The 111,569-nt window shown below is 61.5% G+C and carries 104 protein-coding genes, 7 tRNA genes and 1 riboswitch (2 of these 112 cut by a window edge); of the genes, 49 read left to right on the plus strand and 62 right to left on the minus strand.

Annotated features, from left to right (window positions below; genetic code table 11):
• Together ABIE32_RS05815 and ABIE32_RS05820 are read right to left on the minus strand one after the other, a co-directional pair.
• Nucleotides 1-1,292 carry the 5' portion of a cobyrinate a,c-diamide synthase gene (locus tag ABIE32_RS05815; protein ID WP_429014683.1) on the minus strand. 163 nt of this gene lie to the left of the window's left edge, so only the first 1,292 of its 1,455 coding nucleotides appear in the window; its start codon is at nucleotides 1,290-1,292; its stop codon lies beyond the left edge, outside the window.
• Nucleotides 1,293-1,340: 48 nt separating this feature from the next.
• Complete coding sequence (locus ABIE32_RS05820; protein WP_429014875.1) at nucleotides 1,341-3,134, minus strand: TonB-dependent receptor domain-containing protein; 1,794 nt, start codon at nucleotides 3,132-3,134, stop codon at nucleotides 1,341-1,343.
• A 189-nt stretch (nucleotides 3,135-3,323) separates the two neighbouring features.
• Nucleotides 3,324-3,570, minus strand: a riboswitch (cobalamin riboswitch).
• Between the two features lie 37 nt (nucleotides 3,571-3,607).
• On the opposite strand from ABIE32_RS05820, the gene ABIE32_RS05825 reads away from it, so the two are divergent.
• From ABIE32_RS05825 to ABIE32_RS05835, 3 genes are all read left to right on the plus strand, one after another.
• Nucleotides 3,608-3,826 (plus strand): PspA/IM30 family protein, encoded by a 219-nt coding sequence (locus tag ABIE32_RS05825; RefSeq protein WP_224149904.1) that lies wholly within the window; start codon nucleotides 3,608-3,610, stop codon nucleotides 3,824-3,826.
• The gene (locus tag ABIE32_RS05830) at nucleotides 3,823-4,212 is read left to right on the plus strand and encodes a cell division protein ZapA (protein WP_429014685.1); all 390 of its coding nucleotides are present in this window, start codon (nucleotides 3,823-3,825) and stop codon (nucleotides 4,210-4,212) included. The genes ABIE32_RS05825 and ABIE32_RS05830 overlap by 4 nt, the downstream gene beginning before the upstream one ends.
• Before the next feature lie 510 nt (nucleotides 4,213-4,722).
• Complete coding sequence (locus ABIE32_RS05835) at nucleotides 4,723-5,538, plus strand: sulfite exporter TauE/SafE family protein (protein ID WP_224149906.1); 816 nt, start codon at nucleotides 4,723-4,725, stop codon at nucleotides 5,536-5,538.
• Between the two features lie 23 nt (nucleotides 5,539-5,561).
• Here ABIE32_RS05835 and hemN read toward each other — a convergent pair whose 3' ends face one another.
• A complete protein-coding gene (gene hemN / locus ABIE32_RS05840; protein ID WP_429014687.1) occupies nucleotides 5,562-6,944 on the minus strand; it encodes an oxygen-independent coproporphyrinogen III oxidase in 1,383 nt (460 codons plus the stop codon).
• Nucleotides 6,945-7,097: 153 nt separating this feature from the next.
• Here hemN and fnr point away from each other — a divergent pair, with 153 nt between their 5' ends.
• The gene (gene fnr / locus ABIE32_RS05845; RefSeq protein WP_224149908.1) at nucleotides 7,098-7,820 is read left to right on the plus strand and encodes a fumarate/nitrate reduction transcriptional regulator Fnr; all 723 of its coding nucleotides are present in this window, start codon (nucleotides 7,098-7,100) and stop codon (nucleotides 7,818-7,820) included.
• A 133-nt stretch (nucleotides 7,821-7,953) separates the two neighbouring features.
• Nucleotides 7,954-8,397, plus strand: coding sequence for a universal stress protein (locus ABIE32_RS05850; protein ID WP_429014690.1), 444 nt, complete (start codon nucleotides 7,954-7,956; stop codon nucleotides 8,395-8,397).
• Between the two features lie 184 nt (nucleotides 8,398-8,581).
• On the opposite strand, the gene ABIE32_RS05855 is transcribed toward ABIE32_RS05850, so the two are convergent.
• The 3 genes from ABIE32_RS05855 to ABIE32_RS05865 form a co-directional block, all read right to left on the minus strand.
• Nucleotides 8,582-10,138 carry a malonate--CoA ligase gene (locus tag ABIE32_RS05855; protein ID WP_224149910.1) on the minus strand — a complete coding sequence of 519 codons (1,557 nt, stop codon included), beginning with the start codon at nucleotides 10,136-10,138 and terminating at the stop codon, nucleotides 8,582-8,584.
• Nucleotides 10,139-10,183: 45 nt separating this feature from the next.
• Nucleotides 10,184-10,975 carry an enoyl-CoA hydratase/isomerase family protein gene (locus ABIE32_RS05860; protein WP_429014692.1) on the minus strand — a complete coding sequence of 264 codons (792 nt, stop codon included), beginning with the start codon at nucleotides 10,973-10,975 and terminating at the stop codon, nucleotides 10,184-10,186.
• A gap of 127 nt (nucleotides 10,976-11,102) precedes the next feature.
• Nucleotides 11,103-12,125: a Bug family tripartite tricarboxylate transporter substrate binding protein gene (locus ABIE32_RS05865; protein ID WP_429014693.1), complete on the minus strand. Its 1,023-nt coding sequence runs from the start codon at nucleotides 12,123-12,125 to the stop codon at nucleotides 11,103-11,105.
• Here ABIE32_RS05865 and ABIE32_RS05870 point away from each other — a divergent pair.
• A complete protein-coding gene (locus tag ABIE32_RS05870) occupies nucleotides 12,124-12,294 on the plus strand; it encodes a hypothetical protein (protein WP_429014695.1) in 171 nt (56 codons plus the stop codon). The genes ABIE32_RS05865 and ABIE32_RS05870 overlap by 2 nt on opposite strands.
• 96 nt (nucleotides 12,295-12,390) lie before the next feature.
• Here ABIE32_RS05870 and ABIE32_RS05875 read toward each other — a convergent pair whose 3' ends face one another.
• From ABIE32_RS05875 to lgt, 4 genes are all read right to left on the minus strand, one after another.
• Complete coding sequence (locus ABIE32_RS05875) at nucleotides 12,391-13,821, minus strand: malonyl-CoA decarboxylase (protein WP_429014877.1); 1,431 nt, start codon at nucleotides 13,819-13,821, stop codon at nucleotides 12,391-12,393.
• A 56-nt stretch (nucleotides 13,822-13,877) separates the two neighbouring features.
• Nucleotides 13,878-14,546, minus strand: coding sequence for a GntR family transcriptional regulator (locus tag ABIE32_RS05880; RefSeq protein WP_224149913.1), 669 nt, complete (start codon nucleotides 14,544-14,546; stop codon nucleotides 13,878-13,880).
• Nucleotides 14,547-14,822: 276 nt separating this feature from the next.
• Nucleotides 14,823-15,602 (minus strand): transporter substrate-binding domain-containing protein, encoded by a 780-nt coding sequence (locus ABIE32_RS05885; protein WP_224149914.1) that lies wholly within the window; start codon nucleotides 15,600-15,602, stop codon nucleotides 14,823-14,825.
• A 129-nt stretch (nucleotides 15,603-15,731) separates the two neighbouring features.
• On the minus strand, nucleotides 15,732-16,562 hold the full coding sequence (lgt, locus tag ABIE32_RS05890) for a prolipoprotein diacylglyceryl transferase (RefSeq protein WP_429014697.1): 831 nt from the start codon (nucleotides 16,560-16,562) through the stop codon (nucleotides 15,732-15,734).
• A gap of 349 nt (nucleotides 16,563-16,911) precedes the next feature.
• On the opposite strand from lgt, the gene dapA reads away from it, so the two are divergent.
• Together dapA and bamC are read left to right on the plus strand one after the other, a co-directional pair.
• Nucleotides 16,912-17,808: a 4-hydroxy-tetrahydrodipicolinate synthase gene (dapA, locus tag ABIE32_RS05895; RefSeq protein ID WP_224149916.1), complete on the plus strand. Its 897-nt coding sequence runs from the start codon at nucleotides 16,912-16,914 to the stop codon at nucleotides 17,806-17,808.
• 39 nt (nucleotides 17,809-17,847) lie between these two features.
• Nucleotides 17,848-18,954 (plus strand): outer membrane protein assembly factor BamC, encoded by a 1,107-nt coding sequence (gene bamC / locus ABIE32_RS05900; protein ID WP_224149917.1) that lies wholly within the window; start codon nucleotides 17,848-17,850, stop codon nucleotides 18,952-18,954.
• Between the two features lie 384 nt (nucleotides 18,955-19,338).
• On the opposite strand, the gene ABIE32_RS05905 is transcribed toward bamC, so the two are convergent.
• The 3 genes from ABIE32_RS05905 to ABIE32_RS05915 form a co-directional block, all read right to left on the minus strand.
• A complete protein-coding gene (locus tag ABIE32_RS05905) occupies nucleotides 19,339-19,749 on the minus strand; it encodes a hypothetical protein (RefSeq protein ID WP_377779331.1) in 411 nt (136 codons plus the stop codon).
• A gap of 203 nt (nucleotides 19,750-19,952) precedes the next feature.
• Nucleotides 19,953-20,510, minus strand: a complete 558-nt coding sequence (locus ABIE32_RS05910) for a hypothetical protein (protein ID WP_429014698.1) — start codon at nucleotides 20,508-20,510, stop codon at nucleotides 19,953-19,955.
• Between the two features lie 10 nt (nucleotides 20,511-20,520).
• Nucleotides 20,521-21,675 (minus strand): JmjC domain-containing protein, encoded by a 1,155-nt coding sequence (locus ABIE32_RS05915; protein ID WP_429014700.1) that lies wholly within the window; start codon nucleotides 21,673-21,675, stop codon nucleotides 20,521-20,523.
• Between the two features lie 53 nt (nucleotides 21,676-21,728).
• Between ABIE32_RS05915 and ABIE32_RS05920 the strand changes: the two genes are divergently transcribed.
• Nucleotides 21,729-22,253 (plus strand): FKBP-type peptidyl-prolyl cis-trans isomerase, encoded by a 525-nt coding sequence (locus tag ABIE32_RS05920; protein ID WP_377779330.1) that lies wholly within the window; start codon nucleotides 21,729-21,731, stop codon nucleotides 22,251-22,253.
• Nucleotides 22,254-22,476: 223 nt separating this feature from the next.
• Here ABIE32_RS05920 and ABIE32_RS05925 read toward each other — a convergent pair whose 3' ends face one another.
• On the minus strand, nucleotides 22,477-24,249 hold the full coding sequence (locus ABIE32_RS05925; RefSeq protein WP_429014702.1) for a C13 family peptidase: 1,773 nt from the start codon (nucleotides 24,247-24,249) through the stop codon (nucleotides 22,477-22,479).
• A gap of 262 nt (nucleotides 24,250-24,511) precedes the next feature.
• Here ABIE32_RS05925 and ABIE32_RS05930 point away from each other — a divergent pair, with 262 nt between their 5' ends.
• From ABIE32_RS05930 to hpaH, 12 genes are all read left to right on the plus strand, one after another.
• Nucleotides 24,512-25,078 carry a GbsR/MarR family transcriptional regulator gene (locus ABIE32_RS05930; protein ID WP_224149922.1) on the plus strand — a complete coding sequence of 189 codons (567 nt, stop codon included), beginning with the start codon at nucleotides 24,512-24,514 and terminating at the stop codon, nucleotides 25,076-25,078.
• A gap of 80 nt (nucleotides 25,079-25,158) precedes the next feature.
• Nucleotides 25,159-25,635, plus strand: coding sequence for a thiol-disulfide oxidoreductase DCC family protein (locus ABIE32_RS05935; protein ID WP_429014704.1), 477 nt, complete (start codon nucleotides 25,159-25,161; stop codon nucleotides 25,633-25,635).
• An 18-nt stretch (nucleotides 25,636-25,653) separates the two neighbouring features.
• Entirely contained in the window at nucleotides 25,654-26,574 is a 921-nt protein-coding gene (locus tag ABIE32_RS05940) for an NAD-dependent epimerase/dehydratase family protein (RefSeq protein ID WP_429014705.1), read from the plus strand.
• A gap of 173 nt (nucleotides 26,575-26,747) precedes the next feature.
• Complete coding sequence (hpaR, locus tag ABIE32_RS05945) at nucleotides 26,748-27,179, plus strand: homoprotocatechuate degradation operon regulator HpaR (protein ID WP_224149925.1); 432 nt, start codon at nucleotides 26,748-26,750, stop codon at nucleotides 27,177-27,179.
• The gene (locus tag ABIE32_RS05950; RefSeq protein WP_429014707.1) at nucleotides 27,176-27,835 is read left to right on the plus strand and encodes a fumarylacetoacetate hydrolase family protein; all 660 of its coding nucleotides are present in this window, start codon (nucleotides 27,176-27,178) and stop codon (nucleotides 27,833-27,835) included. The genes hpaR and ABIE32_RS05950 overlap by 4 nt, the downstream gene beginning before the upstream one ends.
• Nucleotides 27,832-28,596 (plus strand): fumarylacetoacetate hydrolase family protein, encoded by a 765-nt coding sequence (locus ABIE32_RS05955; RefSeq protein ID WP_429014709.1) that lies wholly within the window; start codon nucleotides 27,832-27,834, stop codon nucleotides 28,594-28,596. Before ABIE32_RS05950 ends, ABIE32_RS05955 begins: the two co-directional genes overlap by 4 nt.
• 42 nt (nucleotides 28,597-28,638) lie before the next feature.
• Complete coding sequence (hpaE, locus tag ABIE32_RS05960) at nucleotides 28,639-30,096, plus strand: 5-carboxymethyl-2-hydroxymuconate semialdehyde dehydrogenase (protein WP_429014711.1); 1,458 nt, start codon at nucleotides 28,639-28,641, stop codon at nucleotides 30,094-30,096.
• Between the two features lie 73 nt (nucleotides 30,097-30,169).
• Nucleotides 30,170-31,141, plus strand: coding sequence for a tripartite tricarboxylate transporter substrate binding protein (locus ABIE32_RS05965; protein WP_429014712.1), 972 nt, complete (start codon nucleotides 30,170-30,172; stop codon nucleotides 31,139-31,141).
• An 8-nt stretch (nucleotides 31,142-31,149) separates the two neighbouring features.
• The gene (locus ABIE32_RS05970; RefSeq protein ID WP_224149930.1) at nucleotides 31,150-31,476 is read left to right on the plus strand and encodes an aromatic ring-opening dioxygenase subunit LigA; all 327 of its coding nucleotides are present in this window, start codon (nucleotides 31,150-31,152) and stop codon (nucleotides 31,474-31,476) included.
• A gap of 1 nt (nucleotide 31,477) precedes the next feature.
• Nucleotides 31,478-32,296, plus strand: a complete 819-nt coding sequence (locus ABIE32_RS05975) for an extradiol ring-cleavage dioxygenase (protein ID WP_429014714.1) — start codon at nucleotides 31,478-31,480, stop codon at nucleotides 32,294-32,296.
• Entirely contained in the window at nucleotides 32,296-32,724 is a 429-nt protein-coding gene (locus tag ABIE32_RS05980) for a 5-carboxymethyl-2-hydroxymuconate isomerase (protein ID WP_429014716.1), read from the plus strand. Before ABIE32_RS05975 ends, ABIE32_RS05980 begins: the two co-directional genes overlap by 1 nt.
• Nucleotides 32,725-32,780: 56 nt before the next feature.
• Nucleotides 32,781-33,614 carry a 2-oxo-hept-4-ene-1,7-dioate hydratase gene (gene hpaH / locus ABIE32_RS05985; protein WP_429014717.1) on the plus strand — a complete coding sequence of 278 codons (834 nt, stop codon included), beginning with the start codon at nucleotides 32,781-32,783 and terminating at the stop codon, nucleotides 33,612-33,614.
• 112 nt (nucleotides 33,615-33,726) lie between these two features.
• Here the strand turns inward: hpaH and ABIE32_RS05990 are convergent, their stop codons facing one another.
• The 14 genes from ABIE32_RS05990 to ABIE32_RS06055 all read right to left on the minus strand — a co-directional run bounded on the left by ABIE32_RS05990 (nucleotide 33,727) and on the right by ABIE32_RS06055 (nucleotide 48,449).
• On the minus strand, nucleotides 33,727-34,476 hold the full coding sequence (locus ABIE32_RS05990) for an ABC transporter ATP-binding protein (protein WP_429014719.1): 750 nt from the start codon (nucleotides 34,474-34,476) through the stop codon (nucleotides 33,727-33,729).
• Nucleotides 34,473-36,365, minus strand: a complete 1,893-nt coding sequence (locus ABIE32_RS05995; protein WP_429014720.1) for an ABC transporter permease subunit — start codon at nucleotides 36,363-36,365, stop codon at nucleotides 34,473-34,475. Before ABIE32_RS05995 ends, ABIE32_RS05990 begins: the two co-directional genes overlap by 4 nt.
• Nucleotides 36,362-37,390 (minus strand): branched-chain amino acid ABC transporter permease, encoded by a 1,029-nt coding sequence (locus ABIE32_RS06000; protein WP_429014722.1) that lies wholly within the window; start codon nucleotides 37,388-37,390, stop codon nucleotides 36,362-36,364. Before ABIE32_RS06000 ends, ABIE32_RS05995 begins: the two co-directional genes overlap by 4 nt.
• A 149-nt stretch (nucleotides 37,391-37,539) precedes the next feature.
• Complete coding sequence (locus ABIE32_RS06005) at nucleotides 37,540-38,688, minus strand: ABC transporter substrate-binding protein (RefSeq protein WP_224149936.1); 1,149 nt, start codon at nucleotides 38,686-38,688, stop codon at nucleotides 37,540-37,542.
• Between the two features lie 148 nt (nucleotides 38,689-38,836).
• On the minus strand, nucleotides 38,837-39,445 hold the full coding sequence (locus tag ABIE32_RS06010; RefSeq protein ID WP_224152737.1) for a TetR/AcrR family transcriptional regulator: 609 nt from the start codon (nucleotides 39,443-39,445) through the stop codon (nucleotides 38,837-38,839).
• Between the two features lie 64 nt (nucleotides 39,446-39,509).
• Nucleotides 39,510-40,595: a 1,2-phenylacetyl-CoA epoxidase subunit PaaE gene (gene paaE / locus ABIE32_RS06015; protein WP_429014724.1), complete on the minus strand. Its 1,086-nt coding sequence runs from the start codon at nucleotides 40,593-40,595 to the stop codon at nucleotides 39,510-39,512.
• Nucleotides 40,596-40,610: 15 nt separating this feature from the next.
• Nucleotides 40,611-41,138, minus strand: coding sequence for a 1,2-phenylacetyl-CoA epoxidase subunit PaaD (gene paaD, locus ABIE32_RS06020; protein ID WP_429014725.1), 528 nt, complete (start codon nucleotides 41,136-41,138; stop codon nucleotides 40,611-40,613).
• The gene (gene paaC, locus ABIE32_RS06025; RefSeq protein WP_429014727.1) at nucleotides 41,138-41,917 is read right to left on the minus strand and encodes a 1,2-phenylacetyl-CoA epoxidase subunit PaaC; all 780 of its coding nucleotides are present in this window, start codon (nucleotides 41,915-41,917) and stop codon (nucleotides 41,138-41,140) included. The genes paaD and paaC overlap by 1 nt, the downstream gene beginning before the upstream one ends.
• 14 nt (nucleotides 41,918-41,931) lie before the next feature.
• Nucleotides 41,932-42,228: a 1,2-phenylacetyl-CoA epoxidase subunit PaaB gene (paaB, locus tag ABIE32_RS06030; RefSeq protein WP_224149940.1), complete on the minus strand. Its 297-nt coding sequence runs from the start codon at nucleotides 42,226-42,228 to the stop codon at nucleotides 41,932-41,934.
• Complete coding sequence (gene paaA, locus ABIE32_RS06035; protein WP_429014729.1) at nucleotides 42,225-43,241, minus strand: 1,2-phenylacetyl-CoA epoxidase subunit PaaA; 1,017 nt, start codon at nucleotides 43,239-43,241, stop codon at nucleotides 42,225-42,227. The genes paaB and paaA overlap by 4 nt, the downstream gene beginning before the upstream one ends.
• Nucleotides 43,242-43,280: 39 nt before the next feature.
• Nucleotides 43,281-45,737, minus strand: a complete 2,457-nt coding sequence (locus tag ABIE32_RS06040) for a penicillin acylase family protein (protein WP_429014731.1) — start codon at nucleotides 45,735-45,737, stop codon at nucleotides 43,281-43,283.
• 50 nt (nucleotides 45,738-45,787) lie between these two features.
• A complete protein-coding gene (gene paaK, locus ABIE32_RS06045) occupies nucleotides 45,788-47,104 on the minus strand; it encodes a phenylacetate--CoA ligase PaaK (RefSeq protein ID WP_429014732.1) in 1,317 nt (438 codons plus the stop codon).
• Nucleotides 47,105-47,131: 27 nt separating this feature from the next.
• Nucleotides 47,132-47,590, minus strand: a complete 459-nt coding sequence (gene paaI / locus ABIE32_RS06050; protein WP_429014733.1) for a hydroxyphenylacetyl-CoA thioesterase PaaI — start codon at nucleotides 47,588-47,590, stop codon at nucleotides 47,132-47,134.
• Between the two features lie 28 nt (nucleotides 47,591-47,618).
• Nucleotides 47,619-48,449, minus strand: coding sequence for an enoyl-CoA hydratase-related protein (locus ABIE32_RS06055; protein ID WP_429014734.1), 831 nt, complete (start codon nucleotides 48,447-48,449; stop codon nucleotides 47,619-47,621).
• 240 nt (nucleotides 48,450-48,689) lie between these two features.
• On the opposite strand from ABIE32_RS06055, the gene paaN reads away from it, so the two are divergent.
• Nucleotides 48,690-50,345, plus strand: coding sequence for a phenylacetic acid degradation protein PaaN (gene paaN, locus ABIE32_RS06060; RefSeq protein ID WP_429014736.1), 1,656 nt, complete (start codon nucleotides 48,690-48,692; stop codon nucleotides 50,343-50,345).
• Between the two features lie 113 nt (nucleotides 50,346-50,458).
• Here paaN and ABIE32_RS06065 read toward each other — a convergent pair whose 3' ends face one another.
• Nucleotides 50,459-51,376: a Dyp-type peroxidase gene (locus ABIE32_RS06065; protein WP_429014738.1), complete on the minus strand. Its 918-nt coding sequence runs from the start codon at nucleotides 51,374-51,376 to the stop codon at nucleotides 50,459-50,461.
• 139 nt (nucleotides 51,377-51,515) lie between these two features.
• Nucleotides 51,516-52,205, minus strand: a complete 690-nt coding sequence (locus ABIE32_RS06070) for a YceH family protein (RefSeq protein WP_429014739.1) — start codon at nucleotides 52,203-52,205, stop codon at nucleotides 51,516-51,518.
• A 245-nt stretch (nucleotides 52,206-52,450) separates the two neighbouring features.
• On the opposite strand from ABIE32_RS06070, the gene ABIE32_RS06075 reads away from it, so the two are divergent.
• Together ABIE32_RS06075 and ABIE32_RS06080 are read left to right on the plus strand one after the other, a co-directional pair.
• Entirely contained in the window at nucleotides 52,451-53,494 is a 1,044-nt protein-coding gene (locus ABIE32_RS06075) for a GlxA family transcriptional regulator (RefSeq protein ID WP_429014740.1), read from the plus strand.
• 94 nt (nucleotides 53,495-53,588) lie between these two features.
• Nucleotides 53,589-54,779 (plus strand): MFS transporter, encoded by a 1,191-nt coding sequence (locus ABIE32_RS06080; RefSeq protein WP_429014742.1) that lies wholly within the window; start codon nucleotides 53,589-53,591, stop codon nucleotides 54,777-54,779.
• An 18-nt stretch (nucleotides 54,780-54,797) separates the two neighbouring features.
• On the opposite strand, the gene ABIE32_RS06085 is transcribed toward ABIE32_RS06080, so the two are convergent.
• Entirely contained in the window at nucleotides 54,798-55,568 is a 771-nt protein-coding gene (locus ABIE32_RS06085; RefSeq protein WP_429014743.1) for a dienelactone hydrolase family protein, read from the minus strand.
• Between the two features lie 416 nt (nucleotides 55,569-55,984).
• On the opposite strand from ABIE32_RS06085, the gene ABIE32_RS06090 reads away from it, so the two are divergent.
• Entirely contained in the window at nucleotides 55,985-56,884 is a 900-nt protein-coding gene (locus ABIE32_RS06090) for an alpha/beta hydrolase (protein ID WP_429014745.1), read from the plus strand.
• Nucleotides 56,885-56,978: 94 nt separating this feature from the next.
• On the opposite strand, the gene fumC is transcribed toward ABIE32_RS06090, so the two are convergent.
• Together fumC and ABIE32_RS06100 are read right to left on the minus strand one after the other, a co-directional pair.
• On the minus strand, nucleotides 56,979-58,370 hold the full coding sequence (gene fumC, locus ABIE32_RS06095) for a class II fumarate hydratase (RefSeq protein WP_224149953.1): 1,392 nt from the start codon (nucleotides 58,368-58,370) through the stop codon (nucleotides 56,979-56,981).
• Between the two features lie 42 nt (nucleotides 58,371-58,412).
• Nucleotides 58,413-58,655, minus strand: coding sequence for a DUF6582 domain-containing protein (locus ABIE32_RS06100; protein ID WP_429014746.1), 243 nt, complete (start codon nucleotides 58,653-58,655; stop codon nucleotides 58,413-58,415).
• A 263-nt stretch (nucleotides 58,656-58,918) separates the two neighbouring features.
• Between ABIE32_RS06100 and ABIE32_RS06105 the strand changes: the two genes are divergently transcribed.
• The 5 genes from ABIE32_RS06105 (at nucleotide 58,919) to ABIE32_RS06125 (ending at nucleotide 63,855) form a co-directional block, all read left to right on the plus strand.
• On the plus strand, nucleotides 58,919-59,461 hold the full coding sequence (locus ABIE32_RS06105; RefSeq protein WP_429014748.1) for a DUF3617 domain-containing protein: 543 nt from the start codon (nucleotides 58,919-58,921) through the stop codon (nucleotides 59,459-59,461).
• Nucleotides 59,462-59,688: 227 nt separating this feature from the next.
• A complete protein-coding gene (locus tag ABIE32_RS06110; RefSeq protein ID WP_184708317.1) occupies nucleotides 59,689-61,242 on the plus strand; it encodes a fumarate hydratase in 1,554 nt (517 codons plus the stop codon).
• A gap of 201 nt (nucleotides 61,243-61,443) precedes the next feature.
• The gene (locus ABIE32_RS06115) at nucleotides 61,444-62,502 is read left to right on the plus strand and encodes a YcjF family protein (RefSeq protein WP_429014750.1); all 1,059 of its coding nucleotides are present in this window, start codon (nucleotides 61,444-61,446) and stop codon (nucleotides 62,500-62,502) included.
• 67 nt (nucleotides 62,503-62,569) lie between these two features.
• Complete coding sequence (locus ABIE32_RS06120; RefSeq protein WP_429014751.1) at nucleotides 62,570-63,181, plus strand: DUF938 domain-containing protein; 612 nt, start codon at nucleotides 62,570-62,572, stop codon at nucleotides 63,179-63,181.
• Nucleotides 63,182-63,186: 5 nt separating this feature from the next.
• Entirely contained in the window at nucleotides 63,187-63,855 is a 669-nt protein-coding gene (locus tag ABIE32_RS06125; protein ID WP_429014753.1) for an HD domain-containing protein, read from the plus strand.
• A gap of 92 nt (nucleotides 63,856-63,947) precedes the next feature.
• Here the strand turns inward: ABIE32_RS06125 and ABIE32_RS06130 are convergent, their stop codons facing one another.
• Both ABIE32_RS06130 and ABIE32_RS06135 read right to left on the minus strand, forming a co-directional pair.
• Complete coding sequence (locus ABIE32_RS06130) at nucleotides 63,948-64,226, minus strand: PsiF family protein (RefSeq protein WP_224149958.1); 279 nt, start codon at nucleotides 64,224-64,226, stop codon at nucleotides 63,948-63,950.
• Between the two features lie 184 nt (nucleotides 64,227-64,410).
• Complete coding sequence (locus ABIE32_RS06135) at nucleotides 64,411-65,115, minus strand: YebC/PmpR family DNA-binding transcriptional regulator (protein WP_224149959.1); 705 nt, start codon at nucleotides 65,113-65,115, stop codon at nucleotides 64,411-64,413.
• A gap of 271 nt (nucleotides 65,116-65,386) precedes the next feature.
• On the opposite strand from ABIE32_RS06135, the gene ABIE32_RS06140 reads away from it, so the two are divergent.
• A complete protein-coding gene (locus ABIE32_RS06140; RefSeq protein WP_429014756.1) occupies nucleotides 65,387-65,761 on the plus strand; it encodes a hypothetical protein in 375 nt (124 codons plus the stop codon).
• Nucleotides 65,762-65,817: 56 nt separating this feature from the next.
• A complete protein-coding gene (murI, locus tag ABIE32_RS06145; protein WP_429014757.1) occupies nucleotides 65,818-66,678 on the plus strand; it encodes a glutamate racemase in 861 nt (286 codons plus the stop codon).
• On the opposite strand, the gene ABIE32_RS06150 is transcribed toward murI, so the two are convergent.
• From ABIE32_RS06150 to ABIE32_RS06225, 16 genes are all read right to left on the minus strand, one after another.
• The gene (locus ABIE32_RS06150; RefSeq protein ID WP_429014758.1) at nucleotides 66,661-67,215 is read right to left on the minus strand and encodes a YgjP-like metallopeptidase domain-containing protein; all 555 of its coding nucleotides are present in this window, start codon (nucleotides 67,213-67,215) and stop codon (nucleotides 66,661-66,663) included. The genes murI and ABIE32_RS06150 overlap by 18 nt on opposite strands.
• A 103-nt stretch (nucleotides 67,216-67,318) precedes the next feature.
• On the minus strand, nucleotides 67,319-67,942 hold the full coding sequence (locus ABIE32_RS06155; protein ID WP_184707490.1) for a DUF6806 family protein: 624 nt from the start codon (nucleotides 67,940-67,942) through the stop codon (nucleotides 67,319-67,321).
• A gap of 194 nt (nucleotides 67,943-68,136) precedes the next feature.
• Nucleotides 68,137-68,225 (minus strand) — tRNA-Leu (locus ABIE32_RS06160).
• 95 nt (nucleotides 68,226-68,320) lie between these two features.
• Nucleotides 68,321-68,396 (minus strand) — tRNA-Gly (locus ABIE32_RS06165).
• 38 nt (nucleotides 68,397-68,434) lie between these two features.
• A tRNA-Gly gene (locus ABIE32_RS06170) sits at nucleotides 68,435-68,510 on the minus strand.
• Between the two features lie 37 nt (nucleotides 68,511-68,547).
• A tRNA-Gly gene (locus ABIE32_RS06175) sits at nucleotides 68,548-68,623 on the minus strand.
• A 49-nt stretch (nucleotides 68,624-68,672) separates the two neighbouring features.
• Nucleotides 68,673-68,746 (minus strand) — tRNA-Cys (locus ABIE32_RS06180).
• A gap of 40 nt (nucleotides 68,747-68,786) precedes the next feature.
• Nucleotides 68,787-68,862 (minus strand) — tRNA-Gly (locus ABIE32_RS06185).
• Between the two features lie 129 nt (nucleotides 68,863-68,991).
• Nucleotides 68,992-71,442: an endopeptidase La gene (gene lon, locus ABIE32_RS06190; protein WP_429014761.1), complete on the minus strand. Its 2,451-nt coding sequence runs from the start codon at nucleotides 71,440-71,442 to the stop codon at nucleotides 68,992-68,994.
• 194 nt (nucleotides 71,443-71,636) lie between these two features.
• Nucleotides 71,637-72,908: an ATP-dependent Clp protease ATP-binding subunit ClpX gene (clpX, locus tag ABIE32_RS06195; protein WP_224149964.1), complete on the minus strand. Its 1,272-nt coding sequence runs from the start codon at nucleotides 72,906-72,908 to the stop codon at nucleotides 71,637-71,639.
• Between the two features lie 109 nt (nucleotides 72,909-73,017).
• A complete protein-coding gene (gene clpP, locus ABIE32_RS06200; protein ID WP_224149965.1) occupies nucleotides 73,018-73,626 on the minus strand; it encodes an ATP-dependent Clp endopeptidase proteolytic subunit ClpP in 609 nt (202 codons plus the stop codon).
• A gap of 165 nt (nucleotides 73,627-73,791) precedes the next feature.
• Nucleotides 73,792-75,105, minus strand: a complete 1,314-nt coding sequence (gene tig, locus ABIE32_RS06205) for a trigger factor (protein ID WP_429014763.1) — start codon at nucleotides 75,103-75,105, stop codon at nucleotides 73,792-73,794.
• 297 nt (nucleotides 75,106-75,402) lie between these two features.
• Nucleotides 75,403-76,341 carry a hypothetical protein gene (locus tag ABIE32_RS06210; RefSeq protein WP_429014765.1) on the minus strand — a complete coding sequence of 313 codons (939 nt, stop codon included), beginning with the start codon at nucleotides 76,339-76,341 and terminating at the stop codon, nucleotides 75,403-75,405.
• 203 nt (nucleotides 76,342-76,544) lie between these two features.
• Nucleotides 76,545-76,631 (minus strand) — tRNA-Leu (locus tag ABIE32_RS06215).
• A gap of 120 nt (nucleotides 76,632-76,751) precedes the next feature.
• A complete protein-coding gene (locus tag ABIE32_RS06220) occupies nucleotides 76,752-79,967 on the minus strand; it encodes an efflux RND transporter permease subunit (protein ID WP_429014766.1) in 3,216 nt (1,071 codons plus the stop codon).
• 9 nt (nucleotides 79,968-79,976) lie between these two features.
• Nucleotides 79,977-81,176, minus strand: coding sequence for an efflux RND transporter periplasmic adaptor subunit (locus ABIE32_RS06225; protein WP_429014767.1), 1,200 nt, complete (start codon nucleotides 81,174-81,176; stop codon nucleotides 79,977-79,979).
• Between the two features lie 193 nt (nucleotides 81,177-81,369).
• On the opposite strand from ABIE32_RS06225, the gene hpnC reads away from it, so the two are divergent.
• Nucleotides 81,370-82,314: a squalene synthase HpnC gene (gene hpnC / locus ABIE32_RS06230; protein WP_429014879.1), complete on the plus strand. Its 945-nt coding sequence runs from the start codon at nucleotides 81,370-81,372 to the stop codon at nucleotides 82,312-82,314.
• 107 nt (nucleotides 82,315-82,421) lie between these two features.
• Here the strand turns inward: hpnC and ABIE32_RS06235 are convergent, their stop codons facing one another.
• Entirely contained in the window at nucleotides 82,422-83,966 is a 1,545-nt protein-coding gene (locus ABIE32_RS06235) for a DegQ family serine endoprotease (RefSeq protein WP_224149971.1), read from the minus strand.
• Between the two features lie 326 nt (nucleotides 83,967-84,292).
• Between ABIE32_RS06235 and ABIE32_RS06240 the strand changes: the two genes are divergently transcribed.
• Complete coding sequence (locus ABIE32_RS06240; RefSeq protein ID WP_429014769.1) at nucleotides 84,293-85,540, plus strand: MFS transporter; 1,248 nt, start codon at nucleotides 84,293-84,295, stop codon at nucleotides 85,538-85,540.
• An 81-nt stretch (nucleotides 85,541-85,621) separates the two neighbouring features.
• Here the strand turns inward: ABIE32_RS06240 and ABIE32_RS06245 are convergent, their stop codons facing one another.
• Complete coding sequence (locus ABIE32_RS06245) at nucleotides 85,622-87,007, minus strand: ATP-binding protein (protein WP_429014771.1); 1,386 nt, start codon at nucleotides 87,005-87,007, stop codon at nucleotides 85,622-85,624.
• 35 nt (nucleotides 87,008-87,042) lie between these two features.
• Nucleotides 87,043-87,726, minus strand: a complete 684-nt coding sequence (locus ABIE32_RS06250; protein WP_429014773.1) for a response regulator — start codon at nucleotides 87,724-87,726, stop codon at nucleotides 87,043-87,045.
• A 560-nt stretch (nucleotides 87,727-88,286) separates the two neighbouring features.
• Between ABIE32_RS06250 and hpnD the strand changes: the two genes are divergently transcribed.
• Together hpnD and hpnE are read left to right on the plus strand one after the other, a co-directional pair.
• A complete protein-coding gene (gene hpnD / locus ABIE32_RS06255; protein ID WP_429014774.1) occupies nucleotides 88,287-89,129 on the plus strand; it encodes a presqualene diphosphate synthase HpnD in 843 nt (280 codons plus the stop codon).
• A gap of 6 nt (nucleotides 89,130-89,135) precedes the next feature.
• A complete protein-coding gene (hpnE, locus tag ABIE32_RS06260) occupies nucleotides 89,136-90,437 on the plus strand; it encodes a hydroxysqualene dehydroxylase HpnE (RefSeq protein WP_429014775.1) in 1,302 nt (433 codons plus the stop codon).
• Nucleotides 90,438-90,510: 73 nt separating this feature from the next.
• On the opposite strand, the gene ABIE32_RS06265 is transcribed toward hpnE, so the two are convergent.
• Entirely contained in the window at nucleotides 90,511-91,254 is a 744-nt protein-coding gene (locus ABIE32_RS06265) for an HAD family hydrolase (protein ID WP_429014777.1), read from the minus strand.
• Nucleotides 91,255-91,334: 80 nt separating this feature from the next.
• On the opposite strand from ABIE32_RS06265, the gene hemH reads away from it, so the two are divergent.
• Genes hemH through ABIE32_RS06280 form a run of 3 tightly spaced genes read left to right on the plus strand, consistent with a single transcriptional unit; the run spans nucleotide 91,335 to nucleotide 95,736 of the window.
• Entirely contained in the window at nucleotides 91,335-92,369 is a 1,035-nt protein-coding gene (gene hemH, locus ABIE32_RS06270; RefSeq protein WP_429014778.1) for a ferrochelatase, read from the plus strand.
• Nucleotides 92,369-92,872, plus strand: a complete 504-nt coding sequence (locus ABIE32_RS06275; protein WP_429014780.1) for a GNAT family N-acetyltransferase — start codon at nucleotides 92,369-92,371, stop codon at nucleotides 92,870-92,872. The genes hemH and ABIE32_RS06275 overlap by 1 nt, the downstream gene beginning before the upstream one ends.
• A gap of 20 nt (nucleotides 92,873-92,892) precedes the next feature.
• On the plus strand, nucleotides 92,893-95,736 hold the full coding sequence (locus tag ABIE32_RS06280; RefSeq protein ID WP_429014782.1) for an AAA family ATPase: 2,844 nt from the start codon (nucleotides 92,893-92,895) through the stop codon (nucleotides 95,734-95,736).
• Nucleotides 95,737-95,792: 56 nt separating this feature from the next.
• On the opposite strand, the gene ABIE32_RS06285 is transcribed toward ABIE32_RS06280, so the two are convergent.
• Nucleotides 95,793-97,940 carry an NEW3 domain-containing protein gene (locus ABIE32_RS06285; RefSeq protein ID WP_429014784.1) on the minus strand — a complete coding sequence of 716 codons (2,148 nt, stop codon included), beginning with the start codon at nucleotides 97,938-97,940 and terminating at the stop codon, nucleotides 95,793-95,795.
• 250 nt (nucleotides 97,941-98,190) lie between these two features.
• On the opposite strand from ABIE32_RS06285, the gene ABIE32_RS06290 reads away from it, so the two are divergent.
• Entirely contained in the window at nucleotides 98,191-98,424 is a 234-nt protein-coding gene (locus ABIE32_RS06290; RefSeq protein ID WP_429014786.1) for a hypothetical protein, read from the plus strand.
• Nucleotides 98,425-98,579: 155 nt separating this feature from the next.
• Here the strand turns inward: ABIE32_RS06290 and ABIE32_RS06295 are convergent, their stop codons facing one another.
• Nucleotides 98,580-99,476: a plasmid replication/partition related protein gene (locus tag ABIE32_RS06295; protein WP_224152743.1), complete on the minus strand. Its 897-nt coding sequence runs from the start codon at nucleotides 99,474-99,476 to the stop codon at nucleotides 98,580-98,582.
• A 110-nt stretch (nucleotides 99,477-99,586) separates the two neighbouring features.
• Between ABIE32_RS06295 and ABIE32_RS06300 the strand changes: the two genes are divergently transcribed.
• The 6 genes from ABIE32_RS06300 to ABIE32_RS06325 all read left to right on the plus strand — a co-directional run bounded on the left by ABIE32_RS06300 (nucleotide 99,587) and on the right by ABIE32_RS06325 (nucleotide 105,403).
• Nucleotides 99,587-100,132, plus strand: coding sequence for a DUF4256 domain-containing protein (locus ABIE32_RS06300; protein WP_429014788.1), 546 nt, complete (start codon nucleotides 99,587-99,589; stop codon nucleotides 100,130-100,132).
• Between the two features lie 155 nt (nucleotides 100,133-100,287).
• Nucleotides 100,288-101,250: a sulfurtransferase gene (locus ABIE32_RS06305; protein ID WP_429014790.1), complete on the plus strand. Its 963-nt coding sequence runs from the start codon at nucleotides 100,288-100,290 to the stop codon at nucleotides 101,248-101,250.
• Nucleotides 101,251-101,328: 78 nt separating this feature from the next.
• Nucleotides 101,329-102,426: a YeeE/YedE thiosulfate transporter family protein gene (locus ABIE32_RS06310; RefSeq protein ID WP_429014791.1), complete on the plus strand. Its 1,098-nt coding sequence runs from the start codon at nucleotides 101,329-101,331 to the stop codon at nucleotides 102,424-102,426.
• Between the two features lie 18 nt (nucleotides 102,427-102,444).
• Nucleotides 102,445-102,609: a hypothetical protein gene (locus ABIE32_RS06315; RefSeq protein ID WP_184707534.1), complete on the plus strand. Its 165-nt coding sequence runs from the start codon at nucleotides 102,445-102,447 to the stop codon at nucleotides 102,607-102,609.
• 299 nt (nucleotides 102,610-102,908) lie between these two features.
• Nucleotides 102,909-103,955 carry a transporter gene (locus ABIE32_RS06320; protein ID WP_224149986.1) on the plus strand — a complete coding sequence of 349 codons (1,047 nt, stop codon included), beginning with the start codon at nucleotides 102,909-102,911 and terminating at the stop codon, nucleotides 103,953-103,955.
• Between the two features lie 197 nt (nucleotides 103,956-104,152).
• Nucleotides 104,153-105,403 (plus strand): putative Na+/H+ antiporter, encoded by a 1,251-nt coding sequence (locus ABIE32_RS06325; RefSeq protein WP_429014793.1) that lies wholly within the window; start codon nucleotides 104,153-104,155, stop codon nucleotides 105,401-105,403.
• 38 nt (nucleotides 105,404-105,441) lie between these two features.
• On the opposite strand, the gene ABIE32_RS06330 is transcribed toward ABIE32_RS06325, so the two are convergent.
• The 5 genes from ABIE32_RS06330 to rpsF form a co-directional block, all read right to left on the minus strand.
• A complete protein-coding gene (locus tag ABIE32_RS06330; protein ID WP_429014795.1) occupies nucleotides 105,442-106,404 on the minus strand; it encodes a rhodanese-like domain-containing protein in 963 nt (320 codons plus the stop codon).
• A gap of 397 nt (nucleotides 106,405-106,801) precedes the next feature.
• Nucleotides 106,802-107,254 carry a 50S ribosomal protein L9 gene (gene rplI, locus ABIE32_RS06335; RefSeq protein ID WP_224149989.1) on the minus strand — a complete coding sequence of 151 codons (453 nt, stop codon included), beginning with the start codon at nucleotides 107,252-107,254 and terminating at the stop codon, nucleotides 106,802-106,804.
• A 12-nt stretch (nucleotides 107,255-107,266) separates the two neighbouring features.
• The gene (rpsR, locus tag ABIE32_RS06340) at nucleotides 107,267-107,548 is read right to left on the minus strand and encodes a 30S ribosomal protein S18 (RefSeq protein WP_184707545.1); all 282 of its coding nucleotides are present in this window, start codon (nucleotides 107,546-107,548) and stop codon (nucleotides 107,267-107,269) included.
• Between the two features lie 10 nt (nucleotides 107,549-107,558).
• Nucleotides 107,559-107,855, minus strand: coding sequence for a primosomal replication protein N (gene priB / locus ABIE32_RS06345; protein ID WP_224149990.1), 297 nt, complete (start codon nucleotides 107,853-107,855; stop codon nucleotides 107,559-107,561).
• Between the two features lie 13 nt (nucleotides 107,856-107,868).
• Nucleotides 107,869-108,243: a 30S ribosomal protein S6 gene (gene rpsF, locus ABIE32_RS06350; RefSeq protein WP_184707549.1), complete on the minus strand. Its 375-nt coding sequence runs from the start codon at nucleotides 108,241-108,243 to the stop codon at nucleotides 107,869-107,871.
• 278 nt (nucleotides 108,244-108,521) lie between these two features.
• Here rpsF and grpE point away from each other — a divergent pair, with 278 nt between their 5' ends.
• The 3 genes from grpE to ABIE32_RS06365 form a co-directional block, all read left to right on the plus strand.
• A complete protein-coding gene (grpE, locus tag ABIE32_RS06355; protein ID WP_429014796.1) occupies nucleotides 108,522-109,070 on the plus strand; it encodes a nucleotide exchange factor GrpE in 549 nt (182 codons plus the stop codon).
• Between the two features lie 112 nt (nucleotides 109,071-109,182).
• Nucleotides 109,183-111,111, plus strand: coding sequence for a molecular chaperone DnaK (gene dnaK / locus ABIE32_RS06360; protein ID WP_224149992.1), 1,929 nt, complete (start codon nucleotides 109,183-109,185; stop codon nucleotides 111,109-111,111).
• A 171-nt stretch (nucleotides 111,112-111,282) separates the two neighbouring features.
• A protein-coding gene (locus tag ABIE32_RS06365) for a DUF7709 family protein (RefSeq protein ID WP_224149993.1) crosses the window boundary here: on the plus strand, nucleotides 111,283-111,569 show its 5' portion. 55 nt of this gene lie beyond the right edge of the window; only the first 287 of its 342 coding nucleotides appear in the window; the start codon lies at nucleotides 111,283-111,285; its stop codon lies off the right edge, out of view.

Raw genomic sequence — 111,569 nt, forward strand, 5'->3', positions numbered from 1 at the left:
TACACCGCTTCCCCCTTGCCGCTTTCGGGTTCCTGGCCCGGCCGGCTGCTGCGAGCAATCAGGCCCGCATCGCTGTCCAGGCGGGAATAGTGGAAGGTGTGGCCACGCAGCACGCCCCAGGGCGTCGCCAGCTGTTGCATCCCCAGGCCCGCCAGGCGCTGCTGCATGCGCGCCTGTGCAGGCAGCAGGCTCCACAGGCTGTGCCAGCGGCCCTCCAGATCGGTCAGTCCTTCGGCCAACGCCACCATGCCACCGCATTCGGCCCACACGGGCTTGCCTTGCTCCACATGCGCCTGCAGATCGAGCTGCAACCCTGCATTGGCCTGCAGGGCCTGCAGGTGCAGCTCGGGGTAGCCACCGGGCAGCCACAAGGCATCGCACGCAGGCAGGCGCTCGCCCGCCACGGGCGAAAAGAATGCCAGCTCCGCCCCCATGGCGCGCAGGCATTCCAGATTGGCTGCATAGATGAAACTGAAGGCCGCATCACGCGCCACGGCAATGCGACGCCCAGTCAGCAGCGCAGGTATCTCGGTCTCATCGTCCTGGGCTGCAAAATCCACCGACCAGCGCTCCTGCCAGTCCGACCAGGACAGTTGCCCCAGCGGCGTCTGGGCCAGCGCATCGGCTGCTGCATCGAGCCGCTCCAGCGTATCGGGCAGTTCCTGGGCGGCCACCAGGCCCAGGTGGCGCTCCGGCAGCAGGTTGGCGCGCGGGGCTCCGCCCGCCAACGCCACGTGGGGCATCGCCCCGAGCCAGAGCGCCGGGTCGCGCAGGCCATCGCGCAGCAGTTCGCCGTGGTAGTTGCTTGCTACACGATTGGCCAGCGCTCCGGCAAGCTTCATGTCAGGATCAAAGTGCTGCATGCCATAGGCAATGGCGCCAAAGGTGCCAGCCATGGCCGATGCGTCAATGACGACGACCACCGATACACCAAGGGATTTGGCCAGATCTGCGGCGCTGCTTTCGCCATCAAACAAGCCCATCACACCTTCGATCAGCAGCACGTCATGGCAAAGGGCGGCCTGGTACAGACGGGAACGCACATCGTGCTCGCCGTTCATCCAGCGGTCGAGCGTGTGCACATCACCGCCACTGGCGAGCCGGTGCCATTGCGGATCGAGAAAATCCGGCCCGCACTTGAACACCTGCACGCGCCGCCCGGCGCGCGCGTGCAGGCGCGCCAGCGCCGCCGTCACCATCGTCTTGCCCTGCCCGGATGCAGGCGCCGCCACCAGCAGCGCCACGCACCGGGAGGTCTTCTGGCCATCGCTTCCGCTCACCGCTGCATCCATCACCCTGTTTGCTCCCGACTTCCTGATTTCCTGATTTCCTGGATGCTCTTATTGGGGCATCCACTTGATGCCGATGTACGCGCTGCGACCTTCCGAAGCGTAGGTGCGTGCGGTTTCGTACTTCTTGTCCGCCAGGTTGTTGATGCGGGCGATCAGGCTGAAATCCTTGGCAATCTGCGTGCTGGCCGACAGGTTGAACAAGGTGTAACCGCCCAGCACATTGGTGTTGGCCGCATTGTCATAGCGCTTGGCAGTGGCCTGCATTTCGGCGCCGAGAGTCCAGCCGGCCACACGCGTGTCACCACCCAGCGTGGCATAGCGCTTGGCACGGCGTGCCAGCAATTTGTCCGTGGTCTGGTCGCGCGGGTTCTGGAAATCCACCGAGCCGTGCAGGTTGAACTGGCCCAGCTTGGTGGTGCCGGCCAGAGTGATGCCTTCAAGGCGCGCCTTGCCAACATTCGAGTAGCAGCCGCCATAAGGTCCATTGTTGCCACTGCAAGTGCCTGTGCCGCCCACCCAGTTGATCAGGTTGGTGACGTTGTTGCGGTACACGGTGGCAGAGAAGCTGTCTGCGCCCTGTGCCCAGCGCAGGCCCAATTCGGCATTCTTGCTTTTTTCCGGAGCCAGCGATGCATCGCCGTACTCGCTGAACCGCTGGTACAGCGTGGGCGCGCGGAAGGCGGTTCCCACGGTTGCGGTGGCACGCCAGTTGGGTGCAAATTCGTAGCCATAGGCTGCGCTGCCCGTGGTCTTGCCGCCGAATTCACTGTCGTCGTCGCGGCGCAGGTTTAACTGCACGGTGTGTGCACCGCTGTGCATGCCGTAGCCCAGCGCCAGCGCATTCTGGCTGCGGTCGCGGTCGATGCCGCCGTTCACCAGCGAATCCTCACGGCGCTCCAGCGCGGCCGTTATGGTGTGAATGCCGTAACGCCACTCGTTCTGGAACAGGTAGTTGTGCAGGCGGGTATCGGTCTGGTAGGGCGATGGCCGGGTTTCGTAGTAATCGCGCGATTGGGTGAGTTGCAGCTTGGTGCTGTAGTGGTCGGTCCACTTGGCCTGCCAGTTCAGGCCCAACGCATACATCTTGTTGATGCTGCGGTCATCTTCCTTGGGGGAGACGTCGTAGCCCGAATTCATGTTGCTGGCCATCATGGTGGCTTCCAGCCGGTGCTGCTGGTTGAGCTGGTAGCCCAGGCGCGCATTGACCGCGTTGTTGCGGTAGCCGTCCTTGTCGGGGTTGGCGGTGGCCGTGGTGCGCGCGTTGAAGCCATCCGATTGTGCGCGGTTGAGGCCAATCGAGTAGTCCCACGCCCCTTCGCCACCAGAGATGCCGGCTTCGGCCGTATAGGTGCCACGGTTGCCAACGCCAAAGCCCACATAGGGCTTGGGCGCGCCTTCGCCCTTCTTGGTGAAGATCTGCACCACGCCGCCCATGGCATCCGACCCATACACGGCCGCTGCCGGGCCGCGCAGCACTTCGATGCGGTCGATGAGCGCCAGCGGAAGGTTTTGCCACGAGGCACCGCCGGTGGACTGCGAATCGACGCGCACGCCATCCACATACACGGCGGTAAAGCGCGTCTCGGCACCTCGAATGAACAAGCTGGTACTGGTGCCCGGGCCGCCATTGCGGGTCATCTGGATACCCGGCACGCGTGCCAGCACATCGGCCACGCCACCTGGCCCCTGGCGCTCAATGGTCTTGCTGTCGATGATGGACATATCGGCCGTCAGATCGGACAGCGGTTGCTCGATGCGGTTGGCGGTGACTACCATCGCCTCCAGGGTTTTACCCTCTGTTTCATTCGCAGTCTGGGCCTGTGCCGACAGGCTGGCAGCCATCAGAGCCGCCGCCAGGGCAATGCGGGTGTATGGCGAGTGCAACGAAGAAAAAACGATAGCAGAATCGGGCGCGCACAGGCGCACCACTGGCGAATGGGAATGCATCTACATCTCAAGCGATGAAGTACCCCGCGCCAGCCTCCCCGCCGGCAAATGGGGAAAAACAGAAGCGGCGCGCTCTGCAGCGCACCGCCATCCACAGTGTTGGCCGGTATCCGGGCTGACGATGACACAGCGCGCGCCTTCCCAGAGACTTGTTCAAGGTATCCAGTGGCTTAGAGTGCGGGCTGCGGAGGGCAAATACCGTCCATCGCTTACCGTTGCGGGGGCAGCGCAGGTTGAGCATGGCTTGTAGGGCACAAGCGCACTCCCCTGCTTCCCGTTGAACTGCCAGAATGTGAACCACCATGGCGAGCACCAACGGGTACAATTTTATCGTCTTTACTGTTGCGCTTTAATAAAACTGTCTCTCTATGGTCACTACGCCTTCTTTGGACCTGATGCTTGAGCGGGTGGAAACTTTGCTGACCCGCTACGAACAACTGCAGCGCGCGCATGCCACCCTGCAGGAACAGGTGGATACCCTCACCCATGAACGCGACTCCCTACAATCGCGCCTGACGGCCGCCCGCTCGCGCGTTGACGCGCTGATCGAACGCCTGCCCAAGACTTTTGACCAGGACGAATCATGAAGCAGCTTGAAGTTCACATCATGCAGCAAAGCTATATGCTGGGCTGTCCCGAAGGCCAGGAAGAGCGACTGATGGCCGCCGTCAAGCAGGTGGATGAAGCCATGTGCGGCATCCGCGACGCCGGCAAGATTCGTGGACGCGAGCGCATCGCCGTGCTGGCTGCCCTCAACATGGCCTTTGATCTGCTCGATCTGAAAACCCAGAACACCGAGCTGAACCAGGAAGCCGAACAGGCCCGTACCCAGGTGGCGCAGCTTGAGCAGGCCGAACCCGCTACCGCCCAGGCTTCGCTCGACTGGGAGGAGCCCCGCCTGCAATCCATCATGCAGCGCCTCGATGCCGCCACTGGACAGCCAGCCACAGGCAATGCGACGCAGACGGTGTAGGGTTTTGCAAAACGCCTCCATCGGCTCGCACACAACACCAGATCGCGGCCGCATGCAAGCATTTGCTGAAAAATCGGCATTGAGCCCATATTCAGCAATCAGTGGGCGCTATTGTTTTTGCCCAGCCTTTGGGCATTGAATTGGTTTTTTACGGCCATCCCCCCCTGGCTGCCGGTACAATGGAGCCGTTCGCAGCCCTGCCAGACTTTATAGTTCCTTGAACCAATGCTCTACGAGCACGGGCTTGGTACATCACCTATTGAGCGTGATCGTCTCGCGTCAGATGAACCCAACGATAGGTTGCCCTTGCCCACCTGAACCCCCGGTTCAGGATGACGGTCTGGTGGATCCGCTGCGAACACCTGTTTTCGGCCTGGCTGGCCTGATCCGAAGCAATGAGGCCAGCCACTTTCAACTTCTCCTCTCCGCCGCGGCGGGGTTTCAGGCCACCTGGTTCAGGTGGCCTTTTTACTGGGCGTACCACAACCGTCCAGGTGAATACTGGTGCCCATGACTGATCCCATCGTTCTGCTTCCGCTCTCGTGCGTGGGCTTGATCACCGGCTTTCTGGCGGGCCTGCTTGGCATCGGCGGGGGCATGGTGCTGGTGCCTTTCATGACCTACATCCTGGGCACCCAGGCCGTTGCCCCGGAACTGGCCATCAAGATGGCGATTGCCACGTCGATGGCAACCATCATGTTCACCTCCATCTCCAGCGTGCGCGCCCACCACCAGCGCGGCGCCGTGCGCTGGGACATCGCTCGGCGCCTTGCGCCCGGCATCGTGCTGGGCGGACTGGTCGCGAGCCTGGGCATCTTTTCGCTGCTCAAAGGCCAGTATCTGGGCCTGTTCTTCGGGCTGTTTGTCGGCTACTCGGCACTGCGCATGTTTCGCAAATCCCAAACCGCAGCCACGCGCACCATGCCGGGCACAGGTGGCCAACTGGCAGCCGGCGGGGTGATCGGTTGCCTCTCGGGGCTGGTTGGTGCAGGCGGGGCCTTCATCAGCGTGCCGTTCATGACCTGGTGCAATGTGCCCATCCACAACGCAGTGGCCACCAGCGCAGCGCTGGGCTTCCCGATTGCCGTGACCAATGTGCTGGGCTTCATGGTGGCGGGGCTGCATGTACAAGGCCTGCCGCCCCACTCGCTGGGTTATATCTGGCTGCCCGGCCTGCTGGCGGTATCCATATGCAGCGTACTGACAGCGCCGCTGGGCGCCAGGGCGGCGCACCGGCTGCCAGTGGCCCAGCTCAAGAAGATATTTGGCGGCATTCTGCTGTGCCTGGCGGTCTACATGCTCTACAAGAGCCTGAGGGCCTGGTAAGGCGTTGAGCCGCAGGCAGGCTCCTAGATGATTTTCGAGAACCGGGCCCGCGTGCGATCCGCCTGCAGGTGCTTGTCAAACACCATGGCCACGCCACGCACAAAGTACCAGCCCAGCTCGGTCACGGACACGGCATCGCCAGTGATCTGAACCAGCCCCTGCTCCTGCATGCTGCGCAGTTGCTCCAGCTCGGCGGCAAAGTACTGGCGAAAATCGATCAGCCAGGCCTGCTCCACCGATTCGATCACCAGGCTGCCCTGGCACATCAGGCCCATGATCACGGAGCGGCGCAGCATGTCATCGCGCGAGAGTGCCAGGCCTCGCACCACAGGAATCTGCCCCTGGTCGATCAGGTCGTAGTACTCCTCCAGCGTCTTGGCATTCTGGCTGTAGGTAGCGCCGATCTTGCCAATGGCCGAGACACCCAGCGCCAGCAGATCGCAATCGGGCTGCGTGCTGTAGCCTTGAAAGTTGCGGTGCAGGCGCCCTTGGCGCTTGGCCACGGCCAGAGCATCATCAGGCAGCGCGAAGTGGTCCATACCTACATAGACGTATCCGCCCGCCTGCAGGGCTTCCAGCGCCTGGGCCAGCATGGTCAGCTTGTCAACGGGCTTGGGAAGATCCTGCACGACAATGCGGCGTTGGGGCTTGAAACGTTCAGGCAGATGCGCATAGGCATACAGCGCAATACGATCGGGCCGCAGTTGGCTCACCAGTTCCATCGTGTGTGCAAAACTGACCGGCGTCTGGTGAGGCAGGCCGTAGATCAGGTCAATATTGATGGATTCAAAGCCAATCAACCGCGCCTGGGCCATCAGGGAAAAAACCTGCTCCGAGGACTGCTCGCGGTGCACTGCCTTTTGCACTTGCGGGTCAAAATCCTGCACGCCGAAACTCAGGCGATTGAAGCCCAGTCGAAACAGGTGTGCGAGGCGCTCCCCGCTCACGGTCCGTGGATCGACCTCGATCGAGTACTCACCCCCCGGCTGCAGCTGGAACCGGCTTTTGAACATGTCCATCAGGCGTGAGAGCCCATCGTCGGAGAGGAAGGTGGGCGATCCGCCGCCGAGGTGCAGCTGGCTGACGGTCTGGCGGGCCGGGCAGTGGGCCAGTTGCAGATCCAGTTCACGCTCCAGATAATCCAGGTATTCGTCGGCGCGTTCGGGATGCCTGGTGATGATCTTGTTGCAGGCGCAGTAGTAGCACAGTGATTCGCAGAACGGAATGTGCACATACAGCGACAAGGGTGCCAAGCGGGTACCCAGCCCGGTTCGCCGCTGCTCCAGCGCCTGCTTGTAGCCATTCGCACCAAAGGCTTCAACAAATCGGTCTGCGGTAGGATACGAAGTGTAACGGGGGCCGGGTACATCAAACCGGCGCAACAAATCGGGGGTCAGGGAAATCATGGTCTCAATTCCGTACGGATGCCCCAATGTGCCGCAACCGGCCGGCCACGTCCTTGACTTACATCAAGAGTATTTTTTTTGTCTGCGTAGACAATGGAAGCATTCAAGGAACCTCCGCCCCCGCGCGATCTTTTTGTGAACGGATATTGACTCATGACAGCCAACACAATCAAAGTGGTCTGCTCCAACTGCAACCTGCGAGAGCTGTGCATGCCCGTGGGTCTGTCGCCCGACCAGATGGATCGCATCGATGAGATCGTGGCCACGCGCCGCAGAATCAAGCGCGGGGGAGCGCTGTTTCGCAACGGCGAGGCGTTCACATCACTGTACGCGATTCGCACCGGTTTCTTCAAGACCAGCGTGGCCACCGAAGATGGACGCGATCAAGTCACAGGTTTTCAGATGGCAGGCGAAATCATTGGTCTGGACGGCATCGTCAACGACCAGCATTCCTGTGATGCCATTGCGCTGGAAGATGCGGAAGTCTGCGTGATGCCCTATTCCAAGCTGGAAGAGCTGTCGCGCGAAGTGAATGCCTTGCAGCACCACGTTCACAAGGTGATGAGCCGCGAAATCGTGCGCGAACACGGTGTGATGCTGCTGCTAGGCAGCATGCGCGCCGAGGAACGCCTGGCCGCATTCGTGCTCAATCTGGTGCAGCGCCTGCACGCGCGGGGCTTCTCGCAGTCCGAGCTGATACTGCGCATGACGCGGGAAGAAATCGGCAGCTATCTGGGCCTGAAGCTGGAGACCGTGAGCCGCACCTTCTCCAAGTTCGCGGAAGACGGCATCATCGAAGTCAAACAACGCCATGTACGCATCCTGGATACCGACAAGCTGCAGGCCCTGATTAACAGCCAGCAATGCACGGTCTGAGTAGGCCTACCGTGCTCCCGGCAAACATATGCTGCCATTGTCGGCTCTGACACAGCGCAAGGCAGCCTTTGCGCCAATGGGTTAAGGTACAAACATGCAGCCGCCCCGGTTGCACCCTCGAAAGGAGCTGAAGATGTACAACCATATCCTGCTCGCCACCGATGGATCCGAGCTGTCCGAAAAAGCAGTGCAGCATGCGCTTGCTCTGGCCAAGCTGGGACAGACCCAGATCACCGTGGTCAATATCTCGCCCAACTACCCCCGCAGTTACTTTGAAGGCAGCGCGGTCATCGACCTCAAGGAGGTGGAACGTATCCAGCAAGGCTGGCTGGACGCCGCCCAGGTCGTGGTCGACAAGGTCGTTGCCCAGGGAACTGCAGTGGGCGTGCCGGTAAAGAGCATTGTTCTGCAATCCGATCTGGTGGCCGAATCGCTGCTCAAGACCGCGGAAAAGGAGCACTGTGACCTGATCGTCATGGCCTCGCATGGCTATCGCGGCATCAAGCGCCTGCTGCTGGGCAGCGAGACCCAGCATGTGTTGACGCATGCCACGATTCCGGTGCTGGTACTGCGCTGAGTTTCTGGCAAATCCGGCCTGCAGCGCATGCGGGCCAAGGACAGCCACCTTGTTTTCAGTAGCAGAGCGAACGGCAGGTTTGAGTGCCCGCCGCTTATAAAAAGAGAAGGCTTTTAGCCTTCTCTTTTGCTTTACGGCCTCCAGCCGCCCTGGTTCATGGATTGGCTTGAAGGCGCCAAGAGCTTCAACCCTTGAACAGGTCCTGGTATTGCGCCCGCAGCAGATTCTTTTGCACCTTTCCCATGGTGTTGCGCGGCAGCTCGTTCACCACAAAGCAGCGCTTGGGAATCTTGAAATTGGCCAGCTGTTTTTTCAGCGTCGCAATGATGCCTTCGGCATCTGCGGCCTGGCCTGGCTTGGCAATGACCACGGCAACCCCCACTTCGCCAAAGTCAGGGTGCGGTACGCCAACCAGGGCACTTTCGGCCACGCCGGGCAGTTCGTTGATGAAGCCTTCGATCTCTGCCGGGTAGACGTTGTAGCCGCCCGAGATGATCAAATCCTTGCTGCGACCCACAATCGTCACGTAGCCGCGCGCGTCCACCTTGCCGACATCACCGGTCTTGAACCAGGCATCCTTCGTGAACTCTTCGGCGGTCTTCTCAGGCATGCGCCAATAGCCACTGAACACATTGGGGCCTTGTACCTGGATGTTGCCGATCTCGCCAGCCGGTAGCGGCTGACCATCATCGCCCTGCACGCGCACGCCCACACCCGGCAGTGGAAAGCCGACGGTGCCGCCCCGGCGCTCGTCCTGCCCGTCGTAGCGGCTATCGGCACGGTAGGGGTTGGAGACAAGCATGATGGTTTCGCTCATGCCGTAGCGCTCCAGGATGGTGTGGCCGGTGCGCTCCTGCCATTCGCGGAAGGTCTCGATCAGGAGCGGCGCGGAGCCGGAAATGAAGAGGCGCATGTTCCGGGTGGCGGCCCTCGTGAGCGTGGGCTCGGCCAGCATGCGTACATACAGGGTGGGAACACCCATGAAGACGGTAGCGCGCTCCATCGCAGCGATCACGGCCTTGGGCTCGAATTTGGAGAACCAGATCATCTTGCTGCCATTGAGCAGAGCCGCATGGATGGCGACGAACAGGCCGTGCACATGGAAGATCGGCAGTGCATGGATCAGCACGTCACCCTCCTTCCAGCCCCAGTAGTCCTTCAGCATCACTGCATTGCTCAGCAGGTTGCCGTGGCTCAGCATGGCCCCCTTGCTGCGGCCGGTGGTGCCACTGGTGTACAGAATGGCGGCCATGTCGTCGACTTGCCTGACGGCAGGCTCATGCGTATCGGCACAGTGCACAGCACGCTCCAGCAAGGTGCCGCTGCGGTCATCGCCCAACGTGAAAACGCTTTGTGTGCCGCACTGGAAGGCGATTTTGGACACCCAGCCAAAGTTCTGCGGCGAGCACACCACCACGGCTGGTTCCGCATTGGTGATGAAATATTCGATCTCGGCACTTTGGTAGGCGGTGTTCAGCGGCAGGAAAACGTAGCCTGCTCGCAGGGTGGCCAGGTACAGCGCCATGGCTTCCACCGATTTCTCGACCTGTACCGCTACGCGGCTGCCTGCGGGTATCTTCAGGCTGCCCAGCAGATTGGCAATGCGGGCACTCATGCGGTCCAGATCACGCCAGCTGTAGTTCAGCGGCTCACCACTGGCCGATGTGGTCTCCACGGCGATGGCATCCAGGTCTTTGGGAAAGGCTGCGCGCAGCGCGCAAAACAGGTTGTCGTTTTTCATGTCTGTCTCTGGTTGGTTAGGTCCTGGGCGTCTTGGCAGGCGCCTTCAGAATTGGGGAGCCCGCTTGGCCACAAAGGCTGCAATGCCTTCGCGGTGTTCGGCAGAATCGGCATAAGCATAGGGTTGCGCCAGAGCGGGGGCAGCCATGTCGCCTGCCGCCAGCGCACGCAGGGTTTGTTTGTTGAGCCTTGCCGCCTGGGGAGCCAGACTCGCCACGCGCGCCGCAGTTTCGGCAACGTGCGCGGCCAGCAGGTCAGGTTCCATGCAGCGGCTGACAAACCCGGCGGCCTGCATCTGGTCTGCGCCAAACACCGCAGCTTCGAGCAGCATCTGCCGGGCTTTCATGGCGCCCACCTGGCTGGCTACCAGCGCAGCTTCCTTGGGTGCCATCGGAAAACCCAGCTTGGCAATGGGTGCGCCAAACTTGGCATTGGTGGCGGCAATACGGATGTCGCAGCAACTGGCAATCTCCACACCTGCGCCCATGCAGGCGCCACGGATGGCCGCGATGACGGGGATGTCACAACGGAGCATGGCATCCAGTCCTGCCCAGACTTCGCCTTCGTGAAAAGCAGCCAGGGTGTCAGGCGCGAAGCGAAAGCGCTCGTACTCCGAGATATCGCCACCAGCGCAGAACGCATCCCCTTCACCTTCGATCACGATGCAGCGCGCAGCCGGATTGCGCTGCAAGCTCTCAAAAACAGAGCGTAGCTCCCGCCACATGTCGCGCGACATGGCATTGAGCTTGCCCGGGTGGCTGAGCACCACGCGCACGATATGCGCATGGTCTCGGCCATCCGCAGCCACCCACGCCTCCTGCCTGATCTGACCTGCCATCACCCCACTCCCATGTGATTCCATTCCTGCATTCGTCAATGGCTGGCCAGCTTCGCAGGCGGCATGCCTTCCAAGCCTGCGCCTTGCGTTTTCACCATCGGGTGATGAAGAAACGGAATGCATGCCTTTATTCGATCTTGGCGCCCGAGGCCTTGACCACCGCCGCCCAGCGCTTGACTTCGTCGTTCACAAAGGCGGCAAACTGCGGCTGCGTCATGCTGCCATAGTCCGCCCCATTTTTCGCCCAGACCGCCTTGATTTCTTCGGAAGCCCCCATTCGCCTGACCTCCTCCACCATGCGCGCCTGCACCTCGGGTGCCGTTCCCTTGACGGCCCACAGGCCGTACCAGGTGGTGACGTTGTAGTCGGGCAGCCCCACTTCGGCAGCACAGGGCACATCAGGCAGCGATGGGTTGCGCCTGTCACCGGCCACCATCAGGCATTTGATGCGACCCGCAGCAATGTGCGCCGCCGATGAACCCAGGCCGTCAAACAGCATATCCACATTGCCCGCTATCAAATCCTGCAGCGCCGGCCCCGCACCCTTGTAGGGCACATGCAGGATATCGGTCTTGCTCTGTATCTTGAACAACTCGCCTGCCAGATGGTGGCTGGAGCCAGCCCCCGCCGATGCGAATGTCATCTTGCCGGGATTGGCCTTGAGCTGGGCCAGCAGCTCCTGCATGTTCTTGATAGGCAGTTTCTTGGGGTTGATGACCAGCACCTGCGGCACTGTCGCGAGCAGCGCCAGCGGCACCAGATCCTTCTGGATGTCGTAATCGAGCTTGGGATAGACCGAGGGTGCGATCACGTGGTGCGTGCCGCCCATGAAGAAGGTATAGCCATCGTGCGGCTGGCGCGCCGCGTAGCTGGCGCCCAAGGTTCCACCCGCGCCGCCCTTGTTGTCGATCACGAGGGTTTTGCCGGTGGTCTTGGAGAACTGCGAGGACAGCGGGCGCGCGAACGCGTCCGTACCGCCACCCGCAGGAAAAGGCACCACCCAGGTCACCGGTTTGCTCGGCCAGTCCTTGGCGGATTCCGCCATGGCCCATAGCGGCAGACCGCCCGCCGCCATGCCTGCGGCCATCTGGCCCAGGAAATGCCGGCGCGGCAAGGGGTGGAAAGAAATTCCAGGATTGCGCTTGCTCATGTTTGTCTCCTTGCTATTTTTTGCTGCGGCGGGGTGGAACCTGTTCCGGCTCTCTGCTGCAGCCTGTCTCCTGCACTACCAAACCGGCCCGGCAGACGGATGGGCCAGCGTCGATGCTCCTTTTTCACTGCCGTATGGCGGCAAATTGCAACCAATCACTCGTCAATGAGAGCTGCAGGCGCCTGTCGCTATTGGTTTTCAAGATCTTTTCCATCGAAAACCCAATAAAGACAGGCGCAACCAGCTATTGTTTTTGAAGACCGGATCAGGCCTTGGCCTGCGATTCAATCGCCGATGACACCGGCACCTTGCCCTGGGCCAGCAGACTGCGGTGTTTGTCTAGGCGCTTCAAGTCATACAGGTAGTTCACCATCAACCCGTAGGATTGCTTGACGCCCTTGGCAGAAGGGTCGCCCGCCCAGTTGAGCCGCTCCACCCGCGCGCCATTGCCCAGATGGAAACGCGCCACAGGGTCCACAGGCCGGCCCTGCACCAGGGTCTTGCCCAGGTAGACGGCGGCGGCATGGGTCAGCAGCTTGGCCTGTACGCTGTCGGCGGCAAGCTCGGTGGGCTTGTCATACATGGCCAGCCATTGCGCGCCATCCATGGTCTCGTTGCCCAGTTCCTTGGCGAGGTCCGCACGCAGGCGCTTGTCAGCGCCTTCCCAGACGGCATCTGCATGCTTGCCCAGCCAGTGGCGAAAGCCCGGAATGGGCGACAGGGTGGCAAAGGTGCGCAGCTTGGGAAACTCCTGCAGCAATTGCTCCACCACGTTCTTGATCAGGGAATCGCCAAAGCTCACGCCGCGCAATCCTGTCTGTGTATTGCTGATGGAATAGAAGATAGCCGTGCTTGCCTTGGTCAGATCAGCTGCGGCGGCCGCTTCATCGAGCAGGGGCGTGATGGAATCGGACATCTTGCCGACCAGCGCCACCTCCACAAAGATCAGCGGCTCGCCCGGCAGACGGGGGTGAAAGAATCCATAGCAGCGACGGTCACTGTCGAGCCGGTTTTTCAGATCGGCCCAGCTGCGGATGTCGTGCACGGCTTCGTATTTGATGAGTTTTTCCAGCAGCGACGCGGGCGAATCCCAGTTAAGGCTGCGCATTTCCAGAAACGCCACATCAAACCAGGTGGAGAACAGGTACTCCAGATCGGCATCGAGCGTACCCAGCCATTCCTCGGTCTTGAGCAGCGGCAGCAGATCGGCACGCAGATCGAGCAAAAAGCGCATGCCTTGGGGCGGCACGGCAAAGCGCTGCAGCAGCCGCATGCGCGGGGTCTGCAAGGCGCGGCGCAAGTGCTTTTCGGCAGCGCCCATGCCAGAGGTGCCCAGCGCATCCTCATAACGCTGGCGCGCCTGCTGGATCTTGGCCACATCGGGCACAAACTGATCACACAGCAGGCGCCACAGATCCTGCCGCTCTGCGGGTGCCGCACCGGCATACCACTGCATCACCTGCTCGGCCAGGCGTCCGCCCTCCACATCGCTCACCTCGCTGGCAGCCGCCCCCTGCAAGTCAGCCAGTACACGGCGCAGTTCACGCGGGGACAAGGCCTCGGCGCCACGGCGCAAGGTGGCCTTGAGGCGCTCGGTCGTGTTCCGCTCCCCTTCAGGTACATCGTTGCCCAACTCGGCAGGAATGCCAACCGAGCGCAACCAGGCCGCGCTTTTTTGCAGCCAGCCGGAGGCCATCGACCCGATATCGGTGGCAGCGCTTGCTGCGGTTTCGTTGGATTCAGAGGTCTTGGTCATAAGGCGATTCTCGACAGGGACAAGGTGGTCATGCGCTGCAAAGCCTTGCGCTGCTGCAGCAAATGGTGGCGCATGGCTTGCTCGGCAGCATCTGGCTTGCCCGCCACCATGGCTTCGTAAATGTTCAGGTGCTCCTGCAGGCTGCCCGCCAGGCGGCCGGGCGCACTCAGTTGCTGCAGACGCGCCAGCCGCAGGATGCGACGCAGATCTGCAATGGTCTGTGCCAGCCAACGGTTATCGGCCAACGTGATGAAGGCTTCGTGAATCTGGTGATTCATGCGGTAATAACCCGCAATATCGCCCGATTGGGCGCAATGCGTGAGCTGCTCGTGCATCACGTCGAGCACGGCGCGGTCGGCGGCGCTCAGCTTGTGGGTGGCTTCGAACGCCGCCCGCCCTTCGAGCAGAGCAATCACCGGAAAGATGTCATCCAGGTCACGGTCGGTGATCTTCTCGACAAAGCAGCCCCGGCGCGGCTCGTGGCGCAGCAGCCCCTCCGAGACCAGCAGCTTGAGCGCCTCGCGCAGCGGCGTGCGCGATACCTCCAGTTGATCGCACAGGGCCTTCTCATCCAGCAATTCGCCGGGCTCCAGCTCGCCCGCAAAAATGAGGTCGCGGACCTGGGTGGCGACGGTGTCATGCAAGGGTTGCGCGGCTGTGGCCATTCACGTGCTTCCTCAAGACAATGAAGAATCCGCAGTTGCAGGAAACGCTGTCCAGCCATGCGAGCGATATGCACAGGCATGTCGAACTCTGTAACCATTGCGTGCGGCTGCTGTAATTATGGAAAATAACACAGCATTTCGCATTGCGTATTTACACCAAGTCCGCTCTGTTACCGTTGCCTGACAACCCCTGCCCGCAGCTTGCCTCAAGCCTCGAGATGACCCGGCAATAAAAAAGCAGGCACAAAGGCCTGCCTAATGTGGAGCGGTGGAGGATCAGTCCTTGCCGTACGGATCAAAGTCAAAGTACTTGTCGGCAATCTTCTTGTAAGTGCCGTTGGTGCGGATCGCGGCGATCGCATCGTTCAGCTCCTTCTTCAGCTCCGGCTGGCCCTTGCGCAAGGCAATGCTGGCACCTTCACCAAAAATCTTCTTGTCGACCAGCGTGTCGCTGACGAATTCGAATTTCTGGCCTTCCGGCTTCTTCAGGAAGCCATAGGCGATTTCCACGCTGTCGGCCACGGAGCCATCGAGGCGGCCCGAATTGATGTCCAGGTAGACGGGGTCGCGGCCAGGGTAGGACACCACATCGGCACCTGCGGGCTTCAGATAGGCTAGCGCCCATTTTTCCTGAATGCTGGCCTTGAGCACGCCAATCTTCTTGCCCTTGAGCGACTCGGGGCCGGTGTACTTGAAGCCCTTGGGCATCACGACACGAGCGCCGGTGTGGTAGTACTTATTGGTGAAATCCACCACGCGGGCACGGTCTTCGGTCTTGGCCATGGAGCTGATGATCACGTCGTACTTCTTGGCCTGCAGTCCGGGAATCATGCCGTCCCACACCTGCTCGACAAACACGCACTTGCGCTTGATCTGCTCGCACACCGCATTGGCGATATCGATATCGAAACCTGCGGGCTGGCCCGATGGCAGCTTGTAGGTGAAGGGCTCGTACGACAGATCGACGGCCACCTTCAGGTCCTGCTGGGCAAACGCCTTTGCAGACAGGCCCATCAGCGCACAGGCGGCCAGGGTAACAGCCAAAACTTTCTTCATTCCACGACTCCAAGAACTAGACGGATGAGGGAGGCCGTGCCACAGGCGCAGCCATTGGCGGACGCGTGGCAGCCTTTGTTTGAAACAAACGGTCAGTATAGTGCCGGCCCGGACCCCGTCAGGGGTTTGTCACACGGCTGCCGCAATGGACTGGCTGCGGCCGCGGTTCCACAGGAAGAGGCCAAACAGCACCATGGGTACGCATAGCCACTGGCCCATGCTCATGCCCAGCGACAGCAGGCCCAGGAAATCGTCCGGCTCGCGGAAGTACTCGGCCGTGAAGCGCAGCACACCATACCCCACCATGAAGATGCCTGCCACCTGGCCTTCACCACGCGGCTTGCGCGAGTACCACCACAGCAGAATGAACAGCAGCACACCTTCCAGCAGAAACTGGTAGATCTGCGACGGGTGGCGCGGCAGCATGGACCCGCTTTGCGGAAACACCATGGCCCAGGGCAGCTCGGGGCTGGCAAAGCGGCCCCACAACTCGCCATTGATGAAGTTGCCGATGCGGCCCGATGCCAGCCCCAGTGGGATGCAGGGCGCTACAAAATCGGCCACTTGCAGCCAGGGGCGCCCCTTGAGCCGGGCAAACAGCAGCATGGACACGATCACACCGATCAGCCCACCGTGGAAACTCATGCCGCCTTGCCAGATGGCAAACACTTCCAGCGGATGGCTCAGGTAGTAACCCGGTTTGTAGAACAGGCAGTAGCCCAGGCGGCCCCCTGCAATTACACCCAGCACGCCATAGAACAGAATATCTTCCACGTCCTTGCGCACCCAGCGCGACGGTGTGGTGATCGATGCAAAAGGCTGGTCCTTGAGGCGACGAATGCCCAGCAGCAGGAACAGGCCAAAGGCAACCAGATACGTCAGGCCATACCAATGCACGGCCAGCGGACCGATCTTGATGGCGATGGGATCGAATTGGGGATACATCAGCATGGCAGGCATTGTGCCGTAGAACCTTGGCCGCCCTGTGAGAACGTGTTTACGATCTCGGCGCAACTGCGTTGGCGCCAGCAGGCAGATTCGGTACAGTGGAATATGGCCTGCATTCGGGTGCCGGCAAGCATCCGCCAGGGCCAGCGCATTCGATTACACAATCAACGGCAATGTTTTGTCGCTTTTATTTTCGCCGTTTTGACAATTTTCAATCGTCATTTTCGACGATTTGAATTCATTGAGTTTAATTTTCAATGCAATATGTCAGAAAAGCTTCCTGCGGGCGATATACTGCCCGGGCGAATGCAGTCCGGCACTCGCTAGAATCCCTTTTTCCGCCACGAGCGTACACATTGCCATGACCTCCACCAGCGTTCCTCTGACCGGTAGTATTGTTGCCCTGATCACTCCCATGCAAGCCGATGGCAGCGTGGATTACGGCAGCCTGCGAAAACTGATCGACTGGCATATTGCCGAGGGCACCAATTGCATTGGCGTGGTCGGCACCTCCGGGGAATCGCCCACGGTGACCGTGGAAGAGCACATGGAGATCATCCGTGTGGCAGTGGAGCAAGCCGACAAGCGCGTTCCCATCATGGCCGGCTGCGGCGCCAACTCCACCCATGAAGCCATCACGCTGGCCAAGTATGCCAAGAGCGTGGGTGCTGACAGCCAGCTGCAGGTCGTCCCCTACTACAACAAGCCTACGCAGGAAGGTCAGTACCAGCATTTCAAGGCCATTGCCGAGGCGGTGGGTGATCTGCCGATCTTCCTGTACAACGTGCCCGGCCGCACCGTCGCCGACATGCAGTACGAAACCGTGCTGCGCCTGGCCGAACTGCCCGGCATTGTCGGCATCAAGGAAGCAACCGGAAACATCGAGCGCGCGCAGTGGCTGATCAAGGACGCGCCAGCGAATTTCGGCATCTACTCGGGCGATGACCCGACCGCAGTCGCCCTGATGCTGTGCGGCGGCCACGGCAATGTGAGCGTGACCGCCAACGTCGCGCCACGGCTGATGAGCCAGTTGTGCGAAGCGGCAATTGCCAAGGATGTGCGTCGGGCTATGGAAATTCAGAATAAACTGCTGCCGCTGCACAAGAGCCTGTTCTTGGAGGCCAATCCCATTCCTGTAAAGTGGGCGGCCAACAAGATGGGGCTGTGTGGCCCAACCCTGCGCCTGCCAATGACTGAGCTCTCACCCAGCCTGCATGGCACGGTGGAAGCTGCGATGCGTGAAGTCGGCCTGCTGTAACAAGGCTTTCCACGCGTTGTCTCTGTTAAGGATTTGAACGTGAATTCCCTCGCAAAACTTAGCGTCCTCGGCCTGTCGATCACTTTGGCTGCCTGCAGCAGCACCAGCGACCTGCTCTCTGGTGACAAGATCGACTACAAGAGTGCCACCAAGGGCCCGACGCTGGAAGTGCCTCCCGACCTGACCCAGCTGTCCAAGGACACCCGCTACGTGGTGCCTGGCGGCACCGTGTCTGCGGCTGCCTACCAGGTGCAGCAGGACAACAAGCCCAAGGGGCAGGTCAACGCCGCCGTCAGCAAGATCGGCGATGTGCAGATCGAGCGCGATGGCAACCAGCGCTGGCTGGTGATAGACCGCTCCGCCGACAAGGTGTGGGAACCCGTCAAGGACTTCTGGCAGGAAAGCGGTTTCTCGCTGACCATCGATCGCCCGGACATCGGCATCATGGAAACCGACTGGGCCGAAAACCGCGCCAAGCTGCCGCAGGATTTCATCCGCAAGTCCATCGGCAAGATCTTCGACTCGATCTACTCGACCGGCGAGCAGGACAAGTTCCGCACCCGCATTGAGCGCCGCCCCGATGGCAAGACCGAAATCTATGTGAGCCACCGCGGCATGGAAGAAGTCTATTCCAACAAGGAAAAGGACAGCACCATCTGGCAGCCACGCAAGGCCGATCCGGAACTGGAAACCGAGTTCCTGCGTCGCATCATGGTCAAGCTGGGCGTGAGTGAAGAGCAGTCCAAGGCGATTGCGGCGGCACCACTGGCGCCTGTCACCACCTCCAAGATCGCCACGCAAAATGGTGCCCCGGTGCTGGAAGTGGCCGATCCGTTCGACCGCACATGGCGCCGCGTTGGCCTTGCACTTGATCGCACGGGCTTTACCGTCGAGGATCGCGACCGCAGCCAGGGCATCTACTACGTGCGCTACATCGATCCGACCGATCTGAACAAGAAGCCCGATGGTTTCTTTGCCAAGATCTTCAATCGCAACCCCGATGCACCCGAGCCGATCAAGTACCGTATCCAGGTCAAGAGCGACAACGCCACCAGCGTGGTTTCCGTGCTGAGCGCCAGTGGCCAGGCAGACACATCGGCCAATGCCCAGCGCATTGTGAAGGTGCTGGCTGACGACATGAAGTAAGCCTTCAAAGCCGCCTCAACCCCAACCGCAAGCCACTGCCTCACCGCAGTGGCTTTTTCATGGTGCGGAACCGCCTGCGCGCCCAATCCTTGCTGGCCCCAGAAGGACCACCAGCATGCTCGTAGCGAGGGACTCCGTAACGCTGCCAGTGCTTGCGCTTTGCTTCTGCCTAAAAGAAATCCACCTCCAGCGCGACTGGCATACACCTTCATTCATTTTTTAATAGCAAATAACACCAACCAGGCAAAGTGCCTTCTTGCGTTCCGTTGCGCTGCCTGCGTCCGTAAACATCGAAATCCCAAAAAGCAAAAGCCCGCGCGAAGCACGGGCTTTGTAGATTGACCGAAGCCGCCTGCGGCACAGGGCCACAGGCAACGCCATCAATTACTTGGTGGCAGCATCCTTGGCCGCGGTAGCAGCGTTCGAAGCGGCATCAGCAGCAGCCTTGGCAGCGTCAGCAGCAGCAGCGCCAGCGTCCTTGGCGGCATCCTTGGCAGCGTCAGCAGCGTTGCCAGCAGCAGCAGCGGCATCCTTGGCAGCTTCCTTGGTGGCATCAGCAGCAGCAGCACCGGCATCCTTGGCGGCGTCAACAGCGTTCGAAGCAGCGGTACCAGCAGCAGCGGCAGCGTCCTTGGCGGCATCAGCAGCGGCGTTGGCAGCATCTTTGGCGGCTTCAACAGCAGGTGCAGGAGCTTCAACAGGAGCTGGCGCAGGAGCAGCAGCTTCTTCCTTCTTGCCGCAGGCGGCCAGTGCAACAGCAGCGATCAACGAAGCGAGAACAACGGACTTCTTCATTTGGATATTCCTAACCACGGTGGATTCTTGTGATTCAAATCAGAGGCAAACGATTTGCCCCAGGCAGAGCGTGCACAGCACTAGGCTTCTAACGCACCAGACTCGTCGTGGGATTATAGGGATTACCCGAGAGCACAGCCTATGCCTGTGTTGCCGTTATTGTTGCTGCCCAGCAACAATTCATCGAACTTGACGAACTCCGCTTACAAGCCCAGCACGCTGGCCGGCAACGCCGGAGCGCTCTGATGCCTGATCCACTCCTGCAGCATCTCACCTCTGGGCACGACGACCGCACGTTCTGCACTGGCCACGCCAACGCAGCGCTCCACGTCAAGCCGCTCTACCACCCATTGCGGCGACCACAGCACACTGGGCACCAGCGACACATCGCGCGCCTGCAGCAGGCGGCATTGCAGCTTGTGGTCCCACACCGTGCGCCATTGCATCCAGCGCGGATGGCGGCGCGGCAATGCATCAAAGCGATAGGCCAACACGGTCATCAGGCGTCCGTGCCGAGCCCAGCGTTGCAGCAGGTCGGTAGCCGCGCGCGTTCCCCAGGGCCAATCGGCGAAATCCGGATCGGCCACGATCAGCTCGGGCCACCGCTCGTCTGCTGCCCTTTGCAAGAAATGCAACACATGGTTATCGAATGCGGCTCGCCCCTCGAACCGGCCTTCGCATGGCGCAGCTGCAGCTGCAACTGGAGCAGATGCGGCACCGGATACGGATGGTGGAGGCAAAGGCTCCTGCATGTCCGTCATGGCGAATGCGTCATTCAGAGACTGCGTGGGCCCAGCCGTCTTCGCACCACTGCGACAGCAGCGACAGTGCGTCGTCGCTGGCCCCACTCACATCGCGGCGATCAAGGCGGCGTGCATCGGCAAGTTTCTTCATCAGGGTGAAATCCTTGCCGCCAGCCCGGTAGCTCTCGCCATTGATGAAGACGTGGTGACCGTCGTACATCATACGTGTCTTGCGGTCCAGGGCAACCGCTTCCAGCATCGCAGGATTGCCTTCAGGCTCAAACCAGACGTTGGCCTTGGGCTCGGTAAGCGACTCGCCCAGCGCCCGGGCCAACGCCAGCGGCTCTGCCAGGCGCTTTTCCAGACCGATGCGGGCAAATTCCAGCATCTCGGGCGGAATGGCACCGGGCGCCTCCACCGCCGCCTGCTTGGGATCCTTGTAGATGGGTGTGGCAGCCTTCGCACTGCTGTCGCAGTCGTCCACATCGTCAACATCCGACAGGCGCATGAGCAGATCGCCTGCCAGTTCATGCTGCGTCGGAGAACGGAAACCGATGGAGTACGTCATGCACTCGCCTTCGGCCACGCCATCGTGGGCGTAGCGCGGCGGCAGGTACAGCATGTCACCCGGCTCCAGCAGGTACTCCTCCTCCGCCTCGAATTCGGCCAGTATCTTGAGCGGAATGCCGTCCTTGAGCGCCAGGTTCTTCTGTTTGCCAATGCGCCAGCGGCGTTTGCCATGTGCCTGCAGCAAAAACACGTCGTAGCTGTCAAAATGCGGCCCCACACCGCCGCCATTGCTCGCATAGCTGATCATCAGATCGTCAAGGCGGGCTGCAGGAACAAAGGCAAAGCGTTGCAGCAACTGATGCGCCGCAGCATTGTGCAGATCGACCCCTTGCACCAGCAAGGTCCAGTCCTCGGTCTTGAGCGAGGGGATCGCGCGGCGGCTGAACGGGCCGTGCTTGATGCTCCAGGCGCCGCCCTTCTGCTGAATCAAACGCGATTCCACGCCCTCCTGCCCCGCCAGTTCAAACAGTTCTGCACGCGGCAGTGGCAATTGCAGATTTTTCCAGTCGGTCACGGCGCCGCGCACCAGCAGCGGCTTCTTCTGCCAGTAACGGCGCATGAACTGGGCTGGAGAGAGTCCGCCGAGCAGCGGAAGTGCTTGTTCGATTTGCATGGATTTCCCGGAATTGCGATGGCACCAGATGGCGAAACTGCGACAATTGTCCTATGGAAATCACTGATCAATGCGTGGTCGCGCTGACCTGGACCCTCAAAGACACACTGGGCGAAGAGCTGGACGTGCTCGACGAGCCCGTGGAATTCCTCGTCGGCGGCAATGATTTGCTCTCCCGCGTGGAACAGGCTTTGCAAGGCCACACGGTGGGCGACCGCCTGCAACTGCACCTGGAACCCGAAGACGCCTTTGGCGACTACGACGAGGAAAAGGTCTTTCTGGAGCCCCGCGCCCTCTTCCCCAAGGACTTGGAGGAAGGTATGACCATCGACGGCCATGCCTTGCCCCAGGGCACCAATCCTGATGCGCCGCGTGACATGCTCTACACCGTGACCGAGCTGTACCCCGAGCATGTGGTGCTGGACGGCAACCACCCGCTTGCGGGCATTGCGATCCGCTTGGACATCAAGGTGGAAGCTGTGCGCGAAGCCACCGAAGAAGAAATCGGCAACGGCACCTGTGGCACCGGCTTTTTCAAGGTGCAGCCGCAAGCGCCAGGCAACAACCTGCTGCACTGAGCAACACTGTTTTCTGCATCAAGGCAAAAGCCGCAACCGGGCGCCCGGATTGCGGCTTTTTTGATGGTTTTGGCCTCGGGTGCCCGCCCTGCGGGCGGTAACCCATCAATATGCATAGCAAATACAGCCACCAAGCAGACCTTGGCCGTGACCGGCGGCGGCAGCAGCCTCAAGAGAGCTACAGCCTATTTAATGATTTACCTCACTTCGGCATTCACTGACCTTACCGCTTGCTGCGCGCGGCAAACCAGGCGTCCACATCCTTCTGAAACGCAGGCAACACAGCCATCTGCGGTTCGGAATGCTCCACCGTCGCAGCAGGCTGGTCCATCGGCGGTTTTGCATCACCAGCAATAGGCGCAGACTGCACCAACTCCTCCGCCGCAGCGGGCAGCTTGGCCTCCCACTGTTCCACCAGGGTTTTGGCCTTATCGAAGGCATCGCTCAGGTTGGCCGCCTGCGGCAGGCTTTCCTTGAACAAGGCCCGCCCAAAATAGGTGAAATCGTTCTCATCGGCGCAGCCAAATGATGTGCGGTCCGCACGTGATGCCGTCAGCACCCAGGTGGTGGGGCCCTGCAGCGGCGCGATGAAGCCGCCCGAATAGCAGGCCGAAACCACCACCACCTGCCGACGGATGCCCGATGCCTTCAGCAGCTCGCCCAGACGCCTGGCCGAGAGTTGCGGGATCTGCAGGCCACGCATGCCCAATTGCAGATCGTGCTCACGCGAACCATGGCTGGTCAGGTACACAAACAGCAGATCGCGCTCCTTGTTCATCTTCTGACCCAGAGCCCCCAAGGCACGTTCGATGCTGGCCGTAGTGGCCAGCGGCAGACGGGCGACGGAGCTACGGCTGTTGGCCAGCAGCATGCTGCGCCCTTGCGTTCCATAACGCTGGGCAAATTCCTGGCTGACGTATTCGGCCTCGCGGCGGAACACCTCCTGCGTGCCATCACCCGCAATGAAAAGCGCATACATCTGCGCAGCCGTGCCACCGCTGGGCTGCAGCGCTGCCATCTGCTGGGCCAACAAGGCGTTTTGCGCATACAGAGCCTGCTCATTGTTGCGAGCGGCCTGCTCGGGACTGTTGTCTTCGGGCATACCGGCCTCGCCAGCGCTCACCAGCTTGCCACGCCGCCATTGGCCGGTCTGCACGGGCTTGCCTCTCTTGGCGAAGGTCAAGGTACCGCGGCCATGCGGCTGGTCTTTGGCAAACTGGCCTTCGTACACATCGCCATTGGCATATACCATGCGCCCCTTGCCATAGGCCACCGCCGCGTAGAGCGCGCCGGTGTAGCGATCTCCGTTGGGGTAGTCGATCTCGCCTTCGTCGGCACTGGAGCCGTCGAAATCCGCACGGATGCGTTTGCCGTCGGCCAACTGCAACTCGCCCCTGCCCTTGGCCTGGCCGTCACGCATTTCCACTTTGAAGACCACGCCTCCGGGATAGGTCACCTCCATCAGGCCATCAGCCTGGAAGTTCTTGAACGGCCCTGTCATGGTCTGGCCGCCTGCTTCGGTCAGGGTGCCATGCACAAAATGGCCCTTCTCGAACCGTCCTTCGTAGCGGTTGCCGTTGGTGGCCGAGAGCACGCCCTGCCCGTCGTATTCGCCATCGACAAAGTGGCCCTCGTACACCTCGCCCTCCTTGCTGGTGTAGCGCCCCGCGCCGTTCAGGTCGCCATCCTTGAACAGACCCTGGTACACACCATAGGCCAGGGTAAGCGTGCCCTGCCCTTCCATACGACCCTGGTGAAAGGCACCTTCGTAGCGCCGCAACTCGTTCCACACCAGCCGGCCCGTACCCTCCAGCATGCCACCCTTGAGCGGGCCGTAGTACCTGCCGCCATCGGGCAGCACCAGGGTAGGTGTTTCGGCCTGCACACCGGGTACCGGCGCGGGCAGGGCCTGCGCAGCATACAGCTGGCAAGCAGCCGCCATGCACGCGGCCAAAACGGAAGTGCGAAGGGAAAAATGACGGGGGCGGGTGTTCATCACATGGGATCCATTGCGATCTGTAGAGACCTGCAAAGCACTGTGCCACAGCTGCAGGGGCTGGCAGCCAGGCCTGTTGGATGGATCCCACGCAAAGCTGCAGGATTGCGCCCATTGCGTACTAGAGGCCACATTCGACGAAAGGGGTGGATTGCCAGTCCGATCCATACTGCCAGAGCAGACGTTCATTTACATGTCAGGCCTATTCTTGGAAATGAATTTCTGTATTGACAGAAATAAATGAATATATAGAATCACAAACATGCAACTGTCCGACATCCAAAAACAATTTGTACTGCACTGGGGCGAGATGGGTTCGCTGTGGGGCGTGAACCGCACGGTGGCGCAGATCCATGCGCTGCTGTTTGTGCACGGCAAGCCGCTGAATGCCGAGCAACTGAGCGAAACCTTGAACGTGGCGCGGTCGAACATCAGCAACAGCCTGAAGGAATTGCAGGCCTGGAACCTGATCAGGGTTACCCACGCATTGGGCGACCGGCGCGATTACTTCGAGACCAGCGTGGATGTCTGGGAGCTTTTCCGCACCATTGTGCGCGAACGCAAGGAGCGCGAATTCGATCCGACCACCCGGCTGCTGCAGTCATTGGTGGCAAGCCCTGATTTCGAGCGCGAGAGCGCCGACGCGCAGGACCGCATCCGCGCCACCATGGAACTGATGGACAAGCTCGGGGCGTGGAGCGAAGAGATGCTGCGCCTGTCACCCGCCACGCTGGACAGGATTCTGACGCTGGGCGCCACTGTGCAGCGCTTTGTGCGCGGCGCGCCTGCCCCTGTCGACAACCTGGAGGCCAGCACCAGCCAACCCTGATGCACGGGCCTGCCACGGAGAGTGCAGGCCTTTTTTATCACTCTTAATTTCTGTTTAGACAGAAATATCGAAAGAAATCTATGCCAGCATCCGCATCTGCTCCCACACAGTTCCCGCTGACGATCTACTACGACGCCAGCTGCCGCATGTGCAATGCGGAGATGACCAACCTGATGCTGCGCAACGATGCGGGCAGGCTCATTTTTGTGGACGCGAGCAGCGCCGATCTGCGTGATGCTCCAGCCACCAAGGACGCGTTGATGCGCGCCATCCATGGCGTGGCCGCCGACGGCAGGGTCTACATCGGTGTGGACTGCCTCGTCCGCGCCTACCTGGGCATTGGATGGGCGTGGGTGCCGAATCTGGTGAACCTGCCAGGCATGGCGACGGCTGCACGCAAGCTCTATCCCTGGATTGCACGCAATCGCTACCGCTTGCCGCAAACACCCATCGTGTGGGTGTTCGAACGCGCCACGCGCCGCGCCGCGCAACGTGCCGCCACCCGCAGCGCCGCTTGCGCTGGCGGTACATGCGATACGGATCGACCACAGCACTGAATCACTCAGGAGAATGTCATGAGCAACAGCCACCACCCCTCTCCTCCACCCACAGACCAGACGGTGCTGCTGTGTGGTGCCCAGGGTTTTATTGGCCAGGCGCTGGCCGCGCAACTGCGCTTGCAAGGATTTCATGTCATAGCGGCCAGCAGAAGCGCGCAGAATGCTATCAATTATGCAGCAATGCGCAATACATCCGACTGGCTGCCGCACCTGCAGAACGTCCAGATGGTCATCAATGCCGTAGGGAGCCTGCGCAGCCAGCCCGGTGCCGGCGGCGCAGATCTCGAGACACTGCACCACATCGCACCCCAGGCCCTGTTCGATGCCTGCGCGCAGGCAGGCGTGCGGCGCGTACTGCAGCTGTCCGCCCTGGGCGTGGAAGGCAACGATACCGACTATGCCCGTACCAAGCGCGCGGCCGACGCCCATCTGCTGCGGCTGACGGCGCAAGGCCTGCTCGATGGCCTCGTTGTGCGGCCCAGCATTGTCATGGGCGCGCGTGGCGCAAGCACCCAGTTGTTTCTCAATCTGGCCAGACTGCCAGTGCTGGTGCTGCCAGCGGTGATGCGAGAGCGCCTGATTCAGCCGGTCGTTGCCAGCGAACTCGCCGAGGCCATGGCGCGGCTGCTGCTGTCGCCCACCACCGGGGTGGTGGAACTCGGCGGCCCGGTACAGCTGACCATGGCCACCATGATTGCCAGCCTGCGCCAGCAAGCCGGGCATGCGGCGCCTGTCACCATCACCCTGCCCCGCTTTGCCACCCTTGCCAGCGCACGGCTGGGTGATGCATTTGCAGCAAGCCCCTGGTGCAGCGCATCGCTGGAACTGGCTTCGCACGACAACAGCTGCGACCCCGCCTCCATGGCGCACTGGCTGGGACGCACACCCACGTCACCGGCGCAGATGCTGGCAGCCATTCGCCCTGAACGCGGCTAGAAACCGGCCAGCAGCGCTTATTCACCAATCGCCAGACGCTACTCAGCAGGTAGAAAATCACTGTATCCGCGCTCCGTGACGTTGGCCTTGCCTGGCTTTCAGCCGATACCTCTGGTTTATCCGCATAAATACCGTTTGCATTTGGGTCGAAATTTATTTAACCTATTAAATAAATGAAGACCTCACTCAAACACCGCAACCTGCCCAGCCTGCTTTTGCAGGCGCGGGAATCGATCATGGGGCATACGCGGCCATTTCTGCGCTCGCACGGGCTGTCCGATCAGCAATGGCGTGTACTGCGCGTGCTGGGCAATGGCGAATCGCTGGAAACGGGCAAAGTAGCCCAGCAAGCCTTTCTCCTCGGCCCCAGCCTGACTGGCGTGCTCAGCCGCATGGAACGCGACGGCCTGATCGAGCGCCAGAAGGACCCGGCTGACCAGCGCCGCTCCGTGGTCAGCGCGACTCCCCACGGACTGAATCTGGCTCGTCAACTCTCCAAGGATATCGCTCTGCACTACCAGGGGCTGGAGCAGGCATTTGGCAAAGACCAGCTCGAGGCGCTTTACCAACTGCTCGATGAGTTGATTGCACTGGAGCATTCATGATCACCAGCTTCCCCGCAGCACGTGCCACGGTGTACGGCGTGCTTCTCAACGACCGCGCCACCTTGCAGCGCCTCGCGCCCCAGTTCGACAGCGCGCCCTACAAGGCTGCGCCCCGCGCCCCGGTGCTCTACATCAAGCCGCGCAACACCTTTGCAGGCAACCACGCTGCGGTGGCCATTCCTGCCGATCCTGGCGAAGTGCGCATCGATGCCACGATCGGTCTGGTGATTGGCAGCACTGCCACCCGCGTGCCCGCAAGCAAGGCCATGGGGCATGTGGCGGCTTATGCAGTGGTGAGCGATGTCACACTGCCGCACGAGAACTACTACCGCCCCGCCATCCGTCAGCGCGACCGCGATGGCTTTTGCCCCATGGGTGAGGTGGTAGCGGCCCGTGATTTTGATGTGAGTCAAGCAGCGCTGCACATCGCTGTCAACGGCCAACCGGTGTACGAACGCCGCTTTGACCAGTTGGTACGCCCGGCAGCCCAGTTGATTGCCGATATGACGGAATTCATGACCTTGTCTGCAGGCGACGTCTTGCTGCTGGGCCCGGGCGAAGGATCCCCGGTGGCCCGTCCAGGCGATACGGTACGCATCACGGTACCCGGTCTGGGCGAGCTTTGCCACACCGTGGTCCTGGAGGCGCAGCCATGAAGCACGGGCGTGTTGTCTACCAGGGCCAGACCGTAGCCGTGACCGAAAGCGCCGATGGCAATGTGCAATTGCCGGATGGCAGCATCGTCGCAGAGACCGCTGTACAGTGGCTCCCCCCCATGGATTTCGGCACCATCTTCGCGCTGGGCCTGAACTACGCGGACCATGCCAAGGAAATCGCCTTCAACAAGGCCCCCGAGGAACCGCTGGTGTTCCTCAAGGGGCCGAATGCGCTCAATGGCCACCGCTGCCGCACACGCCGACCATCTGACGTCACCTATATGCACTTCGAGTGCGAACTGGGCGTGGTGATCGGCAAGACCTGCCGCAACGTCAGGAAGGAAGACGCGTACAGTGTGGTTGCCGGTTACGTCACCGCCAACGACTATGCGATCCGCGACTACCTGGAGAACTACTACCGCCCCAATCTGCGCGTCAAGAACCGCGACGGCGCAACGCCGGTGGGGCCCTGGCTGGTGGATGCGGCTGATATCGCAGACCCAATGCATCTGCGCCTGCGCAGCTGGGTCAACGGCGAGTTGAAGCAGGACGGCAACACGGCCGACATGGTGCACAGCATCCCTTCGCTGATCGCTCACCTGTCGAGCATGATGACCCTGAACCCCGGCGACTTGATCCTGACGGGAACGCCTGACGGTGTAGCCGATTCCAGGGTGGGCGACGAAATCGTGACCGAGATCGAAGGCGTTGGCCGCCTCGTGAATTTCATTGGTGGTGATGAACTGTTAAGCGGGCACTGAGAACGCAAACACGTTCTGAAAGCCACCGCAGGAGACACAAGCATGCGTATTGACCATTTGATCAACGGCAAGAGCGTTGCCGGCAAAGACTATTTCGAAACCATCAACCCTGCCACGCAGGAAGTGCTGGCCGAGGTGGCTTCGGGCGGTGCCGCCGAGGCCGACGCTGCGGTAGCGGCAGCCAAGGAAGCATTTCCCAAGTGGGCGAACACGCCCGCCACAGAGCGAGCCAAGCTGGTGCGCAAACTCGGCGACCTGATCGCCCAGCATGTGCCAGAGATCGCCGAGACCGAGACCAACGACTGTGGTCAGGTGATTGCGCAAACCGGCAAGCAACTGGTGCCGCGTGCGGCCGACAACTTCTACTACTTTGCCGAAATGTGCACGCGGGTCGATGGCCACACCTACCCGACGCCTACGCATCTGAACTACACGCTCTTCCACCCGGTGGGTGTGTGTGCGCTGATCTCGCCGTGGAACGTTCCTTTCATGACCGCCACCTGGAAAGTCGCGCCGTGCCTGGCCTTCGGCAACACCGCCGTACTCAAGATGAGCGAGCTCTCGCCCATGACTGCCGCCCGCCTGGGCGAGCTGGCCCTCGAAGCCGGCATTCCTGCAGGTGTGCTCAACCTGGTGCATGGCTACGGCAAAGATGCAGGCGAGCCGCTGGTGGCGCACCGCGACGTGCGGGCCGTCTCATTCACCGGATCGACGCAGACCGGCAACCGCATCGTGCAGGCCGCAGGCCTCAAGAAGTTCAGCATGGAGCTGGGCGGCAAGAGCCCCTTTGTGGTCTTCGACGACGCCGACTTTGACCGCGCACTCGATGCCGCCATATTCATGATCTTCTCCAACAATGGGGAGCGCTGCACGGCTGGCAGCCGCATCCTGGTGCAAAAGAGCATCTATGTGAAGTTCGCCGACCGCTTCGCCGAGCGCGCCCGACGCATTACCGTAGGCGACCCGCTCGACGAAAAAACCATCGTCGGCCCCATGATCAGCCAGGCCCATCTGGCCAAGGTACGCCATTACATCGAACTGGGCCTCCAGGAAGGCGCCAGCATGCTGTGCGGCGGCCTGGACGCGCCTGTGGTGCCAGACCGCGTGAAAAATGGCAATTACGTTTTGCCCACCGTGTTTGCCGAGGTGAACAACCGCATGCGCATTGCACAGGACGAGATCTTCGGCCCGGTAGCCTGCATCATCCCGTTCAGCGATGAAGCCGAAGCCATACGCCTGGCCAACGACACCCAGTACGGGCTCTCCAGCTATGTATGGACCGAAAACATCGGCAAGGCCCACCGTGTGGCTGCGGCCATCGAGGCAGGCATGTGCTTTGTCAACAGCCAGAACGTGCGCGACCTGCGCCAGCCGTTTGGTGGCACCAAGGCATCGGGCACGGGCCGCGAAGGCGGCACCTGGAGCTACGAGGTGTTCTGCGAACCCAAGAATGTGGCTGTCTCCATGGGTTCACACCACATTCCTCACTGGGGAGTCTGAACAGTACGCCATCAAAGAACAGCGATCAACGCAATCGCAGAGCGCACCCGGCATACAAACGAAGGAGACATAGATGCAACGCCGCCAATTCATCCAATCCGCTGTTGGCACGATTGCCACGCTACCTGCGTGGCAGCTCGCCCATGCAGACGACTGGCCCAGTCGCCCGCTGCGCATCATCGTTCCATTCACGCCTGGGGGAACCACGGACGTGGTGACACGCCTGGTCGCCAATGAACTGGGCAAAAGCCTGGGGCAATCGGTGATTGTGGAGAACAAGCCGGGTGCAGGCACCGTGATCGGCGTGGACGCCGTAGCCAAGGCCGCGCCCGACGGCTACACCTTCGGCACCATCGCCAACAGCTTCACGGCCAACAAGACGCTGATCAAGAGCCTGCCCTACGACAGCGCCAGAGATCTGCGCCCTGTTGCACTGATGGGGCTGTCGGAGCATGTACTGGCCACCCATCCGGCCAGTGGGCTCAAAACCCTTGCAGACCTGAAAAAAGCGGCACTGGCCAAGCCCGGCTCGCTCAGCTACGCATCGTTTGGCAATGGTACATCTGCGCATCTGTCGGGCGCCCTGCTCTGCCAGATGCTCGGCATCGACATGGTGCATGTGCCCTACAAGGGCCAGGGCCCGGCCATGGCAGACCTGATCGGCGGACAGGTCACCGTCATGTTTGGCAATTGGCCCGAGTTCCGGGGCCAGATCGCCAGCGGCAAGTTGGTGGCATTGGGCATGGCGACCTTGCAGCGATCGCAGTTTGCACCCGATGTGCCTACCCTTGCGGAACAGGGCGCGGCGCTGGAATCCAATTCCTGGCAGGGCCTGCTGGCGCCCGCCAAGACCAGCGATGCCATCGTGCAGCGCCTGAACCAGGATGTGAACCTGGCACTGGCAAGCCCCGCCGTCATCAAGACGTTCCAGGAGGGCGGCATTGTCTCGAAGGCCGGCAGCGTGGAACAGTTTGCAGCCTTCATCCGCAGCGAGGAAGATAAATACGCCAGGATCATCCGCGCTGCCAACATCAGCATCGGCTAGGGGGGCTCATGAGCTTGTACGCAATGCAGAAGTTCCTCTTCCACCTGAACCGCGAACCCGAAGTGCAGCGCCGCTACCGCGAAGACCGAGAAGCGCTGCTCGCCGGCTATCCGTTGACCGACGAGGAACGCGACGCCATCCATCACGGAGATATCGGCAAGCTGTATGTACTGGGTTGCAACGGCCAGTTGCTGATGCACTTTGCCCCCCTTTTGGGTCTGGCCTGGGCCGACTATCTGCAGGCCATGCGCGACGGAGTTGCAAAGTACGGCCCGGTACGCGCCGGCGTGTATGCGATGACAACGGCAGTGGACGAGAAAGTAGCAGGGGTTTGATATGAGTCTGGTTTTTGCAGGCGTATGCAGCCACGCCCCCGGGATTACCGGCCGCGCCCATCTGGCCGATCCAGCGGTGAAGGATGCGTTCCACGCCGCATTCCACAGCATGGGGGTGCAATTGGCAGCGGCCCGGCCTGATGCGGTCATCGTCATCGCAGCCGAGCATTTTGCCAACTTCTTCATGAACAACATGCCCGCCTATGCAATCGGCATGGCCGCGCAGTACGAGGGGCCAATTGAAGATCCACAGTGGCTGGGCATTGAAAAGCGCACGATCCCCGGCAACCCCGATCTGTCTCGCCGCATCATCACCGAAGTGCTGCAAACCGTGGATACCGCTTTTGCCGAAGAGTGGAGATTCGACCACGGCATCATGGTGCCGCTGCACTTTCTCACCCCGCATTTCGACACGGACATCATCCCTGTCAACATCAACTGCCAGGGGCCTCCGCTGACACCGCTGCACCGCGCCTGGGCCTTTGGAGAAGCACTGCGCCGCGCCTGCGACAAGGCGCCTGAGCGCATTGCGATCATCGGTACCGGCGGCATCTCGCACTGGCCTGCCACGCCCGACTCGGGCAAGATCAACTGGGAGTGGGACCAGCAGTTCATGGATCGCTGGTGCCGCAACGACAAGGATGCCATGCTTGGCTACACCGATGCCGAAACCTACCGCGATGGAGGCCAGGGCGGCTTCGAAATCCGTACCTTCATCAGCGTGGCAGCCGCCGCACGCGGGCCGGGCCAGGTGCTGTACTGTGAGCCCATCCCCATCTTTGCGGTAAGTTGTACTGCGGCCACCATGGAGGTGCGGTGATGCCCCATGTCGTCGTGCTCTACACCGGCAATCTCGACCAACGCAGTGACATGGCAGCCCTGTGCCGCAGCCTCGCCGACACCATGCTCACCGTGCACGCCGAGGACGGCAGCCAGGTCTTCCCCACCGGCGGCACGCGTGTGCTCGCCTACCCTGCACCGCACTTTGCCGTGGCCGATGGCGGTGCGGCTGGCCAGGCGACAGGCGGCGATGGCGACTACCACTTTGTCTACATCAACCTGCGCATGGGCAAGGGGCGATCAAACGCTGTCAAGGCCCAAGCGGGGGACGCGCTGCTGGCCTGCGCCAAAGCACACTTTGCCACCCTGTTGGATGAACGGCACATGGGCCTGACCGTGCAGGTCGACGAAAGCCCCGGCCAGGTCTATGACGGCAAGCACAGCAGCCTGCACCCTCTTTTCAGATAGCGCCCTGAGTGGTTTCGCTGGCCCCATGTCACGCATTCAAGCAACGAACAACTGAGATGTTTACCCAAGAGCTTCTTTCCCAACTGGCCCAGGAACTTGACCACAGCGAGAGAACGCGCGTGCAGATCGAGCACTTCTCCAAACGCTATCCCGGGATGACCGTGGACGACGGTTACCGCGTGGCACGCGAATGGGTGCGTCTGCAGATCGCAGGTGGCCGCAAGGTCATTGGCCACAAGATCGGCCTCACCTCGCGTGCCATGCAGCTGTCCAGCCAGATCGACGAGCCCGACTACGGCACCCTGCTCGACAACATGCTCTACACCTGCAGCAACGGCCAGGTACTGGACATTCCCATCCAGAACTTCATTGCACCGCGTGTTGAGGTGGAGCTGGCTTTTGTGCTGAAAAAGCCGCTCAAAGGCCCAGGCCTCGCAGAAGGCAGGCAGCTTGGCATTGCCGACGTGCTCGATGCCACTGACTATGTGACGCCAGCCATTGAAATCATCGACGCGCGCATCGAACAGCTGGACCGTCACACGAAGACCATGCGCAAGGTGTACGACACCATCAGTGACAATGCTGCCAATGCCGGTATCGTCATGGGTGCCGGGCGAGCCGCACCGACAGAGGTGGATCTACCTTGGTGCGGCGCTATTCTGCGCCAGAACGGCGCAGTGGAAGAGACGGGCCTCGCAGCAGGCGTGCAAGGCCACCCTGCGGTCGGCGTAGCCTGGCTCGCCAACAAGCTGGCACCGTGGGGCGAATTCTTGAACGCTGGCGAAATCGTTCTGGCCGGCTCCTTCACCCGCCCTGTTGCGGCCAAGGCGGGAGATGTGTTCGAAGCCGACTACGGAAGACTGGGCAAGCTGGAATTCCGCTTCGTATGAGCAGATAGTAAAAAAACAGAGAGCTGGCAGCGTGCGCGGCCAGCTCTCTCTTTTTTGGGGATTATCGACAGCGGATCAGAACCGCGCACCAATAGATCAACAGATCAGCGGATCAATGTGCGACAGCCTCCTGCCTTCCCGCGCCCAGATAGGTATCGATGATGCGCTGGTCGTGCAGCAGATCGCGTGCATTGCCGCTGAGCGCCACGGCGCCCATCTCCAGCACATAGGCGCGGTCTGCCACCTTCAGCGCAGCACGCGCATTCTGCTCCACCAGCAGCACCGATACGCCGCGATCACGCAGCGATGCCACCACCTGCAGCACCTCGCGCACAATCAGTGGTGCCAGGCCCAGCGATGGCTCATCGAGCATCAGCAAGCGCGGCTTGGCCATCAGTGCGCGGCCAATGGCCAGCATCTGCCGCTCACCGCCCGACAGCGTGGATGCCATCTGCGCACGGCGCTCCTGCAGGCGCGGAAAGATGTCAAACACCTCCTGCAGGCGCGCTCCCTGGTCACGCTCGCCCTTGCGCCACAGCGAAAATCCGCCCAGCCGCAGATTGTCTTCCACCGACATCTCGCCAAACAGTTCACGCTTTTCCGGCACCAGCCCTATGCCATGCGACACCATGGCCTCCACCGTGGGCCGAGCGATCACGCCACCCGACAGGGACACCTGGCCCTTGGAAGGCAGCAGGCCCATGGCCGCCGACAGCAAGGTCGTCTTGCCCGCGCCATTGGGGCCAATCACGGTCACGATCTCTCCTGCCGCCACATGCAGATCGACCTGGTGCACGGCTTCCACTGGCCCGTACGATACGCACAACTGCGACAGCTGCAACAAGTGAGGGGTGCTGTTCATGTGGCCACCTCGTCTTCATCGGCACCGCCCAGATAGGCATCCAGCACGCGCTGGTTCGATTGAATCTCGGCAGGTGTTCCCGTGGCGATCACGGTGCCGAACTCCAGTACCGTGATGCGGTCAGCCAGGTTCATCACAAACTCCATGTCATGCTCCACCACCAGAATACCCAAACCTTCGGCGCGCAACTGGCGCAGCAACTGGGCGAGCGATTGCTTCTCCAAGTGCCGCAGGCCCGCCGCCGGTTCGTCCAGCAGCAAGGCTGCGGGCTGTCCCGCCAGGGCGCGAGCGATTTCGACAATGCGCTGCTGACCCAAGGCCAACGACCCCGCAGGCACATCGGCAAACGCGCCCAGGCCGCAGCGTTCGATCTGCTTACGCGCCTCGACCAGCAACGACGCCTCTTCGTGCCTGTCCAGTCGCAGCATGGATGCCAACCACCCCTTGTGCGCACGCAGATGGGCACCCAAGGCCACGTTTTCCAGTACCGTGCGCTGGCCCAGCAGGCGCACATGCTGAAAAGTACGCCCCAGGCCCAATGCGGCAAACCTGCGTGATGGCGCATCGGCCATGACATGGCCCATCAGTTGCACCTGGCCTTCGGTCGGCGAATCCACGCCCGAGATCATGTTGAAGAACGTACTCTTGCCTGCACCGTTCGGCCCGATCAACGCGTGCACCTCCCCGGCCTTCAGCGACATGGACACATCATTGTTCGCGACCAGGCCACCAAAGCGCTTGGTGACATGGTCGGCGGCCAACAAGGTGGTGCTTGCCGCAGGCGCCGTGCGCTGGTCCAGCGGATGAGATGTGGCCTGGACCTGCCTGCCTGCAGGCTGCTTGATCCAGCGCGCAGTCAAGCGCTGCAAGGTGGGCCACAGCCCCTGGTCAAAACGCTGCAGCACCAGCACCATCAGCAGGCCGAAAACGATCACTTCAAAATTACCGCTGGTGCCCAGCAGGGCGGGCAGAATGTCCTGCAGCTTCTCCTTCAGCAAGGTGATCAGGGTAGCGCCCAGCACGGCACCCCAGAGGTGACCCGCACCACCCACCACCGCCATGAACAGGTACTCGATACCGATGTTCAGGTTGAAGGGCGCGGGGCTCACAAAGCGCTGCATGTGCGCATACAGCCAGCCGGACAGGGTAGCGAGCAACGCGGCTAGCACAAACAGCTTGACGCGGTGGCGCGCGGTGTTGATGCCCATTGATTCGGCCATCACCTGCCCGCCCTTGAGCGAGCGGATCGCCCGCCCTTCTCGCGAATCGAGCAGATTGCTCAGCAGCCACAGTGCCAGCAGCAGCACGGCCCAGACGAGCACACCCATGACCCGGGGCGACGCAAAGGAGACGCCTGCAATCACCAATGGTGGAATGCCTGTGATGCCGGTCTGGCCGCCCAGAAATTCCATGTTGCCAAACAGGTAGTACAGGCTCAGGCCCCAGGCAATGGTGCACAGCGGCAGATAGTGTCCTTGGAGCTTGACGGTGACGGACCCCAGCACCCAGGCAACGATGAAGGTGATCACAAAGCCCAGCACCAGGCCCACCCACGGCAGGCCAGCCGCGCCCACCGCACTGCCGAAGAACTGTACCGCCACCGGCGACGTACATGCCCACGCCGTGGCATAGGCGCCGATACCGACAAAGGCGGCCTGTCCAAACGATGTCATGCCGCCCACTCCGGTCAGCAACACCAGGCCGGCGGCCACCATGGCATAGAGGCCGATGTAGCTCAGGATCACCACGGTGAAATCAGGCAGAAATCCCCAGGCCAATGCAAACAGCACAATGGCGGCGGCGGTGAGCATCCGGGGAGTGACAACACCTGCAGCGCTTGCGGGCGCGGAGTTGGCCATGGGGCCAGATTTGGGTACCGGCGCGCTCATTCTTCTTCCTCCACATGGCGGCTGTTGCGCGATCTCCACCACAGCACCGGAATAATCATCGCAAACACCAGCACCTCCTTGTACGCGCTGGCCCAGAAGGTGGAAAAGGACTCCAGCAGGCCCACCAGCAGCGCGCCTGCCAGTGCCAGCGGATAGCTGGCAAGACCGCCGATGATGGCCGCTACAAAGCCTTTGAGCCCCACCATGAATCCGGTGTCGTAATACACCGTGGTGAGCGGCGCGATCAGCAAGCCCGAGATGGCGCCGATCAAGGCAGCGAGGGCAAAGCTCAGATCGCCCGCCAGCGCAGTTGGAATTCCCATCAGGCGCGCGCCTACCCGGTTGATGGCTGTTGCGCGCAAGGCCTTGCCGAGCATTGATCGTTCAAAAAACACGAACAGCGATATCACCAGTACCAGCGCAACACCCAGCACCACCAGGGACTGGCCCGAAATGGAAATGTCCGCAATGTCGAACTTGGACTCCGAGAAGGGCGTGGTACGCGAGCCCTCTGCACCAAAGAACAGCAGGCCCAAGCCCACCAGCACGCCGTGAAGCGCGACCGAAATGATGAGCAGCAGCAGCACGGAAGCATTTGCCACCGGCCGGTACGCCACACGGTAGAGCAACGGGCCCATGGGCATCACCAGCACCAAAGCAGTGATCGACTGCAGCAGCAGCGAACTGGGCTTGACGCCCAGGGCCAGCATCGCCGCCACGGCGGGAAAGCCTACGCACCACAGCAGGGTTGCGGGCCAACTGCCGCCCTGGCCGGAGCGGGCACGCCACAGCTCCCCCACGAGCGCAACGGCAGCCATGACCAACAGCAGCCACAACGTGGAAGGCGTCTTGCCCGCCTGCATCATGGCCATGGTGAGCGCGCCATAGGCGACAAACTCTCCCTGCGGAATGAAAATGATGCGTGTGACGGAAAACACGAGCACCAGGGCCACCGCCATCAGCCCGTAGATGGCACCATTGACGATGCCGTCCTGCCCCAGCAGCAAGGCAATTTGCAAATCCATAGTCGACTTTCGAAAACGCGGAAAGATGAAACACCCCGGAGCTGCCTTGCGGCGCACCGCAAGGGAAACTGCGGCCCCATCAGCAAAACGGCTTTTGCTGACCGTCTCGCAGATGGGGCCGCGCCTGTTTCATGCGTTGCAGGCGTATATCAGGGTTGGTACTTCCAGGTGCCGTTTTCGATCTTGACCATCACCACACCATTCTGGATGCCGAGGTGGTCAGTGGGTGACATGGAGAAAATGCCGTGTGCGCCAGGTACATTCTTGGTCTGCTCCAAGGCATCGCGCAACGCCGCGCGGAACTCCGGTGTGCCAGGCTGCGCCTTTTTCAGCGCTTCGGGCACAGCGGCAAACAGGATCTTTCCTGCATCCCATGCATGTGCGCCAAAAGTGGCTGCAGTGCCCTTGCCATACTTGCCCTCATAGGCCTTGACGTAATCCACGCCCTCCTTCTTGACCGGGTTGCTGTCAGGCAACTGATCGGCCACCAGCACCGGGCCCGCAGGCAGGAAGGTGCCTTCCACGTCCTTGCCGCCTACGCGCAGAAAATCTGCATTGGCCACACCGTGGGTCTGGTAGTACTTGCCCTTGTAGCCACGCTCCTTGAGGGTTTTCTCCGGCAGGGCCGCCGGTGTGCCCGAACCCGCCACCAGCACCGCATCCGGCTTGGCAGCCATCAGCTTCAGTGCCTGACCGGTCACGGATGTATCGGCGCGCGAAAAGGCTTCGGTCGCCACGATCTTCAGGCCCTTGGCTTCACCGGCCTTTTTGAATTCCTGCAGCCAGCTCTCGCCATAGGCATCGTTGAAGCCGATGTAGCCGACGGTCTTGACGCCACTCTTGGCCATATGGTCTGCAATGGCGCCGGCCATCAGTCCATCGTTCTGGGGCGTCTTGAAGACCCACTTCTTCCTGTCGTCCATCGGCTCGATGATCTTCGCAGAAGCCGCCAGGGTGATCATGGGGGTCTTGCCTTCTGCCACCACGTCGATCATTGCCAGAGAGTTGGGCGTGATGCTGGAGCCGATGATGATGTCGGCCTTGCTCTCGCTGATCAGCTTGCGGGTGTTGGAGACGGCTGCGGTGGTGTCGGACGCATCATCGAGAATGATGTAGTTGACCTTCTGCCCCCCGATGGTCTGCGGCATCAGCGCAATTGTGTTTTTCTCCGGAATGCCCAGTGATGCAGCCGGGCCGGTTGCCGACAGCACCACACCCACATTGATGTCGGCCCAGGCCGAACCCCACGCTGCAGCCAGTGCGGCAGCAACAATTCCCAGTTTTGCAAAGCGCTTCATATATTGTCTCCTTGAAGATGGCTCTTACTAAACGACCCCTACGATTGCGATGATGGCTGCGATGCAATGGGCAATGTCGGTGCGAGATCCATGGCTATCACAACGGCACAACAATTTAACTTATTAAATAATTTTTCACCAGTATTTTTCAGCGTTTCTGACCTGGGGTTTGCACTGCCCCTACGCCTCCCAGAAACAGATCGGCGACAACAGGCGCCATGGCGTCGTAGCTCAAGGCACCATGGGGCTTGAGCCAGGTGAACATCCAGTTCATCATGCCGAACAACAGCATGGTGAGTGCCTTGGTCAGCCCCGCCTGGTCCGTCTGGGGGCGCAGCTCACGCACAGCGCGTGCCACGCTCTCCACCACCTGACGTTCACCGTTCAGAATCCGCTCCTGATCCTCTTCATTCAAGAAACGCACATCCTCGGTCAGCACCCGGTGCTCGTTGACGGCATGGGCATACTCCTGCACAAAGCGCTCGATCAACAAGCGCAGGCGAGGCTCGGCAGGCAGCTGCTGATCCACCCCGTCCACCAGGGCAATCAGTCGCGTGATATGCGCATCGCAAATCTCAAGCAGCAACGCATTCTTGTCCTTGAAGTAATGGTAGAGCGCCGGCTTGGACAGGCCGCAGGCACTCGCCACCTCATTCATCGAGGTTGCCGCGTAGCCTGCGCGGGCAAACAGCTCCGCAGCCTGGTGCAGGATATGTTCTCTCTGGTCTTCATAACCGGGTGCCCGTCCTCGAGCCATGGCGTCTTCCTTGTTGATGATGGTGGCGCTCATCATGCCTCAAACCATTCTCCCTTCCAGGGTATCAACGCTCATCAAATGAGAGCACAACGCGCTCTGTCAACGGGTGTGCCTGGCAGGTGAGGATGAAGCCATCGGCCACCTCCTTTTTATCCAAGGCAAAGTTGCGCTCCATCCGCACCTCGCCTTCCACCAGCTTGGCCCGGCAGGTACCGCATACACCGGAGGTGCATGAATAAGGTACCTCCATGCCAGCAGCAGATGCCGCATCGAGAATGCTTGGCTGTCCTTTGGTAAACGGAATCTCGCGTGACAGGCCATCGCGGATGATCACAATGCGCGCGGCCTCGGCGTCTCCTGGCTTGGCTTCGTGCACCACAGCGCCCACCGTGCCAGCAGCCTGCAGCGCCACGCCAAAGCGCTCAATATGGATGCGCTCTTCCGGAACCCCTGCAGCCAGCAAGGCAGCCTCGGCCTCGTCATTCATCTGGAAAGGGCCGCAGACATAGACATGGTCAATGCGACCAGCCGGCACCACGCTTGCCAGAAATTCACCGATCTTTTCACGGTTCATCGTGCCGCTGTTGATCGGCGCATCGGTGTGCTCGTCCGAAAACACGTGCTGCAGCACCAGACGCGACATGTAGCGGTTCTTGAGGTCTTCGATCTCTTCCTTGAACATGGTCGATCGCAATGCGCGGTTGCCATAGATCAGGGTGAACCGGCTTGCGGGCTCGCGCGCCAGCACGGTCTTCATGATCGAGAGGATCGGCGTGATGCCGCTGCCACCAGCAATGCCCACATGGTGGCGGGCGGCATCGCTTTCGATGGGTACGAAGAACCGCCCTTGCGGCGCCATCACCTGGATAGTGTCACCGGGCTGCAGGTGTTCGTTGATCCAGTTGGAGAACACGCCGCCGCGCACCTTGCGCACGCCCACGCGCAACTCATCATCGTCTACGCCTGCGCAGATCGAATAGGAACGGCGCAGGTCCTGGCCGTCGATATTCGCGCGCAAGGTCAGATACTGGCCCTGTGTGAAGCCAAATACTTCGCGCAGGTCCGTGGGCACGTCAAACGACACCACCACCGCTTCTTGCGTATCCGGCTCGATCTTGCGCACGCGCAGCGGATGGAAACTGATGCTCATACTGGATTCCTCAACTCAAATAGGCTTGAAGTGCTCAAAGGGTTCGCGGCAAGCCAGGCACCGGTACAAGGCCTTGCAGGCAGTGGCACCAAAGGCGGACAGCCGCTCTGTCTGCGCGCTTCCGCAACGCGGGCACGCGGGTGTTGCAGTGCTCATGCTGCGGCCGAAGAACCGGATCGGCACTGCGGCATCCTTGTCCACCATGCCTGGCGGCGCGATGCCGTATTCGGCCAGCTTGCGCCGACCTTCTGCACTGATCCAGTCCGTCGTCCAGGCAGGTGCGCGGCGCAACGTCACCCACGCCGGGCCCAGGCCTGCGGCGTCGATGGCGGCCAACACATCGCTCTCGATCACCTCGGTCGCCGGGCAGCCCGAGTAGGTCGGCGTCAGCACGATCTCCAGCCCTGCCTCCCCGGCAACCACGTCGCGCACAATGCCCAGGTCGCACACCGATACGGCAGGCACCTCGGGGTCCAGCACGGTGTGGAGCACTTTCCAGGCGGCACTCACCCGAGCTTCCTGCGCAAGGTCAGTTGCATGCATCACCATGCTCCTGCAGGAAAAGCGCGCTGCAGATATTGCATATCGGCCAGGATGAAGCCCATGTGCTCGCTATGGCGGCCGCGCTTGCCTTCGCTCAGAAACTGTGACGCTGCGGGCTCTGCCAACTGCGCCTCGGCCAGAACTTCACGCATTTGTGCGTACCAGTCATCCTTCAATGCAGACCAGAGCGGGCCCCAGCCAGCATCTGCGGCGGCCTCGTCAGCTGCGTCGGTATCGAACAACTCCGGCGCGTAGCGCCACAGTTGTTTCACCGCAGCTTCCATACGGGTGCGCGACTCGTCCGTGCCATCACCCAGCCGCACCACCCAGTCTGCGGAGTGCTGCTGGTGGTATCGCACTTCTTTCACGGCCTTGGCGGCAATCGCGCGCAACTCTTCATTGCAGCTCTCCACGCTCACCCGCTCCCACAGCAGCTTCAGCCAGGTGGCGAGCATGGTGTTGCGCAACACGGAGAATGCAAAATCTCCTCGTGGCAACTCGGCCAGCGTCACGTTGAAGTAATCGCGTTCATTGCGCAGAAAAGCCAGCTGATCTTCATCATGGCCGTTCCCTTCCACCTGCCCGGCCAGGGTGAGCACGGCGCGCGCCTGCCCGATCAGATCGAGCGCAATGTTGGACATGGCAATGTCCTCTTCCAGGACCGGTGCATGGCCACACCATTCACTGATGCGTTGGGCCAGGATCAGGCAGCTGTCGCCGACGCGCAGCAGGTATTGCGTCGCGGGCGTAAGTGCAAGTTGTATGGATTCAGCAGGCATGGTTTCTCCCGGGATCACATGTGATCCACTTCCTTGGGCAACTGGAAGAAGGTGGGGTGGCGATACACCTTGTCTTCCGCAGGATCGAAATACATGTCCTTGTCACCAGGGTCGCTCGCCACAATCTGCTCGGACTGCACCACCCACACACTGCAGCCTTCCTGCCGACGGGTATACACATCGCGCGCCATCTGGATGGCCATTCTGGCGTCCGCTGCATGCAGGCTGCCGCAGTGCTTGTGGTCCAGGCCTGCCTTGCTGCGCACAAATACCTCCCACAGAGGCCATTCCATTTTGATACTGTCGTTCATGCGGCCTCCTTGATGGCGCGACTCTGTTGTTTGCGGGCATGGGCCAGCGCTGCTTCGCGCACCCAGGCCCCGTTGTCCCAAGCTTGCACACGGGCACCCAACCGCTCCTGGTTGCAGGGCCCGTCTCCGGCAATCACACGCCAGAATTCATCCCAATCGATGGGCCCGTGGTCATGGGCACCACGCACCTCGTTCCATTTCAGCTCCGGGTCCGGCAGAGTCACGCCCAGGATCTGCGCCTGCTCCACGGTCGCGTCGATGAACTTCTGGCGCAGCTCATCGTTGGAGACACGCTTGATGCCCCAGCGCATCGATTGCGCACTGTTGGGCGATTGGTCATCGGGTGGACCGAACATCATGATCGATGGCCACCACCAGCGGTTGACCGCGTCCTGCACCATGTCCTTCTGTGCCTGGGTGCCGCTCTTCATCATCGTGAGCAGCGCGTCAAAGCCCTGACGCTGGTGAAAGCTCTCCTCGCGGCAGATGCGGATCATGGCACGTGCATAGGGTGCATAGGAGCAGCGGCAGATCGGCACCTGGTTCATGATGGCCGCGCCATCCACCAGCCAGCCGATGGTGCCGATATCGGCCCAGGTCAGCGTGGGGTAGTTGAAGATGGAGCTGTACTTGGCCTTGCCGCTGTGCAGCGCGTCGAGCATCTGGTCACGCGAGGTGCCCAGTGTTTCAGCCGCCGCGTACAGATACAGGCCATGGCCGCCCTCGTCCTGCACCTTGGCCAGCAGAATGGCCTTGCGCTTGAGGGTGGGCGCACGGCTGATCCAGTTGCCTTCGGGCAGCATGCCGACGATCTCCGAGTGCGCATGCTGGCTGATCTGGCGCAGCAAGGTCTTGCGGTAATGGTCGGGCATCCAGTCCTTGGCTTCGATGAACTCGCCCGCGTCGATGCGCTCATCAAAGCGCTCCTGCAGGCGCGCCTCTTCGGCAGAGCGAACGGGCTTGTTGCCGTCTCCCGGCTCTTTGCCCATAGTGTCCATGGCTTGGGTGTACATGGTGAACCTCCTGAAATGTGTGGGTCGTACTGGATTTGCTCAATAGCGGAGTACCTGAACCGAAGTGGCACGGCGATCCACCTCGGCAGCTGTCAGCGCTTCGCGCTTGCAGCCAAAGTTCTTGAACAGCTCCATCTGATCGGCGTAATGCGGCGATTTGGTGCCATCCGGCGCAACAAAGCCGCTCTGGCCGGGCGGTGCAGCAGTGCACAGGCTCACGCCCTTGGCACCGAGCACCACCTTGTCGTTCTGGGTACCGCGGTTCATATAACTTGGCAGCGTGAGCAACTCATCGGCATTGGCTTGCGGCGCACCGATGAAGTTCTTGGTCAGAAAGACATGCCGAGTGACAGGCATGCGCCATGCGGCGGTATCCGCGCCATGGCGCTGCTGCAACTCTTTCATGGCTTCGGCCAGCGTAGCGCGCAGTACCGTGTTCTTGTCCTGGCCGTTGAAAAAGTCATAGGTCTGCGGTACACCCGCCTTGGCACCCAGGAGCGCGTTGTAGACCAGCTTGAGTCCATTGCCTGGCCGAATGCTCGCCACCTGCGTATCGCCTGCATAGCCGCCACCTGCATAGGCGGCAAACACCTCAGGCGGCAGATCATCGGCCAGCACTGCCTTGAAAAGAACCGGCAGCCAGGTCATCATCAGCGTCGTGGCCGGGCTGTCATAGCTGCCGCGCTCCGATGGGTCTTCATTGAGCATATTCCAGCCAGCCAGAAGTTGTGCTGCGCGGCGGGCCGGATCATTGGGAGGCAGGCCGCGCGTGGCCTCGGCCACAAAGGGCAGCAGATAGCGCGCATTGGTGTCTGCGTAGGCGGTGGCACGGTTGAGGTCCCACAACTCCTCAGGGGTGAGACGGGCCTTGGCATTGAGCCTGGCGCTGAATTCGTTCACACGGTCCACCACCGAATAGTTGCCGCCGTCACTCACGGCGCCGGGTGCCGACTGGTTGTTCCAGTTCACCACATAGCCCTGCTCCGGATTGAGCACCTGCGGGTCCTCGCGGAAAGGCCGAATGCCTTCCCACTCCATGGAGCCGTCGCCCAATGCAGGAAGGCGGATATCCTGGTGTGCAGGGCGGATCGGCAGGCGACCGGGCGACACGTAACCGATGTTCCCTTCGGTGTCTGCGTAATACCAGTTGATGGTGATGGCCACGCGCGAAGCCTGGGCCAGCCATTGCTGCCAGTTCTGCGCCCGCATTGAGTGGATCCAGCCCAGCAGGGACTCCAGCTCGTAACCGTCCCAGCTGCGCTTCATCGAGTAGGCAACGCCGTTGGGTATGTCGAAGTTGGTGACCGTGCCATGCACCGTCGAAAAAATATCCAGGCTCTGGTCGGCTTCTGCCTTGACCTTGATGGTCTCGGTCCGCTTCGCCATGGCCCGCATCGTGCCGTTGAACCGGTACTCATGTGGATTGGCCGGGTTCAGCTGCTCCTGGTACATGTCGTTCACATCCAGCGGGCCCGCTGTGGCGCCCCAGGCGATCTTGCCGTTGGTACCGAACAGCACCACAGGGTGCGCAAAGGGGGTGTTTCCGGTCACATCGAAACCTGCGCCGTGCATGCCGATGCCAAACACGTATGACGGGTTGAACCAGTTGAACTGCGGCCCATTGATGAAGACCGTGCTGCCGTCACTCGTCTTTTGGGGACCGGCGATCCAGAGGTTGCTGGCAATCGGCCGCTGCCAGGGCTGCGCAACGCCTCGGTGCGCGGCATCCATTTCGTCGCGCGCTGCCAGCAATTCTGGTGAGACGGGCGCAAGCTTGGCCATGTGCCCGTCATTCGCGGCGATCGGTCGGATTGCACCATTGACGCGAGGCACCGTGGTGGGAGCCCGGGTGTCTTCCACCCAGCGGATCTGATCGAACAACTGCCTGCCCTGCACATCGCCCTTGGCCTTGCGCAACTGCTCCAGCAGGCGCAGATTGGCGAGCTCGCTGCTCACATTGGAATAGCGGTTGGCCATGGTACCGACCCAGATCATGGCCACGTCGTAGCCCGACCAGTCAGCCTTGGGCTCAAAGCCGGCATCAATGAACTGTTTGGGCAACAAGGTGGCACGCGCTGCCAGCACCTCGTTCACGCGGGCATTGAAGCCGGCAGCATAGCCATCGAAGATGGCCTTGTCGTCTGGTGACAGACGGGCCATCTGGCCTCTGATCGATTCCGGCGAGAAACTGGCGCGACTGCCCTTGTCGAGCGCGACGTAGGCCGGCCCCATTACTTCGGAGACGGTGCCCAGCACAGCGCGGCGTGCCATCTCCATCTGGAAGAGGCGGTCTTGCGCCACTGCATAGCCAAAACCATGGAACAGTCCGCGCACGTCATTGGCGTATACGTGCGGTACACCGAAGTCATCACGCTTGATGGTGACCTGGCCATGCGTCGTTGCAGCGCCCATCGGGGCAACGGCAGTCGAGGCACAGCCCGCTGCCAGCAGTGCGGCAGCAGTGATCAGGGAAATGCGGCGGAGCGTGAAGGTCATGGGGTTGGCCTGGAGCAGGGAATCAAGTTGAACAATGGTCTGTCAGGCCATCAACGGGGCCGCTTGTCGAACACGCGCCGGGCCTTGCCGGTCTGCGTGCGCTCGATACCATCCGGATCGAACACCCGCACCATCGTGGAGATGCCCACCAGCGTCTTGATGCGGTGCTGCACCCATTGCGCGATTTCAGTGCGCTCGCCATCGGCCATGCCGCGCAGCTCGGGCACCAGTTCGCAATGCACCTCCACGGTGTCCAGTAGCCCTTCACGGTTGATATGCAGTTGGTACACGCCAGTGAGCTTCTGGTGCGCCAGCACGATCTCTTCCACCTGAGTGGGAAAGACATTGACGCCACGGATGATCATCATGTCGTCGCTGCGGCCCACGATCTTGCCCATGCGGCGGAAGGAGCGCGCCGTCGGCGGCAGCAGGCGTGTCAGATCGCGTGTGCGGTAGCGGATGATGGGCATGGCCTCCTTGGACAGGGAGGTGAAGACCAGCTCGCCTTCTTCGCCATCGGCCACCACTTCGCCGGTGTCCGGGTTGATGATCTCGGGGTAGAAATGGTCTTCCCAGATGACCGGGCCGTCCTTGGTTTCAACGCACTCGCTGGCCACGCCCGGGCCCATCACTTCGGACAAGCCATAGATATCCACGGCATCCAGACCCGCCTTGTGCTCGATATCCTTGCGCATGGCTTCGGTCCAGGGTTCGGCGCCAAAGATGCCAATCTTGAGCGAACTGGCGGCAGCGTCCAACCCCTGGCGCTGGAACTCTTCCACCAGCACCTGCATGTAGCTAGGTGTCACCATGATGATGTCGGGCTTGAAGTCGGTGATCAGTTGCACCTGCTTCTCCGTCTGTCCACCCGACATGGGCACCACGGTGCAGCCAGCGCGTTCCGCTCCGTAATGCGCCCCCAGGCCACCGGTGAACAGGCCATAGCCATAGGCCACATGCACCATGTCACCCTGGCGCCCACCGGCTGCACGAATGGAACGCGCCACCAGATCCGCCCAGGTATTGATGTCCTTGAGCGTATAGCCCACGACAGTCGGCTTTCCGGTCGTGCCACTGGAGGCATGCACGCGCGCCACCTTGTTGCGCGGCACGGCAAACATCCCGAAGGGGTAGTTGTCGCGCAATTCCTTCTTGGTGGTGAATGGAAACTTTGCCAGGTCCTTGAGACTCTTCAGATCCGATGGATGCACGCCTTTGGCATCGAAAGCCTGGCGGTAATGCGGCACGTTCTCATAGGCGTGCTGCAGCGACCAGCGCAGGCGCTGCAGCTGCAAGGCCTCGATTTCGTCGCGGCTGGCAGTCTCTATGGGGTCGAAAACGTTGGCTGGGGAAACTCGGTCATTCATGGTGGGAACCTCTAGGCATCTTGACAATCAGTCTTGGGCGGGCACGGTCTGCTTGCCCTTCATGCGGTATGAACGCCCCCGGAACAGGGCGATCACCTCTCCCGCCCCATTGCAGATCCGTACGTCGTACACGCCGGTACGGCCTGCCTGTGAAACCTCTCTGGCTTCGGCCACCAGCACGTCGCCGGGCTTGCCGGGCGCCACAAAATCCACCGACAAGCCCGATGCCACTGTCATTTCGTTGTAGCTGTTGCAGGCATAGGCAAAGGCGGTATCGCCCAAGGTCGTGATATAGCCGCCATGGCAGATGTCAAAGCCATTGAGCATGTCGCTGCGCACTGCCATCTCGATGGTGGCCTCGCCTGGCGCCATATGGGTGACGCGCATGCCCAGCCCCTGCGCAGCACGGTCACGGGCAAACATGCCGTCGCGCACGCGCTCGGCGAGCTGCTGCGAAGTCATCGCAGCGGAAATGGTGGCATCCATTGGCAATCTCCAGAATGAAAGGTGTGCATCAGCGATCACTGAAAGCGGGGGCGCGCTTGGCCATGAAGGCAGCAACCCCTTCCAGGTAGTCGTGGGCGCTGCCCAGCCGCTTTTGCTCGCGTGCTTCCACTGCGAGCGATGCGGAAAATTCGAGGTCCTGCGCCGCATCCATGGCGCGGCGCGTGGTCACGAGGGCCTGGGTCGGCATGGAGGCAAGGCGGCAGGCAAGGATTTCCACCTCCGCCAGAAAGGCGGTATCCGGCACACAGCGCCATATCAGCCCGATGCGCTCTGCCTCGGCTGCGGGCAGCTTGTCACCCAGCAATGCCAGGCCCAGTGCGCGCTGGCGCCCCACCAGGCGCGGCAGCAACCAAGTGCCTCCACTGTCAGGCAGCAAGCCGATCTTGGTAAACGCCTGGATGAAATTGGCCGATTCTGCCGCCACCACCAGGTCGCAGCACAACGCGATATTGGCGCCCGCGCCAGCCGCCACGCCATTGACCGCCGCGATCACCGGAACGGGCATGGCGCGCAACTGCTCGCACAGGGGCTGGTAATGGTGCTCGATCAGCACGCTCAAATCCGTAGGCTCCTGGCCTGCAGGCGCTGGTGCGGCACCCTCGTCGGCCAGATCCTGCCCCGCGCAGAAACCACGCCCGGCTCCAGTCAGCACCACGCAGCGCACGTCGGCATCGGCAGCCGCTGCCCGCAACGCAGATGCCAGAGCGCGGTGCATGGCCTGCGTGAAACTGTTGAGCGCCTGCGGGCGGTTGAGCGTAATGACGCATACGCTGCCCCGGCGCTCCTGCAGCACCAGCGGTTCGCCGGATGGATTCGTGGTTGGGCTCGCTTCTGGCATGTCCGTGCTTTCTACAACGTGGTACCTGGCTGGCTTTTGTCGTTGATGCCGGTCAAATTTCAGTAAATCTCTTTGACCGACCGTTCGGTAAATAATATACTTGCTCTCAGGTGTTGATGCAAGTCATAAAAGCCTCAGAGAAAACCCGCAGTCACCAAAAAATTTGCCTTGGCTCATGCGGTGGCTTTCTGGCGTCTATTGCAGCATCCGCACCCAACCCCCACCCACCCGGAGACATGCATGACCTTGTTTGACAAGCACCAAGCCTTGCTGGACCAAGCCGTCCGCGCCGCCAAGACCCGCGAATACTGGAGCGCCTTTCCCGAAAACCCCTCACCCAAGGTGTATGGCGAAACGGCGCAGGCCGACGGCCAGGCTGCCGCCCAGGCATATTTCAACAGCGACTTTCCGCTCGAGCAGACCGCAACACGCGGCTGGGTGGCGACCGAGCAATCGCCCTACGGCGTGGCGTTGAATGTGCGCTACCCCGATTGCGCACCAGCAGATCTGGTGGCTGCAGCACAGGCAGCGGAGCCCGGCTGGCAAGCGCTGGGCGCGCAGGGCCGCGTCGGCCTGCTGCTGGAGGCGCTCACCCGCATCCACCAGCGCACGCACGAGATCACCCACGCCGTCATGCTGACCAGTGGCCAGGGCCCGATGATGGCCTTCCAGGCGGGAGGGCCTCATGCGCAGGACCGCGCACTCGAAGCCATTGCCTATGCATGGATGGCGCAAGCCGACATTCCTGCATCCGCGCACTGGGAAAAGCCGCAGGGCAAGAATCCGCCCCTGGTCATGCAAAAGCATTTCGAGGTGGTGGGACGCGGCATTGGCCTGGTGCTGGGTTGCGCCACCTTCCCCACCTGGAACACCTATCCCGGCCTGTTCGCCAGCCTGGCGACCGGCAACCCGGTCATCGTCAAGCCGCACCCCAATGCCGTGCTGCCCATGGCAATCACGATTGCGATTCTGCGTGATGTGCTGCGCGAGCAAGGCCTTGACCCCAACGTGGTGCAGCTGGGCCTGTGCCCCCACAACGAAGACACGCAGGCGCTCGCAACCAATCCTGCGGTGGCGCTGATCGACTTTACCGGCAGCACCGCCTTTGGCAACTGGCTGCAGAGCAACGCCAAGCAGGCGCGCCTGTATGCCGAGATGGCGGGCGTCAACACCGTGATCCTCGAATCGGCCAGCGATTACGCGGCCACCATGAAGAACCTCGCCTTCACGCTGGCGCTGTACAGCGGACAAATGTGCACCACCACGCAGAACATCCTGATTCCGCAGGACGGTATCGCCACCAACGAAGGGCACAAGAGCTTTGACCAGATCGGCAAGGATCTGGGCGCGGCGCTGGCCACCCTGCTGGACGATCCGCGCGTAGCCACTGCGGTGCTGGGGGCGATTGCATCGCCTGCCACATCCGAGCGAATTTCGGCCTCTGCACAAGTGGGCCGTTTAGTACACGCTTCACAAAAGGTAGCGCACCCGCAGTTTCCGCAAGCGGTATTGCAGACGCCGCAACTGGTTGCGCTGACCGAGGCCGACGGCGCCATCTACAATCAGGAATGCTTTGGCCCGGTGGCGTACCTGGTAGCGGTCAAGGATGGTGCGGCAGCCCTGTCCGTTGCGCAGAACACCCTGCAGCAGCATGGCGCGCTCACGCTGGGCGTGTGCTCACAGAACCCGGCGTATATCGATCAGGCCGTACGGGTCAGCCTGCGCGGCAGGGTGGCGCTGTCCATCAATCTGACACAGGGCATTTACGTCAATCAATCCGCGGCGTTCTCTGATTTCCATGCCACCGGCGGCAATCCGGCTGCCAATGCCAGCTACACCAACCTGGCCTTTGTGGCAGACCGGTTTGTGGTGGTGCAACGCCGCGCCCACGTGTAACGCACGTCTATCGATGAAAAAAGCTGCCAGTGCCCATTGATCGGGCGCTGGCAGCTATCATTTTTTTAATTTAGATATCTTGGCCGTGATGGCCGACGCATATTGCCCGACGCTTACAGGCCCAGCGCGCGCAGGTCCAACTTGCCATCCTTCATGGGCGGGCACCAGTAGTACGAATTCTTCACCGGATTGGACATCTGGAACAAGCCATCGACAATGCCATCTTCCTCACCTGCCATGCGGCGCATCTGCACCTCAAAAGCGTAGAAACTGCGGCCAAAGCCCGCAAAGATGGTGCCGATTTCGTCGCTGCCATCCGCCTTGACTCGCCACCAGGGCATGTTGCGCCGCAAAATGAACGCCTCGGGCGTGAAGCTCTCCTGTGCGGTGCGCTTGACGTGGGCGGACTCGGGCGCATCTTCCAGCTCCTCGTTGTCCGACAGGCGGCGACCAATCATGTGATCCTTCTGCAGGGCCGTCATGCGAGCAAAGGCCTCCTGGTCGTGCAGCCATTCCTGCACCGCAAAGTAGCTGCCGCCATCCAGTCCCTGCCCCATGCCATCGGCAATGGCCGCGTGCACGGCTTCGCCATCCTTCGGGTTTTCGGTGCCGTCTTCGTAGCCCGTCAGATCGCGCACCACATCCTTGCCATTCCATCCGTGGCGGAAGCAGTCGAGCACCTGCACGCAGGTGAATGCAGGCGCCAGAAAAGCAGCCGCCTCGCGCGACGCCTTGAGCAAGTCGCCCTGCTCGGCGCCACGCAGCCACAGGCACAGCGCGTGCGGCGTCAGCGGCAACTCGCCCTTGGGCCCCTTGATGGAAGGAAAGTTGCGCAGCCCCGGCACCTGCACGCCCAGCAATTGGGCCAGTGGCTCGCCCAGGGCCACCACGGCATTCACGCCATCGGCCCAGTTCTGCAATTGGCCAAGCGCCTTGCGCAAGGCTGCCGCGTCACCGGACACGTTCCAAAATTGATAGCGGCTGACCGCTGGCAGATCTTGCAGGATTCCTGGCTGGTGTAATGGCTTCATGGCATCTTCAAGTGAATTGGCTGGCATGCAACCTCTTTGTGCACACCCACCGTGGTGATTTTCGACCGCCCATTGTGTACCAGTCTGGCTTCATGAGCGGCTTCTTCGGCTTTGCGCTGTCTTACCGTCGATAGAGCATTCAGGCCTCGTCGCCCGCGCGTTGCGGGGGGCTCTCCACGCCCAGCGCATCGCACAGTTGCTGCACCGTGGCACGCAGCTGGGCAACTTCCGCCTCCAGGGATTCCACACGGTGCTGCAGGCCGGCGGATACAGGCGCACTGCCGGTTGCACTTTGCAGTGCTGCCACATCAACGGGGCCGCACAGTAGATGTGCCCAGCGCTGCTCGCGCGCGCCTGCAGCGCGTGGCAGTTGCAGCACCAGTGGGCCGCCTTTCTCTTCGCTGCGCTCGCGCAGTTCGTCCAGAAAGGCCTCGACCGAAGAAATATCAGCAAAGCGGTGCCAGCGCTCGGAATTGATACGCAGCTCCCCGGCAGTCTGCGGGCCGCGCAACATGAGAAGCGACAGCAGCACCGCCGATTGATCGGGCACACCCACACCGCGCGGAAAGTTGTGCTCCCAGCGGGTGGCTCGGCTGCCGCTGATCTGCACTGCCAGCCCCTGCTGGCGCAGCTCGTCCAGCGCCTCTGCGGCTTCGCCTTCGGTCACCTCCATCACGGGATCGCGGCTGGATTTCTGGTTGCAGCCGGTGACCAGGGCATTGAGCGTGAGCGGGTAGCTGTCCGGCACGGTACGGGCTTTTTCCATCAGGGTGGCAAGCACACGAGCCTTGACAGGAGTCAACGGGTTTGAGCGGTGATCGAAGGGCATAAAGAGTTTCCTGAAATATTGCGCACATCGTAAACAGGTTCTGATTCCATTCCCGCTCCACCCGACTGCTTTGTAGGCATTGCCAACCGGCTCTTTCACTGCGCTTTTCTGATGGTGTGTGGCCGTTGCAACGCGTTCACCGGGCTGAGCAGCGTCAGAACCCTGAGGTCTCTCTTTCAGTAAATGGCAGAATCTGTGCGATCAATGTCATTGCTGCCAAAGCATTTTTTTCGCACACTGGCGGCATGCCTCTCCCCCAGCCACCTGCCTCAAACGCCGCCACCTGTGCCGCCCAACCAGGCCACCGCGTGGTCTGCGTGGCCTACCCGCGCGCAATGAGCCTGGACATCACCGGCCCCATGCAGGTGTTTGCCACAGCCAACGACGTGCGCAGGCGCCAGGGCCTGCCAGCCTTCTACCAGCTGACTTTTGCCGGGCTGGATGCAGGGCCGGTCATGCTGTCTTGCGGACTGCAGATGGTTGCGAGCCACGGCCTGCGCCAGTTGCGCCTTGCGGTCAATACCACGGTGCTGATCCCTGGGGGAGACGGCATCGAAGACGCCCAGCACAACGCAGCGCTGCGCCAGTGGGTGCAGCGCGTGGCGCCCAGGGTGCAGCGGCTCGGCTCGGTATGCTCGGGCGCTCTGGTGCTGGCGCGCGCGGGCCTGCTCGATGGCCTGCCTGCCACCACACACTGGTGTCGCCTGCAGGATCTGGCGGGGCTCGCACGTGACATCCATATCGACGGTGACCGGCTCCACACCTACGACGCCGCGCATCCACAACAGCGGCACATCTTCACTTCGGCCGGAGTCACCTCAGGCATTGATCTGGCCATCAGCCTGGTGGAGGCCGATCTGGGCCGCGCCATGGCACTCGCCGTAGCGCGACAGTTGGTGATGTTTGTGCGCAGGCCGGGCGGGCAGGCCCAGTTCAGCCCATTGCTGGCCGCCGAAACCACCCAGGCGCCGCGCCTCGCGCGCCTGCTGGAGTGGATTCCCAGCCGCCTGGGCGACGACCTGGGCGTCGAACAACTTGCGGCCCAGGCCTGTTTGCCGCCACGCACTCTGGCCCGCGTCTTCCGACAGGAATTGGGAACCTCACCCGGCAAGTATGTAGAGCGGGTGCGGGTCGAAGCCGCTGCCACCTTGCTGAGCCAACGGCAAGCGTCGATTGCCACCGTGGCGCGGCTGTGCGGCTTCGGTCACCCGGAAAACCTGCGCCGCAGCTTTCACAAGACGCTGGCAGTCAGTCCACAAGCTTTTGCCGAGCGTTTTGGCGCAGGCTAGGCGGCTGCCGTTTCCTCATTCTGTCGAAAACCTGTCCTGATGCCCGCCATTAGGGCGCGGAACGCTCATTTTTTGATAACAAGGAAAGCTCTGTATGCTCGTGCCCCGCCATCCTCAACTGCTCACGCTCAGCATTGCCCAGGCGCTGTACTGGTCGTGCTCCATCATCGGCATCGCGCTCACGGCACTGGTGGGGCAGCGCCTGGCACCATGGCCGGTGCTCGCCACCGTACCGCTGACCCTGCTTGTCGCTGGCAACCTGCTGGCAATTGGGCGACTCTCGCGCTGGATGCAACGCCATGGCCGCGCGCGCGGCCTGCAATATGGCGCGCTGATGGGCGTGGCCGCTGGCCTGCTGGCTGCCTGGGCGGTGTACATCGGCAGCTTTGCGCTGTTTTGCGGCGCCATGGTGCTGCTGGGCTGTTACCAGGCATCAGCCGGGTTTTATCGTTTTGCGGCGCTTGATGGCATGGAGCCACAGTACAAGGGCAGCGCCGCAGCCTGGGTACTGGCCGGCGGCATTGCAGCCGCCCTGCTCGCTCCCAGCCTGGCCATTCATGCCTCAGGGGCGCTCACCATGCCCATGGCGGGTGCCTATGTAGCGATTGCAGCCCTCGCGCTACTAGCTTGCGCACTGCTGCAGCTCCTTCCTGCCAGCCTGAAAGCGCCGATGACCGGTGCAGCCTCCTCTGGCTCCAGCGCCAGCCTTTCGCGTCGCCAACTGTGGCAGCGTCCCGCCATTCGCCAAGCCATCATGCTCAGCGCCTGCGGCCATGGCTTGATGATTCTGGTGATGAATGCCACACCGCTGGCCATGCATGGCGCGGGGCACTCCCTGGCAAACTCCACCCATGTCATCCAGTGGCATGTGCTGGGCATGTTTGTGCCATCGCTCGTTGCTGGCAAGGCGGTGGATCGGTTTGGCGCGCGCCGCATCGCCTGGCTGGGAGCAGTGCTGCTGGCCATCAGCGCTGCGGTGGCGCTGACAGGGCAGGCGTTCTTTCCGTTTCTGGTCAGTTCCTTGCTGTTGGGCGCAGGTTGGAACCTGATGATTCTTGCAGGAACGACCCTGCTGTCGCAGGCCTGCACCCCGCAAGAGGCACCGCAGGCCCAGCCCTTGATGGAATGGGCCAACAATGGCAGTGCGGCGGCCATGTCCTTCAGTTGCGGCGTTCTGATCCAGACCCTGGGCTGGTCTGCGATCAACGCAGTCATGCTGCTGGTTTTGGCAGCGCTGGGCTATTCCCTGCTGCGCCAGGCCCGCCAACCCATATTGGCCGAGTGAGGCACGCGGTGCGGGTACTCAGCGCAGCGCAAGAACGCCGCGCAAAAAGCCTACCTGTGCCTGCTGGGCTTGCGGCAAGTTAAACAGCGTATGCGGCGCGCCTGGAATCAGGACAATGCTTGAGACTTTGTTCATGGCCAGGGCTTCTGCGCAATGGCCTTTTGCATCCGGGTTGTCCAACCATGGGTTGGCCTTGGAAAAATACATGTCGGTACTGCTCATGATATTGAGCACCGGCAGCGTCTGCGGCAACTGCGAGCGGTGGGTCTGCACATGGTAGTTGTCCTCACAACTCCAGCTGAAGATCATGCGACCCTTCTCCTGCGGCGCGGATGCTGCCTGGTAACGCGCTACCGCCACCGCGCCTTCGCTGGTACCGGCAATCACCAGCCGCTGCGGATCGGCCCAAGGCAGCGCAGTTACGGCGCCAACCGCTGCAGCCAGTTCTTGCGCGCGCATGGCGTGAATCTTTTCATAAATTTCCGGCGCCACGGGTGACTTGTAAGTCATGCGGTCCGCCAGTTGCATGGAGTCAGCGGTCAAGCTCGCAATGCCCAGCGAATCTGCAAGCCACTGCTGCCATGTCTTGATGGCCGGAGCCACACCCGAAGATCCATGCACAAACACCACCAGTGGCGCCTTGCCACGCGTTGGTGGCGCATTCTTGAGCAAGCCCGCGTACACCGCCCCACTGGTTACGGAAGCAGGCAGTACCACCCAGGCGTTTTCAACGACCGCTTTCAGGCTGGCATCGGTATGCACCCAAGCCGATCCCTGGACGGAGCCCATTGGCGTAGCCTGCTTTGGAGATGGCGTCTCTTGCGCAGTGAGCGATCCACTCGATGCACACGCCGACAATACGGCCACACCGCAGACGGCCATCGACATTCTGAAATAGCGATACAAATCCACCTCCTTGTGATCAGGCCCGTCACCCCTCTTCCGCTTGTACAACCCGTGGAAAGCAGCCAACGCCAGCCTGGGTAGCTTATCGCCCCAAAATGCCCAACCCATACTGATATTGATCAAGCTGCAAGCCTGCCATGTCCGTCCGGTAGGCGCAGAGGCATCAAATTCAATAGCAGGCATCGTCACCAGACGGTGACCCCCGCGTCGCGCGAGCGACTGGCAGCCCGACCGGAGGAACTTGCCGGGGGACTTGCGCGCTCTACAGTGCGTTGGCAATCACACCACCAGGAGACACCATGTACACCCCATTTCCTTCATACCGCCCACACCACATCAATGGATGGATAGCGGCAGCAGGCATTGCTTTGTGCGCAGCACCAGTGTGGGCTGGCAGCATCGAGGCTGCCGAATTCAACAGCCCGACCTTGCAGCGCAGCTGGACCTACAACGTCTATCTGCCCACAGGCTACGACACCAACAGCAAGCTGCGCTACCCGGTGATGTATCTGTTGCACGGCAATGATGGCGCGCGCAACGACTGGCCCGTCAAGGGCAACCTGCTGCAGACTGCCGACCAGTTGATCCAGAGCGGCCAGATCCCGCCCGCCATCATCGTGATGCCCGATGCCGGCACCACCTGGTATGTTGATCTGAAAGAAAAGATGGAAACCGCTTTCTTCAATGACCTGGTGCCGCATGTCGAAGGCAAGTACCGTACCCTCAAGACCCGTGATGGCCGCGTGATTGGCGGCCTGTCGATGGGCGGATACGGTGCGCTGCGCTACGTGCTCAAGTACCCGGAGAAATTCCAGGCTGCTGCTCTGCTGAGCCCGGCCATCTACAACCCTGAGCCGCCCGCCGACTCCTCTGCCCGGTTTGTGAAGGTGTTTGCCGAGCCCAATACCGACGGCGCGTACAGCCGGACGGTTTGGCAAAGCTACAACTACCCGGTGCTGTGGGAGCAGTTCCTGGCCAAAAAAGTCAGCGTGCCGATGTACATCAACAGCGGCGATGACGATGAGTTCATGATCGAATCCGAAGCCACCCAGCTCTACAGCCTGCTGCGCAAGAACAAGCAGCCGGCCGAGTTGCGCATCGTCAACGGCAAGCATGAATGGCCCGTGTGGGAAAGCACCGTGGGCGATGCGCTGAAGTATGTGTTCCGCACCGTGCGCCGTCCGCAGTCTGACCAATAGGCAGCGCGGTCCGCAAAAAAGCACGTTCCTTGTCAGAACGCGCAGGAAAAAGGGATCCGGCCTGCGGATCCCTTTTTCACACCAGCAACGGTGCTTACAGGTTGCCGACCATCTGCTCCGGCACCACCCATTGGTCGAACTGCTCGGCCGTCACATGGCCGCTGGCAATCGCCGCATCACGCAGGCTGGAGCCTTCCTTGTGCGCCTTCTTGGCGATGAAAGCTGCCTTGTCGTAGCCGATGTGGGTGTTCAGCGCCGTCACCAGCATCAACGAACGCCCGACCAGCTCTGCAATGCGCTCGCGGTTGGGCTCAATCCCCACAGCACAATGGTCATTGAAGCTGACCATGCCATCGGCGAGCAACCGCACGCTTTGCAGGAAGTTATGCGCCACCAGCGGACGGAACACATTGAGCTCGAAATTGCCCGATGCGCCCCCAAAGTTGATGGCCACGTCGTTGCCGAACACCTGGGCACACAGCATGGTCATGGCTTCGCACTGCGTGGGGTTGACCTTGCCCGGCATGATGGAGGAGCCCGGCTCGTTCTCGGGGATGGAGAGCTCACCCAGCCCGCTGCGCGGGCCACTGGCCAGCCACCGCACATCGTTGGCAATCTTCATCAGGCTGGCAGCCAGGGTCTTGAGGGCGCCATGCGCATGCACCAGGCCATCGCAACTGGCCAGCGATTCAAACTTGTTGGGCGAGGTGATGAAGGGGTAGCCGGTGATGGCCGCCAGCTCCTGGGCCACGCCTTCCGCATAGCCCTTGGGTGCATTCAAGCCCGTGCCCACCGCCGTGCCGCCCAGCGCCAGCTCGTACAAATGCGGCAGCGCGGCCTTGATGTGGCGCTCGCCATGCTCCAGCTGTGCCACCCATCCTGAAATTTCCTGCCCCAGTGTCAATGGCGTGGCATCCTGCAGATGGGTGCGGCCGATCTTGACGATGTCGGCAAATTCGATGCTCTTGGCCTTGAGCGTACGGTGCAGTTGCGCAATCGCAGGCAACAGCTTTTGCTCGACGGCCGTCACCGCCGCCACATGCATGGCCGTGGGGTAGACGTCGTTGCTCGACTGGCTCTTGTTCACATCGTCATTGGGGTGCACCAGGCGTGATTCGCCGCGCTCACCGCCGAGCAGCTCGCTTGCACGGTTGGCCAGTACCTCGTTGACATTCATGTTGGTCTGCGTACCCGAGCCCGTTTGCCACACCACCAGCGGAAACTCATCCGGGTGCTGGCCTGCAATCACTTCGTCGGCTGCAGCCACGATGGCCCGCGCTTTCCTTTCATCCAGCAGGCCCAGCTTGTGGTTGACCGTGGCAGAGGCCCTCTTCACCTGGGCCAGCGCGTGAATGATCTCGCGCGGCTGGTGTTCACCACTGATATTGAAGTTCTGGATCGAGCGCTGTGTCTGCGCGCCCCATAGCTTGTTGCTGGGCACATCGATCAAACCGAACGTATCTTTTTCCTGCCGAACCGCCGCCATGAAATGACTCCTGATGAAAAATGATGATTCCTGACCCTGCGCTCAGCCCTTGCCCAACTCACGCCAGCTCTTTTCGCTGATGGCAACACCGAACTTTCTGGCCGCACTCCGTATGCGCGACCATGCATGGTCACGCTCATCATCGCTGACATCGCCCACCCGGTTGAAACGGGCAACCGCGTTGCGCACATGGGATGCATCTTCCAGCGGCAATTTGCGCTGGTGAAGAAAGGCGAATTCATCATTGGGCAATGCATTGCGGTGCCTGGTATCCAGTTCACTCATGACAACCTCCCTGGTCCTTGAGCCGCGGGGCAGCTACCACAGCCATCGCCACTGGCGACTCACCCCATTGCACCATGTCCTGTGCGAGCCCGCCTGACAGGAAATGCCGTCAATTCAAACAGCACTGATCTCTCATCCCACAAATCCAGGAGACCAGCGTCGGTTACAAATTTCGACCCGCGCATGGCGCCATCCATGAATAATCGGCTGCACCATCTGCCCCATGGGCACCAGCCATATTCCATCCAAAACCAAGGAATTCCATGCGCATCTCTCGTCCATCCATCGCCTCCCGATATACCGCACGCGTCACTGCAGCTTGTCTGATTGCAGCAGCGATACCACTGACCGCGTCCGCACTCGACTACCCTGCCCGCAAGGCCGGCCTGTGGCAGATCACCACCAACGGCACCACCGGGGCCACCAAGAACCCCGAACAGGTCACGCTGCAGTGTGTGGACAAGGCCAGCGACCAGGCGCTCCAGAAGATGGGGGCAGGCATGATGGCCGGCATGAAATGCGAGAAAAATGACAACGCCAAGGAAGGCAACAAGTATGTGGGCCACTCCATCTGCCAGATGGGACCGTCCAAGCTGGAATCCAAAAGCGTGATGTCCGGCGATTTCGAGCAGGAATACACCATGACTGCCGACTCGACCTTCAACCCGCCAATGGCCGGTATCTCGGGCAGCAAAACCACCATGGTTGCCAAATGGATCGGGCCCTGCAAGGCAGACCAGAAACCGGGGGACGTGATCGTCAATGGACAAAAGATGAACCTGCTGAACATGGGCGCCAAGCCGTAAAGCCTGCGGCAGACGCCGCCGGGACACAGCGCAGGACACCTCCGGGTGTCCTTTTTTGTCACCTGTACGAGCTAGCGATCCGCCACAGACCACATTTCGTGCCATGTATTCCTGACAGTCTTATAGAAGAGTTCTCGGGCTTTGCCTGCACGGGAATCCCAGTAGCGCCGATAATTAGCGGGTTTTCCCGCGCCAGCCAGGCGCCCTATAACCCGAGAAGCTTCACGATGACCACCTCCATCCGTCAGCAGGACCTGATCGACTCGATCGCAGGCGCCCTCCAGTACATCAGCTACTACCACACGCCCGATTTCATCCAGCACCTGGCCCGCGCCTATGAGCGCGAGCAGAGCCCGGCGGCCAAGGATGCGATGGCGCAGATCCTGACCAACTCGAAGATGAGCGCCACCGGCCAGCGCCCCATCTGCCAGGACACCGGTATCGTGAACGTGTTCCTCAAGGTGGGCATGGATGTCAAATGGGAAGGCTTCACCATGGGCCTGGAAGACGCCATCAACGAAGGCGTGCGCCGTGGCTACAACCACCCCGACAACACGCTGCGCGCCTCGGTCGTGGCCGACCCACAATTCGCCCGCAAGAACACGAAGGACAACACGCCTGCCGTCATCAACGTGCAGATCGTGCCCGGCGACAAGCTCGACGTGACCGTGGCAGCCAAGGGCGGCGGCTCGGAGAACAAGTCCAAGATGATCATGATGAACCCGAGCGACAACCTCGTCGACTGGGTTCTGAAGACCGTACCCACCATGGGCGCTGGCTGGTGCCCACCGGGCATGCTGGGCATCGGCATCGGCGGTACTGCAGAGAAAGCTGTCCTCTTGGCCAAGGAAAGCCTGATGGAAGACCTGAACATGTACGAGCTGCAGCAAAAGGCGGCCCGGGGTGAAAAACTCGATCAGGTCGAAGAACTGCGTCTGGAACTCTTCGAAAAGGTCAATGCCCTGGGCATTGGCGCACAAGGCCTGGGTGGCCTGACCACGGTGCTGGACGTCAAGATCAACATGTACCCCACGCACGCGGCCTCCAAGCCCGTAGCCATGATCCCCAACTGCGCAGCCACGCGCCACGCCCACTTCGTGATGGACGGCTCGGGCCCCGTGTACCTGGAAGCACCTTCGCTGGATCTGTGGCCCAAGATTGAATGGGCCCCCGACTACAACAAGTCCAAGCGCGTCGACCTGAACACCCTGACCAAGGAAGAAGTGGCCAGCTGGAAACCCGGCGACACCATCTTGCTCAACGGCAAGATGCTCACCGGCCGCGACGCAGCGCACAAGCGCATCCAGGACATGCTGGCCAAGGGCGAAAAGCTGCCCGTGGACTTCACCAACCGCGTGATCTACTACGTGGGCCCCGTAGACCCCGTGCGCGACGAAGTCGTTGGCCCTGCAGGCCCCACCACCGCCACCCGCATGGACAAGTTCACCGACATGATGCTGTCCAAGACCGGCCTGATCGCGATGATCGGCAAGTCCGAACGCGGCCCGGTCGCCATCGAGGCCATCAAGAACCACAAGAGTGCCTACCTGATGGCCGTGGGCGGCGCCGCCTACCTCGTCTCCAAGGCCATCAAGCACGCCAAGGTCGTGGGCTTTGAAGACCTGGGCATGGAAGCCATCTACGAGTTCGACGTGGTCGACATGCCCGTAACCGTGGCTGTCGATGCCGGCGGCACCAGCGCCCATAACACCGGCCCCGCCGAGTGGAGCAAGCGCATCGCCTCGGGCGAGTTCAAAGGCATTGCCCTGGCTGGCGCCTGATGCACTGAGCTGCCCAGCATTGGAGTAAACAGGACCGCCTTTGGGCGGTTTTGTTCTTCTTGGGGGATGTGCCAGACGCCTGCAGCCAGCCCATGCCCGTCGCAGAGCCAGCGCGCTGAATTGCACCCGGTTACGCAACTGGCGGAACCTGCGGTACAACGCCTTGTCCAATAGGCTCTTTCACGACCAGGATCACCGCCCATGACCGCTGACGAAATCCGCGCCACATTGACGATTTGCCTGCTGGCATCCTTTGCCGATGGCGAGAAACATGACCGCGAACGCGAACAGATCCGCCAGGTCGCCGAAGGACTGGCCGGTGACCATCAGGTGAACCTGCCCAGCCTGTACCAGGATGTGCTGCTGCGCCGGGTGCAATTGGCCGATGTGCAAGCACAGCTCAGCAGCGCTGATTCGCGCCAGCTGGCATACGAAATGGCCGTGTGCGTGTGCGAGGCTGACGGCCAGACCAGCGCCAAGGAAGAAGCCTTTCTTGCATCGCTTCGGCAAGCCTGGCAGCTCGGTGGCAATACTGCCAGCGCGGCTGTTACAGCGGCTGCAAGCCCTGCACCGACGACGCCCCCGACTTTTGAGCGCGATGCCCAGACCATTGCCGAGGCGCCGCTCAGGGTGGCCGCACACGAAGGGGCTGCGCCTGTGGCCATCGGCAGTGGCCCGGTTCCGCACCCAGCAGCTGTTGATACGCTGCCCAACGGAGCCGACCAGCGCCGCCCCAGCCAGCTGACCGCAGCCGACATGGACAGCAAGATTCTCAAGGCGTCGATTCTGAACGGCGCCATCGAGCTGCTGCCAGAAAACCTCTCCACCCTCGCCATCATTCCGCTGCAGATGCGATTGGTCTACCAGATTGGCCAGAGCTACGGCTATGAGCTGGACCGTGGCCACATCAAGGACCTGCTGGCTGCACTGGGTGTCGGCCTGACATCGCAATACCTGGAGCAAGCTGGCCGCAAGCTGCTCGGTGGCCTGCTAGGCAAGGCTGGCAAAGGCCTGTTGGGCGGGCTGGGCCGCCAGGCCGTCAGCAGCGGCATGAGCTTTGCCAGCACCTACGCACTGGGCCATGTGGCCAACCAGTACTATGCAGGAGGCCGCCAGTTGTCCACCGAGATGCTGAAAAACGCCTACCAGCATGTGATGCAGGACGGACGCGTGCTGCAGGAACGCTACCTGCCGCAGATGCAGGAGACCGCGCGCGGGCTGAATACGGCCAAGATCATGCAGATGGTGCGGGGGGCCTAAACACCCACGCGTTCATGCCCAGGCTGCCTGCGGCATACTCGGCAGCTCGCTTTTTTGCCCCCGCAATATGATCGATCTGCCCTTCTCCCAAGCCTGTGAAAACAACCGAGAGCCGATCCTGGCCGTGCTGCGCGATGCAATGAAGGGACGGCGCCATGTATTGGAGATTGGCTCAGGCACGGGCCAGCACAGCGTGTACTTTGCGCCGCAGTTGCCACAGCTGGTATGGCAAACCAGCGATCTGCCTGAGCACCATGCCGGCATCCGGGCCTGGCATGCCGCGCACCCGGCGCCCAATCTGCGCGCGCCGCTGCCACTGGATCTGAACACGGCGCAGTGGCCCCAAACCGCTAACGGTGCTTTTGACGCCGTTTTTACGGCCAATACCCTGCACATCATTGCGTGGCCCCTGGTAGAAAACCTGGTGGCACTCGTGGGCGCTCACCTGCCGGTGGATGGAATCTTTGCCGTCTATGGCCCTTTCAACGATGGAGGCCAATTCACCAGCGACAGCAACCGTGCCTTCGACGCCTGGCTGCGCCAGCGCGATGCGCAAAGCGGCATCCGCCACTTTGAGGATGTGCTGGCGCTCGCCCAACACCATGGCCTGCAACTACTGCAAGACCATGCCATGCCAGCCAATAACCGCACGCTGGTGTTCCAGCGCCAGGGCAAATGATGGCGATGACAGATGATCTGCAGCACTGGCAGGTACGTTGCCAGCAACTGGCCGCGCAGGAGATGGACCAGGACGCGGCCCACGACACCTCGCACCTGCAGCGCGTATGGGGAAATGCGCAGCAGCTGCTGCAACACTACCCGCAGGCTGATGCATTGGTCGTGCTGGCTGCCTGCTATTTGCATGATGTGGTGAACCTGCCCAAAAGCCACCCCGATCGCGCGCAGGCATCACGCATGGCTGCCGAACGAGCCACCGCACTGCTGCTCGCCCAAGGCTTTCCCGCAGAGAAGCTGGAGCCCGTGGCCCATGCCATTGCAGCCCACAGCTTTTCTGCCCGGATCACGCCCGCCACCCTGGAAGCACAGATCGTGCAGGATGCCGACCGGCTTGATGCCCTGGGCCCTGTGGGCCTGGCGCGCATGTTCCATATCGGCGGCCAGTTGGGCCGCACGCTGGCGCATGCAACAGATCCGCTTGCCACAGAGCGCACCTTGGACGACCAACAGTTCACGCTGGACCATATCGCCGCCAAGCTACTGCAGTTACCTCCCACCATGCAGACCGCAGCGGGCAGGCAGGAGGCAGAGCGACGCGCGCAGTGGGTTGCAGATTTTCGCCAGGCCTTCGTGCAGCAGTGGAATGCAACCCCTACCGCCCAGGCGCAGGGCTGACCGGAGCACCGCAGCGCCCGCCCGTCGTCCATCGACTGAAAAGCAAAAGGCCTGCATTCCCATGCAGGCCTTTCATCATCAGGCAGCGCCGCTTACTTCTTGAGGCACTCGCTCATGAAAGCCTTGCGCTCGTCACCCTTCTTGCCGGTAGCGTCCACGTTGCAGGCCTTCATGCGTTCCTGCTGGCGCTTGCGGCCATCAGACAGGCAACTGGACATGAACTGCTTGCGGTCGTCACCCTTGAGTTCCTTGGTCTTGGCTTCGGTGTTGCAGGTGCCCATCAGCTGTTGTTGCGCGGTGGGTGCCTTGTCGGCAGCCAAGGCAAACTGGGATGCCAGCGCGATACCGGCGAGAACGATGAGTTTTTTCATGGAATAGGCTCTTTTAAAAACTACGCCGAAGACCAGCGCAGGCGCATTTCGGCACAAGTTGCACGCGCTGTCAATGGGCCATACGCGCTCTGCCTACCAAGAACTACATTTTGCGAAAATTTTTTCGCCGCAGACATAAAAAAAGCAGCCACACGGGCTGCTTCAAGGTGATGTTGCACATGGCTCAGTCAACCAGGCCCACGTAGACGTGCTGCACGTCGTCATCGTTTTCAAGACCGGCCAGAAAGGCTTGCACTTCTTCCTGTGCCTCGGGGGGCAAGCCACCCATGCTCACGGGGTTCTTGGCCTTGTAGCCCAGCTTGGCAGACAGCACCTTGATGCCTTGCTCAGGCAGCGCCTTGCTCACGGTGTCCAGGTCGGTGGGCTCGGTGATGAACAGGGTCACACCCTCTTCCTCGCCCGGCTCGAAATCCTGCGCACCCGCTTCGATGGCTGCCAGCTCCACATCTGCGCCGTTTTCAGCTTCGCCTTCAATCATGCCGACATGGTCAAAATCCCAGGCCACAGCCGTCAGCTGCCCCTTGCGGAAGCACACACGCATATTGGGGGCGGTGCGGTTGGGGTTGTCGGTCAGGCATTCCACCATCACCGGCACGCGGTGCGGAGCATAGCCTTCGAACAGCACGGTCGAGTAATTGACCGCATCCGCCCCTGCGCCAGAGCCCTTCTTGATGGCACGCTCGAGCGTATCCTTGGGCATGGATGCCTTGCGGGCAGCTTCCACTGCCATGCGCAGGCGCGAGTTGCTGGCCGGGTCTCCACCGCCCAAGCGTGCGGCCACGGTGATTTCCTTGACCAGTTTGCCGAAGAGTTTGCCTTTGGCATCGGCGACCAGCGCCTTGCCCTTTGCTTTCCATTGCGCGCCCATGGCTGCGATTTCCTTGTTGTTGGTTTGGCAGCGCGAAAGCTGCGGATGGTGCGCCTTCGTGCCGAAGCCGCTCCCATTTGACGAAGGCAAATTTATACACCCGCGCCCATTGTCCTGCTTGCACAACGGCCAGAGGCTGAGTCAGGATTATGGGTCAAAGCAACAGATATTCTGCATCGAATCATTCCCATATTTCTATATTGCAACGCTTTAAATCAAAGCGCTTATAGCTATCATTTTTGATATTCGTATCCCAAGGCACAATGCAGATATGGCAGTTTTGCAAAATCTGTGGGGCTGGGTCATACAACAGCGTGTCCCCTTGCTGTGCACGGCGGCAGGGCTGGTGCTGTCTTTTGTCTTTCTGGGCCTGCCTGGTTTTGCCAGCTATTGGCCGGCCGAGCAGCTGTTTTTCCTTGCTGGCGACGCAGCGCTGCTCGATCGCATCCAGGGCGATAAGCTGTGGCCGGTGCTCATCTCGGCCAGCTTTCTGCAGGCACTGCTGATCACCCCCGCCCACTGCCTGTTGCGCCGCTGGCAGCCCACCTTGCCTCGCGCCTTGCATGTGGTAGCCACGGTGCTGCTGGTGCTCACAGTCAGCATTGTCGCCACATCGTTGATGCTGTTGGCCCAGGTGGATGCATAGGTACCCGGGCCTGCCTACAATCTGCGGCACCTTGTTGACGGACAGCATACGCGGCCATGCCTACTCCCACCTCTCCCATTGGCGTCTTTGACAGCGGCATCGGCGGCCTGAGTGTGCTGCAGGCACTGCGCGAAGTACTGCCTGGCGAGCGCTTTGTGTATCTGGCCGATAGCGGCAATGCGCCCTATGGCGAACGAGGAGACGCCTTTGTGCAGGCGCGCAGCGCCCGTATCACCGACTGGATGCGCAACCAGCACGATGTGAAGGCCTTGGTCATCGCCTGCAACACCGCCACGGCAGCGGCCATTGACAGCCTGCGCGATGGCAATCCTGGCCTGCCCATCATTGGCGTGGAGCCTGCGCTCAAGCCTGCCGCCCTGTACAGCAAAACCCACAAGGTGGGGGTGATTGCCACGCAAGGCACAGTGAGCAGCCATCGCTTTGCCACGCTGCAGGCCGCCCATTCGGCGCATACACAATTTGTAGTACAGGCCTGTGCGGGCCTTGCTCGGGCCATTGAGGACAGCACTCTCCCTAGTATTTCAGCGTCTCAGAATGCTACACAAATAAGAGCACTTTGCGCACAATACACAAGCGCCATGGGCACGTTTGGCACTGCGCCTGGCGAGATCGACACCTTGGTGCTGGGCTGCACGCATTACGTATTCGCAGCCGATGCCCTGCGCAGTCTGGTGGGCCCCGGAGTCACCCTGGTCGACACCGGCACCCCCGTGGCCCGGCGCACGTACAGCCTGCTGCATGCCACCGGCATGCTGCGCAAGCAGGACGTGGAGATGGGGACGGCGGCAGAGGCTTGCCAGCTCTTCACCACAGGCGATGTTTCCGCTCTGCGCCATGCAGCAGAGCAATGGCTGGGTCTGCCGACGACATGCGCCAGTTCAGCGGCCATCGCCTGAATCGTCGCTGTCTCGGGCATCTTTCCACAACCGCTTGCCGCCAGCATCCAGCCAGGCCAGATACAGCCGCGTCTCCAGCTCCAGTTGGTGGTAGGCGGGCTCCATGTATTCGCACAACTGGTAGAACGCCTTGTTGTGGTCTGTTTCGCGCAGATGGGCCAGCTCGTGCACGGCGATCATCCGCAGGAATAGCTCAGGCGCGTGCTTGAACAGGCTGCCAATGCGAATCTCATGCCGCGACTGGGTTTTGCCACCGTGGTTCTTGCCACTGCGCATATGGATGCCCAGCGCCTGGTACACCAGTTGCAGCTTGCTGTCATAGACCACCTTGGCCAGCGGCGCGGCATTGCGCATGTACTCGGTCTTCAAGCCGGTCACATAGCCATGCAAGGCCTTGTCCGAGCGCATCTGGTGTGCCTCTGGGTGGCGCTGCAGCAACCAATCGCCCAGCTTGCCCGATTGCACCAGACCCATCGCCTGCTGCTGCAGGTTGGGCGGGTAGGCTTGCAGATAGGGCAATGGAACAGAGGAAGTCATGGCTGGAAAGCAGCCAAGGCAGCACGTGGCTGCCTTGGTCAGAAAAACAAAACTACAAGATTGATAGCTGTCAGCGCCCATCCATCAAGCGCCAACACCCCATTCAATGCAAATGACGGGGGCGGCGGCCACCGCCGTGCCCGCCCGAGCCACCGGCACCACGCGGCGGCTTGCCGATTTCCAGCGAATCAACCAGGGCATCAAACCGCTGGCTGAACAGCTTGTCGATCTCGCCTACAACGCCTTGCAGCTCGCTCGCATCAAAGTGGCGCTCCATCATGTTGACCACATCCTGCACCAGCATGTCGCGCTGCACCTGCATGATAGCTGCGGGCGTCGGGCCGACGAACAGCATCATGAAGTCATCGCGCGACTCTGCGCTGCGGTCCTGGTCTTCGTCGTCGAACTCGGCGTCGTAGAACGTAACCTCGATGGCTGCACCCTGCTCGGCCAGCTCGTTCAGGTTCATGCACATGTCATCAAGCGCCTGGCGGAAATCGTCGTCACCGCGTACCGTCCAGCACATCTGCAGGATATGGTCCTTGGGCTCGAACAGGATGCCGGGCTCTTCCTCGTAGGCGCTTTCAGCGCCATCGACCAGCGACTTCGCGCCCGCATACTGCCACAGGGGCTTCAAGGCCTCCTGCAGCTGGTCGAAGCCGACATCGGCCCGCAGCAACACCTGGCCGTGGACATGGATCTCAAAGGGTGGGTTGTAACTGGGCATGTTCTGTACCTTCCTCAATCGGAGCCGCCGCTTGCGCCAGCTGCTCCACACTAGATGACACGGCACGCCGCATCGCCGTTGCGCAGGCCGCCCACCCGAGCGGCGCCGCATCCACACTATCAGGCATTGTGCCCGGTTTGTCGATGACAGCCGAAGAAAAAGCCAACAGGGCAGGCCTGTTGGCTTCGCTTGACTGGTGCCTCGGGCCGGGATCGAACCGGCACGCCACTTTCGCGGCACGGGATTTTAAGTCCCGGGTGTCTACCAATTTCACCACCGAGGCAGCACATCCGCTTATTCTAGCGGGGCAAGCCCTGCAGTTTGGCGATTTGTGAGCCGACAACAAAAAAGGAAGCCGAGGCTTCCTTCTTGTCGTATTGGAGCGGGAAAACGGTCTCGAACCGTCGACCTCAACCTTGGCAAGGTTGCGCTCTACCAACTGAGCTATTCCCGCATTACCAGCATGATCTGCATCACACCAGCTTTGAAAACTGGAGCGGGAAAACGGTCTCGAACCGTCGACCTCAACCTTGGCAAGGTTGCGCTCTACCAACTGAGCTATTCCCGCATTGCCAGCATGATCTGCATCACACCAGCTTTGAAACTGGAGCGGGAAAACGGTCTCGAACCGTCGACCTCAACCTTGGCAAGGTTGCGCTCTACCAACTGAGCTATTCCCGCAAAAATGTTCGTTTTTCCACGAACCCAAAACATACTGACAAGCATCTTCTGGAGGCGCGAACCAGAGTCGAACTGGTCTAACCGGATTTGCAATCCGGGGCATAACCGCTTTGCTATCGCGCCTTGGATTGTTTGCAGCACCGGTACACCAGCACTACGAATCTGGAGCGGGAAAACGGTCTCGAACCGTCGACCTCAACCTTGGCAAGGTTGCGCTCTACCAACTGAGCTATTCCCGCATGTATCCGTTTTATCGGAAGACAGCGATTATATACCGTCTCCGCGATGGAATGCATTGTATCGCACTTTTTTTGGCGTTTGAGCGAAACGGCCCCGTTTTATTCGCGCGAGGCCGTTTCGCTTTCCCGTCAGTGCTTGACCGCCCGACTGCGGCGTGCAGGCTCCGTCTTGGCTGCCGTAGCAGCCACAGCAGCGGCAGGCACAACCGGGGTATCCGCCGAAGCGTCATCAGTCAAAGGCATGGGCTTGGCTTCCAGAGCAATGTCCAGCACCTTGTCGATCCAGCGCACGGGCACGATTTCCATGGCGCTCTTGACGTTGTCTGGAATCTCGGCCAGGTCCTTGACGTTCTCTTCAGGGATCAGCACCGTCTTGATGCCGCCTCGCAGTGCCGCCAGCAGCTTTTCCTTCAAACCGCCAATCGCCGTCACCTCGCCACGCAGCGTGATTTCGCCCGTCATGGCCACATCGGCGCGCACGGGAATGCCGCTGAGGGCCGATACCAGTGCCGTCGTCATCGCCGCACCTGCGCTCGGGCCATCCTTGGGAGTGGCGCCATCGGGCACGTGGATGTGGATATCGCGCTTTTCAAACACGTCATCACGGATACCCAGCGAACGGGCACGGCTGCGCACCACGGTGCGGGCTGCCTCCACCGATTCCTTCATCACATCGCCCAGCGAGCCGGTGCGGTTGATGACGCCCTTGCCGGGCATGGCCGCCGCTTCGATGGTCAGCAGGTCGCCACCCACTTCCGTCCATGCCAGACCGACTACCTGGCCGACCTGGTTCTTCTGCTCGGCGTGGCCATAGGTGAACTTGCGCACACCCAGATAGTCGGGCAGGTTGTCAGCGGTCACCAAGACCGGCGCCTGCACCTTGCCCAGCTGGATGTTCTTGACCACCTTGCGGCAGATCTTGGAGAGTTCGCGCTCCAGCGAACGCACGCCAGCTTCTCGGGTGTAGTAACGCACGATGTCGCGCACGGCGTCTTCACGCAGCTCCAGCTCGCCATCCTTGACGCCGTTGTTCTCGATCTGCTTGGGCAACAGGTAGCGCATGGCGATATTGGTCTTCTCGTCTTCGGTATAGCCCGAGAGACGGATCACCTCCATGCGGTCCAGCAACGCCGGTGGAATGTTCATGGAGTTGGAAGTCGCCACGAACATCACATCGCTCAGATCGAAGTCAACCTCGACATAGTGGTCGCCGAACTTGCTGTTCTGCTCCGGATCCAGCACCTCAAGCAAGGCACTCGATGGATCGCCACGGAAATCCATGCCCAGCTTGTCGATCTCGTCCAGCAGGAACAGCGGGTTGCGGGTGCCCACCTTGGTCAGGCTCTGCAACACCTTGCCCGGCATGGCGCCGATGTAGGTGCGGCGGTGGCCGCGGATTTCCGCCTCGTCACGCATGCCACCCAGCGCCATGCGCACGTACTTGCGGCCCGTGGCCTTGGCAATCGACTGGCCCAGCGAAGTCTTGCCGACGCCAGGGGGGCCCACCAGGCACAGGATGGGCGCCTTGACCTTGTCCACACGCTGCTGCACAGCGAGATACTCAAGAATGCGGTCCTTGACCTTTTCCAGGCCATAGTGGTCAGCATTGAGCACCTCTTCGGCGGCCACCAGATCCTTTTTGACCTTGGTCTTCTTGCTCCAGGGCAGGTTCGTCAAGGTTTCGAGGAAGTTGCGCACCACCGAAGCCTCTGCCGACATAGGCGACATCAGCTTGAGCTTCTTCAACTCGGCCTCTGCCTTCTTGCGCGCTTCCTGCGGCATCTTGGCCAGCTGGATCTTCTTTTCCAGCTCTTCAAGGTCAGCGCCGTCCTCGCCTTCGCCCAGTTCCTTCTGGATGGCCTTGACCTGCTCGTTCAGATAGAAGTCGCGCTGGCTCTTTTCCATCTGCTTTTTGACGCGTCCGCGGATCTTCTTGTCGACATTGAGGATATCGACTTCGCGTTCGAGCTGGTCGTACAGGTTCTCCAGCCGGTCCTGCACGTTCTGCAACTCCAGCACAGCCTGCTTGTTTTCCAGCTTGAGCGGCAGATGCGCCGCAATGGTATCGGCCAGGCGTCCCGCGTCCTCCAGACCGGCAATCGAGGTCAGGATCTCGGAGGGGATCTTCTTGTTGAGCTTGACGTACTGGTCAAACTGCTGCATCACGGCACGGCGCAATGCTTCGATCTCGCTGGCCTTCTCGGCCGCATCGCCCGGCTCCACAGGAGCTACCTTGGCGGTGAAATATTCTTCGCCTTCTGCGATTTCAACCACCTGGGCACGCTGCACGCCTTCGACCAGCACCTTGACCGTGCCGTCGGGCAGCTTGAGCATCTGCAGGATGGTGGAGACGCAGCCTACATCGAACATGTCGGCTACCGAGGGATCGTCCTTGGCGGCCGTCTTCTGCGCCACCAGCATGATTTTGCGGTCGGCCTCCATGGCCGTCTCCAGCGCCTTGATGCTCTTGGGGCGGCCCACAAACAGCGGGATCACCATGTGCGGGAATACCACAACGTCCCGAAGCGGGAGCATGGGCAATTCCGAAGGGAGAGTGGTGAGGGATTGGGTATCGGACATGAAAATCCTTTTAAAACTTTTACGAAGATGCTTCGCAAAAGCAATTTTTCAACCCTGCGGCTTGCGAAAAACCACGGGTAGGGACAGAGATCGCCTCTCACAGGCACCCACAGCCTGCCAAAGGGCAGAGCCTGCAAAAGCAGGCTCATCAAAAACAATAGCTACTGGCGGTTACCAGATATAGGCTGAGGCACTCAAGCCTTCTTGGCGGCTTCCCGGTAGACCAACAGTGGCGGCTTTCCTTCGTTGATGGTTGCCTCCTCAACAACAACCTTGGCGACATTGTCGGTCGTCGGCAGGTCGAACATGGTGGTCATCAGCGATTGCTCCAGAATGGAACGCAGGCCACGGGCACCCGTCTTGCGCGCCAGCGCCTTCTTGGCAATGGCGGTCAGGGCGTCGGGGCGCACTTCCAGTTCCACCCCTTCCATGCCCAGGAGCTTGTTGTACTGCTTGACCAAGGCGTTCTTGGGCTGGGTCAGGATCTGCACCAGTGCATCTTCCGACAGCTCGGCGAGTGCCGTCACCACAGGCAGGCGCCCCACCAACTCGGGAATGATGCCGAACTTGATCAGGTCTTCAGGCTCGATATCTCGGAAAGTTTCCGAGATGGAGCGCTGCTGCTTGCTCTTGACCGTGGCACTGAAACCGATACCGGATGCTTCGGAGCGGTTCTCGATCACCTTTTCCAGACCTGCGAACGCACCGCCGCAGATGAACAGGATGTTGGTGGTATCCACCTGCAGAAAATCCTGGTTCGGGTGCTTGCGGCCGCCTTGCGGAGGAATCGAAGCCATCGTGCCCTCGATCAACTTGAGCAGCGCCTGCTGCACACCCTCGCCAGACACGTCACGGGTGATCGATGGGTTGTCGGCCTTGCGGGTGATCTTGTCGATTTCATCGATATAGACGATGCCGCGCTGGGCACGCTCCACATCGTAGTTGCAGCTTTGCAGCAGCTTCTGAACGATGTTTTCCACGTCCTCGCCCACATAACCGGCTTCGGTCAAGGTGGTGGCATCGGCCATCACAAACGGCACGTTCAGCTGACGCGCCAGCGTCTGGGCCAGCAAGGTCTTGCCGGAGCCCGTCGGGCCGATAAGGAGGATGTTGCTCTTGGCCAGCTCCACCTCGTCCTTGCCAGCCTTGTCCTTGTGCAGCAAACGCTTGTAGTGGTTGTATACCGCCACGGCCAAGGTGCGCTTGGCAGGATCCTGACCAATCACATAGTTGTCCAGATTGGCCTTGATATCGGCTGGCGTTGGCAGGTCATTGCCCTTGAGCTTTTCCCCTTCCTTGCCTTCTGCCGCCACTTCGTCGCGCACGATGTCGTTGCACAGGTTGATGCACTCATCGCAAATGAACACGGATGGGCCTGCAATGAGTTTCTTGACCTCATGCTGGCTTTTGCCGCAGAACGAGCAGTACAGGGTTTTTTCGCTGGATGAGCCTTTTTTCTCGGCCATGGGGGCAATGCCTTCAATCGAATCTATATGGAAACAATGATAACCAACTACAAAGCGGCCTCAACCGGGTAGGGTTGAGGCCGCCTTTACCGGTTTGGTTTGATCCTGCTTATGGGCGCTTTTCTACCACAGTATCAATCAGACCGTATTCATGCGCCTCGTTCGCCGTCATGAAGTAGTCGCGCTCGGTGTCGTTCTTGACCTTCTCGTAGCTCTGGCCCGTGCGTTCGGCCAGGATGCGGTTCATCTGTTCCTTGGTACGGATGATGTCGCGGGCATGGATTTCGATATCCGTTGCCTGGCCGCGCGCGCCGCCCAGCACCTGGTGGATCATGATCTTGGAATTGGGCAGCGAATAGCGCTTGCCCTTCTCGCCCGCAGCCAGCAGGAACGCACCCATGCTGGCAGCAAAGCCCAGGCACATGGTGGAGACCTGCGGTTTGATGAACTGCATGGTGTCGTAGATGGCCATGCCAGCCGTCACGCTGCCGCCTGGCGAGTTAATGTAGAGGGAAATGTCCTTGTCGGGATTTTCGCTCTCCAGAAACAGCAACTGGGCAACCACCAGGTTGGCCGTCTGGTCGTTCACTTCGCCGACCAGGAAAATCACGCGGTCCTTGAGCAGGCGCGAGTAAATATCAAACGAGCGCTCTCCACGGCCCGATTGCTCGATCACCATCGGGATCAAACCCAAGTTCTGAATATCTTGTGCGCTCATTGCATCTCCATTGAGGATAGGTGGAAGCTAGCTTCGAATTCTGTGTGAATCGACTAACTGTACCCCAACAAAATGGGGCCTGCGCCCAAAAGCACAAGCCCCTGCGTGGGTTGGCCGTCAAACGGAGGGTTGCCGACGCGGCAATCCCCTGTCTGCCACAGCCGATCAGGCCTGCTGGCCCATCAGTTCGTCGAACGACACCGTCTTGTCGGTGACTTTGGCCTTGCCCAGCACGAAATCCGTCACATTGTTTTCAATCACGACGGCTTCGACTTCGGCCAGACGCTGGCGGTCGCCAAAGTACCAACGCACCACATCTTCAGGCTTTTCGTAGCTCGAAGCCAGATCGTCCACATGGGCCTTGATCTGCTCGGGCGTTGCTTCCAGCTTGTTGGACTTGACCAGCTCAGCCACCACCAGGCCCAGGCGCACGCGACGCTCGGCTTGTGGCAGGAACACGTCAGCAGGGATTTCTGCCTTGTCGGCATCCTTGATGCCGCGCTGCTTCAATTCGGCACGGGCGCCTTCGAGCAGACGACCGACTTCAGCGTCGATGCTGGCCTTGGGCAGGTCCAGTTCGGCCTTGGACACCAGGGCTTCCATCACGGCTTGCTTGTTGCGCGACTGAACACGGAACTTCACTTCACGCTCCAGGTTCTTCTTGATGTCGGCGCGCAGGCCTTCAACGGAGCCGTCGGCAATGCCCAGGGTCTTGGCAAAGGCCTCGGTCACTTCAGGCAGGTTGGCGGCTTCCACCTTCTTGACGGTCACTAGGAAGTCGGCGGTCTTGCCAGCCACTTCCTTACCGTGGTAGTCCTCAGGGAATGCCAGAGGGAAAGTCTTGGACTCACCCGTCTTCATGCCGCGCACTGCGTCTTCGAATTCCTTGAGCATCTGGCCTTCGCCGATCAGGAACTGGAAGCCTTCGGCCTTGCCGCCGGCAAAGGGTTCGCCGTCGATCTTGCCTTCGAAGTCCACGGTCACGCGGTCGCCGTCCACAGCGGCTGCATCAGCAGGACGCTGGGCAAACGTGCGGCGCTGCTTGCGCAGGATGTCGATGGTCTTGTCGATGGCGGCGTCGTCCACATCGGCCGTCAGCTTTTCCACTTCTGCAGTGGCCAGATCGCCGATCTTGACTTCAGGGAACACTTCGAACACGGCGTCGAATGCCAGCTCGCCCTCTGGAGCACCTTCCTTTTCGGTGATCTTGGGCTGGCCTGCCACACGCAGTTCTGCTTCATTGGCAGCCTTGGCAAACGCCTCACCCACCTTTTCGTTCAGCACTTCGTACTGGACAGAATAGCCATAGCGCTGAGCCACCACATTCATTGGCACCTTGCCTGGACGGAAGCCGTCCATCTTCACGGTACGAGCCAGGCGCTTCAAGCGGCTGTCCACTTCGGTCTGCACCGAAGCCAGGGGCAAGCTCAGCGAGATCTTGCGCTCGAGCTTCTCAAGGGTTTCAACATTCACTGCCATGGTAATTCCTAGTTGGGCACGAACCCTGCTGGCAACAACACCGATGCAGTGCACCGGCACTGTCTCGTACCTGGGTTCCATCGAAGCGGCGCCCGAGCGGCAAATTTGCCCATCAACACGCCAAAAATCAATGGCTTATAGCGCATGCATCACAAATACCTTGGGTATGGCAATGCCTGGCGCAGTAAGCCGAAACCAAGCATTATATATAACTGCCGTCCTGTGGCCGCAATTTAAAGGAATGAGCCAGCCACGCCCAATAACACGCCGCCACACCCCTGCCAGCGGGCAGGCATGTCAGCGCATGGGGCCGGTCTGCTCCAGCACCAGCCATGCGGCGCGAATGAACTCGTCATCCGGTGCACTGGCCTGCAATGCAAGCAGGCGCTCGTAACATTTCTTCCAGGTGGTTTGGCTGATCTGAGAGCCATAGGCCTGGGATTTGAAGTCGGGTGACAGAATCCAGGCCACCAGCAGGCGCGGGTCCGTCTGGGGGTCCAGCACGATGGACAGCATCGCATCGGCACGCGCCGTACCGTTCTCGGCCTGCATCAGGTTGGCCATCGCCGACAACCACAATTGCAGGTTACGCACCACCAGGCTCCCAAGCCCCGGCTGCAAGCGCAGCACGACCCCCTGCCATTTGCCCAGAAAACCGCGAACAGCCTGAAGCTCCTCTGCATCCATCTTCTGCAGGGTGGAGGGCTTGCCCCACACTTCCACAAGCTTGATTCGGCTGGGCACCATGTCGCCTTGCAGCAGCAGCTTCATGATCTCCATCCGCCAGGGCTTGCTGGCGCGCGGGTACAGCGCCGCCAGGCTGCGGTAGAACAGGGGTTCGGCCAGTTGCTTTTTGCCCCAGGCGGCGACCAGGAACGGCACGTTCTCGTCAGCAGCTCCCGTGCCCATCAAGACCCGAATGGCATCGGGCTTCAATACGTCCTCTCCGCTTTCGATGGTTTTCTGCATTTCGGCACGCAAGGCCAGCAGTGTGGCTGTATCGCGCAGCTCGTCTTGCAGGTCCCGCATTTGCTGCAGCAGCATCAGCTTCTCTGTTACGGTGCGGGCCTGCTGGAAGCGCTCTATGAGTTCACGCATGTTGCGTGCTGCAGCTTCCTGGCTCTCTGCCGTGGAGCTGACCGGCTCAGGTGACAGCAAGGCATCCAGCGTTTGCGCATGGATTTGCGGCGCCCCTAGCAGTAACACGCAGAACGCCGCTTGCTGGATTTTTGTCATTACAGATATCTGTGCTGCATGAATGGCTGAACCAGCGACAAATCATGCCAGCAAGCCGCCGATTGTCAATCCAGAGACAGGCTGAAATCCTCATTTTTTGTTGGCACAAGCCTGCACCTGCAAATAAAAAGCCGACCCCAGGAGAAGCCGGCTTTCAAACAAGGCACTGCACACCTTCTGGCAGAAGGATTGCCATCTAATTGTGGTGCGCGGGGGGGGACTCGAACCCCCACAGTGTTGCCACCGTCAGGACCTAAACCTGGTGCGTCTACCAATTTCGCCACCCGCGCGGTCCGGGTCATGGCAGGCGCCATATCCCGTTCAGGTCAATCCGCAATTCTACATGCAAGACCTGCGCCTTCTGGTCCGTTCTGCGCAAAAAAGCGCTGCATCTGCCTGCAATCGGCTGCTCAGACAGCAGCGGACAGCGGGGTGTCGCTGTGCTCCTTCTTCACGCGGAACCAGGCGGCATACATGGCAGGCAGCGCCAGCAAGGTCAGCACCGTGGCCACGATCAACCCGCCCATGATGGCTATCGCCATCGGCCCCCAGAAGATGCTGCGCGATAGCGGAATCATCGCCAGCACTGCGGCAGCTGCCGTCAGCGCAATCGGACGCAGGCGGTGCGTGGCCGCTTCGACGATGGCGTCGAAGGTGGACAGCCCCGCAGCATGGTTGGCCTCGATCTGATCGATCAGGATGACGGAGTTGCGCTGGATCATACCCATGAGCGCAATCACGCCCAAAAGCGCCACAAAGCCGAACGGCCGGTTCAACAGCAGCAGCGCCGCCGTCACCCCCGAAATTCCCAGGAAACCGGTGAGGTAGACGAGCACCGAGCGGCTGAAGCTGTGCAACTGCAGCATCAGCAGGGTAAAGACGAGGAACACCATGATCGGCATGCCTGCCATGATCGAGTCCGAGCCCTTGGCGCTTTCTTCCACGGCGCCGGCGATCTCGATGCGGTATTGGTTCAGTCCCTTGGCTGCCCAGCCCTCTTGCAGCTTCTGCAGATCGGGCCAAAGCTTTTGCGTGACGGTCGGGCCCTGCAGTCCGGCCACCACATCGCCCTGCACCGTGATGGAGTACTCGCGCCCCTGCCGCCACAGAATGCCCGGCTCCCACACGAAGGTGGGTTTGGCGATCTGCGACAGCGGAATCGCCCGCCCGCTGCTGGATGCCACATAGGCATTGCCCACATCGGTGACCGCCTTGCGCTCGTCCACGGGCTGGCGCAGCACCATGTCGATCAGCTTGTCGCCTTCGCGGTACTGACCGATGGTGTTGCCCGACAGCTGGGTGCGCGTGGCCTGGGCAATGTCCTGGTTGCTCACGCCCAGGGCCCGGGCCTTGCTCTGGTCCACCTCCAGGCGCAGCACCTTGATGGCTTCGTTCCAGTTGTCGTTCACGCCGCGCATGTCTGGCGATGCTTCCAGCTTCGCGCGCACTTCGTTGGCCAGCTCACGCAGCAGCTTGGGGTCTTGCCCCATGACGCGGAACTGCACCGGATACGGCACCGGTGGCCCGCTGGGCAGCAGCTTCACGCGCGCCCGCACCTCAGGAAACTCCTGCGCCAGCATGGTTGGCAGCTGTTGCATCAACCGGTCGCGCTCGGCCAGATTGGTGGGCAGCAGTATCAGCTGCGATACGTTGGACTGCGGGAAGACCTGGTCGAGCGGCAGATAAAAGCGCGGCACGCCCGAGCCGATCCAGGAAGTGACCGATTCCATGCCCTGCTGCTCCTGCATGCGCTTTTCGATGCGCTGGGTCACCTCTTCATTCGCAGCCACGCTGGCGCCCTCGGGCAGCCACACGTCCAGCAGGATTTCAGTGCGGTTTGAGTCGGGGAAGAACTGCTGCTGCACCTTTGTCATGCCGAACAGCCCCAATGCAAACACCAGCAGGGTGGCGCCAATCGTCAGCCAGCGGTGTTCCACGCACCAGCCCACGGTGCGGCGAAAGCGGTTGTAGAACGGCGTGTCAAACATTTCGTGGTGACCAGCGCCTTCGCTCTCCGGCGCATGCCTGGGCTTTTTGAGGAATACGGTTCCCAAATACGGAACAAAGTACACCGATGCCACCCAGCTGATGACCAGCGCAATCACCGTCACCGCAAAGATGGCAAAGGTGTACTCACCGGTGGTGGATTTGGCAATGCCAATGGGCATGAAGCCCGCTGCCGTGATCAGGGTGCCGGTCAGCATCGGTTTGGCCGTGATGTCGTAGGCCGCCGTGGCCGCACTTACCTTGTCGTAGCCCTCTTCGAGCTTGCGCACCATCATCTCCACGGCAATGATCGCGTCGTCCACCAGAAGGCCCAGCGCAATGATCAGCGACCCCAGCGACACCTTGTGCAAGCCGATTCCCCAATACCACATGGCCAGGAAGGTAGCCGCCAGCACCAGCGGAATGGTGATGCCCACCACCAGGCCCGGGCGCGGATCGACGGAGACACGGCGCCACAGCGGCTCCTTGCCCTTGCGGATGTGCAGGCCCAGGCTCAAAAAGCTCACCGCCAGCACGATCACCACTGCCTCGATCAAGGTCTGCACAAATTCATTGACCGAGGTTGCCACGGCCTTGGGCTGGTCCTGCACGTTTGCGAGGCCCATGCCAGCGGGCAGGGTCGGAGCAATTTTGTCCACAGCCGCACGCAGGTTCTTGCCCAGCGCAATCACGTCGCCGCCCTTGCGCATCGAGATGCCCAGCGCCACCGTGGGTCGCCCCTGGTAGTGCACCTTGGTCTTGGCCGGATCGATGTAGCCACGGTAGATGTCGGCAATATCGCCCAGCTTGAGCTGCACGCCCGCCGGCCCCCGGATGGGCATGGCCTTGACATCGTTCAGCCGCGTGAATTCGCCCGTCACCTCGACCTGCACACGGTCTGCGCTGGCCTGCACCTCGCCACCGCTTTGCACGGCGTTCTGCTGGCCCAGCTGGCCAATGACCTGGTTCATGTCCAGCCCCAGCTGCGCCAGCTTCGCACGCGAGATTTCGATGAACAGCTTCTCGTCCTGTACCCCGAACAGCTCCACCTTGGCTACATCCTTGACGCGCAGCAAGCTCTGGCGCACGCTGTCGGCGTACTCCTTCAACTCGGCGTAGCTGTAGCCATCACCCTGCAGCGCGTAGATCACGCCGTACACATCGCCAAAGTCGTCATTGAAGAACGGCCCCAGCACGCCTTGCGGCAGGGTGGCCCGCATATCGCTCACCTTTTTCCGCACGGTCAGCCAGGTTTGCGGTACATCGCCCGGCTTGGTGTCTTCGCGCAGGTTCAGGATGATGAGCATCTCACCCGGCTTGGAGTAACTCACGATCTTGTCGGCGTTGGGAACATCCTGCAGGGTGCGCTCGATCTTGTCGGTCACCTGCTCGGCCACCTGCTGCGCCGTAGCACCCGGCCACGCGGCAGACACCACCATGGCGCGGAAGGTGAAGGGCGGGTCTTCATCCTGACCCAGCTGGAAGTAGGCCCCCAGGCCCAGCAGCAGCAGCACGATGAGCAGGTAGCGCGTGAGCGGGATATGCTGCAGCGCCCAGCGCGACAGGTTGAAGCCTTTAGTGTCCAGGTGCTTTTCCTGGTCGCTCTGCCGCGGCGTGCCTGGTGTTGCGTTGTCTTGCATGGCCACCTCTTACTTGGTCGCCGCAGGCAGCGTCTCACCAGAGCCACCAGACACTACAGAATTGGTAGCATCTGGCGCCTTGCTGTCTTGCGCAGGAGCGTATTTTGATTGAAAAACGGTCACCTTCTGCCCGGCATTGAGTACATGCACCCCGGCAATCACCACCTGCTGGCCCGGCTGCAGGCCGCTTTGGATGACGGCATCATTGCCGTCCATGCGCGCCACCTTTACCGACTGCGGCTGCACGGCCGAGGTTGCAGGGTCAAACACCCAGACGTTGCTGACACCCGCCTTGTCCCACAGTGCCGCCAACGGCAGCTTGATGACGCCTGCATCCTGCGTTGTATTCGCCTGCACGCTCTGCGGAATGACGGTGACCGTTGCGCCCAGCTTGGGCAGCACATCGGTATCGGCCGCATCGAGCGATGCCTTGATCTGGTAGGTACGCGTGGCAGCGTCTGCGCTGGCAGCCACTTCGCGGATGTGTGCACTGAGCGTCTGCCCATCGGGCCACACCAACACCTGCGCCGGCTGCCCGGCCTTGAACTGGGCAATGCGGTCCTCGGGCACAGCAAACACGGCGTCGCGTGCGCCGTCCTTGGCAATGCGCAGCACCGGGCTGCCTGCGGCCACCACCTGACCGGGCTCCACATTGACCGCAGTCACAACGCCCGCCACATCGGCCACCAGGCGCGTATAGGCGGTCTGGTTGCCCTGGGCAGCGGCATTGGCTTTGGCCTGGTCCAGCTGGGCCTGCGCCGACTTGAGCGACGCCGCATGGCGCTCCATCTCTGCCGCGCTGATGAAATTCTTGTCGCGCAGTTCTTTGAAACGGTGGTAATTGGCAGCCGCCAGATCGCGCTGCGTCACTGCGGCCTGTACCTGGGCCTGGGCGCCCTGCGCAGCCAGTGCATAATCCGTGCCATCGAGTTGCGCCAGCAACTGGCCGGGTTTCACCGCCTGGCCCAGCTCCACATTGCGGCTGAGCACCTTGCCCGCCACGCGAAAACCGAGCTGCGCTTCGGTACGCGCGCGGATATCACCGGCAAATTCGGCCTTGGCCACCAAAGGAGCCGCACCCACCGTTTGCAGTTTGACGGCACGGATCGGCTCGGGTGGCGGTTCTTTCTTGGAGCAGGCCGCTATCAAAATGACAGCTGCCAGCGCAGCAGCCGTGCGCACAGAACGCTTGAAAAGAACTTGAGACATGGTAGTGGGCCGGAATAAGGAGAACAGACCGCCACGGCAGCTCCCATCCATTTCATGGGTCCTCCCGGCAGTCATTTAATGACCAATGGGTCATTAATCTAGGGTTTTCATCCCCAGTTGTCAATCGGCTCCCATGGCAAAACGCTTGCTGTCCCGGCAAAGCACTGCGGGCGCACCTCGGTGGCCCCTGGCCATGGACGGCAGGGCTGGCTCGTCAGCCCACCCCGGCTCGGACAACACCGCTCGTGGATCGGCTAGCATCCCGGCTGTGAACGAATCCCGCCCCCCTGCCCACCGAGGCGCCGCGCCAGCGGTCACCCACTACGAGAACTTTCCCGTCGCCTCGTGGCTGTGCCCGCCTGCACTGCGCTCCCCTATCGCCGCCATCTACCACTTTGCCCGTACAGCCGACGACATTGCCGACGAAGGTGACGCCACTGCCGCCCAACGCATTGCCGAGTTGCAGGCCTACCGCGACGAACTCGCCCGCATTGCCCAGGGCGAGACACCTGCAAACCGCTGGCGCGGCGTGTTTGCGCCGCTGCAGGCCACCATTGATCAGTGGCAGTTGCCAGTACCGCTGCTGGACGACCTGATCAGCGCCTTCATGCAGGACATCGGCAAGACCGAGAACGCCCAGACCTATGAAAACCGGGCGGAGCTGCTGGATTACTGCCGCCGCTCGGCCAACCCGGTGGGGCGCCTGCTGCTGCATCTGTATGGCGTGCAGGACGCTACATCGCTGGTACAGAGCGACGCCATCTGCAGCGCGCTGCAGCTGATCAATTTCTGGCAGGACTTGAGCGTGGACATTCCGCGCGGGCGCTACTACCTCACTGACGCTGACCGCGCACAACACGGTGTCAGCCTGACCGCCATGCAGCAACGCCAGGACAGCCCGGCATTGCGCCAGTTGGTCATGCAGCAGGCACGCTGGGCCCGCGAGTTGATGAACAGCGGCGCCCCGCTGGTGCACCGTGTTCCCGGCCGCGCCGGCTGGGAACTGCGCCTGGTGGTGCAAGGCGGCCTGCGCATTCTGGACAAGGTTGATACCCTCCAAGGCCGCAGCCTGTGGGAGCGGCGCACCATCGGCAAGACAGACGTGCCGCGCATGCTCTGGCGCAGCCTGTGGATGTAGACATCTGCTGCCCATAAAAGAGGCCGAACCCGCAGGGATTCGGCCTGAAAAGGGGTTCAAGACCCCCGAGGAGAGTGCTTACAAAATGTGGTGCGGCAAGAAGCGCTTCAGCCCAACTGTACCGGCACGAAAATCTTCTGCCCGTTGCGCTCGATCAACAAGGCCACCGATTTGTCGGATTGCGCCACTTGTTTACGCAGTTCGTCAATTCCCGTCACCGCAGCGCCGTTGATGGACAGCACCACGTCCCCCGGCTGCACGCCAGCCAGGGCTGCCGGGCCAGCCGCCTGCTCCACGATCAGGCCGCTCTTGCTGCCGCTGGCCTGCTTTTCCTGCGGCGTCAGCTCGCGCAGCGCCAGGCCCAGCTTGCCTTTGCCCACCTTGTCCTTGCTGGCCACCTGATCGCCCTTGTCGGTATTGCCGCCCAATGTGGCCTGCACCGTGGTCTGCTTGCCCTGGCGCCAGACCTGCAGGCTCGCTTCTGCGCCGGGCCTGGCGGTGGCAATGGCGGCGGGCAGGTCATTGGAGGAAACGATGGCCTGGCCGTTGTAGCCGGTGATCACATCGCCGGGCTGCAGGCCTGCCTTCTCGGCAGGGCCGCCCTTTTCCACACTCGCCACCAGCGCGCCTTCGGGCTTGGGCAGCTTGAAAGAATCGGCGAATGCCTGATTCACCTCCTGGATCACGACGCCCAAACGCGCGTGGTTCACCTTGCCGTGTTCCACGATTTGGTCCTTGATGTTGACTGCCAGGTCGATCGGGATCGCAAACGACAGACCCTGGTAGCCGCCACTCTTGCTGTAGATCTGCGAGTTGATGCCGACCACCTCGCCCCGGGTGTTCAAAAGCGGCCCTCCCGAATTTCCGGGGTTGACGGCCACATCGGTCTGGATGAAAGGAACAGCGCTGTCATCGGGCAAGGCACGCCCCTTGGCGCTGACCACACCAGCAGTCACCGAATTCTCGAAACCAAAAGGCGAGCCGATGGCCAGCACCCATTCGCCCTGTTGAACGGCCTTGGAATCACCCAGGCGGGCGACTGGCAGGTCCTTGGCGTCGATCTTGATGACGGCGATATCGGTCTTGGGGTCGGTACCCAGCACCTTGGCCTTGAATTCGCGGCGATCGGTGAGCTTGACGGTCACGGTTTTGGCGCCCTTGACCACGTGTGCATTGGTCAGGATCGTGCCATCGGGGCTGATGATGAAACCCGAGCCCTCGCCCGCCGTCGGCACTTCCTGCGGAATCTGGCGGCCGAAGCCGCGCATGCCCTGCTGCGGCACTGCAAAGCCAAACTGCTTGAAGAACTGCAGCATCGGGTCGCCAGGATCGATCTGCTGGCCGCGATTGGCAGACGGGGCAGTGTCGCCGTCATCATCATCGTCTTCGTCGTTGCCGACCTTGCGCGTGCCACGCACGCTGATATTGACCACAGCAGGCCCAGCCTGTGCAGTGATGGCGGTGAAATTGGGCAGATTGACCGATGGCGCCATGGCGCCCGGGGCCTGTGCCACGGCAGCAGGCACGTTCTGCGCGTTCGCGCTCCAGTGCACGTGCTGCATGGCGGTGGCGCCAACGCCACCCAGCACACCGGCGGTGAGCAAAGCAGCCACCAGCTTCTTGGAACCCAGTTGGAGAGAAGGGGTCGACATTTTTGAACTCCTCTGATGCATTCAGTCTGTTGATGCCGCTACTGTGCATGCGCAGACTTAGAGGAAACTTAGACGGGAGTGGGAAACAGCTGCAAACTGCCCCGCAAATGCCTGGGCAGGTCAAAGGAATATGACAGCTTAACTATTAAATTGATAGCAATTTGCACAACCGACTGGTGCTACGGAAAGCCTTTTCCTGCGCTCCACTTGAAAAGGCATTTTCAGGACCGATTGCACCGCACCGGACATTGCGGCGCAAGATTCGCAGCAAGCCCGGACTTCTAGCCAACGACACTGCATTTCGTCCTTTCAACGCGCTCTCCGCAATGCAGCAGTCTTCACCACTTCCCTCTCCCTTTCAGCGCCTGTCTCTCGCCAATCTGGCTGCGCAGTCTGCCGAGCAGCTGAGCCTCGCAACCGTGCCCCTGGTCGCCGTGCTGGTGCTGGGCAGCAGCGTGGGCGACATCGGCCTGCTGACAGCCATGGGAACCCTGCCGTTCCTGCTGCTCTCGCTGCCGCTGGGCAGCCTGGCCGATCGTATCCCGCGCCAGCAATTGATGCTGTGGGGCGAGGTGCTGCGGCTCACCGCCCTGCTGCTCATGCTGGTTGCCCTGCACAGTTCGCATTTACAAGTGGGGTGGTTGGCCGCGCTCAGCTTTGCGGGGGCCATCGGCACGGTGGCTTTCAGCGTGGCGACTCCTGGTCTGGTGTCCGATCTGGTTCCACGCCCGGCCCTGGCTCAGGCCAATGCCCGCCTGGAAGTGGCCCGCAGCATTGCATTTGCCAGCGGCCCTGCTGTGGCGGGGAGCCTGGTAGCATGGGCTGGCGGCCTGCCTACGATGGCACTCGCGGTTGCACTGTCTGGTTTTGCCGTTCTCGCGCTTCTCGGGCTGCGCTCCGGTGCAACGCCCGCTCTGGCACAGCAGCTTCCACAACGCAGGCACCTGCTGCGTGAAGTGGGAGAAGGCGCGCGTTTCGTCGGTCAGCACGCCTTGCTGATGCCTTTGCTGGTGACAGGCGCGGTATTCAATCTGGCCTGGTTCATGCTGCAGACCGCCTTCGTGCCCTATGCCGTTCGCAGCCTGGGCATGGACGCCGGGGCCGTAGGCATGACCATGGCCTGCTATGGCGCGGGCATGCTGGCAGGCGCACTGGCCAGCCCGCGCCTGATGGCTGCCCTGCCCTTTGGCCGGGCTGTGCAACTGGGGCCGGTGGCGGGCCTGGCGGCTGCAGCATGCCTGGTTGCAACCCTGGCATGGCCTGGTTCTGCCCTGGCAGGTCTGTGCTTTTTCCTGCTCGGATCGGGCCCCATGGTGTGGACCATCAGCACCACCACCTTGCGCCAGCACGTCACGCCCAATGCCTTGCTGGGCCGCGTGTCCTCGGTATTTCTGATGGTGAACGCCGGTGCCCGGCCCATTGGCGCCGCCCTGGGCGGCTGGGTGGGCACGGGCTGGGGCGAAGGCACCTGCCTGCTTGTTGCCCTGGCAGGCTTTGCCGTGCAGGTGGTCGTTATTTTTGCTTCCCCATTTTCGCGACTGCAGCACATGCCCCGGATACAGGCTCAGCCATAAGCATATGGCATAGGCACAGACAAAAGTTCCACTCGCCCATCACTGGTCTCTACTCGATCCAAGCCTTCCATTGCAAGCCGATCAGGCACCAGTAATTGCAACAGGATCAAAAAACACCCGCACCCGCAATCCGCCCAGAAGGGGCGAATCGTCCAATGCCAGGCGGGCGCCATGCTGGCGCGCCACCGCATTCACGATGGCCAGGCCCAGGCCGCTGCCATGGGCCGCCGTGCCCGGCACCCGGTAGAAGCGGTCGAGCACGCGCTCCCGCTCAGCAAAGGCAATGCCGGCTCCGCTGTCCTCCACGCTCAGCACCGCAGGGCCTCCGGCATCATTGCTGCCATTGGCATCCTTGCCCCAACTGCAGCGCACCTGGCCCCCCTCAGGCGTATAGCGCAGCGCGTTTTCCAGCAGATTGCGCAGCAGGAGCGCCAGCGCATCTGGCTGGCCCGCAATGGCAGGTGATGCAGCATCGGCTGCAAACGCCAGATGCAAGCCCGCCTGCTGCGCCTGCGGCTGCAGCTCTTCCACCGTGCGCTGGCACAGCACGGCCATGTCCACGGGTTGCGGCGCAGCAGCCTGCATCTGCCCTGCTTCCTGCCGAGCCAGCGACAGCAGTTGCTCCACCATGCGGGTGGCCCGGTCGATACCGGCAGTGACGCGCTCACCGGCAATGCGGCGGGCTGCGTCATCCGGGGCGCGAGCCAGGCTTTGCACCTGCAGGCGCAGGGCTGCCAGGGGCGAACGCAGTTCATGGGCTGCATCCCCCACAAAGCGCTGCAGTGCATCAAATGCGGCCTGGAGACGGGCCAATAGCAGGTTCATCTCCTGCACCAGGGGCTGCACCTCTTGCGGCAGGTCGGCGTCAGGCAATGGCGAGAGGTCGTCGGCCCGCCGCGCAGCCAGCTGGCTGCGTGTACGCTGCAGTGGCGCCAGAGTGCGCGTTACCACCCACCACACCACCAGCATGATGAGCGGCGCAAGCAGCAGGACAGGCACGATGGAGCGCAGTGCCACATCGCCCGCCATTTTGCGACGGGATGCGGCCTCCTGCGCCACCTGAATCACCTGCGTCGGCGTCTGCAGCGCATAGATGCGGTACGCCGTACCGTGCGCCCGGGCATCGCTGAAGCCCAGCACCGCCACCTGGGGCAGCAGGCGGGCATTGCTCGAACGGTAGAGCATGATGCCGTCGGCACGCCAGATCTGGACAATCATGTCCTGCGCCTTGGTCTGCGGGTCGGCCAGCGCATCGGACGCGACCTCCGACGCCAGCCCTGCCGACAAGGCCAGCGCGATACGCTGCATCTGGCCATCGAACAGTGCTTCGGTCTCCGTACGCGCCGTGCGGTAGATACTGAAGGCCTGCAGGCAAGCGGCCACTGCCACCACGGCAAGCAAGGCCCAGGTCAGCCTCGCTCGCAGCGAGAAAGGCTTGGCCGTCTGCATCTGGAGGCCAGCGGACACAGCAGAAGAACGAGACTCCCCGGAAGCGTTCTGCGTCACTGCGCGCTCCCGGCGTCTGGCTGCTCCGCGGGCACCAGATAGCCCAGGCCACGCACGTTCTGGATCAGGTCCGCCCCCAATTTCTTGCGCACGCCGTGGATATAGACCTCGACGGCATTGCTGCTGATGTCGTCCCGCCAGGAATACAGTTTTTCTTCCAACTGGGGGCGGGACAGCACCCTGCCTGGGCGGGCGATCAGAGGCTCCAGCACCGCCCATTCGCGGGCCGACAGGCCGACCGGGCTGCCATCAACGAAGGCTTCGTGCGTGGCCGGTACGATGCGCACCTTGCCCCATACATACTCCGGCTCGGCCCTGCCGCTGGCACGGCGCACCAGTGCGCGGATGCGGGCAAACAGCTCGTCGAGGTCATAAGGTTTGATGATGTAGTCGTCCGCCCCGGCGTCCAGCCCGGCAACACGGTCGGCAATGGCGTCACGCGCAGTGGCAATCAGCACCGGTATGCGCATCTTTCGGGCGCGCATGCCGCGCAGCACCTGCAGGCCATCCACGTGGGGCAGGCCCAGATCCAGCAGCACCAGGTCATAGCCCCCCGTGGACAGTGCGGTTTCCGCCATGGCTCCGTCCTTGACCCAGTCCACCGCCCAGGATTCGGCGCGCAGCGCGTCCAGCACCACTTCGCCAATCATCTGATCATCTTCTACCAGCAGTATGCGCATGCCAGGATTATGGCGCCCATAAGGAAAAAGGGCTGGCAACCCCAATGGCCGCCAGCCCTATCCCGGAACAATGGGCGTAAAAAAAATCAGCTGCAAACAGTGTGTCAATCACACTGCCTGCAGCTGACCTTCACGCACGGCATTGGTTGACCAATGCCATCGGCAACATCTGCATGTTCTCACCCTCATGAGACAGATGTGCTCTCCTCTTCCCCCTCCTTGGAGAGCTTTATTGTATTGAAATTACACTGTAGATATATATAAACTATCAAAAAAGAAGTCTGATCCGCAATTAAATTACGGTGCTTCGAGGCATCTCCTGCGCCAAAAGCAGATGAATGGAAACGCTTAGCTTTTGTTTTTCATGGGAGAAAGGCAGGAACTTTCATAAAAAAACGCTGAATTCATGCAATTGTGAACAAATTTAATAGCAGTCTCTTTCATGCGCAACACAGGCTCCGGCGCATTGAATAACCCAATACCCGCGTTGGATATGCCCCAAGCCCCGGCCAGCCGGCCTCCTGCGGCTTGTGCCTGCGCCATGGGACAATACGCCCCCTATGACCACGCCCCAGCAGTACGTTCAAGACAAGGCCGCCGCATCCGGCAGCAGCTTCTACTACGCCTTTCTCTTTCTTCCCAAGGACCGCCGGGCCGCCATCACGGCCTTCTATGCCTTTTGCCGCGAAGTGGATGATGTCGTCGATGAAGTGAGCGACCCGGGCGTTGCAGCGACCAAGCTGGCCTGGTGGCAGTCCGAGGTCAGAAAGAGCTTTGCGGGCCAACCCAGCCACCCGGTGATGCAGGCACTGATGCCTTACGCCGCGCAGTTCGGGATCCAGGCCGAACATCTGCTGGCGGTCATCGAAGGCTGCCAGATGGATCTGGAGCAGACGCGCTACCTCGACTTTACCGGCCTGCAGCGCTATTGCCATCTGGTGGCAGGGGTGGTGGGCGAAGTTGCCGCACGCATTTTTGGCCAGACCAGTGAGCAGACCACGCAGTACGCCCACAAGCTGGGACTGGCGTTTCAGTTGACCAACATCATCCGCGATGTGGGTGAAGATGCCATGCGCGGCCGCATCTATCTGCCGGTGGAAGAGTTGCAACAGTTCGATGTGAAGGCACACGAGGTTCTGAACCGCAAGTACTCCGACCGCTTTGCCGCGCTGATGCGTTTTCAGGCCGAGCGGGCGCACCGGCTGTACGACGAGGCCCTTGCGCTGCTGCCCCCGCAGGACCGGCGCACGCAAAAACCCGGCCTGATGATGGCCAGCATCTACCGCACTCTGCTGCGCGAGATCGAGGCAGACCAGTTTCAGGTGCTCCACCAGCGCGTGAGTCTGACGCCACTGCGCAAGCTGTGGCTGGCCTGGCGCGTGCAGGCGCTAGGGCGCATGTAGGCCGGCATGACGACGAACAAGCGCATTGCCGTCATCGGCGGCGGCTGGGCTGGCATGGCCGCTGCAGTAGAACTGGCCTTCACCACACCGCACAAAGTTACCGTGTACGAAGCCGCCGCCCAATGGGGCGGGCGTGCACGCGGTCTGGCCTTGCAACTGCCCAATGGGGAGACATGCACTGCCGACAACGGCCAGCACATCCTGATCGGCGCGTACACCGCCTGCCGCACGCTCATGGAGCGCGTGGGCATTCATGCCGAAGCGGCTTTCACCCAGGTGCCGCTGTCCCTGCGCTACCCCGATGGCAGTGGCATCCGGTTTCCGGACTGGCCCACGCCCTGGGACGCGCTGTGGGGCATTGCCAGCGCGCGGGGCTGGTCGCTGGCCGAGCGGGCACAGCTGCTCGCCCGCGCCACGCGCTGGCGGCTTCAGGGCTTTGGTTGTGCGCCGAGGGCAACCGTGGCCGACCTGTGCGCAGGGTTGCCACAGCGCCTGCTGACCGAGTTCTTTGATCCGCTGTGCATATCGGCACTGAACACACCTATCGACCAAGCCAGCGGCCGCGTTTTCCTGCGGGTGCTGCAAGACAGCCTGTTTGCCATCCGCAAGGGCTCGCAGTTCTGGCTGCCGCAGATCGATCTGGGCAACCTCTTTCCCGGCACAGCGGTGCAGTGGCTGGCCGCGCGCGGCCATAGCGGCTATACCAGCCGGCGCGTGCAGCATATCAGCGCCGCGCCCCAGGGCGGCTGGCTGGTTCAGGGCATTCCGTTCGATGCCGTGGTGCTGGCCGCATCGCCCTGGGAGGCGGCGCGCCTGGTGGCAGACGCGCAGATACCCGCTGCCGACTGGTTGCAGGCAACCTGCGCGCTGGAGCACACAGCCATCGCCACTGTCTATGCCTGGAATCCGGCCACGCCTCCATCCGGCCACAGCCTGCCTGCGCCACTGCTGGCGTTGCGCAATACGGCAGAGCACCCTGCGCAGTTCGTGTTCGACCGTGGTCAATTAGGCGGTCCCGCCGGCTTGCTGGCATTCGTCATCAGCACCAGCGTGGGTGGCCGGGCACAGATCGAGCAGCAAGTCATCGCCCAGGCGCAGGCCCAGTTGGGTCTGGCTCTGCAGCCACTGCAAACCGTGGTGGAAAAGCGCGCCACCTTTGCCTGCACGCCGGGCCTGGTACGGCCTGATATGCAGGTGGCGCCCGCATTGGTGGCCTGCGGCGACTACATCGATGGCCCCTACCCCGCCACGCTGGAAGGCGCGGTACGCAGTGGTGTTGCGGCGGCACGTGCGCTGGCCTATCTTTGAAGCTATACAATTAATAGCATCCTGCACAATACCAGAAAGCGCTGCAAGCCGATTTCTTCTGTTTCAATAAAGTTTATCGGACCGCCCGCCCAAGCAGCAGGCACAGCTCGGCCAGATCGCGCACCATGGCCTGGGGCGCCTGGCTGGCAAGCGGCCACTGCAGATGGGTGGCACTAACGGCAGCCTGGTGGTAGTCCAGCTCCTGGCGTTGCACCCAGGCTGCCTGCATGCCGCAGGCCAGTGCGCCTTCCACATCCAGCGCGGCATCGTCTCCCACATGCAGAAATGCCGCCAGCGGCACAGCAATCGCCTGCGATGCTGCCGTGAAAATGCCCGCATGGGGCTTGGCCACACCCACCTCATGGGCGCTGGCACAGGCAGCAAACCAGGGCGCAAGCCCCACCCAGTCCAGCCGGGCATTGCCGTTGGAGACGGCCACCAGGGGGTAGCGCGCCGACAGCCACGCCAGCGAATCCTCCACCTCGGCAAACCATGTCACCTGGTTGCGCGCCGCGTAAAACTGCGCAAACGTGGGCTCGACGAGTGCCTCGTCCTCCCCGGCCTGCAGCAGCGCGCGGCGGATGAACTGCTGCCGGAAATGCGTCATGTCGTGGGCCTTGTGCACATAGTCGTCACGTACCGACTGGCGGATGGCTCCGGCCACCGCCTTGTCCTGCAGCAAGGTGGCCGTTGCGGGCGCATGTTCGCTTAGAAAGCGGTGCTGCGCTGCTTCGGCAGCCTTGAGGGTGGGTAGCACGGGCCACAGGGTGTCATCCAGGTCAAGGCTGATGGCACGGATACGGTCAAGATCAAGCATGGCATGTATTTTGCCTACTTTGAACAAGCTCTTGGCCCTCACCCCCACGGCCAAGCTGCCCAAGCTGCGACAATGGCCGCATGGTTTCAAGCCCCAGCCCTCTCCCAGGCACCGAACCCCAGAACACCACCGGCATTCTGCTGTGCAACCTGGGCACGCCCGACGCTCCCACCCCCGCCGCCACTCGCCGCTATCTGGCCGAATTTCTGAGCGACCCCCGTGTGGTCGAGATTCCGGCCGTGGTCTGGAAGCCACTGCTGCACGGCGTGATCCTGCGTACCCGCCCCGCCAAATCGGCCGCCAAGTACCAGACCGTGTGGATGCCCGAAGGCTCGCCGCTGGCCGTATGGACCGAAAAACAGGCCAAGCTGCTGCGCGGCTGGCTGGGCGAAGCCGGGCACCGCGTGCGGGTGCGGCCTGCCATGCGCTATGGCAACCCTTCCATCGCGAGCCAGCTCGATGCCTTCATGGCCGAAGGCGTGCGCCGGGTGCTGGTGCTGCCGCTGTACCCGCAGTATTCGGCCACCACCACGGCAAGCGTGATCGACGCCGTGGGCGCCTGGAGCCGTGGCGTGCGTGCCCTCCCCGAGCTGCGCTTCGTGAACGATTACCACCGCCACCCCGGCTACATTGCCGCGCTGGCCGCATCGGTGCGCAAGCACTGGCAGCAGGAGGGCCGCGCCGAAAAGCTGGTGCTGAGCTTTCACGGCATTCCCGAGCGCAATGTGCGCCTGGGCGATCCATACGAGCGCCAATCGCGGGAAACCGCCACGCTGCTGGCTGCAGCGCTGGGCCTGCGTGAGGGCGAATACATGGTCACCTTCCAGTCGCGCTTTGGCAAAGCCAAGTGGCTGGAGCCCTACACTGAACCCAGCCTGATCGCCCTCGCACAGCAAGGAACCCGGCACGTGCAGGTCATGTGCCCCGGCTTTGCCGCCGATTGCCTGGAAACCCTGGAAGAGATCAACCAGGAGGTGCGCGAAGCCTTCATGCACGCTGGCGGCGAGCGGTTCGACTACATTCCCTGCCTGAACGACCAGCCCACATGGATCACCGCACTGTCCGAGCTGACCCAGCAGCATCTGCAGGGCTGGCCAACCCGGGGAGCCACATGATGCAGCTTTGCCCTCTTGAAGCGGATGCCTCCTGGCAGGTTCAGGTACGCCAGCTGACCATGCATCCGCAGCAGCAACCATTCATCGGCGATCTGGAAGCACTCCTGCAATCGCAGGAGCCGGGAATCAGCCGCCATGTGATGGTACAAAACGGCCAGGCCGTCGGCTTTTTCCGGCTCGACACGCAGTTTTCCACCAGCCACCCGTTTGCACCGGAAAGTGCCCTGGGCCTGCGCTCCTTCTTTGTCGGCAGCAACTACCAGGGCCAGGGCCTGGCAAAGCATGCGCTGCAGGCCATGCCTGCCTACATCCGCCACCTGGGCCTGCCCGCCAGCCGGTTGTACCTGACGGTGAACTGCAAGAACGATGCGGCCTACCAGCTCTACCAACGCTGCGGATTCGTGGCAACCGGCGAGCTGTACCTGGGCGGCGGCTACGGGCCGCAACACATCATGTACCTGGCACTGGCTGCGCCAGCTCCTGCCCCAGCTTCCGCTCTCTAATGACCAAGGAATACTCCCCATTGTCTGATTCCCGCATTCCTGCCTCTCCGACTCCCGTCTGCGCCGAGCTCCTGCACGCGCGCCAGCTGCGCCTGTCCATCGATCCTGCCAGCCTGGGCTTTGCCAGCACCGCTGAGCTGGTGAACGAGCCGTTTTCCTGGATCGGCCAGCAGCGCGCCCAGGCGGCTGCCGAATTCGGCCTGGGGCTCGACCAGCCCGACTACCACCTGTTCGTGCTGGGCGAAGAAGGCAGCGGTCGCACCTCCTTGCTGCGCCAGGCCATGCAAGCCGAGGCCGCGCGCCGCCCTGCAGCGCCAGACATCGCTTTTGTCCACAATTTTGCCGTACCTGAGCGGCCGCTGGCGGTGCGCCTGCCCGCCGGCCAGGGCCGCGTATTGAAAAAGCGTATCGAAGGCCTGATCGACAAACTGCCCGAGCAGCTGGACAAGGCCGTCAACGAAGCGCAGCACCGCCGCCAGATCGAGCAGCTCTACAACCAGGCGCGCCTGGCCGAAGAAGCAGGCTTTGCCAGCCTGCGCGACTGGGCGAGCAGCGTAGGCCTGCGCATTCGCCGCGAGGAAGGCCAGCTGGTGGTGGAATCGGCAGCCGATCCCGCCGAGAACCCCGACAGCGCCAGCCCCGCAGACCCCAACGCCCAGGCCGAGCCCGGCGCCGAGGACAGCAACGACAATTTTGAAGAAAATGAGGCACTGGCGCAGTATGGACAAGCGCCAGTAGCTATCAATTCAGAAGCATCTAATACCGAACCAGTCGGTACGGCCCCCACCGGTACAGCAGCCATCAGCACCGCAGCGCCCGTCGAAAGCGCCGTGGTGGTGCAGCTCAACCTGCCGGTTGCAGACAGCGCGCCACCGGCTGGAGCAAGCGCAGAGGTGCCCGCCAACCCGGCCGCGTCAGCCGAGCCTGCGTCCCCTGCCATCGATCTGGAATACCAGTTGCGGCTGCAACTAGCCCAGTTTCGCGGCCAGCTGCGTCAGGCACACAGCGCGCGCGATGCGGCACTCCACCTCTTCTACCAGTCGCTGGCCACACCGCTGTGGCAGGCTGGTGCCGTCCAGGCGCTCGACGGCCTGAGCCCCGCGCCCGAACATGCCGCCACCTTGCAGCGCTGGCTGTCCCAGATGCAGGCCGAATGGCTCAAGAACATGGCGCTGTGGGTGCCGCGCAGCATCGCGCAGGATGCCGACGCCCTGCTCGACACCACCGACAGCATCGAAGGCGAAGGCGAATCACAGGATGCCCGCGACGACGCCCGTGCCCGCCTCGAAGCCCGGCGCCAGGCGCTGCGCTCGCTCAGCCAGCTCAACCTGGTGGTCGATCACCATGGTGAGACCCGAGCGCCAGTCATCACCGAAGACCAGCCCAGCCTGCGCAACCTGTTCGGCACCATCGACCCGCCTGAAGACGACGAGCACCGCAGCGATTTCTCGTGCATCCGCGCCGGCAGCGTGCTGCGCGCCGACGGCGGCTTTTTGTTGCTGCACCTGCGCGACATGGTGGGCGACGAAGCCTGCTGGCAGGCGCTGCGCCGCGTGCTGCGCACCCGCCAGCTGCGCATCGACGACGTGCACGCCGCCCAGGGGCCCAGCAACAGCGGCGGCATGCAGCCGGAGTTGCTGCCATTGCACTTCAAGCTCGTGCTGGTAGGCTCGGAAGAGAGCTATTACCAGATGCAGGAGCATGACCCGGACATGGCGCGGCGCTTCCGCGTCAAGGTCGATTTTGCCGAACACTTCAAGGCCACGGCAGCCACCTACCGCGCCACCGCGGCCTTGATGGCGCAGCGCTGCGCGCTCTACCAATTGCCGCACTGCGACGCCAGCGCCGTGGCGCGGCTGCTGGAGCAATCGCACCGCGAGGCCGATGACCAGCAGCGCCAGAGCGGCCAGTTGAACCAGCTCGAAGCCCTGCTGATCGAGAGCGCGCAACGCGCCCGCCAATCGGGCACAGGCCGCCTGGTGCAGGCCGCCGATGTGGAAGCTGCGCTGGCCGCGCACCGCGAGCGCCACAACGCCATGGAAGAAGCACTGCACGATGCCATCGCCGAGGGCGAACACGTCATCTCGTTTGTCGGCAGTGCCGTAGGCCAGCTCAACGGCCTGTCGCAGATCGATACCGGCGACCACCGCTTCGGCCTGCCCGCACGCATCACCGCGCGCACCTATGCGGGCCAGGAGGGAGTGCTGAACATCGAGCGCGAAGTCGCCCTCTCCGGCCCCATCCATGACAAGGGCGTGCTGATCCTGCAAAGCTACCTGACCGCGCTCTTTGGCCATCTGGCGCCACTGGCGCTCAATGCCTCGGTGGTGTTCGAGCAGGAATACAGCGGCGTCGAAGGCGATTCGGCCAGCTGCGCCGAGCTGTATGCGCTACTGTCATCGCTGTCGGGCCTGCCGCTGCTGCAGAACATTGCAGTGACCGGGGCGCTCAACCAGCATGGCGAAGTGCTGCCCGTGGGAGGCCTGAACGAAAAGATCGAAGGCTGGTTCGACCTGTGCGCCCAACAGGGTCTTGACGGCAGTCATGGTGTACTCATCCCCGCGCGCAACCAGCGCCACCTGATGCTGGCCCAGCGCGTGGTGGACGCTGTGCAGGCGGGGCTCTTCCATGTCCATACCGCCGAGCATGTGAGCCAGGGCATTGCACTGATGATGGGCCAGTGCGACGTACCGGCCGACACCCATGTGGGGCCGCGCCGCCTGCCCGCCGCCGTGATGCAGGGCGCAGAAGCCACCTTGCTGCAATACCGCCTGGCCTGCCAGAAGGCCGAAGCGGCCCGCCCGCGCGCGCAGCGGGCCCGCCAGCGCCAGATGCGCAATCTGGCGCAGCAGAACCGGGCTTAAAGCAGATTCAGGAGAGAAGGCATCAGGCCTCCCCTCCTCGACTTGAATCAATGCGCTCAAGCGCGGCGCAAGCGAACTGCAGCAAGCCCCGCCAAGGCAAGGGAAACCAGCATCAATGCCCACTGGCCTAAAGATGGAACGGGTGCAGGCTGCGAGCCCGTTGCCGCGATCGCGGTCACGCTTGCAGTTGCGCTGTTGTTAGCCATATTGGACTCGGTAGTTACCGTACTGGCAGTGGCAACCAGTGGGTAGGTGCTGCCTGCTGCGGCAGATGCGGGAATGTGCACCACCACGGTCACCGTAATGCTCTGCCCCACCGCCATGCTGCCCAAGCTGCATGCCAAGCCACTGCAAGGTGCCGAGGCGGAGACCAGGGTTGTGCCTGCGGGCAGGATGCTGTTCAGGCTTACGCTGTCTGCTGCTGCGCTGCCCTGATTGGTAACGGTGATGGTGTATGTGGCGTTGCTGTCAGGCGTAACAGTAGCGGGCAATGCGCTGGCCGAGACAACGAGATCTGGCAAGGGTGCTGCAACCACGCTGACACTGGCAGTGGCGCTGTTGTTGGTGGTAACGGGTTCAATGGTTGCGGTGCTGGCGTTGGCAGTAAGCGCATAACTGCTACCCGCCTGTGCTGTAGCAGGAATTTGGACAACGACATTAACGGTGACGGTTTGCCCCGTGGTCAAGGTGCCAAGACTGCAAGCGAAGCCACCAGCGCACGGGGTGGATGTTGAAACAACGGTAGCGCCAGCAGGCAGAACAGTGCTGAGGCTGGAGAGGTCGGCAGCGGCACCGCCCTGATTGGTAACAGTGATGGTGTAGGTAGCTGTACTGCCCGCTGCAACAGGGTCAGGGGCGGCATTCACAGATACCACCAGATCTGGCACTGCCGGGCAGGCCAGCGTGGCAGTGGCAGGGGTTTTGACATAGCCTGCGCCAGTCACCGAGAAATCAGTGCCAGGGGTGATGGTGTTTGTGACGCCTGAACCTGTTGTAGTGCACTGGCTGGCTGCACTGACAGGCCAGATCACCGGAACGGTAATGGAACAGCCACCGCCAGGCACGACACTACCACTCAGCGAAACCGAGCTACCGCCCATAGGGGCCGCTAGCGTGCCACCGGTGCAAGTGGTGGTAGCTGCTCCGCCAACTTGCAAAGGAGCTGGCAGATTATCAGTCACGATCAAGCCATTGATAGGTGTGGCACCCGTGTTGCCGACGCTAATGGTCAGAGTGCTGGTCTGCCCTACATTGACCGAGGTGGGGGAGAATGTCTTGGCGATTGAGGCGGGGATGCCGCAGCCGCCGCCCGACGAGAGGGCAGCAGAAAAAGCTGGGGCGATCTTCCCCTGGTTGGTAACACCCGAGTTATTGGTCACGCCAGAGGAGGTGCCACCAAAATAATTTCGGCTCTCGAACATGGAGATATCCGACATGGCAAACAGACAGGCACCACTGCCGCCAAAGGATTGTGTGCTTGGGATGAACACAGCAGCGACGTTGTTCACCATAGTTCCGGTCGCTGGCAGTGGTTCGCTAGGCGGCAGGTAAAGCACGTTGGCAGCAGGCACATTGTTCATGTAGAACATATAGCCTCCACGCAACGGATTGAGACCCGAAAAGCTGCTAACGACGGATGGAGAATTGTTCGTGTTGAGCTGAAAATTCACATCCATCACCACAGGCGCAGACGCTACTGCGTCAATATTGGCTGCCAACTTAAGCTCTGCCAGCAGATCAGCGGCAGCACCACCCGAAGCAGCTCCGCCCGTGTCATACAGCAGCGCAAATCCATTAGCACTGCGGTTGGCAATGGCTTGGTTGATGGCAGAGAGATTGCCCGCTTCAAAAGGCGCGACGAGCCTGGCAACCACTACGAGATCATAAGCACTGGAGCTGAATGTGGCAGCCGAAACCGCACCGGCTTGATCCAGTGTCTTGATGTGCGTGACTGTATCGCCTGCGCTGGTGAATTCGGTCACCAAGTTATCCATTGAGTCCGTCGCAGAATTGGGGATCGCACCGTAGGAATTATAGGTAGACAGTACCAGCACATTTTTGGCATCGGCTTGCGTGTATGCCAACAGGCCCATGGCCAGAACAAATAAGCAGCGCAGCATTATTTGGACAAAACGGCTCTTTGGGAGAGACTCACGGAGCCATTCATTTATTCCAAACTGCTCCCTTGACAAAGAAATCAGCATATTTTTAACCCCCTCTTAATTTATACAACCGTAATTTCATCCACCGCACCAATTACCACTCCCGATGGAATAAACGAATATATAACTGATTTTAATTTACCCTAAATAAACCAGTTGACCGCTTATATTCGTACCCTCAAGCTGTTGCGCACTTCGTTTACCCGATTGATGGAGCGTGTCAACTCGCCTGCACGATCCTTCTCCCTTGGCGACTTGGTAAAGCTTGAGAGTTGAACACCCCCCCTCTTCAATGGTTTTGATTTTGATGCTGGTTGCGGATGTTTCCCTATCGTTGACCAATTTGGCCTTGCTTTTCGCAGTAATGGCTGAGCCATCAAAATACTCACCTAACGCCTCTTGTTTGCAGACAACCGAGCAGCCAGTAGCGATCGTCAGTATCACCGAGACAGCGCTGATCGTAAAGCTTTTATTATTTATGAAACGCCATAAATTGGCCTTTAATCATCAGATTACCGCAAAGTGAGCAAGTGTTAAGCGTAGCGAGTGAGCGACCTCAAATCAACCACATCGATGCAGACTGCCCTACAGGCTTCATGCAAATAAGGGCTACGCTACCAGCGACATCAGTCGTACACAATTCGAGACCCTCAGGCCGTTGAGGAGACTTTAAACACGTTCTTAGAAAGGCGACTCGTCCGGCACCGGCAGGTCGCTGGAAGCCGCAGCGGCCAGTTGCAGGCGCAGCTGGGCGTTTTCGGTTTCCAGCTCCTGCACCCGGGCGCGCAGGTCGCTGATCTGCTGCTGCGCCTTGTCGAGCGCTGCATCCACCGCCTCAGCGCCGTGGGCGGCGCTGGGTGCGGGCTCTGCAGCACCTTCGGGCTTGTCTTCCTTGGGTTTGCGCTTGGCTTCGCGCACGCGCTTGACCACCTGCTTGAGCTCGTCCTTGCCGCCCTGCGCGGCAGCCTGCTGCTCTTCGCGCGGCAAGGTGGCCACCACGGCGGCGGCATTGATCGAGATATCGCCTGCCTTGAGCGCCTCCACCAGCTCAGGGGCGGCGCTTTTCTGGATCTTTTCGATCTGCGCCACCTGGCTGCTGGAGAGGCGTGCAGCCTTGGCAATGGCTTCGCGTGTGGCGACTTTCTCCAGCTCGGCTGCATCCACAGGCGAGAACGCCTCATCCGCATTGGCAACCGCCGCCGCTTCGCCCTCTGCCGAAGGCTCTGCCGCCACCGGGTGGGCCTTTTCCAGCTTGCGGTGCTCCAGAATCTCACGCTTGCGCAGCGCCAGCACGCCGCGCTGGAAGTCAGACACGCTGCGGCGGCCCAGGTGCTGGTCGATCATCCATAGATAGACGTCTTCCATCGACTGGAAATGCGTGTTCTGCACGGTGTTGAACGGCAGCCCGTGCTTCTGGCAGATGCCATAGCGGTTGTGGCCGTCCACCAGCACATTGCCCCACAGCACCAGCGCATCGCGGCAGCCTTCGGCCAGGATGCTGCGCTCCAGGGCGGCATGCTCGTCGGGGGTCAAGGGGTCGATGTAGGCTTTGAGTTCTTCGTTGACAACAATATCCATCACGCAATACGGCGGCTTGGCGCCGCCGTAGTCCAAATCAATCAATAACAGGTTGCGGCAATTGTAGAAGTGCGCGACAGTAGCAGCCGCTTGACAAGGGTTTGCCAACCATGAACAAAACGCAACGACAGCAACTCATCGCCACTCTGAAGGCGCGCTTTGATGCCCATCCACAGCGGCACGCCGGTATCACCTGGGCCAGCGTCGAAAGCCGCCTGGAAGCCGCGCCCGGTGCGCTCTCTTCGCTGCAGCAGATGGAGACCTCGGGCGGCGAGCCCGATGTGATCGGCGCAGGCGCCGCAGGCGGCAGCGTGCTGTTCTGCGACTGCGCCGCAGAAAGTCCCGCAGGCCGACGCAGCCTGTGCTTTGACGACGCGGCACTTGCCGCACGCAAGGAAAACAAGCCTGCAGGAAGCGCCACCGGCATGGCCGCGGAGATGGGCGCGCAACTGCTGGACGAAGCCCAGTACCGCCATCTGCAGACCCTGGGAGCGTTCGATCTGAAGACATCGAGCTGGCTGGCCACGCCCGATGCCGTGCGCGCCCTGGGCGGTGCCCTGTTTGGCGACCGCCGCTACGACCGCGTGTTCACCTACCACAATGGCGTGCAGTCATACTACGCCGCACGCGGCTTTCGGGCTTGCATCGAGGTGTGAGCGGGCTTGGCGCCTCGGCTGTGGTGGCGACCATGCAATTGATATTTCTGAATTGCATATAACCTTATCGCCATATATTCAATCCATAAGAATAGATCCACAACGCCAGAGATGGCGGGACAATACCGTCTGTCAGAAAGTCAAACGGTAATGCCATGAAAACCATTCGCCTGCTGAGCGTGGTCGGCGCGCTGGCAGCCACCTCGTGGTTCGCCTCCGCTGCCCATGCAGCCCAGCCCTTGCTCACCCCAGCCGAGCTCTCTACCGCACAGCAGGCATCGCCTGCGGCGGTGGTCATCGATATCCGAGAACCCAAGCTGTACGCGCAGGGCCATATTCCCGGCGCGCTCAATGCGCCGTATGGCAAGTGGCGCGGCCCGGCCACCAATCCGGGCGAGCTGCCCGATATCGCCAAGCTGACGGCGCTGGTGCAATCGCTGGGCCTGACACCGGCCAGCCACGCGGTGGTGGTGTCCACCGGCGCTGATGCCACTGATTTTGGCGCCATGGCCCGCGTGTACTGGAGCTTGAAGGTGCTGGGCCTCAAAGAGCTGTCCATTGTCAACGGCGGCATGAAGCGCTGGGTGGCCGATGGCAAGCCCGTGAGCACCGAAGTGCCAAAGGTGGCAGCCAGCAACTACCAGCCCACGCTGGATGACAGCCTGATCGCCACGCGCGACCAGGTGCGCCAGCATGTGGATCTGAGCAATGCAGCGTTGGTCGATTCGCGCCCCGACGCCTTCTACAAGGGCGAAACGCGCGCACCAGCAGCCAAGCTATCAGGCACCTTGCCCGGCGCGCAGCAGCTTGATTTCAATCAATGGTTCGTCAAAGGCACGACGCAGTTCGTGGACCGCGACACGGCCCGGCAGATCGCGCAGAAGATCACCCGCCAGGACGGCCAGGACACGGTCGCCTTCTGCAATACCGGCCATTGGGCCGCCACCGACTGGTTTGGCCTGAGCGAAATGGCGGGCTTGCCGCACGTCAAGCTCTACGCGGGCTCGATGGTCGACTGGACGCAGCAACCCGATACGCCCGCGATGCAGAACCAGCCCGGTCGCGCACAGTCGCTCGCCTATGACGCCCAGCAGTGGTGGCAGCGCAAGTTCAAATAATTCAATTCATTTTGGCTGCTGGCGTAATACCATTGCGCGCCAGAAGCTATTGTTTTTATAGCATTACCGCGCATTGATATGAAGCGATTTCCCCTGTCGATCCTGATGGCTGCCTTCTTTGGCTGGCTGTTGTGGAGCGTTTCCCTGCGCCAGGCGGCGCTGTTCCTGGTCGGCATCGGCCTGGGCGCCATCCTGGCAGGCCAGCGCTTTGGCTTTACCACCGGCTGGCGCATGCTGGTCGAAGAAAAGGACCCGCGCGGCGTGTTCGGCCAGTTGCTGCTGCTGGCCCTGGCCGCCGCCATGGCCATGCCGCTGCTGGGCCACTACCCCGAGCTGACCGCCGCCCTGGGCCCGCCCAGCGTGAGCCTGCTGGTGGGCGCCTTCGTGTTCGGCCTGTGCATGCAGATTGCCGACGGCTGCGGCAGCGGCACGCTGTACAAGGCGGGCATGGGTATCTCCATGAACACGGCCATCCTGCCGATGTTCGCGCTGGGCAGCTTTCTCGGATCGATACACCTGGGCTGGTGGCTTGACCTGGGCCGCATGCCCGCAGTGGGCCTGGTCAGCACCTGGGGCTGGGCACCCGCGCTGGGAGCCACATTGGCGGCGCTGCTGGTGATTGGCCTGGGCGTGCAGGCCTACTGCGCCAAGGCCAGTGCTGCGCAACAACACAGCGCGCCACCGGTGTGGCAGCGCAAATGGGTCGTGGGAGCCATTGGCCTTGCCATTTTTGCCACGCTCAACCTCATCATTGCCGGCCAGCCCTGGGGCGTGGTGTACGGTTTTGGCCTGTGGGCGGCCAAGGTGGCCAACGGCGCGGGCCTGGTAGACCTCGGCACCAACTGGTTCTGGAGCCAGCCCGGCAATGCCCAGCGCCTGCAGGAGACGGTGCTGCTCGACATCACCAGCATCACCAACATCGGCATCCTGGCCGGGGCCCTGTGGATTGCTGCAGGCAAGCCGGCTGCCGCCAAGGCACTGACCGGTACGCAATGGCTGGTGGCGCTTGTGGCAGGCCTGGTGCTGGGTTACAGCTCGCGCCTGGCCTTTGGCTGCAATGTGGGCGCCATGCTCTCGGGCATCAGCACCGGCAGCATCCATGGCTGGATCTGGGTGCCGCTCGCCTTTGCCGGGACGATTTTCGGGCTGCGCATCCGCCGCCATTTTGGATTCTGAGCACTAGGAGAAACCGCCATGAACATCCCCCTTCTACGCAGCGCTTTCTGGATCGTGCTGGTCGCATTCATCGCCTGGGACTACAGCCACAGCAAGCCCGTGGACCTGCGCTTTGAGGCCCCCCTGATCGCCGCCGGCTCCGGCCAGCATGCCAGCGGCGGACACTGCTCGATGCCGGACTGACAGCCCAGGCACGCGTCTCCGCCACGACCACCCACAACCATGTGCGGCTTTTTGCCCACATGGTTTTTTTACGCCCTGGCAGGCCCTGCAGCATGGGCAGGCGCATTCCCCTTGTCGAAAATTTGTCAAATTTCTGTCATATGGCGAGCGAACAATCAGGTTCCAGATCTTCATGGGTTCAACCATGCCAACAACAACATTGAACACTTCAGCCCCTCTGTACCTGCCAAGCCCGCCATACACATACGGGCGGTACAGGCTGCACAGCCGCCTGTTCTGATTGCCGGAGTGGACCTGTCTTGACTTCCGAGCCTACGGCGACCGCAGGGTCTCCTCCCTTCTTCACCCCTCCCGACAACAGCGGCCTCATCTGGGGCTACGCCTTCACGGGCACGGCGGCAGCCGAGCCGCTGACCGCCGCACAAGCGCAGGAGTGGCTGGCCGCCCCGCAGGCCAACGACAGTTTCATCTGGCTGCATTTCAACCTGTCGAATGCCCACTGCCTGCGCTGGCTGGAGCAGTACGGCCAGCTGGATGAACAATACTTTGAAGCGTTGCGCGACGGCGTCGCCTCCACCCGCATCGAGCGGCTGGACGATTCGCTGCTGGCGGTGATCAACGACATCGACTTCGATTTCAACTTCGAGTCCGGCGACATCCACACCATGTGGATCCAGGTTTCGCCACGGGTGGTGATTTCGGCGCGCGCGCACCCGCTGCGCTCGGTCGATGCGCTGCGCCAGCAGATTCGCCAGGGCGGCATCCCGGAGTCGAGCACCCAGCTGCTCGAACGCCTGCTACGCGCCCAGGCCGATGTGCTGGTGCGCATCGTGCGCAATGTGACCCAGCGCGTGGACCAGATCGAAGACCAGATGCTGGGCGGGCGTGTGCCCATGCGCCCGCGCCAGCTCGGCGCGTTGCGCCGCCTGCTGGTACGCTTCAAGCGCCTGCTGGCACCGGAGCCCTCGGCGCTGCTGCGCCTTCTGCAGACGCCGCCGCGCTGGATGGGCAATGACGACCGGCAGGCCCTGCGCGCCGCCAGCGAGGAGTTCTCGGTTTTCCTGCGCGACATGCAGTCGCTGGAAGAGCGCATCAAACTGCTGCAGGAAGAGATTGCCGCCAGCATCAACGAAGACACCAACCGCTCGCTCTATACCTTGACGATGATCACGGTTCTGGCCCTGCCGGTGAACCTGATGGCAGGCCTGTTCGGCATGAATGTGGGCGGCATTCCATTGAGCCAGGACCCGCTCGGGTTCTGGATTGTCATGGGTGTGGTGGTGGCGTTTTCCGTGCTGCTGGCCATCTGGGCCATCCGCAAGCGGCGTGGGCCTAGGGATATTTGAAGCTGGCCAGTTTCTTCCGTCGGATAAAATAGGGGCAGGGTGTCGTCACATGGGGTGCAGCGGCAGGTATAGCGAAGGTCGGGCCGCCTCGCGGATTGTGCAATGCTGACAGGGCTTTGCCGGTGACGCCTCGCATCCATGGGGAGTAAGCCGGATGAATCGCCCTTCTCCAGCTTTGCATGGGAACTACCTCTTCCATGCCCTCGATTGAAATTCTCGCGGCAGGCATCTTTGCCATTGCCCTCACGCACACCTTTCTCGCCAAGCAATTTGAGCGGCTCTCGCACCGCTACCCTCGCCACGCAGGCGTCTTCCATCTGCTCGGAGAGGTAGAAATCGTCTTCGGCTTCTGGGCCATGGTGCTGATCGCCGCCATGGCCGTGGTGGCGGGCCCGCAGCAGGCCATCGGCTACGCCGAATCACGCAACTATACCGAGCCACTGTTTGTATTCGTGGTCATGGTGTTGGCCGCCTCACGCCCCATTGTGGCAACCGTGCAGAACCTGCTGGCAGGCATTGCCAAGGCAGTACCGCTGCCTACCCCGCTGGCCCTGGCATGGCTTGGGCTGGCCGTGGTTCCGCTGATGGGCTCGCTCATCACCGAGCCTGCCGCCATGACGATTGCCGCTCTCACACTGGCGCCGCTGGTGTTCACGCCCGCCATGCCCTCCCGCTACAAATACCTGGCGCTGGGTGTGCTGTTCGTCAATGTGTCGATCGGCGGCACGCTCACCTCGTACGCAGCCCCTCCGGTGCTGATGGTGGCCAGCGCCTGGGGCTGGGACAGCGCCTTTATGGTGCAGCATTTTGGCTGGAAAGCGGCGATTGCCGTGGTCATCAACGCCAGTCTTGCCACCTGGGTGATTCGCAAGCACCTGGTGGCGAGTACGACGCAGCCAGACAGCGCGGCGCATGCCATTCCGTGGTCCGTCGTGGCCGTCCACCTCGTCCTGCTGGCGGCCGTGGTGATGCTGGCGCACCATGCGGTGCTGTTTCTGGGCATTTTTCTGCTGTTTCTGGGATATACGCATGCGTATGCGCGCTACCAGAGCCCGCTGATCCTGAAAGAAGCATTGCTGGTGGGATTCTTCCTGGCAGGCCTCGTGGTGCTCGGTGGCCTGCAGAGCTGGTGGCTGCAGCCGCTGGTGGCCAGCATGGATCCGCTCACCCTGTTCTTCGGTGCCCTGGGCCTCACAGCCATCACGGACAACGCCGCCCTCACCTACCTGGGCTCGCAGATCAGCGGCATGAGCGATGCTGCCAAGTACATGCTGATGGCGGGCGCCGTGGCAGGCGGCGGCCTCACCGTGATTGCCAACGCCCCCAACCCTGCGGGTGTCGCGCTGCTCAAGCACGGCTTCAGCAATGCATCCATCAGCATTGGCGGCCTGCTGCTGGGCGCCCTGCTGCCCACGGCCATTGCCTCGCTATTCTTTTTGATGTTCTGACGCAAGCCTGGCAAGCGCCAGCGGCTGATTGTGGCCAATCAGGCCGAAGGCACCGCCTGGCGCGTGGCGGCGCCGTGCACGCCATGCACGCCGTAACCCGCATCCACCCAGGCATCAATGCCGCCCAACAGCGGGCGCACCCTGGGGATGCCTGCCTTGCGCAACAATTGGGCCATGCGTGCGGCCGAGACCTCGTTGGGACAGGCGCAATACACCACCACCTGCGCTTGCGGATCAATCGCAGGCAACACCGCCCCCTTGTGCAGCGGATCGTAGGAGTGTGCACCGGGAATGTGCGAGGCATCAAACGCCATGCTGGGCCGCACATCCAGAATGACGGGCTGCTCGCCGCCTTGGAGCATGTCGCTCAACTCAGCCACCGTCAGCCGTTCCATGCGCAATGAGCGGATCACCTGGCGGCGGCTCCACCAGCGCCGGGCAATGAACACGGTAAACGCCAGTGCCAGCAGCAGCAGGCCCCATTGGCCCAGTTGCGCCAGCACGGCCAGCAGATCGGCCACCGTGGAGCTGAACAAGCCGCCCAGAAACACCGCAGAGCCCACCCACAGCAAGGCGCCCAGGCCATCAAACAGCACAAAGCGGCCCGGCGTGGTGCCTACCGCCCCCGCCAGAGCGCTGGCGATGGATGCAAACCCCGGTACAAACTTGGCCACCAACAGCGATTTGGCCCCCCAGCGGCCATACACCGACTCGGTGTTCTGCACGCAGGAGTCGGGTGAGAGCGAAATCTTGCAGATGCGCGAGAGCACACGGCGGCCAAAGCGGCGGCCCAGTGCGAACCAGACATAGTCGGCCACCAGCGCCGCGAAAACTGCCACGGCCACCAGCTGCAACTGGTCTGCCAGCGCACCGCCGTGGATGGCTGCCGTCACCATCAGCACCGGGTAGGCGGGAATGGGCGCGCCCAACTGCTCGATCAGCACATTGAGAAAGACGATCCCCACACCGTATTCGCGGATCAGGGCGATGATGAAATCCATGTGATGGGCCTTCTTCCAAACTGGAAATTCCTCGCACGCATGGCGTCGCTAGTAGCACCTTACGGCATTGCAGCGGGTGGCGAAAAGAAATGTCCAACCTGGAACATTAATGGAACCTGGAAACCCGTGGTGTTCGAGGCATAAGCAACCGGTTGCAGCGCCACCGCTGCCGATACAAAAACCATAGCTGACTGCGCTTGCCATGCTTTGGACTCAAATACAAAAACATTTGAATTCCAATACTGGAAATCGCTAGCCGCTCCTGTTATTGAAGTTCAGTTCTCCCTTGGACTTGGAGATACGCACCGGCAAGCCCCCAAAGAAAAAGGCAATGGGCCCGAAGACCCATTGCCTTTGCAGCGCATGCCGGCAGCCATGCTGCCAGCCGCACAGATGCTTAGACGTGCTCGCCGTAGACGGACACGTTGACTTCCACCACCACGTCGGTGTGCAGAGCCACTTCCACGGTGTTTTCGCTCACGGTCTTGATAGGACCGTTAGGCATACGCACTTGCGACTTCACAACCTGGAAACCCATTTTGTTCAGTTCGTCAGCGATGTCGTGGTTGGTCACCGAGCCGAACAGACGGCCGTCAACGCCAGCCTTCTGGGTCAGCTTCACGGTCTGGCCAGTCAGCTTCTCGCCTTGCACTTGAGCAGCGGCCAGCTTTTCAGCAGCAGCCTTTTCCAGCTCAGCGCGCTTGGCTTCGAATTCAGCCTTGGCAGCTTCGGTAGCGCGACGTGCGCGGCCCGAAGGGATCAGGAAGTTACGTGCGTAACCGTCCTTGACCTTGACGATCTCACCCAGGTTACCCAGGTTCACAACCTTGTCGAGCAGAATGATTTGCATGTTTCGTGCTCCTTAGATCTTGTGCTGGTCAGAGTAAGGAACCATGGCCAGGAAGCGGGCGCGCTTGATGGCAGTGTTCAACTGACGTTGGTAGATGGCGCGCGTGCCGGTCAGGCGTGCGGGGATGATCTTGCCGTTTTCAGCGATGAAGTCACGCAGGGTGTCGACATCCTTGTAGTCGATTTCTTCGACGCCGGTCACGGTGAAGCGGCAGAAGCGCTTGCGCTTGAACAGCAGCGACTGGGTGTTGCGCTTGGGGCGCTTGTCTTTGTTGAATTTCTTGAACGTGGCCATTTCGGACCTCTCAATATGTATCTGGTTGAATATCCTGGATGTGCAGAACCAGCGATTTGCTGTTGCGCGGTGTGGCGAGAAACCCCTGAAATGTCCAGTTGCTCCCTACAGCCTGCCGGGCAATCCGCTCTGCCAGTGCCCCGAAGGCCACGGCTTTGAGCAGCGCGTTCACTTGTCTTGCCTGCCCGGCTTCGGTCTGGGTGGAGCGGTGCTCCAGCACAACATCGATGGCAGGCAATCCAGCCGGGGTAAATCGCAGAATCTTGATCTCTGCGAGGGCGGCTGTCACAAGTACGCGGTTCTCCACCTCCTACTGTGAATTAACGCTCGGCGGCAGCGTGCTCAGCCTGGTTGGCCTTGCGTGCTTCTTCGCGCTCCACGGTCTTCATCATGGCCGAAGGAGTGGTCTCAGCCTTCTTCTTCTGCACAGTCAGTTGGCGCAGCACAGCGTCGTTGAACTTGAACGCGTGTTCCAGTTCAGCCATCACAGCCTGGTCGGCTTCGATATTCAGGCACAGATAGTGGGCCTTGGCCAGCTTGTTGATCAGATAGGCGAGTTGACGACGGCCCCAGTCTTCAACGCGGTGGATCTTACCGCCGCCGGCCGTAATCATGCCCTTGTAACGCTCCAGCATTGCTGGAACCTGTTCGCTCTGATCGGGGTGGATCAGCAGCACGATCTCATAGTGACGCATGCAAACTCCTTATGGATTGCGCCACCCGCATCTCACTCAAAATAGCATTCTTTTCAAGCGCGTCTTGTTGCGGTGTGGCAAGGGGAAACCGTGCATTATAGAAAACCTGGTAAACCCTGTCAATGCGCGCAGGCTTCAGCCCGCCACCCGGGTAAAAGCCACTATGGCAGAACGGACGCCATTTTTCCGCCACGCGCGTAGCCAACCTCTTGAAAAGCATGCATGCATACCCACATGCACTCCAGAGTTTTTGTTTTTAGGGAATACGAGAAAGAACAATGTCAGACAACCTCAACCCCATGGACGGTCAACCCCTGTCTCCGGAAGAGATCGAAGCGGCGGCTGCAGCCAACGCGGCCGATGCCCAGAATGATCTGCAAGCCCAATTGGCCGAACTGCAAGCCAAGAATACCGAACTGGCCGACCAGTACATGCGCGCCAAGGCCGATGTGGAAAACGCCCGCCGCCGGGCTGATGAAGACGTGGCCAAGGCCCGCAAGTTCGGCATCGAGGGCTTTGCAGACAGCCTGCTGCCTGTGATCGACAGCCTGGAAGCAGCCCTGGGCATCCAGAACGCCACCCCCGAGCAGTTGCGCGAGGGCTCCGACGCCACCCTGCGCCAGCTCAATGCAGCGCTGGAGCGCAACAAGGTTATCGCGATCAACCCGCCTGCCGGAGAAAAGTTCGACCCCCACCACCACCAGGCCATCTCCATGGTGCCCGCCGACCAGCCCGCCAACACGGTGGTTGGCGTGCTGCAGAAGGGCTACATGATTGCCGACCGCATCCTGCGCCCTGCCCTGGTCACGGTGGCTGCACCGAAATAACGCACCTCCTGGCGTTTTTTGCAACCCGCCCCTTGAAGGGTGCAAAAAGCGCCACAGATAACAGTCAATTCGGACGGGGATACCGTCCAACGGAATAAAAGGAGTTAGAGAAATGGGAAAGATCATTGGTATTGACCTGGGAACGACCAACAGCTGCGTGGCTGTGATGGAAGGCAATAACACCCGGGTTATCGAAAACAGCGAAGGCGCACGCACCACCCCGTCCATCGTGGCCTACCAGGACGACGGCGAGATCCTCGTCGGTGCCTCGGCAAAGCGCCAGGCAGTCACCAACCCCAAGAACACGATCTATGCTGCCAAGCGTCTGATCGGTCGCAAGTTCGAAGACAAGGAAGTGCAAAAAGACATCGACCTGATGCCCTTCCAGATCATCAAGGCCGACAACGGTGACGCCTGGGTGCAGGTGCGCGACCAGAAGCTCGCCCCTCCACAGATCTCCGCAGAAGTGCTGCGCAAGATGAAGAAGACCGCCGAGGACTTCCTGGGCGAAGCCGTGACCGAGGCCGTGATCACCGTGCCCGCGTACTTCAACGACGCGCAGCGCCAGGCCACCAAGGATGCAGGCCGCATTGCCGGTCTCGATGTCAAGCGCATCATCAACGAGCCTACCGCCGCAGCCCTGGCTTTTGGCCTGGACAAGGGCGGCAAGGGTGATCGCAAGATTGCCGTGTATGACCTGGGTGGCGGTACCTTCGACGTCTCGATCATCGAAATCGCCGACGTGGATGGCGAAAAGCAGTTCGAAGTGCTGTCGACCAACGGCGACACCTTCCTGGGCGGCGAAGACTTCGACCAGCGCATCATCGAATACATCATTGGCGAGTTCAAGAAGGAACAGGCCGTCGATCTATCCAAGGACGTGCTGGCCCTGCAGCGCCTGAAGGAAGCTGCCGAAAAGGCCAAGATCGAGCTGTCGAGCTCGGCTGCCACCGACATCAACCTGCCTTACATCACCGCGGATGCCACGGGCCCCAAGCACCTGAACATCAAGCTGACCCGCGCCAAGCTGGAATCGCTGGTGGACGACCTGATCGAGCGCACCATCGCTCCTTGCCGCACCGCCATCAAGGATGCAGGCATCTCCGTGTCCGACGTTGACGACGTGATCCTGGTCGGCGGCATGAGCCGTATGCCCAAGGTGCAGGAAAAGGTCAAGGAATTCTTCGGCAAGGATCCACGCAAGGACGTGAACCCTGACGAAGCCGTGGCTGTGGGCGCTGCCGTGCAGGGCCAGGTGCTGGGCGGTGATCGCTCCGACGTGCTGCTGCTGGACGTGACGCCTCTGTCGCTGGGTATCGAAACCCTGGGCGGCGTGATGACCAAGATGATCGCCAAGAATACGACCATCCCGACCAAGTTCGCGCAGACCTATTCGACTGCAGAAGACAACCAGCCTGCCGTGACGATCAAGGTGTTCCAGGGTGAACGCGAAATCGCCAGCGCCAACAAGCTGCTGGGCGAGTTCAACCTCGAAGGCATTCCTGCTGCACCCCGTGGCACGCCACAGATCGAAGTGACCTTCGACATCGACGCCAACGGCATCCTGCACGTGGGCGCCAAGGACAAGGGCACGGGCAAGGAAAACAAGATCACCATCAAGGCAAGCTCCGGCCTGTCCGAGGAAGAAATCCAGAAGATGGTGAAGGATGCCGAGCTGAACGCCGCCGACGACAAGAAGAAGCTGGAACTGGTACAGGCCAAGAATCAGGGCGAAGCCGCTGTCCACAGCGTGAACAAGAGCCTGGGCGAACACGGCGACAAGATCGACGCAGCCGACAAGACCGCGATCGAAGCCGCCGTGAAGGAACTGGAAGAGGCCTTGAAGGGCGAAGACAAGGACGCCATCGAAGCCAAGACCACGGCCCTGATGACTGTCAGCCAGAAGCTGGGCGAAAAGGTGTATGCCGACGCCCAGGCCGCTCAGGCTGCAGGCGCAGCGGGTGCTGCGGGCGGAGCCAGCGCCGCCGCTGCTGACGACAACGTCGTGGATGCGGAAGTCAAGGAAGTGAAGAAGGACTAAGTCCTTCTCGTAGCCGGGCCTCGCGCCAATCGCCAATGAACCCCATGCCGGAGTCCGCATCGCCGCACTCCGGCATGGCTTTTCTGCAAAACCGCTATTGTTTTTGTAACTGATAGCGATTTGTCGGCGGGCGCCAAGCCCTGTTTTTATTCAAGTATCCAAAGGCACACGATGACATCTTCCACAGCACCTGCGACCGACGCACTGCATGTTGCAGAGCTCAGCCGTGTCAACCAGAAGATCACCGATGGCGCGGCCGCATTGCCCGCCGTCACGCTCAAGGACGGAAGCCGGGTACAGACCGGCACCGTGGCCACCATGCTCTACAACATCGCGCTCTACAACGCCGGCGAGCGCGGCACAGTCGAAGAAGAGCTGAAGATGGCGATTCCCACGCTGTTCAAGGTGGGGTTGTTTGAGCTTTTCCCCCCGCAGCAATGGATTGACGGCGACAATCC

This window comes from Comamonas sp. 4034 (genome assembly GCF_050434545.1).
GTDB lineage: Bacteria > Pseudomonadota > Gammaproteobacteria > Burkholderiales > Burkholderiaceae_C > Comamonas > Comamonas odontotermitis.

What these genes read in the sequence shown, in the direction of transcription:
- ABIE32_RS05820 (WP_429014875.1), bottom strand. Translation starts at nt 3,134, where the DNA reads ATGGCTGCCAGCCTGTCGGCACAGGCCCAGACTGCGAATGAAACAGAG.
- ABIE32_RS05825 (WP_224149904.1), top strand. Translation starts at nt 3,608, where the DNA reads ATGGTCACTACGCCTTCTTTGGACCTGATGCTTGAGCGGGTGGAAACT.
- ABIE32_RS05830 (WP_429014685.1), top strand. Translation starts at nt 3,823, where the DNA reads ATGAAGCAGCTTGAAGTTCACATCATGCAGCAAAGCTATATGCTGGGC.
- ABIE32_RS05835 (WP_224149906.1), top strand. Translation starts at nt 4,723, where the DNA reads ATGACTGATCCCATCGTTCTGCTTCCGCTCTCGTGCGTGGGCTTGATC.
- hemN (WP_429014687.1), bottom strand. Translation starts at nt 6,944, where the DNA reads ATGATTTCCCTGACCCCCGATTTGTTGCGCCGGTTTGATGTACCCGGC.
- fnr (WP_224149908.1), top strand. Translation starts at nt 7,098, where the DNA reads ATGACAGCCAACACAATCAAAGTGGTCTGCTCCAACTGCAACCTGCGA.
- ABIE32_RS05850 (WP_429014690.1), top strand. Translation starts at nt 7,954, where the DNA reads ATGTACAACCATATCCTGCTCGCCACCGATGGATCCGAGCTGTCCGAA.
- ABIE32_RS05855 (WP_224149910.1), bottom strand. Translation starts at nt 10,138, where the DNA reads ATGAAAAACGACAACCTGTTTTGCGCGCTGCGCGCAGCCTTTCCCAAA.
- ABIE32_RS05860 (WP_429014692.1), bottom strand. Translation starts at nt 10,975, where the DNA reads ATGGCAGGTCAGATCAGGCAGGAGGCGTGGGTGGCTGCGGATGGCCGA.
- ABIE32_RS05870 (WP_429014695.1), top strand. Translation starts at nt 12,124, where the DNA reads ATGTTTGTCTCCTTGCTATTTTTTGCTGCGGCGGGGTGGAACCTGTTC.
- ABIE32_RS05865 (WP_429014693.1), bottom strand. Translation starts at nt 12,125, where the DNA reads ATGAGCAAGCGCAATCCTGGAATTTCTTTCCACCCCTTGCCGCGCCGG.
- ABIE32_RS05875 (WP_429014877.1), bottom strand. Translation starts at nt 13,821, where the DNA reads ATGGCCTCCGGCTGGCTGCAAAAAAGCGCGGCCTGGTTGCGCTCGGTT.
- ABIE32_RS05880 (WP_224149913.1), bottom strand. Translation starts at nt 14,546, where the DNA reads ATGGCCACAGCCGCGCAACCCTTGCATGACACCGTCGCCACCCAGGTC.
- ABIE32_RS05885 (WP_224149914.1), bottom strand. Translation starts at nt 15,602, where the DNA reads ATGAAGAAAGTTTTGGCTGTTACCCTGGCCGCCTGTGCGCTGATGGGC.
- lgt (WP_429014697.1), bottom strand. Translation starts at nt 16,562, where the DNA reads ATGCCTGCCATGCTGATGTATCCCCAATTCGATCCCATCGCCATCAAG.
- dapA (WP_224149916.1), top strand. Translation starts at nt 16,912, where the DNA reads ATGACCTCCACCAGCGTTCCTCTGACCGGTAGTATTGTTGCCCTGATC.
- ABIE32_RS05905 (WP_377779331.1), bottom strand. Translation starts at nt 19,749, where the DNA reads ATGAAGAAGTCCGTTGTTCTCGCTTCGTTGATCGCTGCTGTTGCACTG.
- ABIE32_RS05910 (WP_429014698.1), bottom strand. Translation starts at nt 20,510, where the DNA reads ATGACGGACATGCAGGAGCCTTTGCCTCCACCATCCGTATCCGGTGCC.
- ABIE32_RS05915 (WP_429014700.1), bottom strand. Translation starts at nt 21,675, where the DNA reads ATGCAAATCGAACAAGCACTTCCGCTGCTCGGCGGACTCTCTCCAGCC.
- ABIE32_RS05920 (WP_377779330.1), top strand. Translation starts at nt 21,729, where the DNA reads ATGGAAATCACTGATCAATGCGTGGTCGCGCTGACCTGGACCCTCAAA.
- ABIE32_RS05925 (WP_429014702.1), bottom strand. Translation starts at nt 24,249, where the DNA reads ATGAACACCCGCCCCCGTCATTTTTCCCTTCGCACTTCCGTTTTGGCC.
- ABIE32_RS05930 (WP_224149922.1), top strand. Translation starts at nt 24,512, where the DNA reads ATGCAACTGTCCGACATCCAAAAACAATTTGTACTGCACTGGGGCGAG.
- ABIE32_RS05935 (WP_429014704.1), top strand. Translation starts at nt 25,159, where the DNA reads ATGCCAGCATCCGCATCTGCTCCCACACAGTTCCCGCTGACGATCTAC.
- ABIE32_RS05940 (WP_429014705.1), top strand. Translation starts at nt 25,654, where the DNA reads ATGAGCAACAGCCACCACCCCTCTCCTCCACCCACAGACCAGACGGTG.
- hpaR (WP_224149925.1), top strand. Translation starts at nt 26,748, where the DNA reads ATGAAGACCTCACTCAAACACCGCAACCTGCCCAGCCTGCTTTTGCAG.
- ABIE32_RS05950 (WP_429014707.1), top strand. Translation starts at nt 27,176, where the DNA reads ATGATCACCAGCTTCCCCGCAGCACGTGCCACGGTGTACGGCGTGCTT.
- ABIE32_RS05955 (WP_429014709.1), top strand. Translation starts at nt 27,832, where the DNA reads ATGAAGCACGGGCGTGTTGTCTACCAGGGCCAGACCGTAGCCGTGACC.
- hpaE (WP_429014711.1), top strand. Translation starts at nt 28,639, where the DNA reads ATGCGTATTGACCATTTGATCAACGGCAAGAGCGTTGCCGGCAAAGAC.
- ABIE32_RS05965 (WP_429014712.1), top strand. Translation starts at nt 30,170, where the DNA reads ATGCAACGCCGCCAATTCATCCAATCCGCTGTTGGCACGATTGCCACG.
- ABIE32_RS05970 (WP_224149930.1), top strand. Translation starts at nt 31,150, where the DNA reads ATGAGCTTGTACGCAATGCAGAAGTTCCTCTTCCACCTGAACCGCGAA.
- ABIE32_RS05975 (WP_429014714.1), top strand. Translation starts at nt 31,478, where the DNA reads ATGAGTCTGGTTTTTGCAGGCGTATGCAGCCACGCCCCCGGGATTACC.
- ABIE32_RS05980 (WP_429014716.1), top strand. Translation starts at nt 32,296, where the DNA reads ATGCCCCATGTCGTCGTGCTCTACACCGGCAATCTCGACCAACGCAGT.
- hpaH (WP_429014717.1), top strand. Translation starts at nt 32,781, where the DNA reads ATGTTTACCCAAGAGCTTCTTTCCCAACTGGCCCAGGAACTTGACCAC.
- ABIE32_RS05990 (WP_429014719.1), bottom strand. Translation starts at nt 34,476, where the DNA reads ATGAACAGCACCCCTCACTTGTTGCAGCTGTCGCAGTTGTGCGTATCG.
- ABIE32_RS05995 (WP_429014720.1), bottom strand. Translation starts at nt 36,365, where the DNA reads ATGAGCGCGCCGGTACCCAAATCTGGCCCCATGGCCAACTCCGCGCCC.
- ABIE32_RS06000 (WP_429014722.1), bottom strand. Translation starts at nt 37,390, where the DNA reads ATGGATTTGCAAATTGCCTTGCTGCTGGGGCAGGACGGCATCGTCAAT.
- ABIE32_RS06005 (WP_224149936.1), bottom strand. Translation starts at nt 38,688, where the DNA reads ATGAAGCGCTTTGCAAAACTGGGAATTGTTGCTGCCGCACTGGCTGCA.
- ABIE32_RS06010 (WP_224152737.1), bottom strand. Translation starts at nt 39,445, where the DNA reads ATGGCTCGAGGACGGGCACCCGGTTATGAAGACCAGAGAGAACATATC.
- paaE (WP_429014724.1), bottom strand. Translation starts at nt 40,595, where the DNA reads ATGAGCATCAGTTTCCATCCGCTGCGCGTGCGCAAGATCGAGCCGGAT.
- paaD (WP_429014725.1), bottom strand. Translation starts at nt 41,138, where the DNA reads ATGCATGCAACTGACCTTGCGCAGGAAGCTCGGGTGAGTGCCGCCTGG.
- paaC (WP_429014727.1), bottom strand. Translation starts at nt 41,917, where the DNA reads ATGCCTGCTGAATCCATACAACTTGCACTTACGCCCGCGACGCAATAC.
- paaB (WP_224149940.1), bottom strand. Translation starts at nt 42,228, where the DNA reads ATGAACGACAGTATCAAAATGGAATGGCCTCTGTGGGAGGTATTTGTG.
- paaA (WP_429014729.1), bottom strand. Translation starts at nt 43,241, where the DNA reads ATGTACACCCAAGCCATGGACACTATGGGCAAAGAGCCGGGAGACGGC.
- ABIE32_RS06040 (WP_429014731.1), bottom strand. Translation starts at nt 45,737, where the DNA reads ATGACCTTCACGCTCCGCCGCATTTCCCTGATCACTGCTGCCGCACTG.
- paaK (WP_429014732.1), bottom strand. Translation starts at nt 47,104, where the DNA reads ATGAATGACCGAGTTTCCCCAGCCAACGTTTTCGACCCCATAGAGACT.
- paaI (WP_429014733.1), bottom strand. Translation starts at nt 47,590, where the DNA reads ATGGATGCCACCATTTCCGCTGCGATGACTTCGCAGCAGCTCGCCGAG.
- ABIE32_RS06055 (WP_429014734.1), bottom strand. Translation starts at nt 48,449, where the DNA reads ATGCCAGAAGCGAGCCCAACCACGAATCCATCCGGCGAACCGCTGGTG.
- paaN (WP_429014736.1), top strand. Translation starts at nt 48,690, where the DNA reads ATGACCTTGTTTGACAAGCACCAAGCCTTGCTGGACCAAGCCGTCCGC.
- ABIE32_RS06065 (WP_429014738.1), bottom strand. Translation starts at nt 51,376, where the DNA reads ATGAAGCCATTACACCAGCCAGGAATCCTGCAAGATCTGCCAGCGGTC.
- ABIE32_RS06070 (WP_429014739.1), bottom strand. Translation starts at nt 52,205, where the DNA reads ATGCCCTTCGATCACCGCTCAAACCCGTTGACTCCTGTCAAGGCTCGT.
- ABIE32_RS06075 (WP_429014740.1), top strand. Translation starts at nt 52,451, where the DNA reads ATGCCTCTCCCCCAGCCACCTGCCTCAAACGCCGCCACCTGTGCCGCC.
- ABIE32_RS06080 (WP_429014742.1), top strand. Translation starts at nt 53,589, where the DNA reads ATGCTCGTGCCCCGCCATCCTCAACTGCTCACGCTCAGCATTGCCCAG.
- ABIE32_RS06085 (WP_429014743.1), bottom strand. Translation starts at nt 55,568, where the DNA reads ATGGGCTCCGTCCAGGGATCGGCTTGGGTGCATACCGATGCCAGCCTG.
- ABIE32_RS06090 (WP_429014745.1), top strand. Translation starts at nt 55,985, where the DNA reads ATGTACACCCCATTTCCTTCATACCGCCCACACCACATCAATGGATGG.
- fumC (WP_224149953.1), bottom strand. Translation starts at nt 58,370, where the DNA reads ATGGCGGCGGTTCGGCAGGAAAAAGATACGTTCGGTTTGATCGATGTG.
- ABIE32_RS06100 (WP_429014746.1), bottom strand. Translation starts at nt 58,655, where the DNA reads ATGAGTGAACTGGATACCAGGCACCGCAATGCATTGCCCAATGATGAA.
- ABIE32_RS06105 (WP_429014748.1), top strand. Translation starts at nt 58,919, where the DNA reads ATGCGCATCTCTCGTCCATCCATCGCCTCCCGATATACCGCACGCGTC.
- ABIE32_RS06110 (WP_184708317.1), top strand. Translation starts at nt 59,689, where the DNA reads ATGACCACCTCCATCCGTCAGCAGGACCTGATCGACTCGATCGCAGGC.
- ABIE32_RS06115 (WP_429014750.1), top strand. Translation starts at nt 61,444, where the DNA reads ATGACCGCTGACGAAATCCGCGCCACATTGACGATTTGCCTGCTGGCA.
- ABIE32_RS06120 (WP_429014751.1), top strand. Translation starts at nt 62,570, where the DNA reads ATGATCGATCTGCCCTTCTCCCAAGCCTGTGAAAACAACCGAGAGCCG.
- ABIE32_RS06125 (WP_429014753.1), top strand. Translation starts at nt 63,187, where the DNA reads ATGACAGATGATCTGCAGCACTGGCAGGTACGTTGCCAGCAACTGGCC.
- ABIE32_RS06130 (WP_224149958.1), bottom strand. Translation starts at nt 64,226, where the DNA reads ATGAAAAAACTCATCGTTCTCGCCGGTATCGCGCTGGCATCCCAGTTT.
- ABIE32_RS06135 (WP_224149959.1), bottom strand. Translation starts at nt 65,115, where the DNA reads ATGGGCGCGCAATGGAAAGCAAAGGGCAAGGCGCTGGTCGCCGATGCC.
- ABIE32_RS06140 (WP_429014756.1), top strand. Translation starts at nt 65,387, where the DNA reads ATGGCAGTTTTGCAAAATCTGTGGGGCTGGGTCATACAACAGCGTGTC.
- murI (WP_429014757.1), top strand. Translation starts at nt 65,818, where the DNA reads ATGCCTACTCCCACCTCTCCCATTGGCGTCTTTGACAGCGGCATCGGC.
- ABIE32_RS06150 (WP_429014758.1), bottom strand. Translation starts at nt 67,215, where the DNA reads ATGACTTCCTCTGTTCCATTGCCCTATCTGCAAGCCTACCCGCCCAAC.
- ABIE32_RS06155 (WP_184707490.1), bottom strand. Translation starts at nt 67,942, where the DNA reads ATGCCCAGTTACAACCCACCCTTTGAGATCCATGTCCACGGCCAGGTG.
- lon (WP_429014761.1), bottom strand. Translation starts at nt 71,442, where the DNA reads ATGTCCGATACCCAATCCCTCACCACTCTCCCTTCGGAATTGCCCATG.
- clpX (WP_224149964.1), bottom strand. Translation starts at nt 72,908, where the DNA reads ATGGCCGAGAAAAAAGGCTCATCCAGCGAAAAAACCCTGTACTGCTCG.
- clpP (WP_224149965.1), bottom strand. Translation starts at nt 73,626, where the DNA reads ATGAGCGCACAAGATATTCAGAACTTGGGTTTGATCCCGATGGTGATC.
- tig (WP_429014763.1), bottom strand. Translation starts at nt 75,105, where the DNA reads ATGGCAGTGAATGTTGAAACCCTTGAGAAGCTCGAGCGCAAGATCTCG.
- ABIE32_RS06210 (WP_429014765.1), bottom strand. Translation starts at nt 76,341, where the DNA reads ATGACAAAAATCCAGCAAGCGGCGTTCTGCGTGTTACTGCTAGGGGCG.
- ABIE32_RS06220 (WP_429014766.1), bottom strand. Translation starts at nt 79,967, where the DNA reads ATGCAAGACAACGCAACACCAGGCACGCCGCGGCAGAGCGACCAGGAA.
- ABIE32_RS06225 (WP_429014767.1), bottom strand. Translation starts at nt 81,176, where the DNA reads ATGTCTCAAGTTCTTTTCAAGCGTTCTGTGCGCACGGCTGCTGCGCTG.
- hpnC (WP_429014879.1), top strand. Translation starts at nt 81,370, where the DNA reads ATGGACGGCAGGGCTGGCTCGTCAGCCCACCCCGGCTCGGACAACACC.
- ABIE32_RS06235 (WP_224149971.1), bottom strand. Translation starts at nt 83,966, where the DNA reads ATGTCGACCCCTTCTCTCCAACTGGGTTCCAAGAAGCTGGTGGCTGCT.
- ABIE32_RS06240 (WP_429014769.1), top strand. Translation starts at nt 84,293, where the DNA reads ATGCAGCAGTCTTCACCACTTCCCTCTCCCTTTCAGCGCCTGTCTCTC.
- ABIE32_RS06250 (WP_429014773.1), bottom strand. Translation starts at nt 87,726, where the DNA reads ATGCGCATACTGCTGGTAGAAGATGATCAGATGATTGGCGAAGTGGTG.
- hpnD (WP_429014774.1), top strand. Translation starts at nt 88,287, where the DNA reads ATGACCACGCCCCAGCAGTACGTTCAAGACAAGGCCGCCGCATCCGGC.
- hpnE (WP_429014775.1), top strand. Translation starts at nt 89,136, where the DNA reads ATGACGACGAACAAGCGCATTGCCGTCATCGGCGGCGGCTGGGCTGGC.
- ABIE32_RS06265 (WP_429014777.1), bottom strand. Translation starts at nt 91,254, where the DNA reads ATGCTTGATCTTGACCGTATCCGTGCCATCAGCCTTGACCTGGATGAC.
- hemH (WP_429014778.1), top strand. Translation starts at nt 91,335, where the DNA reads ATGGTTTCAAGCCCCAGCCCTCTCCCAGGCACCGAACCCCAGAACACC.
- ABIE32_RS06275 (WP_429014780.1), top strand. Translation starts at nt 92,369, where the DNA reads ATGCAGCTTTGCCCTCTTGAAGCGGATGCCTCCTGGCAGGTTCAGGTA.
- ABIE32_RS06285 (WP_429014784.1), bottom strand. Translation starts at nt 97,940, where the DNA reads ATGCTGATTTCTTTGTCAAGGGAGCAGTTTGGAATAAATGAATGGCTC.
- ABIE32_RS06290 (WP_429014786.1), top strand. Translation starts at nt 98,191, where the DNA reads ATGGTTTTGATTTTGATGCTGGTTGCGGATGTTTCCCTATCGTTGACC.
- ABIE32_RS06295 (WP_224152743.1), bottom strand. Translation starts at nt 99,476, where the DNA reads ATGGATATTGTTGTCAACGAAGAACTCAAAGCCTACATCGACCCCTTG.
- ABIE32_RS06300 (WP_429014788.1), top strand. Translation starts at nt 99,587, where the DNA reads ATGAACAAAACGCAACGACAGCAACTCATCGCCACTCTGAAGGCGCGC.
- ABIE32_RS06305 (WP_429014790.1), top strand. Translation starts at nt 100,288, where the DNA reads ATGAAAACCATTCGCCTGCTGAGCGTGGTCGGCGCGCTGGCAGCCACC.
- ABIE32_RS06310 (WP_429014791.1), top strand. Translation starts at nt 101,329, where the DNA reads ATGAAGCGATTTCCCCTGTCGATCCTGATGGCTGCCTTCTTTGGCTGG.
- ABIE32_RS06315 (WP_184707534.1), top strand. Translation starts at nt 102,445, where the DNA reads ATGAACATCCCCCTTCTACGCAGCGCTTTCTGGATCGTGCTGGTCGCA.
- ABIE32_RS06325 (WP_429014793.1), top strand. Translation starts at nt 104,153, where the DNA reads ATGCCCTCGATTGAAATTCTCGCGGCAGGCATCTTTGCCATTGCCCTC.
- ABIE32_RS06330 (WP_429014795.1), bottom strand. Translation starts at nt 106,404, where the DNA reads ATGGATTTCATCATCGCCCTGATCCGCGAATACGGTGTGGGGATCGTC.
- rplI (WP_224149989.1), bottom strand. Translation starts at nt 107,254, where the DNA reads ATGCAAATCATTCTGCTCGACAAGGTTGTGAACCTGGGTAACCTGGGT.
- rpsR (WP_184707545.1), bottom strand. Translation starts at nt 107,548, where the DNA reads ATGGCCACGTTCAAGAAATTCAACAAAGACAAGCGCCCCAAGCGCAAC.
- rpsF (WP_184707549.1), bottom strand. Translation starts at nt 108,243, where the DNA reads ATGCGTCACTATGAGATCGTGCTGCTGATCCACCCCGATCAGAGCGAA.
- grpE (WP_429014796.1), top strand. Translation starts at nt 108,522, where the DNA reads ATGTCAGACAACCTCAACCCCATGGACGGTCAACCCCTGTCTCCGGAA.
- dnaK (WP_224149992.1), top strand. Translation starts at nt 109,183, where the DNA reads ATGGGAAAGATCATTGGTATTGACCTGGGAACGACCAACAGCTGCGTG.